The organism is Stenotrophomonas nitritireducens (assembly GCF_001700965.1).
Lineage (GTDB): Bacteria > Pseudomonadota > Gammaproteobacteria > Xanthomonadales > Xanthomonadaceae > Stenotrophomonas > Stenotrophomonas nitritireducens_A.
On record NZ_CP016756.1, the window covers coordinates 461,373 to 576,715 of the forward strand.

The 115,343-nt window shown below is 64.8% G+C and carries 100 protein-coding genes, 4 tRNA genes and 1 pseudogene (2 of these 105 cut by a window edge); 50 read left to right on the forward strand and 55 right to left on the reverse strand.

Going from position 1 to position 115,343, the window contains the following annotated elements; all coding sequences use genetic code 11:
* The 9 genes from BCV67_RS02025 to BCV67_RS02065 all read right to left on the reverse strand — a co-directional run.
* Positions 1-107 carry the 5' portion of a discoidin domain-containing protein gene (locus tag BCV67_RS02025; RefSeq protein WP_062171328.1) on the reverse strand. Its footprint begins 3,001 nt before the window's first position, so 107 of the gene's 3,108 nt are visible here — the first part of the coding sequence; its start codon is at positions 105-107; its stop codon lies beyond the left edge, outside the window.
* A 170-nt stretch (positions 108-277) separates the two neighbouring features.
* A complete protein-coding gene (locus tag BCV67_RS02030) occupies positions 278-1,129 on the reverse strand; it encodes a carbohydrate ABC transporter permease (protein ID WP_062166254.1) in 852 nt (283 codons plus the stop codon).
* Positions 1,126-2,007, reverse strand: a complete 882-nt coding sequence (locus tag BCV67_RS02035) for a carbohydrate ABC transporter permease (RefSeq protein WP_062166255.1) — start codon at positions 2,005-2,007, stop codon at positions 1,126-1,128. The genes BCV67_RS02030 and BCV67_RS02035 overlap by 4 nt, the downstream gene beginning before the upstream one ends.
* Positions 2,004-3,281 (reverse strand): sugar ABC transporter substrate-binding protein, encoded by a 1,278-nt coding sequence (locus BCV67_RS02040; protein WP_062166256.1) that lies wholly within the window; start codon positions 3,279-3,281, stop codon positions 2,004-2,006. Before BCV67_RS02040 ends, BCV67_RS02035 begins: the two co-directional genes overlap by 4 nt.
* Positions 3,282-3,291: 10 nt before the next feature.
* Positions 3,292-4,824, reverse strand: a complete 1,533-nt coding sequence (locus BCV67_RS02045; protein ID WP_231732478.1) for a glucoamylase family protein — start codon at positions 4,822-4,824, stop codon at positions 3,292-3,294.
* Positions 4,825-5,026: 202 nt separating this feature from the next.
* Positions 5,027-7,987 (reverse strand): TonB-dependent receptor, encoded by a 2,961-nt coding sequence (locus BCV67_RS02050; protein ID WP_062166257.1) that lies wholly within the window; start codon positions 7,985-7,987, stop codon positions 5,027-5,029.
* 54 nt (positions 7,988-8,041) lie between these two features.
* On the reverse strand, positions 8,042-9,082 hold the full coding sequence (locus BCV67_RS02055; RefSeq protein WP_062166258.1) for a LacI family DNA-binding transcriptional regulator: 1,041 nt from the start codon (positions 9,080-9,082) through the stop codon (positions 8,042-8,044).
* A gap of 131 nt (positions 9,083-9,213) precedes the next feature.
* Positions 9,214-9,504 (reverse strand): BolA family protein, encoded by a 291-nt coding sequence (locus BCV67_RS02060; RefSeq protein WP_062166259.1) that lies wholly within the window; start codon positions 9,502-9,504, stop codon positions 9,214-9,216.
* On the reverse strand, positions 9,501-9,800 hold the full coding sequence (locus BCV67_RS02065) for a YciI family protein (protein ID WP_062166260.1): 300 nt from the start codon (positions 9,798-9,800) through the stop codon (positions 9,501-9,503). Before BCV67_RS02065 ends, BCV67_RS02060 begins: the two co-directional genes overlap by 4 nt.
* A 352-nt stretch (positions 9,801-10,152) precedes the next feature.
* Here BCV67_RS02065 and BCV67_RS02070 point away from each other — a divergent pair, with 352 nt between their 5' ends.
* Genes BCV67_RS02070 through BCV67_RS02080 form a run of 3 tightly spaced genes read left to right on the forward strand, consistent with a single transcriptional unit; the run spans position 10,153 to position 13,559 of the window.
* On the forward strand, positions 10,153-11,049 hold the full coding sequence (locus BCV67_RS02070) for a segregation and condensation protein A (protein WP_062166261.1): 897 nt from the start codon (positions 10,153-10,155) through the stop codon (positions 11,047-11,049).
* Between the two features lie 16 nt (positions 11,050-11,065).
* Positions 11,066-11,917: an SMC-Scp complex subunit ScpB gene (scpB, locus tag BCV67_RS02075; RefSeq protein ID WP_062166262.1), complete on the forward strand. Its 852-nt coding sequence runs from the start codon at positions 11,066-11,068 to the stop codon at positions 11,915-11,917.
* Positions 11,910-13,559 carry a pseudouridine synthase gene (locus BCV67_RS02080; RefSeq protein WP_062166263.1) on the forward strand — a complete coding sequence of 550 codons (1,650 nt, stop codon included), beginning with the start codon at positions 11,910-11,912 and terminating at the stop codon, positions 13,557-13,559. Before scpB ends, BCV67_RS02080 begins: the two co-directional genes overlap by 8 nt.
* 121 nt (positions 13,560-13,680) lie before the next feature.
* Here BCV67_RS02080 and BCV67_RS02085 read toward each other — a convergent pair whose 3' ends face one another.
* Positions 13,681-15,561, reverse strand: a complete 1,881-nt coding sequence (locus BCV67_RS02085) for an Ig-like domain-containing protein (RefSeq protein ID WP_156455728.1) — start codon at positions 15,559-15,561, stop codon at positions 13,681-13,683.
* Positions 15,562-15,967: 406 nt separating this feature from the next.
* Between BCV67_RS02085 and BCV67_RS02090 the strand changes: the two genes are divergently transcribed.
* A complete protein-coding gene (locus BCV67_RS02090; protein WP_062171332.1) occupies positions 15,968-16,312 on the forward strand; it encodes a type II toxin-antitoxin system prevent-host-death family antitoxin in 345 nt (114 codons plus the stop codon).
* 3 nt (positions 16,313-16,315) lie between these two features.
* Positions 16,316-16,951 (forward strand): AAA family ATPase, encoded by a 636-nt coding sequence (locus tag BCV67_RS02095; protein WP_156455729.1) that lies wholly within the window; start codon positions 16,316-16,318, stop codon positions 16,949-16,951.
* Positions 16,952-17,048: 97 nt separating this feature from the next.
* Here BCV67_RS02095 and BCV67_RS02100 read toward each other — a convergent pair whose 3' ends face one another.
* From BCV67_RS02100 to BCV67_RS02115, 4 genes are all read right to left on the reverse strand, one after another.
* Entirely contained in the window at positions 17,049-17,480 is a 432-nt protein-coding gene (locus BCV67_RS02100; RefSeq protein ID WP_062166265.1) for a carboxypeptidase regulatory-like domain-containing protein, read from the reverse strand.
* Between the two features lie 92 nt (positions 17,481-17,572).
* A complete protein-coding gene (locus BCV67_RS02105) occupies positions 17,573-18,388 on the reverse strand; it encodes an amidohydrolase (RefSeq protein WP_062166266.1) in 816 nt (271 codons plus the stop codon).
* Positions 18,389-18,393: 5 nt separating this feature from the next.
* Positions 18,394-18,705, reverse strand: a complete 312-nt coding sequence (locus tag BCV67_RS02110; RefSeq protein WP_062166267.1) for a hypothetical protein — start codon at positions 18,703-18,705, stop codon at positions 18,394-18,396.
* A 14-nt stretch (positions 18,706-18,719) separates the two neighbouring features.
* Entirely contained in the window at positions 18,720-19,868 is a 1,149-nt protein-coding gene (locus tag BCV67_RS02115; protein ID WP_062166268.1) for a pyridoxal phosphate-dependent aminotransferase, read from the reverse strand.
* A gap of 170 nt (positions 19,869-20,038) precedes the next feature.
* On the opposite strand from BCV67_RS02115, the gene ccmA reads away from it, so the two are divergent.
* From ccmA to BCV67_RS02215, 20 genes are all read left to right on the forward strand, one after another.
* Positions 20,039-20,698 (forward strand): heme ABC exporter ATP-binding protein CcmA, encoded by a 660-nt coding sequence (ccmA, locus tag BCV67_RS02120; RefSeq protein WP_062166269.1) that lies wholly within the window; start codon positions 20,039-20,041, stop codon positions 20,696-20,698.
* The gene (gene ccmB / locus BCV67_RS02125) at positions 20,695-21,390 is read left to right on the forward strand and encodes a heme exporter protein CcmB (protein WP_062166270.1); all 696 of its coding nucleotides are present in this window, start codon (positions 20,695-20,697) and stop codon (positions 21,388-21,390) included. The genes ccmA and ccmB overlap by 4 nt, the downstream gene beginning before the upstream one ends.
* 52 nt (positions 21,391-21,442) lie before the next feature.
* The gene (locus BCV67_RS02130) at positions 21,443-22,123 is read left to right on the forward strand and encodes a TetR/AcrR family transcriptional regulator (RefSeq protein ID WP_062166271.1); all 681 of its coding nucleotides are present in this window, start codon (positions 21,443-21,445) and stop codon (positions 22,121-22,123) included.
* A gap of 130 nt (positions 22,124-22,253) precedes the next feature.
* Entirely contained in the window at positions 22,254-23,297 is a 1,044-nt protein-coding gene (locus BCV67_RS02135; RefSeq protein ID WP_237334381.1) for a DmsE family decaheme c-type cytochrome, read from the forward strand.
* Between the two features lie 54 nt (positions 23,298-23,351).
* A complete protein-coding gene (locus tag BCV67_RS02140; protein ID WP_172837713.1) occupies positions 23,352-25,841 on the forward strand; it encodes an MtrB/PioB family outer membrane beta-barrel protein in 2,490 nt (829 codons plus the stop codon).
* Positions 25,838-26,596 (forward strand): c-type cytochrome, encoded by a 759-nt coding sequence (locus tag BCV67_RS02145; RefSeq protein WP_062166276.1) that lies wholly within the window; start codon positions 25,838-25,840, stop codon positions 26,594-26,596. Before BCV67_RS02140 ends, BCV67_RS02145 begins: the two co-directional genes overlap by 4 nt.
* A 73-nt stretch (positions 26,597-26,669) precedes the next feature.
* Positions 26,670-27,122 (forward strand): azurin, encoded by a 453-nt coding sequence (gene azu, locus BCV67_RS02150; RefSeq protein WP_062166277.1) that lies wholly within the window; start codon positions 26,670-26,672, stop codon positions 27,120-27,122.
* Between the two features lie 139 nt (positions 27,123-27,261).
* Complete coding sequence (gene ccmC / locus BCV67_RS02155) at positions 27,262-28,014, forward strand: heme ABC transporter permease CcmC (protein WP_062166278.1); 753 nt, start codon at positions 27,262-27,264, stop codon at positions 28,012-28,014.
* Complete coding sequence (ccmD, locus tag BCV67_RS02160) at positions 28,011-28,184, forward strand: heme exporter protein CcmD (RefSeq protein ID WP_065868010.1); 174 nt, start codon at positions 28,011-28,013, stop codon at positions 28,182-28,184. Before ccmC ends, ccmD begins: the two co-directional genes overlap by 4 nt.
* Entirely contained in the window at positions 28,181-28,648 is a 468-nt protein-coding gene (ccmE, locus tag BCV67_RS02165) for a cytochrome c maturation protein CcmE (RefSeq protein ID WP_062166279.1), read from the forward strand. Before ccmD ends, ccmE begins: the two co-directional genes overlap by 4 nt.
* On the forward strand, positions 28,649-30,583 hold the full coding sequence (locus BCV67_RS02170) for a heme lyase CcmF/NrfE family subunit (RefSeq protein WP_062166280.1): 1,935 nt from the start codon (positions 28,649-28,651) through the stop codon (positions 30,581-30,583).
* Complete coding sequence (locus BCV67_RS02175) at positions 30,580-31,200, forward strand: DsbE family thiol:disulfide interchange protein (RefSeq protein ID WP_062166281.1); 621 nt, start codon at positions 30,580-30,582, stop codon at positions 31,198-31,200. The genes BCV67_RS02170 and BCV67_RS02175 overlap by 4 nt, the downstream gene beginning before the upstream one ends.
* On the forward strand, positions 31,197-31,649 hold the full coding sequence (locus BCV67_RS02180; protein ID WP_062166282.1) for a cytochrome c-type biogenesis protein: 453 nt from the start codon (positions 31,197-31,199) through the stop codon (positions 31,647-31,649). Before BCV67_RS02175 ends, BCV67_RS02180 begins: the two co-directional genes overlap by 4 nt.
* Positions 31,643-32,665 carry a tetratricopeptide repeat protein gene (locus tag BCV67_RS02185; protein WP_062166283.1) on the forward strand — a complete coding sequence of 341 codons (1,023 nt, stop codon included), beginning with the start codon at positions 31,643-31,645 and terminating at the stop codon, positions 32,663-32,665. Before BCV67_RS02180 ends, BCV67_RS02185 begins: the two co-directional genes overlap by 7 nt.
* Positions 32,666-33,069: 404 nt before the next feature.
* Positions 33,070-34,194: a homoserine O-acetyltransferase MetX gene (metX, locus tag BCV67_RS02190; protein WP_062166284.1), complete on the forward strand. Its 1,125-nt coding sequence runs from the start codon at positions 33,070-33,072 to the stop codon at positions 34,192-34,194.
* A 92-nt stretch (positions 34,195-34,286) separates the two neighbouring features.
* Complete coding sequence (locus BCV67_RS02195; RefSeq protein WP_062166285.1) at positions 34,287-35,120, forward strand: DNA ligase; 834 nt, start codon at positions 34,287-34,289, stop codon at positions 35,118-35,120.
* A 322-nt stretch (positions 35,121-35,442) separates the two neighbouring features.
* Positions 35,443-36,048 carry a DUF1294 domain-containing protein gene (locus tag BCV67_RS02200; RefSeq protein ID WP_062166286.1) on the forward strand — a complete coding sequence of 202 codons (606 nt, stop codon included), beginning with the start codon at positions 35,443-35,445 and terminating at the stop codon, positions 36,046-36,048.
* A gap of 125 nt (positions 36,049-36,173) precedes the next feature.
* Positions 36,174-36,455, forward strand: coding sequence for a hypothetical protein (locus BCV67_RS02205; protein ID WP_065868011.1), 282 nt, complete (start codon positions 36,174-36,176; stop codon positions 36,453-36,455).
* A 351-nt stretch (positions 36,456-36,806) separates the two neighbouring features.
* Positions 36,807-38,780 carry a PEP/pyruvate-binding domain-containing protein gene (locus tag BCV67_RS02210; protein ID WP_062166287.1) on the forward strand — a complete coding sequence of 658 codons (1,974 nt, stop codon included), beginning with the start codon at positions 36,807-36,809 and terminating at the stop codon, positions 38,778-38,780.
* A 111-nt stretch (positions 38,781-38,891) separates the two neighbouring features.
* Positions 38,892-39,164, forward strand: coding sequence for a hypothetical protein (locus tag BCV67_RS02215; RefSeq protein ID WP_062166288.1), 273 nt, complete (start codon positions 38,892-38,894; stop codon positions 39,162-39,164).
* A 66-nt stretch (positions 39,165-39,230) separates the two neighbouring features.
* Here BCV67_RS02215 and cydC read toward each other — a convergent pair whose 3' ends face one another.
* Together cydC and cydD are read right to left on the reverse strand one after the other, a co-directional pair.
* A complete protein-coding gene (gene cydC / locus BCV67_RS02220; protein WP_062166289.1) occupies positions 39,231-40,901 on the reverse strand; it encodes a thiol reductant ABC exporter subunit CydC in 1,671 nt (556 codons plus the stop codon).
* Positions 40,898-42,616: a thiol reductant ABC exporter subunit CydD gene (cydD, locus tag BCV67_RS02225; RefSeq protein WP_062166290.1), complete on the reverse strand. Its 1,719-nt coding sequence runs from the start codon at positions 42,614-42,616 to the stop codon at positions 40,898-40,900. Before cydD ends, cydC begins: the two co-directional genes overlap by 4 nt.
* 200 nt (positions 42,617-42,816) lie before the next feature.
* On the opposite strand from cydD, the gene BCV67_RS02230 reads away from it, so the two are divergent.
* From BCV67_RS02230 to BCV67_RS02255, 6 genes are all read left to right on the forward strand, one after another.
* Positions 42,817-44,403 carry a cytochrome ubiquinol oxidase subunit I gene (locus BCV67_RS02230; RefSeq protein WP_062166291.1) on the forward strand — a complete coding sequence of 529 codons (1,587 nt, stop codon included), beginning with the start codon at positions 42,817-42,819 and terminating at the stop codon, positions 44,401-44,403.
* Between the two features lie 15 nt (positions 44,404-44,418).
* On the forward strand, positions 44,419-45,570 hold the full coding sequence (gene cydB, locus BCV67_RS02235; protein WP_062166292.1) for a cytochrome d ubiquinol oxidase subunit II: 1,152 nt from the start codon (positions 44,419-44,421) through the stop codon (positions 45,568-45,570).
* A gap of 29 nt (positions 45,571-45,599) precedes the next feature.
* A complete protein-coding gene (gene cydX / locus BCV67_RS02240; protein WP_057626132.1) occupies positions 45,600-45,710 on the forward strand; it encodes a cytochrome bd-I oxidase subunit CydX in 111 nt (36 codons plus the stop codon).
* A 60-nt stretch (positions 45,711-45,770) separates the two neighbouring features.
* Positions 45,771-45,847: transfer RNA gene (locus tag BCV67_RS02245), tRNA-Pro, on the forward strand.
* 159 nt (positions 45,848-46,006) lie between these two features.
* A tRNA-Pro gene (locus tag BCV67_RS02250) sits at positions 46,007-46,083 on the forward strand.
* Between the two features lie 80 nt (positions 46,084-46,163).
* The gene (locus tag BCV67_RS02255; protein ID WP_062166293.1) at positions 46,164-47,381 is read left to right on the forward strand and encodes a CynX/NimT family MFS transporter; all 1,218 of its coding nucleotides are present in this window, start codon (positions 46,164-46,166) and stop codon (positions 47,379-47,381) included.
* A 177-nt stretch (positions 47,382-47,558) separates the two neighbouring features.
* Here BCV67_RS02255 and BCV67_RS02260 read toward each other — a convergent pair whose 3' ends face one another.
* The 11 genes from BCV67_RS02260 to BCV67_RS02310 form a co-directional block, all read right to left on the reverse strand.
* Entirely contained in the window at positions 47,559-48,824 is a 1,266-nt protein-coding gene (locus BCV67_RS02260) for a glutamate-5-semialdehyde dehydrogenase (protein WP_062166294.1), read from the reverse strand.
* Between the two features lie 30 nt (positions 48,825-48,854).
* On the reverse strand, positions 48,855-50,003 hold the full coding sequence (proB, locus tag BCV67_RS02265) for a glutamate 5-kinase (protein ID WP_062166295.1): 1,149 nt from the start codon (positions 50,001-50,003) through the stop codon (positions 48,855-48,857).
* Between the two features lie 4 nt (positions 50,004-50,007).
* Positions 50,008-50,265, reverse strand: coding sequence for a YciI family protein (locus BCV67_RS02270; RefSeq protein WP_062166296.1), 258 nt, complete (start codon positions 50,263-50,265; stop codon positions 50,008-50,010).
* Between the two features lie 610 nt (positions 50,266-50,875).
* Entirely contained in the window at positions 50,876-52,174 is a 1,299-nt protein-coding gene (locus BCV67_RS02275) for an argininosuccinate lyase (protein WP_062166297.1), read from the reverse strand.
* A 59-nt stretch (positions 52,175-52,233) separates the two neighbouring features.
* Entirely contained in the window at positions 52,234-53,187 is a 954-nt protein-coding gene (argC, locus tag BCV67_RS02280) for an N-acetyl-gamma-glutamyl-phosphate reductase (protein ID WP_062166298.1), read from the reverse strand.
* Positions 53,184-53,798: a GNAT family N-acetyltransferase gene (locus BCV67_RS02285; protein WP_231732437.1), complete on the reverse strand. Its 615-nt coding sequence runs from the start codon at positions 53,796-53,798 to the stop codon at positions 53,184-53,186. Before BCV67_RS02285 ends, argC begins: the two co-directional genes overlap by 4 nt.
* Positions 53,795-55,123 carry an acetylglutamate kinase gene (locus tag BCV67_RS02290; protein WP_062166299.1) on the reverse strand — a complete coding sequence of 443 codons (1,329 nt, stop codon included), beginning with the start codon at positions 55,121-55,123 and terminating at the stop codon, positions 53,795-53,797. Before BCV67_RS02290 ends, BCV67_RS02285 begins: the two co-directional genes overlap by 4 nt.
* A 73-nt stretch (positions 55,124-55,196) precedes the next feature.
* Complete coding sequence (locus tag BCV67_RS02295; protein ID WP_062166300.1) at positions 55,197-56,294, reverse strand: acetylornithine deacetylase; 1,098 nt, start codon at positions 56,292-56,294, stop codon at positions 55,197-55,199.
* Between the two features lie 193 nt (positions 56,295-56,487).
* Positions 56,488-57,678 (reverse strand): argininosuccinate synthase, encoded by a 1,191-nt coding sequence (locus BCV67_RS02300; protein WP_062166301.1) that lies wholly within the window; start codon positions 57,676-57,678, stop codon positions 56,488-56,490.
* A 148-nt stretch (positions 57,679-57,826) separates the two neighbouring features.
* A complete protein-coding gene (locus tag BCV67_RS02305; protein ID WP_062166302.1) occupies positions 57,827-58,837 on the reverse strand; it encodes an N-acetylornithine carbamoyltransferase in 1,011 nt (336 codons plus the stop codon).
* Between the two features lie 302 nt (positions 58,838-59,139).
* Positions 59,140-59,691, reverse strand: a complete 552-nt coding sequence (locus tag BCV67_RS02310; protein ID WP_062166303.1) for a hypothetical protein — start codon at positions 59,689-59,691, stop codon at positions 59,140-59,142.
* Positions 59,692-59,856: 165 nt separating this feature from the next.
* On the opposite strand from BCV67_RS02310, the gene cysS reads away from it, so the two are divergent.
* From cysS to BCV67_RS02325, 3 genes are all read left to right on the forward strand, one after another.
* Positions 59,857-61,224, forward strand: coding sequence for a cysteine--tRNA ligase (gene cysS, locus BCV67_RS02315; protein ID WP_062166304.1), 1,368 nt, complete (start codon positions 59,857-59,859; stop codon positions 61,222-61,224).
* Between the two features lie 217 nt (positions 61,225-61,441).
* The gene (locus BCV67_RS02320) at positions 61,442-61,879 is read left to right on the forward strand and encodes a SufE family protein (protein ID WP_062166305.1); all 438 of its coding nucleotides are present in this window, start codon (positions 61,442-61,444) and stop codon (positions 61,877-61,879) included.
* Positions 61,876-63,111: an MFS transporter gene (locus BCV67_RS02325; RefSeq protein ID WP_062166306.1), complete on the forward strand. Its 1,236-nt coding sequence runs from the start codon at positions 61,876-61,878 to the stop codon at positions 63,109-63,111. Before BCV67_RS02320 ends, BCV67_RS02325 begins: the two co-directional genes overlap by 4 nt.
* A gap of 57 nt (positions 63,112-63,168) precedes the next feature.
* Here the strand turns inward: BCV67_RS02325 and BCV67_RS02330 are convergent, their stop codons facing one another.
* Positions 63,169-65,490 carry a beta-glucosidase family protein gene (locus BCV67_RS02330; RefSeq protein ID WP_156455732.1) on the reverse strand — a complete coding sequence of 774 codons (2,322 nt, stop codon included), beginning with the start codon at positions 65,488-65,490 and terminating at the stop codon, positions 63,169-63,171.
* Between the two features lie 185 nt (positions 65,491-65,675).
* A complete protein-coding gene (locus tag BCV67_RS02335) occupies positions 65,676-67,160 on the reverse strand; it encodes a carbohydrate porin (protein WP_062166307.1) in 1,485 nt (494 codons plus the stop codon).
* A 410-nt stretch (positions 67,161-67,570) separates the two neighbouring features.
* Between BCV67_RS02335 and BCV67_RS02340 the strand changes: the two genes are divergently transcribed.
* Complete coding sequence (locus tag BCV67_RS02340) at positions 67,571-68,239, forward strand: TetR/AcrR family transcriptional regulator (RefSeq protein ID WP_062166308.1); 669 nt, start codon at positions 67,571-67,573, stop codon at positions 68,237-68,239.
* 15 nt (positions 68,240-68,254) lie between these two features.
* On the opposite strand, the gene BCV67_RS02345 is transcribed toward BCV67_RS02340, so the two are convergent.
* Entirely contained in the window at positions 68,255-68,707 is a 453-nt protein-coding gene (locus BCV67_RS02345; protein ID WP_062166309.1) for a nucleoside deaminase, read from the reverse strand.
* 61 nt (positions 68,708-68,768) lie between these two features.
* Positions 68,769-69,914, reverse strand: a complete 1,146-nt coding sequence (dksA, locus tag BCV67_RS02350) for an RNA polymerase-binding protein DksA (protein ID WP_062166310.1) — start codon at positions 69,912-69,914, stop codon at positions 68,769-68,771.
* A gap of 258 nt (positions 69,915-70,172) precedes the next feature.
* Here dksA and yidD point away from each other — a divergent pair, with 258 nt between their 5' ends.
* Genes yidD through BCV67_RS02360 form a run of 3 tightly spaced genes read left to right on the forward strand, consistent with a single transcriptional unit; the run spans position 70,173 to position 72,644 of the window.
* The gene (gene yidD, locus BCV67_RS19915; protein ID WP_156455733.1) at positions 70,173-70,445 is read left to right on the forward strand and encodes a membrane protein insertion efficiency factor YidD; all 273 of its coding nucleotides are present in this window, start codon (positions 70,173-70,175) and stop codon (positions 70,443-70,445) included.
* Position 70,446: 1 nt separating this feature from the next.
* Positions 70,447-71,793, forward strand: a complete 1,347-nt coding sequence (locus BCV67_RS02355; protein ID WP_062166311.1) for a dihydroorotase — start codon at positions 70,447-70,449, stop codon at positions 71,791-71,793.
* Positions 71,793-72,644 (forward strand): M23 family metallopeptidase, encoded by an 852-nt coding sequence (locus tag BCV67_RS02360; protein WP_062166312.1) that lies wholly within the window; start codon positions 71,793-71,795, stop codon positions 72,642-72,644. The genes BCV67_RS02355 and BCV67_RS02360 overlap by 1 nt, the downstream gene beginning before the upstream one ends.
* Before the next feature lie 437 nt (positions 72,645-73,081).
* Here the strand turns inward: BCV67_RS02360 and BCV67_RS02365 are convergent, their stop codons facing one another.
* The 5 genes from BCV67_RS02365 to efp form a co-directional block, all read right to left on the reverse strand.
* Positions 73,082-73,813, reverse strand: coding sequence for a hypothetical protein (locus BCV67_RS02365; protein WP_062166313.1), 732 nt, complete (start codon positions 73,811-73,813; stop codon positions 73,082-73,084).
* The gene (locus BCV67_RS02370) at positions 73,783-74,472 is read right to left on the reverse strand and encodes a phosphoglycolate phosphatase (protein ID WP_062166314.1); all 690 of its coding nucleotides are present in this window, start codon (positions 74,470-74,472) and stop codon (positions 73,783-73,785) included. The genes BCV67_RS02365 and BCV67_RS02370 overlap by 31 nt, the downstream gene beginning before the upstream one ends.
* Positions 74,469-75,191, reverse strand: a complete 723-nt coding sequence (gene ubiG / locus BCV67_RS02375; RefSeq protein WP_062171341.1) for a bifunctional 2-polyprenyl-6-hydroxyphenol methylase/3-demethylubiquinol 3-O-methyltransferase UbiG — start codon at positions 75,189-75,191, stop codon at positions 74,469-74,471. The genes BCV67_RS02370 and ubiG overlap by 4 nt, the downstream gene beginning before the upstream one ends.
* Positions 75,192-75,235: 44 nt before the next feature.
* A complete protein-coding gene (locus BCV67_RS02380) occupies positions 75,236-76,573 on the reverse strand; it encodes a TRZ/ATZ family hydrolase (RefSeq protein ID WP_428999496.1) in 1,338 nt (445 codons plus the stop codon).
* Positions 76,574-76,690: 117 nt separating this feature from the next.
* Positions 76,691-77,257: an elongation factor P gene (gene efp, locus BCV67_RS02385; RefSeq protein ID WP_062166315.1), complete on the reverse strand. Its 567-nt coding sequence runs from the start codon at positions 77,255-77,257 to the stop codon at positions 76,691-76,693.
* A 100-nt stretch (positions 77,258-77,357) separates the two neighbouring features.
* Here efp and epmB point away from each other — a divergent pair, with 100 nt between their 5' ends.
* Positions 77,358-78,386 (forward strand): EF-P beta-lysylation protein EpmB, encoded by a 1,029-nt coding sequence (epmB, locus tag BCV67_RS02390; RefSeq protein ID WP_062166316.1) that lies wholly within the window; start codon positions 77,358-77,360, stop codon positions 78,384-78,386.
* Between the two features lie 16 nt (positions 78,387-78,402).
* On the opposite strand, the gene BCV67_RS02395 is transcribed toward epmB, so the two are convergent.
* The 3 genes from BCV67_RS02395 to BCV67_RS02405 form a co-directional block, all read right to left on the reverse strand.
* Positions 78,403-80,550, reverse strand: coding sequence for a putative bifunctional diguanylate cyclase/phosphodiesterase (locus BCV67_RS02395; RefSeq protein WP_062166317.1), 2,148 nt, complete (start codon positions 80,548-80,550; stop codon positions 78,403-78,405).
* Positions 80,547-81,464, reverse strand: coding sequence for a phosphate/phosphite/phosphonate ABC transporter substrate-binding protein (locus BCV67_RS02400; RefSeq protein ID WP_082746466.1), 918 nt, complete (start codon positions 81,462-81,464; stop codon positions 80,547-80,549). Before BCV67_RS02400 ends, BCV67_RS02395 begins: the two co-directional genes overlap by 4 nt.
* A gap of 61 nt (positions 81,465-81,525) precedes the next feature.
* Entirely contained in the window at positions 81,526-82,296 is a 771-nt protein-coding gene (locus tag BCV67_RS02405; protein WP_062166318.1) for an RNA methyltransferase, read from the reverse strand.
* Positions 82,297-82,415: 119 nt separating this feature from the next.
* Between BCV67_RS02405 and BCV67_RS02410 the strand changes: the two genes are divergently transcribed.
* Complete coding sequence (locus BCV67_RS02410) at positions 82,416-83,243, forward strand: inositol monophosphatase family protein (protein WP_062166319.1); 828 nt, start codon at positions 82,416-82,418, stop codon at positions 83,241-83,243.
* Between the two features lie 199 nt (positions 83,244-83,442).
* On the opposite strand, the gene BCV67_RS02415 is transcribed toward BCV67_RS02410, so the two are convergent.
* Both BCV67_RS02415 and htpX read right to left on the reverse strand, forming a co-directional pair.
* Positions 83,443-84,255, reverse strand: coding sequence for a hypothetical protein (locus BCV67_RS02415; RefSeq protein WP_062166320.1), 813 nt, complete (start codon positions 84,253-84,255; stop codon positions 83,443-83,445).
* 228 nt (positions 84,256-84,483) lie between these two features.
* The gene (gene htpX / locus BCV67_RS02420) at positions 84,484-85,350 is read right to left on the reverse strand and encodes a protease HtpX (protein WP_062171346.1); all 867 of its coding nucleotides are present in this window, start codon (positions 85,348-85,350) and stop codon (positions 84,484-84,486) included.
* 92 nt (positions 85,351-85,442) lie between these two features.
* Between htpX and gluQRS the strand changes: the two genes are divergently transcribed.
* From gluQRS to phaR, 3 genes are all read left to right on the forward strand, one after another.
* Positions 85,443-86,330: a tRNA glutamyl-Q(34) synthetase GluQRS gene (gluQRS, locus tag BCV67_RS02425; protein WP_062166321.1), complete on the forward strand. Its 888-nt coding sequence runs from the start codon at positions 85,443-85,445 to the stop codon at positions 86,328-86,330.
* A 55-nt stretch (positions 86,331-86,385) separates the two neighbouring features.
* Positions 86,386-87,126, forward strand: coding sequence for a beta-ketoacyl-ACP reductase (locus BCV67_RS02430; RefSeq protein WP_062166322.1), 741 nt, complete (start codon positions 86,386-86,388; stop codon positions 87,124-87,126).
* A 146-nt stretch (positions 87,127-87,272) separates the two neighbouring features.
* A complete protein-coding gene (phaR, locus tag BCV67_RS02435; RefSeq protein ID WP_082746467.1) occupies positions 87,273-87,797 on the forward strand; it encodes a polyhydroxyalkanoate synthesis repressor PhaR in 525 nt (174 codons plus the stop codon).
* A gap of 150 nt (positions 87,798-87,947) precedes the next feature.
* On the opposite strand, the gene BCV67_RS02440 is transcribed toward phaR, so the two are convergent.
* From BCV67_RS02440 to BCV67_RS02465, 6 genes are all read right to left on the reverse strand, one after another.
* Positions 87,948-88,880 (reverse strand): TraB/GumN family protein, encoded by a 933-nt coding sequence (locus tag BCV67_RS02440; protein ID WP_062166323.1) that lies wholly within the window; start codon positions 88,878-88,880, stop codon positions 87,948-87,950.
* Positions 88,877-89,818, reverse strand: coding sequence for a DUF1684 domain-containing protein (locus tag BCV67_RS02445; protein WP_082746468.1), 942 nt, complete (start codon positions 89,816-89,818; stop codon positions 88,877-88,879). The genes BCV67_RS02440 and BCV67_RS02445 overlap by 4 nt, the downstream gene beginning before the upstream one ends.
* A complete protein-coding gene (mutL, locus tag BCV67_RS02450) occupies positions 89,818-91,683 on the reverse strand; it encodes a DNA mismatch repair endonuclease MutL (protein WP_062166324.1) in 1,866 nt (621 codons plus the stop codon). The genes BCV67_RS02445 and mutL overlap by 1 nt, the downstream gene beginning before the upstream one ends.
* A 348-nt stretch (positions 91,684-92,031) precedes the next feature.
* Positions 92,032-93,660, reverse strand: a complete 1,629-nt coding sequence (locus BCV67_RS02455) for an N-acetylmuramoyl-L-alanine amidase (RefSeq protein WP_062166325.1) — start codon at positions 93,658-93,660, stop codon at positions 92,032-92,034.
* A gap of 80 nt (positions 93,661-93,740) precedes the next feature.
* Positions 93,741-94,220: a tRNA (adenosine(37)-N6)-threonylcarbamoyltransferase complex ATPase subunit type 1 TsaE gene (gene tsaE / locus BCV67_RS02460; protein WP_062166326.1), complete on the reverse strand. Its 480-nt coding sequence runs from the start codon at positions 94,218-94,220 to the stop codon at positions 93,741-93,743.
* 7 nt (positions 94,221-94,227) lie between these two features.
* A complete protein-coding gene (locus tag BCV67_RS02465) occupies positions 94,228-95,700 on the reverse strand; it encodes a bifunctional ADP-dependent NAD(P)H-hydrate dehydratase/NAD(P)H-hydrate epimerase (protein ID WP_062166327.1) in 1,473 nt (490 codons plus the stop codon).
* Between the two features lie 23 nt (positions 95,701-95,723).
* Here BCV67_RS02465 and queG point away from each other — a divergent pair, with 23 nt between their 5' ends.
* The gene (gene queG / locus BCV67_RS02470) at positions 95,724-96,806 is read left to right on the forward strand and encodes a tRNA epoxyqueuosine(34) reductase QueG (RefSeq protein WP_062166328.1); all 1,083 of its coding nucleotides are present in this window, start codon (positions 95,724-95,726) and stop codon (positions 96,804-96,806) included.
* A 168-nt stretch (positions 96,807-96,974) separates the two neighbouring features.
* On the forward strand, positions 96,975-98,345 hold the full coding sequence (gene xseA, locus BCV67_RS02475) for an exodeoxyribonuclease VII large subunit (protein ID WP_062166329.1): 1,371 nt from the start codon (positions 96,975-96,977) through the stop codon (positions 98,343-98,345).
* On the opposite strand, the gene BCV67_RS02480 is transcribed toward xseA, so the two are convergent.
* From BCV67_RS02480 to BCV67_RS02495, 4 genes are all read right to left on the reverse strand, one after another.
* Positions 98,336-99,547 (reverse strand): virulence factor family protein, encoded by a 1,212-nt coding sequence (locus BCV67_RS02480; protein ID WP_065868012.1) that lies wholly within the window; start codon positions 99,545-99,547, stop codon positions 98,336-98,338. The genes xseA and BCV67_RS02480 overlap by 10 nt on opposite strands.
* Positions 99,548-99,631: 84 nt before the next feature.
* Positions 99,632-100,546, reverse strand: coding sequence for a M48 family metallopeptidase (locus BCV67_RS02485; RefSeq protein ID WP_062166332.1), 915 nt, complete (start codon positions 100,544-100,546; stop codon positions 99,632-99,634).
* Between the two features lie 290 nt (positions 100,547-100,836).
* Positions 100,837-102,201, reverse strand: coding sequence for a serine hydrolase domain-containing protein (locus tag BCV67_RS02490; RefSeq protein ID WP_172837714.1), 1,365 nt, complete (start codon positions 102,199-102,201; stop codon positions 100,837-100,839).
* A gap of 259 nt (positions 102,202-102,460) precedes the next feature.
* The gene (locus tag BCV67_RS02495; protein ID WP_062171350.1) at positions 102,461-104,410 is read right to left on the reverse strand and encodes a formylglycine-generating enzyme family protein; all 1,950 of its coding nucleotides are present in this window, start codon (positions 104,408-104,410) and stop codon (positions 102,461-102,463) included.
* 84 nt (positions 104,411-104,494) lie between these two features.
* Between BCV67_RS02495 and rnd the strand changes: the two genes are divergently transcribed.
* The gene (gene rnd, locus BCV67_RS02500) at positions 104,495-105,577 is read left to right on the forward strand and encodes a ribonuclease D (protein WP_062166334.1); all 1,083 of its coding nucleotides are present in this window, start codon (positions 104,495-104,497) and stop codon (positions 105,575-105,577) included.
* A 278-nt stretch (positions 105,578-105,855) separates the two neighbouring features.
* Here rnd and BCV67_RS02505 read toward each other — a convergent pair.
* The 4 genes and pseudogenes from BCV67_RS02505 to BCV67_RS02525 all read right to left on the reverse strand — a co-directional run bounded on the left by BCV67_RS02505 (position 105,856) and on the right by BCV67_RS02525 (position 109,719).
* A tRNA-Phe gene (locus tag BCV67_RS02505) sits at positions 105,856-105,931 on the reverse strand.
* A 249-nt stretch (positions 105,932-106,180) separates the two neighbouring features.
* Positions 106,181-106,256 (reverse strand) — tRNA-Ala (locus BCV67_RS02510).
* A gap of 185 nt (positions 106,257-106,441) precedes the next feature.
* Positions 106,442-107,629, reverse strand: a pseudogene (locus tag BCV67_RS20470) (serine hydrolase domain-containing protein).
* Positions 107,630-107,904: 275 nt separating this feature from the next.
* Complete coding sequence (locus tag BCV67_RS02525; RefSeq protein WP_062166337.1) at positions 107,905-109,719, reverse strand: glycoside hydrolase family 9 protein; 1,815 nt, start codon at positions 109,717-109,719, stop codon at positions 107,905-107,907.
* Between the two features lie 192 nt (positions 109,720-109,911).
* Here BCV67_RS02525 and BCV67_RS02530 point away from each other — a divergent pair, with 192 nt between their 5' ends.
* From BCV67_RS02530 to BCV67_RS02545, 4 genes are all read left to right on the forward strand, one after another.
* Entirely contained in the window at positions 109,912-111,162 is a 1,251-nt protein-coding gene (locus tag BCV67_RS02530) for an ROK family transcriptional regulator (protein ID WP_065868015.1), read from the forward strand.
* Positions 111,163-111,222: 60 nt separating this feature from the next.
* Complete coding sequence (locus tag BCV67_RS02535) at positions 111,223-112,170, forward strand: carbohydrate kinase family protein (RefSeq protein WP_062166339.1); 948 nt, start codon at positions 111,223-111,225, stop codon at positions 112,168-112,170.
* Positions 112,171-112,186: 16 nt separating this feature from the next.
* Positions 112,187-113,404 (forward strand): MFS transporter, encoded by a 1,218-nt coding sequence (locus BCV67_RS02540; protein ID WP_062166340.1) that lies wholly within the window; start codon positions 112,187-112,189, stop codon positions 113,402-113,404.
* 67 nt (positions 113,405-113,471) lie between these two features.
* Positions 113,472-115,343, forward strand: partial view of a TonB-dependent receptor gene (locus tag BCV67_RS02545; protein ID WP_082746470.1) — the 5' portion only. The gene runs 798 nt beyond the window's last position; the window shows 1,872 of its 2,670 coding nt (coding positions 1-1,872); the start codon lies at positions 113,472-113,474; its stop codon lies off the right edge, out of view.

Below are 115,343 nucleotides of genomic sequence, written 5' to 3' on the forward strand. Positions count from 1 at the left end.
TTGCCGGCAACCGGACGCAGGGAACCACTGACCTGCGGCGAGGTGATCAGCTGCCAGGCGGCGATATCGTCAAACTTGGCCAGCACGGCTGCGCTGGCCGGCTGCATCCACGCCAGAAGCAAGAACAACAGGCCGATCACAGTACGCATTTTCATCACCAGAATCCTGATTCATCACCGGCAGCAGCTGCCGGATTTTCGCAAAGATCACCGCCATGCGCGGCGGTATGTTACGCATGGAAAGCCAGCATCATCGCCACCTTTCGTTTGCTCTGGCCTCAGCCCTTGACGCTGCCCAGCAGCAGCCCCTGGATGTAGTAGCGCTGCAGCACCAGAAACAACAGCAGTACCGGCAACACCGTGACCACCGCGCCAGCCATCATCATTTCCACGTCCATGATGTGCTCTCGCGACAGGCTGGCCAGCGCCACCGGCAAGGTGTAGTGCTCCTGGTCGGTCAGCACGATCAAGGGCCACATGAAATCGTTCCATGCGCCCATGAAGGTGAAGATCGCCAAGGTCACCAGCACCGGCTTGAGCATCGGCAGCACGATCTGGAAGAAGATGCGCGCCTCGCTGGCGCCGTCGATACGCGCCGCTTCCAGCAGTTCATCCGGAATCGAGCGCGCGTACTGGCGCACCAGGAAGATGCCGAACACGCTGGCCAAGGCGGGGATCACCACGCCGCCGAAGGTGTTCACCAGCCCCATCTGTTTCATCAACAGGAACAACGGCAGCATCGCCACCTGCGCCGGGATCACCAGCGCCGCCAGCAGCATCTGGAACAGGCGCTCACGGCCGGCAAAACGCAGCTTGGCAAAGGCATAGCCGGCCAGCGTATTGAACAGCAACGAGCCCAAGGTGATCGCAACCGATACCAGCAGGCTGTTGACGAAGTTGTTGCCCATGCCGGTACGCGCGAACAAGGCCTGGTAGTTGGCCAGCGTGGTATGCGCCGGCAACAGCGGCGGCGGAAACTGCGACGCCTGCCCACTGGGCATGAACGACACCGACAGCATCCATGCCAACGGTGCTAGGCTGATCAGCGCCAGCAGCAACAGCCCGCCGTTCACCCACCACGCATGCCAACGCGATTGGCCGATTTCCCGGCTGCCCGCAACGCCACTCATACCAGCTCCCTGCGTTTGCCGAAGCGCAACATCAACGTGGTCACCGCCAGGATGATCAGGAACAGCAGGAAGGCCACGGCCGAGGCACGCCCCAGGTTCCACCACTTGAAGCCTTCCTCGAACATGAAATACAGCACGCTCACCGTGCTCTGCAGCGGATCGCCACGGGTCATCACATAGGGCTCGGCGAACAGCTGGAAATAACCGGACACGGTAATCACGCCGACCACCAGCAGCACCGGCCCCAGCATCGGCAAGGTGATATGCAGGAACTGCTGCCAACGCGAGGCGCCGTCAATACGTGCCGCCTCGTAAAGGTCTTTGGGAATGGCCTGCAGCCCGGCCAGGAAGATCACCATGTTGTAGCCGAAGTTCTTCCACACCGCGAAACCAATGATGGTTGGCATCGCCCAGTTCGTATCACCCAGCCAATCAATGGGATTGATGCCGATCTGGCCCAGCCCCCAGTTCACCATGCCGTAGCGGGTATGGAACAGATAGCGCCAGATCACCGCCACCGCCACCAGCGTGGTCACCACCGGCGCAAACAGCGCGGTGCGGAACAGCGCCTTGAAGCGCGCCGCCGGGGCGTTGAGCAACAATGCAGCACCCAGCGAAACCGCGATCGACAAGGGCACACCAGCCACCACGAAGTAGGCGGTATTGCCGAGCGATTTCCAGAACATCGGCGTCTGCAGCAGGTCGATGTAATTGCCCAGGCCGTTGAAACGCAGGTTGTGCGGGTCGGCCAGCGCGTAGAGATCGAAGTCGGTCAGGCTCAAGGCCAGCGCCGACAAAACCGGCAGGCCAAAGAACACGCCAATCACGATCAGCGCCGGCGCGGCGAAGACCCAGCCAGCCAGTGAGCCGCGCTTCATGGCGCCGCCTTCGCAGCTGCGTCAGCCTGCTGTTCGACGATCCAACGGCGCTTGGCGAGGATGTCATCCACCTGCTGGTCCAACTGCTCGACCGCCTTGTCCTGCGGCAAGCCGCCGCGTACCACCTGCTCGGTCACCACCCGCATCTGCTGGGCAATACGTTCCCATTCCAGCACCTTGGGCGTGGGTTTGACGCGCTCAAGCTGGTCGGCGAAGGCGGCGGTCAGGGGATCATTCTGCAATTCCGGCGAGCGCCACGCGCTGCGACGCGGCGGCAGGTCACCAATGATGGTGTAGAAGCGCTGCTGGATCTCGGGCCGCGACAGGAACTCGATCAGCTTCCAGGCCGCTTCCTTCTTCTGCGAGGAACGGAACACCACCAGGCTGGTGCCGCCGGCAATGCCTGCGCCGGGACCATCGGGACCGGGCAGCGGGGTCGTGCCCCACTCGCCTTCCAGACCGGGCGGTTGGCGCTGGCGGAACTCACGGATATTCCACGGCCCGGACAAATAGAAGGCGGTGAAGCCGCGGAAGAACTCGTCCCAGACGTTGGAGATCTGGGTCTCGGACATCTTCGGCGCCCAGCCCTGCTCGAACATGTTGTCGTAGAAGGCCAGCGTGCGCTGGAAACCGGGGCTGCGGAAGTTGCCACGGGTATTGGCATCGCGCAGCAAAGTATCTTCCTGCTGCAGGGCGAACGAGAGCTGTGGCTCGAACTCGTTCAAGGGCATCAGCACCGGATAGCCTCGCGCGCCCATGATCTTCTTCAGCGCCGCGTTCATCTGCTCCCATTCGGCCCAGGTGCGCGGCGGCTGCGTGTAGCCGGCCTTGCGCAGCAGATCCTTGCGGTAGAACAGCAGCCGCGTATCCACGTACCAGGGAATGCCGACCAGCTCGCCGTCGACGACATTGGTATCCCAGATGCCGGCAAAGTAATCCTGTTGATCGATGCCGGTGGACGCATCCACCAGCGGCTGCAGCGGGGTCAGCGCCTGCAGGGTGGCGAATTCGGCAATCCAGGTATTGCCGAGCTGGCAGACATCCGGCAAGCCATCGGCAGCATAGGCGGTCAGCAGTTTTTCATGCGCGGCCGTCCATGGAATGTTCTGCACATCCACATGGATGCCGGGGTTTTCGGCCTCGAACTCGCGCACCAGCTCGCCGACCACTTCGGCCTCGCGGCCCATCGCCCAGAACCGCAGGGTGGTGCCCTGCTCCGGCTTGCTGCAGCCGGCAAGCAGCAACACCATCAGCACCGCCAGCGCGCGGATCATTGGCCGCGCTTCACTGTTTCTTCGCCGCTGGCGGGGCGGGCTGCTGGCTGGCCGCTTTCTGCTCGGCCGCCGCTGCAGCGCGCGATTCGGCAATGCCCGAGGCACGTGCCGATGCGGCCTGCTCGTCCTTCTGCAGCGGTTGGAAGCTGTCTTCCGGCGCCAACCAGCCACCAGTGAACCCTGCCCGCTCCAGGCCCTTGCGGATGTAGGGGTTCTTTTTCATCACCTCCCACACGAATTCGTCGCGGTAGTTGGCGATGCCGGCCAGGATCGGGCCCTGGTCGATGGCGATGTAATCGCTGGCAACCCAGCCGCGCTCGGGGATCAACCGCCCGGTCTTGAGCGGGATGTCGTAGCTGAAACTGGGGTTGAACGAATCCAGGAAGCCGTAGCTGGAATACAGGTAATCGCCGTAGCGCTTGTGCATCTCCACCGTGGCCGGGATCACCACCTCGGGTGCGTATGGCAGTGAGGAAATCGCCGCCGAGGGCACGATGGTGCCGTCGTCGAAGTTCTCGCGCAGGCCGGCACCGCGTGCCGAATAGTGACGGAACTGGCGTTGCTCACCCTTGTATTCCTGGGTGGTGTTCTGCGGCCCGTCACCGGCGGTGAGCCCCCACACATTGGCGCTGTAATCCTTCCACTGCATCGGGTTTTCAATCGCGTATTCGCGTTGCGCAAGCGTGGCGCGGCGGCTGTTGAGGAAATAGTCGATGCCGCGCTCGCGCATGTACGCGTCCTGGATATCGCGGAAGTCGATCCAGACATGGCTGTACTGGTGGCCAAACAACGGCCCGAACGACAGATATTCCTGGCCCTGGTAAACACCCCAGTCGTTGTCGTAGGTACGCGACCATACCGTCCACGTGTCAGGCTCGACCGGATGCGTCGGCGAGCCCAGCGCCAGCACGTACAACATCATTGCTTCGTTGTAGCCCATCCAGTCGTGCTGGATGAAGCCGCTTTCCGGGAACCATCCCATCGAGACCAACGGCTTGTTGCGTTGCAGCCACTGCCAGTCCACACGCTTGTACAGCGTGTCGGCAATCTGCCGGATCTCCTTCTCGCGCGGATCGTCCTGGTCGTAGTAGCTCTGCGCGAACAGCACGCCCATCAACAACAGCGCTGTATCCACGCTGGACAGTTCCACCCAGCTGTCATAGCGGCGGCCCTGCTGCATGTCCAGGAAGTGGTAGTAGAAACCCTTGTAACCGGCCTTGCCGGTACGCTGCGGCCCGCTGGGCAGGTCGCGGAAGAACCGCAACGTCAGCAGCGTGCGTTCCACCGCCTGGTTGCGGCTGACCCAGCCGTTCTCGATACCGATTGGATAGGAAGTCAGCGCGAAGCCCACCGAAGCGATGCTGGCGAACGGACGCGACGGGTAGCGGTCGGGAGTGAGCCCGTTCTGCTCGTTGGTGGTGTCCCAGAAGAACTGGAAGGTTCGCCGCTCGATGTCGTCGAACAACGGCGGCAGGTCCGGCTTCATCGGCCGTGGCGGCAGGTCCGCCTCGATCAGGATCACCTGCGGCAATACCTTCGGCATTGGCGGTTCCGGCGCCTTGCCACAGCCCCCCAACAACGCCAACCCGATACCGGCGAGAACACAGGCCAACAACTGCGGGGTACGTGACTTGCTCAAGGCGACATCCATCTTGAAAACATAGCACCACATTCAGGTGGCGAACGCGCAACGCCTATAGGAAACGTCCCGGCCGCCTAGCATACGGCGGCCGGGAGCTTGGTACTTACCAATCCAGACCAAATGACAGCTTGAAAGTACGGGTAGCGTACTGATCCCAGCTGCTGACCACGCCGGTGTTCCAATTGATGCCGTAACCGCCCCAGTTGGTCCAGTTGAAGGCATTGAGCAGGTCGGCGCGGACCTTGAGCTTGAGATCGGTGCCGGTGTCCCAGGTCTTGGTCAACGACATGTCGAACTGCTTGAAGCCAAGGCTGCCACTCGGCTCCCAGCTGTGCGGACGCTCATAGCCACCGTAGGCGTCGGTGCCGTCGATATCCCAGCGCTTGATCTTGCTGGCCAGGGTCAGCTTGCCGGACGCGCTCATGCCCCACGGCAGGTCCGTGAAGCCACTGACAACCAGGCGATGCTTCGGCGCCCAGGCGCCATCGAACCAGCCGCCCTGCTGGAAATACCAGCCGAATACCGGGTCCTTTTCATGGATGTTCTGCTTGGCGTCGGTCAGCGTATAAGCCACGTTGAGGTTCCACGGGCTTTCGGCGGAATACGGCTTGTCCAGGCTCAGCAGCAAGGCGGTGTTCCTGGATTCGAAGCCATTGGTGGCAACGATCAGCGCGCCCAGATCTGGCAGGCCTGGCGCACTCCACGGGCTGCCGTCGGGGCCAAAAACGCCGCCATCGGCATAGCGGTTGCCACGTGAGATCAGCAGACCGTCCTTGTAACGGGTGTGCTGCACGGTGGCCGAACTGTTCCAGTCCTGCCCGCCCATGTTGAAGCTGCTGCGGATGCCAAGGCTGAACTGGTCGGAATACGGTGTCTTCAGCTTGTTGTCGAACATCCACACTTCGCGGCCGGCCTCGCTGGAATCGACCAGCGACATCAGGAAGTCGCGGTCAAGCAGCTGCGGGGTCCAGTCCAGGCAGTCGCCGCCCACCGCACAGGCATGGCCCGGCGAGTTGATCTTGAAACGGCGGGTCGGGAAGGACGCCTTGCTGCGCTCAAGCTGCAGGTAGTCGAACAGGTTGCGGTCGTAGGAACGGCCGACACCGCCGAACACCACCAGCCGCTCATCGCCACTCAGGTCATAGGAGAAGCCCAGCCGCGGCTGGATCGCGTCCTTGAACGGCTTGCGGTTGTTGCCGGTGCTGATATAGCGGTTGATGTCGATGCCGCCCAGCGCCAGCGTCTGCGCATAGGTCTGGCCAGCGCCGGCTTTCGGATCCTGGCTGGCCAGCGAGGCCAGTACGTCCGGTGCGGTAGCGTAATCCAGATAGGACGGCGTCTTTTCGTAATCCCAGCGCAGGCCCAGGTTCAAGGTCAGGCGGTCGGTGACTTCCCAGTCGTCCTGGATGTAGATGCCGAACTGCTTGTTCTTGGACGTCACCGCGCCGCCACCGGTGCCCACTGCCGGGCTGCCGAAGCGCACGAAGTACGGCGCGTCGCCGCCCTGGTTGATGTCGTAATAGAACTGCGGGTTGTAGGGCTGCTGTTCGATCGTGTCCAGGTCCACCTGCTTGTACTTGATGCCGAACTTGAGCGTGTGCCCTTCCCAGCCGAAGAACGTGGTGTCGTTCTGGAACGACCAGCCCTTCTGGCCCTTGTCCTGCAGGCCACCGTCGCCGGCACCGATGCGGTAGATCTGCTTGCCGTCGTCGCCACTGCCATCGGTCAGCACACTGCCGTTGCCGTAGTTGACCGGCGCCTTGGTCCAGAACGCCTTCTCGTAGGTGAGGTGCGAATCGCTTAGCCAGTTGGTGTTGGAGTACTGCCAGCGCAGGTCGTAACGGTCCTCGGTCACGCCGGTATCAGTGCCGTAGCTGCGCGCGCTCTGCCCGCCGACGTTGCCGATCTCACTCTCTTCGCGGCGCTTGTAGGTGAACTCAAGCAGGTTGGCATCGTTCACCGACCAATCCAGCTTGCCGAAATACAGGTCTTCCTTGAACGGCGTTGCAGTGGCGCCGAGCTGGTCGCGCCAGGCCTGCGGCAGGTCGTCGGGGAAGCGCCCTTCGCCCGGTTTCAGGTCCTGCGGCGCGTTGTATTCCTTGCCCTCGTAGGTGACGAAGAAGTGCGCGCGGTCCTGCACGATCGGGCCGCCAAAACTGCCACCGTATTGCTTCTCACCGGAACGGGTCTTGCCCACGCCGTTCTTCTCGCTCTCGCGCAGCTCGCGCCAATCCTGGTTGGTGTAATCCCAGAAGAACGAGCCCTTGAACTCATTGGTGCCGGACTTGGTCACCGCGGTCACCGCGGCCGAGCTGATCTGGTCGTACTCGGCCTTGTAGTTGGAGGTGATGACCTTGTATTCGCCGATGGCCAACTGCGGGAACGGGTTGCCGCGACTGGCATCCTGGCCGGTGATGCCACCCTGGGTGACGTAGTTTTTCTGGCCCACGCCATCGATGTAGACGTTGACGTTGTTGGCGCTCTGCACGCCACCACGCAGTTTGGTGGAACCGTTGGACGGGTTCTGCTCGAACACCATGCCGGGCACGGTGTCGGCGAATGCCAGGAAGTTCCGCGTGCCCTGCGGCAGGGCCTGGATCTGCTGTGGGGTGATGTAGGTGGCAATTTCCGAGGTTTTGGTCTCGATCGGCGCCTGTGCCGTTACCTGCACCGCATCCAGCGTGGTCGCCGAGCCGCCGCCGGTTTCAGCCACGCCGCCGACGCCCAGGTTGACCGTGGCGGTCTGCCCGACCTGCACGGTGATGTTCTGGCTGCTGCTCTTGCCACCGGCGGTGACGTCCACCTTGTAGGTGCCCGGCGGCAGACCCGCGAGTGAATAGTTGCCGTTGCCGGTGCTCTGCACGCTGCGGGCCAGGCCGGTGGCGATGTTGGTGGCGGTGATCTGGGCCTGCGCGGCGGGGGCCGAGTCAGCCATCACCTGGCCACGGATGGTGGCACCGGTGCTCTGTGCGAAAGCGGGCGCGGCGCCCAGCAACAGGCACGCGGCAAGTGCACCGCTGAGCAGCTTGCGTGGGGGCATCGCGTTGTTCGATTTTTTATTCATGTTTTACCTCTCCCAAGGCAGCGACAGGGAAGCCGCAAGGGTTGTGTGTGTGAGCTACCCCGGTCTAACGCCGGGTGCAGGAACGACGCCCGCGAGGGTGGAATCGCGGACGACCAAGGTTGGAACCAGCGTTACGGCGGGCGTCGCCTGTGCCTGATCGCTATCGATCATCTGCACAAGCTGCTGCATCGCCCGCTCGCCCAACTCGGCGATGCTGACCTGCATTGTTGTCAACGCGGGGTGAACAAAGCGTGCCAAGGGGATGTCGTCGTAGCCGGCAAGTGCCACCTGCGCAGGCACGTTCACCCCGGCCTGCGAGAACGCATACAGGCACCCCAGGGCCATCATGTCGTTGGCGGCGAACACCGCATCGGGCAATGACGGGTGCGCCAGCAAGGCCAACCCGGCCTGGTGACCAGAGGCTTCGTCGAAGTTGCCGGGCAGTTCAATGGCTTCCACGCTGCCGTCGAACGCCGCCATCGCCGCACGGAAGCCCTGCAGGCGCAGCTGCGCATCGTGGTTGTGCGCAGGCCCGGCAATGAAAGCGATGCGTCGGTATCCGGTATCGAGCAGATATTGGGTCATGGCGAGTGCGCCGGCACGGTCATCGATACTGAAAACCGGATAGTGCTCTTCAGCCACCGGCGTGTTTATCAGCACCGTAGGTAATGCAGGCGGCAGGTTATCGATCAGAAAATCCGGGTCGCCAGCGTAGGGCGACAGCACGAGCAAGCCATCCACGCGACCACGCATGGCCTGAAGCACCGCCCCTTGCTGCGCCTGGTCACCGTGGTAGCTGGACACCAGCAGGTGCCGGCGGTGGGCACTGGCCACCCCATCGATGCCGCGCATCAGCTCGGAAAAGAATTCGCCGTACAGATCGGGAAGCACTACGCCGACTGTCTGGGTCGTCCGGCTGCTGAGGCTGCGCGCCGCCGCGTGCGGGCTGTAGCGCAGCCGCTTGGCGACCTCCAGCACCAGCTTGCGCACCGGCGCGGCGACATTGTCGTGGCCGTTGAGGGCGCGGGACACCGTGGCGACGGAGACGTTCGCCTCGCGGGCGACATCCTTGATCGTGATTGCCGATTTCGCCACCGCCCTACCCTCCGCAATACAGGGTGAGGCGGACTGTAAGCGTTTCCAATCGCAATTGTAAACAGTTCGTTAGGTATCCATGTCCCATCAGGACAACGCCTGTCCTGCCAGCGCTGACGGGAGCGCCGCAGTTAGCCTGCCCGTTCAGCCGGTGCCGCCTTCTCCTGCGGGGTCAACGCTTTGATCGACAGCGCATGGATGTCCGTTTCCATCATCTGGCCCAGCGCGGCATAGACCGCACGGTGCCGGGCCAGCGGCAACTTGCCGGCAAACACCTCGCTGACCACCACCACCTTGAAATGGCCGCGCCCGTCGCTGGCGCCCACGTGGCCCGCATGGCGGTGGCTGTCGTCACGCACCTCCAGCACCTGCGGCGCGAATGCCGCCTGCAGTGCGGTCCGGATCCGCTCGACCCGGTTCATGGCAGCACCTTGCGGAACGGGCGCACTTCCACGCGCGTGTACACACCCGCCGCCACATACGGGTCGGCCTCGGCCCAGGCCCGTGCGGCCGCCAGGTCGTCAAAGCTGGCGATCACCACGCTGCCGCTGAAGCCGGCCGGGCCGGGGTCCTGCGCGTCAATAGCAGGACAAGGACCGGCCAAAAGCAGCCTCCCCTGGCCAAGCAATGTCTGCAGCCGCTCCAGATGAGCCGCCCGGGCCTCCAGCCGCGCCGCCAGCACATCCTCACCGTCATAGCCCTCGATTACGTACCACACTGGCCTTTCTCCGCTTGTCTGCTGAATGGAAGGGTGCCAAGTCTAGCGTCACAATGCTGGACACCAGCCTGCTCTGGCGATTACTCTTTAGTCCATTGCACGCAGCCGGCCAGTAGCCGCTCGGTGCGGTGACAGGCCAGACCTGCCACCCAACCACCGAAGCACATCACTTCCCGGACCGCGTAGACGACCTCCTCGTAATGACGTTGCCGCTGATCCTGCGGCGCGCCTTGTTGTTTATGTGTGGAAACGCGCCGAACAAGCGCGAGTAGCTCGTAATACAGGGGCTGACACCCTCCCGGGCGGGAACCTGGGGTGTGTACGGCCCGCAATACCCCCGAATGTCGACCTGATGACTTCCGAACTCGCGCACGACGCGAACCCGCCAGCGCAGCAATCCTTACCTCAGCAGCAGGAAATGCCGCTGGCGATGGTGCATGGCCAGCCGGTTCTGCAGATCCCACAGGATCTGTACATCCCGCCGGACGCATTGGAAGTTATCCTCGACGCCTTCGAGGGCCCGCTGGATCTGCTGCTTTACCTGATCCGCCGGCAGAACCTGGACATCCTGGATATCCCGGTCGCCGAGATCACCAAGCAGTACGTGGAATACATCAACGTCATGCAGGAGCTGCGCTTTGAACTGGCAGCCGAATACCTGGTGATGGCGGCCATTCTTGCTGAAGTGAAGTCGCGCATGCTGTTGCCGCGCCCGCCCAGCATCGAAGGCGAAGAAGCAGATCCGCGTGCCGAACTGGTACGCCGGCTGCAGGAATACGAACGTTTCAAGCAGGCCGCCGAGGACATCGACAGCCTGCCCCGGCAGGACCGCGACACCAGCATGGCGCACGCCTTCGTGCCCGAGCGGGTGCTGGTCAAGACGCCACCGCCGGTGGAACTGAAGGAAATGCTGCTGGCGCTGCACGATGTACTCAAGCGCGCCGAGCTTTTCAGCGGCCACGCGATCAAACGCGAGGCACTGAGCGTGCGGCAGCGCATGGGCGATGTGCTCAGCCTGCTGGAAGGCGACAAGTTCTACCGTTTTGAAAGTCTGTTCACCGCCGAAGAAGGCAAGCTCGGCGTCCTGGTCACCTTCCTTGCGGTACTGGAACTGGCCAAGGAGCAATTGCTCGATATCGTGCAGGAAGCTCCGCTCGCCCCGATTTATGTGAAGTCCCTGGCCACCGGCAACACCAACGCACCGCTGCAGTTTTCCAGCGAGTTCGATGATGCCGACACCCCTGCCTGAGCAACCGACCCAACGCATGGATCAACCGCTGATCAACCGTATCGTCGAAGGTGCCCTGCTCGCTTCCAGCCAGCCGGTTACCTTGGCGCAGCTGCAAGGCCTGTTTCCGGAAGATGCACCGGCTCCGCCGGGCAGCATCGAACGGGCACTGGAACTGCTGCGCGAAGGCTGTGCTGGACGCGGCGTCGAACTGGTCGAAGTAGCCTCCGGTTACCGCTACCAGATCACCAGCGAAGTGCATGGCTGGGTCTCCCGGCTGTGGACCGAACGCAAGACCCGCTACACCCGCGCCACCCTGGAAACGCTGGCGCTGATTGCCTACCGGCAGCCCATCACCCGTGGCGAGATCGAACAGGTACGCGGCGTGGCGGTGAGCAGCAACATCATCCAGGCACTGGAAGAACGCGAATGGATCCGGGTCATCGGGCACCGCGACGTCCCCGGCAAGCCGGCTCTGTTCGGCACCACCAAGGGCTTCCTGGACTACTTCGGGCTCAAGCGCCTGGACGAACTGCCGCCGCTGTCGGAACTGCGTGACATCGGCGACCTGGAACCGCAACTACCGCTGGATGGCGACGGCCAGCCAGCTGCCCCGCTCGCCGCCGGCGCCGCCTCGCCGCAGGGCCTGGACGCCGCCAACGACAGCGATTCGACACCCGCAGCCACGCCAGAATCCCCCGATTCGAACGCGGCCGCATCCGACACCGCCCTCACCGGCGAACCCGACGCCGCGCCGGGAGAGCGCGCGGCGGAAGTGGAACAAACTGAAAACAACGCCGTCGCGACGACGACCGTGGCTGTTGACGTAGCCGATTCCGAACCAGAGGCCGACGCGGAAAACGCCGGCCGGAGCCAAACAGATGAGTGACACCCCCCGTAAACCTTCGTTGAACAAGCTCTCGCTCAAGCGCGAAGCCGACACCGAACAGCAGCCCAAGCTCGAAGAGCGCCTGCACAAGGTCCTGGCACAAGCCGGCCTGGGCTCGCGCCGCGCGCTGGAGCAGCGCATCGCCGACGGCCTGGTCAAGGTCAATGGCGAAGTCGCGCAGACCGGCATGTCGGTCAAGAGCGGCGACAAGATCGACCTTGATGGTCGCAGCTTTGTCGCCAGCGCCCTGACCGACCCGTCGCGCGTCCTGATCTACAACAAGCCCGAAGGCGAAGTCACCACGCGTGACGATCCCGAAGGCCGGCCGACCGTATTCGAAGCGCTGCCGCCGTTGAAAGGCGCACGCTGGATCGCCATCGGCCGCCTGGACATCAACACCACCGGCCTGCTGCTGGCTACTACCGACGGTGAGCTCGCCAACGCGATGATGCACCCGTCGTTCGAAGTCGAGCGCGAGTACGTGGTACGTGTCCGCGCACCGGAAGGCGAAGAGAAGGTCTCCGACGAAATCATCGAGCGCCTCGGCCGCGGTGTGCTGCTGGAAGACGGCGGCGCCAAGTTCGACGAAGTCGAGCGCATCGGCGGCACCGACTCGCACGACTGGTTCCGCGTGGTCGTCAAGGAAGGCCGCAACCGCGAAGTGCGCCGCCTATGGGAATCGCAGGGCTGCCAGGTCAGCCGCCTGAAGCGCACCCGCTACGGCAAGATCGAGTTGCCGCGTGAACTGATGCGCGGCAAGTCGGTGGAACTGACCACCCAGCAGGTCGACGCGCTGCGCGCCCAGCTCAAGCTGGAAGAAGGCACCCCGTCGGCACTGACCCTGCAGCCGGTGATCGGCCAGCGCAAGGCGGTCAAGACCACCCTGCGCGTGTCGCGCGAAGGCGGCCGTGGCAATGCTTACGTCAACGGCCACAACAGCGCCGACGAAGGCCGCGAACTGCGCCGCTTCGACAACCTGCGCGAAGACCGCGGCGGCCGTGGCCGTGGCGGCAAGAGCGGCGGCGGTTTCAAGGGCGGCCTGACGGTCAGCGGCGAAGCCGCGGCCAAGCAGTCGCAGAAGCCGTTCAAGCAGCGCAAGCCCGCCGGCGACCGCAGCTTGCCGGATGGCAACCCGGCCGCATTCCGCACCTGGTACGTGCCGGACGGTGTCAGCACCGGCCCGAGCGGCCACCGCAATGCAGGTCCGGGCGCAGCACGCGGCCCGGGCGGCAATCGTGGTCCGGGCCGTGGCCCGGCCGCTGATGGCCAGGCCCGTCCCTACGGCAAGCCGCGTCCGGGCGGCGCCCCGGGTGCTGGCCGTGGCGGTCCCGGCCAGGGGCGTCCGGGTGCTGGTGGCCAGGGTGCAAGCCAGGGTCAAGGCCAGGGCCAGCGCAAGCACCCCTACGGTCACCCGGGCAATGCCCCGAGCTTCCCGTCCGACCACGCCAACCCGGGCTTCAGCCCGTACGGCGCACGTCCGGCCGGCAATCGCCCGAGCGGCGGCAACCGTGGCCCGGGTGGCCCCGGCGGTCGTCCCTCCGGTGGCCCGCGCCCGGGTGGCAACCGCCCCGGCGGCGCAGGCCGTCCGGGTGGCGGTGGTCGTCCCGGCGGTGGTGGCAACCGCGGTCCGCGCGGCGCCTGATTCGCCAACGACCAGGCCTCGCGCCTGGTCGTTTTAGCGAAATGAAACAAAAAAGCCCGGCGCCATGCGCCGGGCTTTTTCATTGTCGCGGCAAATGGCGCACCGCGACTTTCAATCAGGATCAGTAAGCCTCAAGAACGACTTCGTACTGGCCCAACAGATCCGAACCGGAATACGGCACATGGTTCTGAGGCGCAGTAGCAGAGGCCTGCGGAGCAGAGGGAAACAACTCCTCACCCGTCTCCACCAACACCTGCGACAACTCGAAACCAACATCAGCGGATGCTTTCTCGATACCGCGCATACCCGATTCCACCGTCAACTTGAACACTGCGCTGAGCGCACTTTCGCCGGTGAACTCCCGGGTAACCGTCGCCTGGAACTGGTGTACACCCAGACTCAGTGCGACATCAGGTGTGAACTCCCAATCACCGAATTCGTCGGCAACCACCTGACCCAGCAGCTTGCCGCCCTCGTAGATCCGGACGATGCCATCCGCATTGGCTGTCCCAGACAATGTCGGCGTTCTGTCGTCGGTGATATCTCCCGACAGCAAGGTACCGACGTCAGCACCGACATTGTCGTCAGCACTGTAGATGCGGATGCGATCTGCGCTTGCATCAACCTCGAACTCAAATGGCGGAGATAGGAACTCACTCTGGTTGCCTGCGCGATCCATTACCCAGCAAGTGAAGATATGCGTACCATTCTTCAATGCTGCAGCCGGCGTGAAACTCCAGTTCCCCTGGTCATCGACTGCCGTACGGCCGATCTCCTTGCCCTTGTCGTGAACGATGACGGTGGCATTAGCTTCGGCGGTACCAACAACGGTCGGCCGGTTATCATCGGTAGTACCCTCGCTTCCGATCAAGCCGGTGATGCGACCTGCGTCATCAACGATGCCATCAACCACGGGCGCAGCAGGAAGGACCCTGTCAACGATGATCACGTAAGGCTCAGAAAGCTGACTGATATCGCCATCAGGATACTCATGGATGATGGTCAATTCGTGCGTGCCATTCGCCAACGGCAGTTTTGGAACGAAGCTCCAATCCCCGTTGCTGTCGACCTGGGCATTACCAATCAACTGGCGGTGATTGTAGACATGAACCACTACGTCCGGGTGCGCTCTGCCCGTAAGCGTTGGTCGGCCATCGTCGGTGAAACCTCCATTTGCAACGGCACCCTGGATCGACCCTTGATCATCCAGTACCGCACCTATGACCGGCGCCCCGGAAGTCGACGTGTCGACAATGATCACATAGGGCTGGGACAGATCACTGACGTCGCCATTGGCATATTCATGTGCAATGGCCAGTTGATGCGTTCCATCAGCCAACGGCAAGCGGGGAACGAATGACCAGTTGCCATTCCCATCCGCCTCGGTGTTGCCGATCAATTCACCGCGATTGTAGATGTGCACCACAACACCAGGCAGCGTCTTGCCCGTTATGGTTGGCTTGCCGTCATCGGTGACTCCGCCATTTGCAATGGCACCCTGGATCGGGCCCTTGTCATCCAGAACCGCGCCAATGGCGGGCAGCTCCGGCGTAATCGTGTCGACGATGATCACGTACGGCGGTGAAGCCTCACTGATGTCGCCGCCCGGATATTCCACGATGATGGACAACGGGTGCCGGCCGTCGGCCAGCGGAAGGCGCGGAGTAAAGGACCAGTCACCGCTGGCCGCTGCTACGGTGCTGCCAATCAGCTGATTGTTGTTGTAGAAGTGCACGATGGAGCCAGCTTCGGTAGTACCGGTAAGCGTCGGCCGGCCGTCATCGGTCCTGCCGCCATTTTCGACCAGACCTTGGTTGAATCCCTTGTCATCCGTCACCGCTGCGATTACCGGCGTGCCGCTTGAATAGGCCATGGCGGAGACATCAATACTTGCAGCATCGATTCCAGCCGCAGCGTGAGCTGCCTGAGATGCGCTTTCTGCGAGCCAGCCCGTTTTCATGACGCTGGCTCGACCACCATCTGCTGAGATATTCGTATCCATACTCGTTGACCTCTTTGATCAATTTCAACTTCAAGGCCGAATACTTCGACCTCATGGCAGCAGAGGTCCGCCACATACGTGCCGCCCATGCTGTCGAACGAGTATGTTTTTCTCCACCTCACCGGTGATACAAGAAAAGCCCCAAAAGCCGAGAGTTTTCTGAAGACAGATAATATTTTTAACGATTGCAACAATTAAGGGTCCGCGCAGATGCTCGACCACCTGCAGTTGACCCAACCCACGTCATTCATCTGGGCAGCAAATGCCGTTAAACGCTCAGCGCTGCATCGCCTTGGTCAAGGCGCGCGCCCATCAGCAGACCATCACGGCCAAGCGTTCGGCCCCATTAATTTCCCAAATTGGGAAATTTGGTATATTTTCCCAACATCCAGACACGGACAGCGCCATGGACCTCTCTCTGAACCTGCTGGACCTTGAAAAGACGCCCGCCAGCGACGTCAAGGCCAAGGGCTGGCCTGAGCTGATGCGCAAGGTCGCCAGGCTCGGCGCAGTGGTGGTCACCAACCACAACCACCCGCAGGCAGTAGTGGTGTCTGCAGAGGAATACCAGCGCCTGGTCGCGCAGGCCTCAGGCGCCTCGGTCGCAGCGCAGCGCGCGCAGTCGCTCAAGCAACTGCAGGCCGAATTCGACACCCACCTCGCGGGGCTCGATGACGGCAAGGCCCTGGCCAAGGCATTGGATCGCCCTGCCCGGCGGGGGTTGAAGATCGTCCCGGGCAAATCGCTCTGACCGGTGGCACGGATCCTGGTATTGGCCGGCGTCAATGGCGCCGGCAAGAGTTCTTTGCTGGGCATGATGCTGCAGCACGACGGCGCGACCTGGTTCAATCCTGACGCCTTTACCCGGCAACTGGTGGAACAGGGCTGGCCGCTGGCCGAGGCCAATGCCACCGCCTGGCAGGAAGGTACCCGCCGCCTGCGTGAAGCAATGCAATCCAACCGCGACTACGCGTTCGAAACCACGCTCGGTGCCAACACCATTCCCAAGCTGTTGCATGAGGCCTGCGCGCAGCACGAAGTCACAATATGGTTCTGCGGCCTGGACAGCATCGAGCTGCACCTGCAGCGCGTTGCCGAGCGGGTGGCGGCCGGCGGCCACGATATTCCGGAAGACAAGATCCGCCAGCGCTACGACAGCTCACGCCTGAATCTGATCGAGCTGCTGCCGCATCTGACCAGGCTGCACGTTTACGACAACAGCCGGCCGCCGGACGCCGACGGCGCGGTTGAGCCCCTGCTGGTACTGGAAGTGGACCGTGGCCGGATCCTGTGCCCGGTGAGCCAGGAAGAGTTCGGACAGGTGCCCGAATGGGCTAAACCACTGGTGTGGGCTGCGCTCAAGGCGTTCCCGGTGGCGGCTGACGAGTAAAGGCGAAAGCTCCCCTCACCCGCCATTTGGGCCACCTTCTCCCGCACGCGGGAGAAGGCAGCGGCGCGCCTTTGCGCCCGACCTTGTCGCCCGAAAATCAGCGGCGCTCGATCACGAATTTGCCGAAGCCAATCCCCAGGCTCCAGCCCTGCCCGGTTCCCGCCAGCGCCAGGGAAACATCACCCTTGGTCATCGCCTGCGCATCGGTGGCGCGCGAGGCACTGGCATGGACTTCTGCCGCGGCATACGTGCCCAGCAGGTCGTTGAGCGTGTAGGCACCGGTAAAGCGGCCACGGCCGTCGGTGATGGTGGTGCGGCCCACGGTCAGGCCGCCGCCTTTGGCGGTGATCTTGACCGGAATACTGGCGCCGTTGTCACAGGTGATCGTGCCAGTGCCACTGGCGGTTTTGTAGAACGCCGACCAGCCCGACAGGTTGTAGTGCAATTCGCAATCGATATTGCCGGCTGCCTGCGCCGCCGGAGCGATACCCAGTACCAGCACGGCAGCTGCTGCCATCATCTTTTTCATCGCGCATCCTCTGCTTGATTGGAGCCGGCACCGAGACTGACAGCCCTCCTGCACATTGCAAAGAGCTGTCAGGCATGGCGCGCGGCCAGCGTTCAGCGAAGCACTACCGGGCCGCCCAGGGTGAACGCATCGGCATCGAGCATTGCCGGGAAACGTTCGCGATGCGCAGCCAGCGCTTGTGCCGAGACCGTCGTGGTGACTACCTGTTCACGCTCGCGGATTTCCAGCTGGGGTTGGCCAAGGAAATCGATCACCGCGCTGTCGCCGGAGTAATGCAGACCGTTGCCGTCCACGCCAATCCGGTTCACCACCGCCACGTAGCACAGGTTTTCAATCGCCCGTGCCCGCGCCAGCGTCTGCCAGGCATAGGCGCGGGCCGACGGCCAGTTGGCGACGAAGATCTGCAGGTCGAAATCCAGCTGCCCTGCCCGTTCGAAATCGAAGCGGTTGCGGCAGAACACCGGGAAACGCAGGTCGTAGCAGACCTGCGGATTGATCCGCCAGCCCTTCCACTCCACGCACAGACGCGCGTTGCCGGCCGCATAGCGCTTGTGCTCGCCGCCATAACGGAACAGATGGCGCTTGTCGTAATAGTGCAGCTCGCCCTCGGGTGTTGCCCACAGCAGGCGGTTGTAGACCTTGCCGTCCACCCGCAGCTGCACGCTACCGGTCACCACTGCATCCAGCGCGCGCGCCTGTTCAAGGATCCACGCAACGGTGGGGCCTTCCATGTCTTCGGCCTGGTCGATGGCCTCGTTGGAGAACCCGCTGGTAAACGTCTCCGGCAGGATCACCAGATCGGTGCTGCCGGCGAGCGGCGCCAACAAGGCGCCGTAATAGGCGCGGTTGCCGGCCGGGTCGTGCCAGCGGGTGTCGCCCTGCACCAGGGAAATTCGCAGGTCCTGCATTGTCGTCATCGTCCTGTAAGCCATGAAGAGAAAAACGCGGCGGCCGCCATGGCCGCGCCCAGCACCGGCAGCCCCCATTGCAGCCGCGCAATCCATCGATTGAGCGGTTGGCGCTGCTCGACCTCATCAAGCAGCGCCAGATAGTCGCGGGTGTAGCGGCCGACGCTGCCGCGAAACGCCAACCGACCCTCGTCCACCGGCACCCCGCGCGTCTGCAGGCCCGGCTGGACCACGGCAAGGAACAAGTAGCCTTTGACCACAGCCGCAAGCACAAACGCGGCAAACGCCAAACCGAAAACGAGCAGACCAGTGTCCATCGGCGCGCCTGCTGTCAAAGCGCCCGCAGGCGCTCGATAGCCGCATCCAGCGTCGCATCGTTCTTGGCAAAGCACAGCCGCACCAGGCGCTGCCCGGCCGGCGGAGTTTCATAGAACGGCGACAACGGAATGGCGGTGACGCCCTTCTCGATGGTCAGCCAACGCACGAATTCATGGTCCGGAAGATCGCTGATGGCCGAATAGTCAACCAGTTGGAAGTAGCCGCCCGGCACCGGCAGCGGCTTCAAGCGTGTGGTCAGCAACTGTTCGCGGAAGCGGTCACGCTTGCTCTGGTAGAACGCACCCAGTTCCAGGTGGTGCTCGGGCTCATCGCGGATCATCGCGGCAAAGCCGTACTGTGCCGGGCTGTAGGTGGTGAAGGTGTTGTACTGGTGCACCTTGCGGAACTCGGCCGTCATTGCCGGCGGCGCGATCGCGTAGCCGATCTTCCAGCCGGTGCAGTGATAGGTCTTGCCAAAGCTCGAGATCACGAACGCCCGCTCGCGCAGCTCTGGGTAACGCAGGGCCGACTCATGCCGCGCGCCGTCATAGATGATGTGTTCGTACACTTCATCGGAGATCAGGTAGATGTCGGTGCCACGCAGCACATCGGCCAGGGCCTGCATGTCATCGGCATTCAACATTGCCCCCGACGGGTTGTGCGGCGTATTGACCATCAGCATGCGGGTCTTCGGCGTGATCGCCGCTCGCACGCGGTCCCAATCCACCGCGAAAGTCTGCGGGTCCAGCGGCACATGCACAGCGCGCGCGCCGGCCAGATCAATTGCCGGCTCATAGCAGTCATAGGCCGGGTCCAGCACGATGACTTCCTCGCCGGCACGCACCACCGCGTGGATCGCATTGAAGATCGCCTCGGTGCCGCCGGAAGTGACGGTGATCTCGGTGTCCGCATCAACCTGCGCGCCATAGCAATCCAGCGCCTTCTGCGCGATGGCCTGGCGCAGCGGCGCCACCCCGGTCATCGGGGCGTACTGGTTCAAACCATCGCGCATCGCCTTGGCGGTTTCATCGATCAAGCGCTGCGGCGCTGAAAAATCAGGGAAGCCCTGGCCAAGATTGACCGCGCCGTGCTCGGCGGCCAGCTGCGACATCACGGTGAAAATGGTGGTGCCCACCTTGGGCAACTTGGTCTGCGGATGCATGGGTACGTACACACCGGGGGAGAAAACCCCGAGTGTACGCAAAGCCGGCATCGCCGGCCCGCCCTGGCGTGCCCCGGCAGCGCGGGACAGCGTCGGCCCGGCGCTATACTGCGCGCCCCGATGCGCTGCCCAGCCTGCGCCACCTGCCAAGGACGGAAGCGCCCGATCCGATGATTGAAACTGCAAACATCCCGCCGCTGCTCAGTGCACGTGGCCTGCGCTTCAGCCGCAATGACGATCCGGTATTCGGGCCACTGGACCTGCACGTGGACGCAGGCGAGGCCTTGCTGGTGCAAGGGAGCAACGGCGCCGGCAAGACCACCTTGCTGCGCGTGCTGGCCGGCCTGCTGCGCGCGGACGAAGGCCAGATCGAGATCGACTCGCGCCCGGCAGGCAACACCGACCGCTCGCGCTATATCGCTTACCTGAGCCATCTCACCGCGCTCAAGCAGGACCTGGGCACACTGGAGAACCTGCACTTTCTGTGCGGGCTGCAGGGCCGGCGGGCGCGGCAGATGCCGGGCAACGCCCTGGCCATCGTCGGCCTGGCCGGTTACGAGGACACGCTGGTGCGGCAGCTCTCGGCCGGCCAGAAGAAGCGTCTTTCGCTGGCCCGCATCTGGCTGTCGCCGGCGCCGATCTGGCTGCTGGACGAACCCTACGCCAACCTCGACCTGGAGGGGATCAACCTGGTCAACCGGATGATTTCAGCGCACCTGCGCAGCGGCGGCGCCGCGGTGGTGACCACGCATGGCGCCTATGCCGCACCGCCGGTGCGCAACCGCACGCTCACCTTGCACGCTGCCGGCAGCGAGGAGGACGCCGCATGAGCCTGTCCGGTCCGCAGCCCACCCTGCTCTCGGCCGCACGTGCCTTGCTGGCGCGCGACCTGAAACTGCTGTGGCGCCGCCGTGGCGACGCCGCGCAGCCAATCCTGTTCGCGGTGCTGGTGGTGGCGCTGTTCGCACTGGCGCTGGGCGGTGAGCCCAGGTTGCTGCAGAGCGTGGCCTCGGCCGTGCTTTGGCTGGCGATCCTGCTGGCCGGCCTGCTGTCGCTGGACACCCTGTTCCGCAGCGATGCCGAGGATGGTTCGCTGGAACAATGGCTGCTGTCACCGGTGCCGCTGGCCTGGCTGGTGGCGGTGCGGGTGTTCTCGCACTGGCTGACCACCGCCTTCCCGCTGGTGCTGGTCAGCCCGTTGCTGGCCGAACTGATGCATCTGCCGCGTGCACAGCTGCCGGTCCTGGTCACCGCATTGGCATTGGGCACGCCCCTGCTGAGCCTGCTCGGCGCGGTGGTTGCCGCCTTGACCGTGGGCATGCGCCGGGCCGGCATCCTGCTGGCATTGCTGGTGCTGCCGCTGTACGTGCCGGTGCTGGTATTCGGCGCCGGCGCGGTGGCGGCGGCGGCGCAGGGCTTCGATGCCAGCGGCGCCCTGTTGATGCTGGCAGCCGGGCTGCTGGTCAGCGCGGTGCTTGCGCCTTTGACGGCGGCGGCGGCAATCCGCATCGCCAACTCCTGAGGGCCAAAACAGCGCTATTCTTAAGATTGACTTCACAAAGCAAACCTAGCCCATGGCTGAGCGGCCCCACACCGAAGTCCCGAGCGTAGCCAAGCCCACCTTGCCGCCCCGCCCCGTGGTCGAACTGCAGCGGCGCGGCGAACTGCGGGTTGAGAAATTCCTCGCCGCTGCCACTGACGTCTTCAACGAAAAGGGCTACCAGGCTGCGCGCCTGGCCGACATCGTCAAGCGTGCCGGCGGCTCGATGGCCACGCTGTACCGTGCCTTCGGCGACAAGGAAGGGCTGATCCACGCCTTGATGGAGCAGAGCATCAATGACTTCGGGCGCAGCTTGGATACCCTGCTGCAATCGCCGTTGCCGCCCGCCCAAGCACTGGAAGAAGCCGCCGTGCAGATGGCAGAGGAAATCCTCTCGCCGACTCGACTTGCGTGTCACCGGGTGGTCATTGCCGAGGGCATGAACCAGCCCGGCCTGCGCGACTGGTTCCAGGCGCACGGTGTAGCGCCAATGGAAATCCTGCTCAGCCACTACTTCACCCGCGAAACCGCTGCCGGCCGCATGCACATCGAAGACCCCGACCAAGCCGCGCATTTTTTCTACATGGTGGTGATCGGCGGCTTGATCCTGCGCTCGGTCAACGGCCGCATCGACAGCAGCGATCTGCCGCGCGCGCAGCAACAGGCACGCGCAGCCGTGCGCCTGTTCATGGCCGGCGCCCTGCCGCGAAGCTGAACGGCAGCTTGCTGCAGCGCAGCTTGAACTGTACCCGGGCTCCTCACAGAATCGTGACGTAATCGACATTACGTTCTGATTGCCCAGTTGTCTCCCACCCATCGGCAGGGACAACACAAAGGAGGGGATCGTGCGGTTCTATCTCGCAGTGCTGGCACTGGTCGCAACCGCTGTTCTGGTCTCCGTCGCCTGGCTGGCCCCGGTAAAAGCCGATGCCAGCGGGCAGGCGGTCAAACTTCCCGAAACCCACTTCGCTTCCACCCAGTCCGGGCACGGATTCGACGCCCCGCCTGGCTTCGCCGATGCCGTCCCCGCGCGCAACAAGGCCCACCCGCAGGCCAAGGCCGTCGGCCAGCAGGTCTGCACGGCCTGCCACAGCAAGGAAAACGACAACTTCGCACATACCGCACACGCCGCCGGCATGCAGGTTGCGTTGGCGGCCAATCCCAATACCGCCACCTGCGAGGCCTGCCACGGGCCGGGTTCCGTACACGCCGCCAACCCGACCCAGAAGGGTTCGATCATTGCCTATACCCACGATGGCGGCACGCCGGTGGCAAACCAGACCGAGAGCTGCCTGGGCTGCCATTCCGGCGGCCCACGCGATGCCTGGCTGGGCTCGGTGCACCAGCGCAATGATCTGTCGTGCAGCGACTGCCACAACCCGATGGTCAAGTTTTCCGCCGAAGGCCTGACCGCCAAACAGTCGGTCAGCGAAACCTGCGCCACCTGCCACAAGGACATCCGCCAGCAGTTCAACCGGCGTTCGCACATGCCGCTGCCAGAGGGCGCCATCAGCTGTGTGGATTGCCACAACCCGCATGGCACGCTCAACCCCACCCTGCTCAAGACCGATACGGTCAACGAGACCTGCTACCAGTGCCACGCCGAAAAACGCGGCCCATTCCTGTTCGAGCATGCGCCGGTGCGCGAGAGCTGCCTGAACTGCCATCAGGTACACGGCTCCAACCAGCATGCCCTGCTGGTGGCGCCGATCCCGATGCTGTGCCAGCAATGCCACTCTCATACCCGCCACCCCAACGACCTGCAGACCGAGTCCTCGCTCGGCAACGGACTGACCGCTGATGAACGCCTGATGGGACGCGGCTGCATCACCTGCCACGCCCAGGTACACGGCTCCAACCATCCTTCCGGCCCACGTCTGCACAAGTAAAGGGAGAACGGCATGTGCACACGGAATCGTTCTAGTAACTGCCGCTGCTCATTGTTGTCCCTGACTTTGATTGCCGGCCTTGCACAGGCCCAGGACAGCGGTGGCGGCGTCGACCTGCAGTTCGGCAACTGGCTGGACCCCAGCGGCCGCATCGGTTGGGATGGCTGTGATCCGGAGGGCAACAGCTGGCTGAGTGCCGAACCCAAGCGCACGCCCACCGGCTTTCTGTATGGATGTGCGCCACAGCTGGCCGCTGCCAAACCCGTTGGCGACAACGGCTGGACCTGGTCGGGCAATGTCGCGCTTGGCTACCTGCACCTCAGTGGCGATGAGCGCAATACCAACTGGCGCCGCTTCCGCGATGCCGACGACGGCGTCGTCCTGCAGGCGAACTTCAGCCTGGCACGCGCCGAGGATGGGCGCTACGTGGACGTGCGCATGAGCCACCTGGACCGCGACAACCAGTACCTGCGCGCGGTGTTCGGGCAGGCGGGCCGCTACAAGGTGCAGGCGTTCGCACGCAGCACGCCGAATGTGCTCAGCGGCAACGCACGTTCAATCTGGGATGGCGTGGGCAGCGCGCACCTGACCCTCAAACCCGGGCTCAGCGCAGCCGGAAGCAGCGCCGCGCAGGTGGCGGCAATTTCCGCAGTGCAGCCGCTCAGCACTTTGAGCGTGGTGCGCGACAAGGTGGGTGTGAGCATCAACTACCTGCTCAACCCGCGCTGGACCGGCTATGCCAGCCTCAGCCACGAAGAACGCAGCGGCGCGCGTCCCTTCGGCGGGCCGTTCTTCTTCAACTATCCGTTCCCGGCCAACGGCGGCGTCTATGAGATCCCCCGCCCCATCGATGACAGCACGCTCAACTTCATGGGCGGCATGCGCTTCGTCGGCAATGTCTGGCGTAGCGATTTCAACTACACCGGCTCGTTCTTCCGCAACGCGCACAGTTCCTATGACTACCAGGTGCCGTACGGTCTGTATTCGGTGGCCGGCGCCTATACGCCGCCGCTGACCCAGGGCTCGTTCGCCTATGAACCGGAGAACGACTACCACCGCCTCGGTGCCACCTTTGGCCGCAGGCTTCCGGCCTGGAATGGCGATTTCTCGGTGAACCTGGCACTGACCACCATGCGCCAGAACGACAAGCTGCTGGCACCAATGGACTGCCAAGGCCAGTTCGGGCAGGCGCTGGCACCGCCCTTCATGTACGACTGTGCCAACTGGAACACCACCGATGCACTGTCGCGCAAGCGCGCCGGCCTGGCCATCAACAACCAGAAGGTGGATGCACGGCTGGTGCTGATGCCCAATGACGATGTCACCTGGCGCAATACCGCACGCTATCTGCGCGAGGACTACAGCGGCAGCTACTGGGCCTACAACCCGCTCACCGACCAGTACGGCTACATCGCCGAGAACGGCGCGCAGGGCAGCGTGGTGCCTGGCGAAATGGGGGTCTGGGATCGCGGCCCGAACGCCTCGGTGCTCACCCGCATCCGCAACCTGCCGCTGGACAAGGAAACGCGCGAGGTCTCGACCGGCGCCGACTTCCGCAGCAGCAACAAGAACACCTTGTCGGCCAGCTATACCTATACTGCGATCGAACGCGCCCACCGCGAGGTCGCCACCACCCACGACAACCTGCTCAAGTTCGGCTGGAACAACCGCGCCCTGGAGTGGCTGACCTTCCGAGCCAATTATTCCTACCTCGACCGCAGCGGCAGCAGGTATTACTACGACCCCTACGAGTTCACCTTCTCCAGTTCCCTGCCCGGATTTGTCGAGCCCGCGGGTGGGCTGAGCCCGCATACGGTATCCAACCTGCGCAAATACGACATCGCCTCGCGCACGCAGCAGAAGCTGGACCTGATGGCCACCTTCATCCTGCCGCATGACATGACCGTCTACACCTCGGTGCGTGGCGACCGCAACCGCTATGACGCGCAGATTGGCCGGCAACGTTTTGACACCTATGCCGGCAGCGTGCAGTGGGAGTGGCAGCCCAACCCCAACACCACTGCCAGCGCCTGGTATGGGCTGGACCGCTCCACCCTGGTATTTGCCAACGTCAACGACGCCACCGGCTCGGACCCGGCACTGGGCGGCCCGACCTATCCGGACGCCAATCGCTGGTGGATGGACGATGCACAGCGCAACCACTACGCCGGTTTGAACTTCACCCGCCGGCTGGGCCGCGCCACCCTGGACCTTGCCTGGAACTGGACCTATTCGCGCGGCACGACCAGCTACCGGATGAACTCGCCCGGCGCCCTGACCACGCCGGCCAATGCAGCACTGGCCAGCGGCAGCTATCCGGTGATGGTGTACCGGGTCAACTCGGTGACTGCCGGCCTGTCGCTGCCGCTGAACAAGCGCATGCGCCTGCGGCTGTTTGATACCTATGAGCGCGGCAATCTGTCGGACTGGCATTACTTCGGCTTCGAGGACACCCTGGTCTATGACCATCGGGTGTATACCGATGGCGGCCCGTCCAGCTACAACGTCAATCTGGTCGGCATGCTGTTCGAGGTGGCCCTATGAAGGCGCTCTGGTTGATCGCCGCGCTCGCGGCCAGCCCACAAGCCGATCCGCCGGCAAGTACCGACGCGCCTGCGGCCACGCTTTCCGCCGAAAGCGCCACAACGCCACAGCCTCCGCCTCGCTACGACCTGCGCAGCGCATACGCCGCAAACGGTGACGCGGCGGCCGGCAAGGGCAAATCCGAGGTCTGCGCGGCCTGCCATGGCGGCGACGGCATCGCCATCACCCCGGCCTTTCCGAATCTTGCCGGGCAGAAAGCCGCCTATCTGTACTGGGCGCTGCATGCCTACAAGAGCGGGCGCATGCCCGAGTCACCGATGACCGCGATGGCCGCGCCGCTGGAAGAACAGGACATCCGCGACCTGTCGGCCTACTACGCCGGGCTGCCGGTGCCGGCACCTGCCGCCGATGCGCCACCCATCGACCTCGACCCGGCCCTGCTCAGCCAGGGCCAGGCCATCTACATGGGCGGTGACACCCCCAAGGGCATTCCGCCCTGCCAGGGCTGTCACGGCGTCGACGGCCGCGGCAACCCGCAGGCCGGTTTTGTCGACCGTAGCGGGCGCATGCCGTATGCCGCCTACCCGGCCCTGCGAGGGCAACAGAACGACTACCTGCAGACCCGCCTGCAGCAGTTCCATGATGATGCGGTCGACGCCTCCAGCAACAGCCGGGTCATGCACGGCATCGGCCAGCGGCTGGACGCGGACAGCATCAAGGCGGTATCCACCTGGCTTTCATCGCTCAAGCAATAGAACCAACCCCACCCGCCACCGCGCGGCGTGTTCCCGCTGCCCTGTTCAAGAAGTCACCGATAAGGAGTTACCCATGAAGTCCCGTATTTTCCTTGCCCTGCTGCTGATCGGCGGCGCATCTGCCGCGCACGCCTCCGATACCTGTTCGGTCAGCCTGGAAGGCAACGATGCGATGAAGTTCAATGCCACCAACATCGACGTGCCCAAGAGCTGCACGAACTTCACCATCAATCTGAAGCACGCCGGCAAGATGGCCAAGAACGTCATGGGCCACAACGTGGTGGTGGCCAAAACCACGGACATGGCAGGCATCGATAGCGACGGCATGAAGGCCGGGCTGGCGGCGGACTACATCAAGGCCGGCGACACCCGCGTCATCGCCCACAGCAAGGTGGTCGGTGGCGGCGAATCCACCTCCGTCTCGATCCCGGTCGCCCGCCTCACCGCTGCAGCCGCCCCGCTGTCGTTCTTCTGCAGCTTCCCCGGCCACGCGACGATGATGAAGGGCACGGTGACCCTCAAGTAAGCCAACCCGCCCCGCCGATATCCGGAATTGGGGTATCTTGCGCTAGTCTGAAAACAGCAACGGTGGTGCAGCCCGCACCGCCCAGCCGGTCGGGCCGCAGATCGCGGCCCGGCCATCGTCTTCCTCAGCGAGCGAGCGGATGTTCAAAGGTTTAGCAGGTTGGTTTCACAAGCTGGGCTCCCCGCCTTACTTCGATACCTTCGCCGCCCGTTGGTCCACCTGGTGTTACATCGCCTCCCTGCCCCTGTTCGGCTTCGGCCTGTGGCAGGCATTGGCGGTGGTGCCGGCCGACTACCAGCAGGGCGATAGCTTCCGCATTCTTTATATCCACGTGCCGTCGGCATGGATGAGCCTGTTCGTATTCGGGCTGATGGCCTTGTACAGCGCCATCGCGCTGATCTGGCGGATCAAGCTGTGCGAAATCCTGGCCATGGCCTGCGCGCCCATCGGCGCCGCATTCACCCTGATCACCCTGCTCACCGGCAGCATCTGGGGCAAGCCCATGTGGGGCACCTGGTGGGACTGGGACCCGCGCCTGACCACCGAACTGATCCTGCTGTTCATGTACCTGGGGGTGATGGGCCTGTACGCCGCCATCGATGACCGCCGCGCCGCCGCGCGCGCGGCCGGCCTGTTGGCCCTCGTCGGTGTGGTGATGCTGCCCATCATCCGTTACTCGGTGGTGTGGTGGAACTCGCTGCACCAGGGCCAGACCATCCGCGTGTTCGGCGAATCCAGCATGGACAGCAGCATGATCCTGCCGCTGTGGATCATGGTGCTGGCCACCAAGTTCTGGTTCGCCGGCTCGCTGCTGGCGCGTGCGCGCGCCGACAACCTGCGCCGCGAGGTTGGCAAGGCCTGGCTGCGCGAACGGCTGGAGAAATCGGCATGAGCTATTTCAAATATGTGGCGCTGGCCTACGCGGTGTTCTTCATTGTGCTGGCCTGGGATTTCATCGTGCCGCGCCTGCAGATCCGCCAGCAACTGCGCGAGGCCCGTGCGCGTCTCAGCCGCGCCAAGCGTGCCAGCGCTGCGGCCGTTGACGAGGAACTGAGCCGATGAGCCCGACCCAACGCCGCCGCCTGCTATGGGTATTGCTGGTGGTGCTGGTGGCCGGTGCCGCCGTCGCTCTTGTCAGCACTGCCCTGCAACGCAATATCGCCTATCTGTACACCCCGGCCGAGGTCAAAGCCGGCAAGGTTACGCCCGACGCCCGTTTCCGGCTCGGCGGCATGGTGGCCAAAGGCTCGTTCAAGCGCGAACCCGGCGCCCTGCTGGCACGTTTCGAAGTCACCGATGGCGATGCGTTGCTGCCGGTAACCTACGACCGCATCCTGCCGGACCTTTTCCGCGAAGGCCAGGCCGTGGTCGCCACCGGGCGCATGGCCAACGGCGTGTTCGTTGCCGAGGATGTGCTGGCCAAGCACGACGAGACCTATATGCCCAAGGAGCTGGCCGACAAGATGGGCGTGGCGCACGACAAGCATCAGGTCCCGACCGCCACCCCAACCACGGGAACGCCCTGAGTGCTTGGTGAAATCGGACAGGTATTACTGATACTCGCGCTGCTGGCGGCCCTGCTGCAAAGCGTCCTGCCTCTGATCGGCGCCCAACGCGGCATTCCCGCACTCACCGCGATAGCACGGCCGGCAGCGATGCTGCAACTGACCATGGTGCTGGCCGCCTTCGTGGTGTTGACCATCGCTTTCGTGCGCCAGGATTTCTCGCTGCGCTACGTGGCCGACAATTCCAACTCGCTGCTGCCGATGATTTACCGCTACTCGGCGGTATGGGGCGCGCACGAAGGCTCGCTGCTGATGTGGTCGCTGGTGCTGGCGCTGTGGACCGCCGCCGTTGCCGAGTTCTCACGGCAGCTGCCGTCGGAAGTGGTGGCGCGGGTACTGGCGGTAATGGGCATGATCAGTGTGGGCTTCCTCGCCTTCCTGCTGTTCACCTCCAACCCGTTTGCACGCCTGCTGCCGGCGCCGTCTGAAGGCCACGACCTCAACCCGCTGCTGCAGGACCCGGGGCTGATCATCCATCCACCGCTGCTGTATCTGGGCTACGTCGGCTTCGCGGTGCCGTTCGCCTTCGCCATTGCCGCGTTGATCGATGGCCGCATCGACGTGCGCTGGCTGCGCTGGACCCGGCCATGGACCAACGCGGCATGGGGCTTTTTGACCATCGGCATCGCCCTGGGCAGCTGGTGGGCCTATTACGAGCTGGGCTGGGGTGGCTGGTGGTTCTGGGACCCGGTGGAGAACGCCAGCTTCATGCCATGGCTGGTAGGCGCAGCCCTGCTTCATTCGCAGGCGGCCACTGAAAAACGCGGCGTGTTTGTCGGCTGGACCTTGTTGCTGGCCATCGCCGCGTTCGCGTTGTCGCTGCTGGGCACCTTTCTGGTGCGCTCGGGCGTGCTGACCAGCGTGCATTCGTTTGCCGCCGATCCGTCGCGCGGCCTGTTCATCCTGATTTTCCTGGGCGTCGTCGTCGGCGGCTCGCTGCTGCTGTATGCGCTGCGCGCGCCCGGCATTGGCGGCAACAGTGCCGATCCGCGCCGCGCCTTCGCCCTCAACTCGCGCGAAAGCCTGCTGCTGGTCAACAACCTGCTGCTCAGCTGCGCCTGTGCCATGGTGCTGCTGGGCACCTTGTATCCGCTGCTGGCCGACGCGCTCGACCTGGGCAAGGTATCGGTGGGGCCGCCGTATTTCGGCACGCTGTTCCTGGTGTTGATGGCGCCGATGATCGTCTTGCTGCCATTCGGCCCGCTGAGCCGTTGGCAGCGCGAACAAGGCCTGCGCACGCTGGCATTGCTCGCCCCCTGGGCCGGGCTGGCGGTGCTGCTGGGCATCATCGGCTGGTGGATGGCGCCGCAGGGCAAGTTCAAGACCGCCGTCGGCATCGCCGGTGCGGCATGGGTGGCCGGTGGTACCGGCTATTACCTGTGGACCCGGCTGCGCAAGGGCGGCCGCCTCAATGCCGAGACCTGGGGCATGCTGATCGCGCACTTCGGCGTTGCCGTGTTCCTGGTCGGCGCGTTGCTGGTGGAAGCGCTGCATGTGCAGCACGAAGTCGCCCTGGCGCCCGGCAAGACCGTCGATGCCGGCGGCTATACGCTGCTGTTCGAGGGCGTGGACGCGACCGACGGGCCCAATTACCACTCCGACCGTGGCCACCTGCAGGTGCTGCGCGGCGATACCTTGATCACCCGCCTGCACCCGGAAAAACGCATGTACGCCAGTGGCGGCCAGCCGATGACCGAAGCCGGCATCCACCCCGCCCTGGGTGGCGATATCTACGTAGCACTGGGAGAATCACTGGGCGACGGCTCGTGGGCCGTGCGCGTACAGATCAAACCTTTTGTCCGCTGGATCTGGCTGGGCGCGGCGCTGATGGCGCTGGGCGGTTTCATCACCGCCGTCGACCGCCGTTTCCGTCGGCTGCCTGAGAAATCGAAATGAATAGTCCCTCACCCAACTCCTCCCATCGGTTGCCGCCGGTCGCCATCGTCCTTGGCGTGCTGTTCTTCCTCGGCCTGATGGGCTTGATGCTGTACGGCGTCAGCCGCTCCGGCCAACCGGACCGCGACAGCCTGCCCTCGGCCCTGCTCAACAAGCCGGCACCGGCGTTTTCATTGCCGGTGCTGCACGACCCCAGCGTGCACGTCACCGACAAACAACTGCGCGGCGCGCCCTATCTGCTCAATGTCTGGGGCAGCTGGTGCCCGACCTGCCGCGATGAACACCCCATCCTGACCCGCTTTGCCGAAACCAAGCGCGTGCGCGTGATCGGCTACAACTGGAAGGACGAGCCCAGCGAAGCGCTGCGCTGGCTTGAGCAGCTGGGCAACCCGTACATGGTGGTACTGGCCGACCAGGATGGCCGCACCGCACTGGACTGGGGCATCGCCGCCGCGCCGGAAACCTTCCTGGTCGACGGCAGCGGCATCGTGCGCTGGAAGTACAGCGGCGCCATCACCCAGGAAGTCATGGACCAGCAGCTGATTCCGGCATTGGAAAAAGTCGAAGCGGCAGCGGGCGGGTCGCGCGGCGCACCCGACTTTGGAGCCACCCGATGAAAGCCTGGGCTGGCATGTTGCTGTGGCTGTGCTTGGCGTTCACCGCCAGCGCACAACCGGCCGGCGACCCCAGCCCGCTGCATTACCGCGACCGCGCCGAGGAAGTGCGTTTCCACGCACTGACCGCGGAGCTGCGTTGCGTGCAATGCCAGAACCAGTCGTTGGCCGATTCCAACGCGCAGATCGCCCACGACCTGCGCCGCGAAGTACTCAAACTGATGCAGGAAGGCCGCACAGACGCACAGATCAAACAGTTCCTCGTCGAGCGTTACGGCGAGTTCGTGTTGTACCGCCCGCAGCTGGAAGCCAGCACAGCGCTGCTCTGGTTCGGGCCTGGCCTGCTGTTGCTGGCCGGCGCGGTGTTGCTGGTCCTGCATGTACGCCGCCGGGGCCGCGCGGTGCCTGTTGCCACCAATGACGACACCAGCCAGGAAGAACGCGAATGGTGAATGCTGGATTCCTGGCAGGTGCAGGACTGCTGGCCGTGCTTGCAACCGGCATCACCCTGTGGCCGCTGTGGCGCGCCGGCAAGCGGCGCGTCTGGGGAAGTCTGGTCGCCATGGCGCTGGTCGCCACGCTGGGCCTGTACCAGTGGCTGGGCACACCGGCGGCGCTGCAGGCACATGCCGAGGCCGCTGCTGCACCGCAGACCATCGAAGAAGGCATCGCCCAACTGCAGGCCGCATTGGAACAGAACCCCGAGCGTGTGGATGGCTGGGTGTTGCTGGCCCGCTCGCAGCTGGAGATCGGCAAGGTTGCCGATGCCGCCGCGTCCTACCAACGCGCCGCGCAGCTGGCCCCGGATGAACCGATGCTGCTGATCGAGGCCGCACAGACCCGCGCGCAGGCCAATCCCGCCTTCCTGTTCGACGTCACCGCACAGCAGTGGCTGGTCCACGCGCGACAGATAGCGCCGGATAACGAGCGCGCCATCTGGCTGACCGGCATCGTGCAACGCCAGCAAGGCCAGAACGAACTGGCCGCGCAGACCTGGGAAAGCCTGCTGTCACGGCTGGAACCCGCTGCCGCCAGCGCACTGCAGGAACAGATCGACATCGCCCGAGGCAAGACCCCGAGCACCGCCCATGCCACCGCCGCGGCAAGCACGCCTGCCAGTGGCGGCGGCAATAGCATCACCGTAACCGTAAGCCTGGCGCCGGCATTGGCCGCGCGCGCGGCCTCCGGTAAGGAAACCCTGTTCGTCATCGCCCGCATCCCCGGCGGTCCGCCGATGCCGGTGGCGGTCGAACGCCACCCGGCGCAAAGCGCGCCGCTGACGGTTACCTTGGATGATGCCGACAGCCCGATGCCGACGCAGAAGCTGTCGGCCCTGCAGGAGGTGGAAGTATTCGCCCGCCTGTCCGCCAGCGGCACCGCGATGCGCGGCGAAGGCGACGTCGAGTCGGCACCGGTCAAGGTCAAGCTGCCTGCCGATAAGCCCATGACGATCACGCTGGGTCAATAACGCCCAGCGGGCAGCTTTGCGGGAACAGCGTTTGTAGGAGCGGCGTAAGCCGCGAAGCTGGCCGTGCCGAAGCACACGGCACCAGTGCCACCTGACTGGCGCGCTAGCTTCGCGGCTTACGCCGCTCCTACAAAAGCGGGGCCTCGCCCTGCCCGATATCGCCACAGCCCCGTAGCCCGGGTAAGCACAGCGCACCCGGGGAACTCGGCACAACAGGCAACGCCCTGCAAGCAGCGTTGTGGGAGCGGCATAAGCCGCGAAGCTTCGCGGCTTACGCCGCTCCCACAAAAGCTGGGCCCCGCCCTAGGCGATATGGCCACAGCATCGCCGCGAGGAAATACCCAGATAACCAGCGGTTATCATCCGTGCGACGATGCGTCCGGCATCCCCGCTAAAATTGGCAGATGACTGAATTCATTCCCGAGGGCAGCCGCTTCCACGCGCTGTCGTCCCCGTTCCCGATGAAGCGCGGTGGCAGCCTGGTCGGCGCCCGCGTCGCTTACGAAACCTGGGGCAGCCTGGCCGCCGATGCCAGCAATGCAATCCTGATCGTCACCGGCCTGTCGCCCGATGCGCACGCCGCCAGCAACGCCGCCAATCCCGCCTCTGGCTGGTGGGAACCCATGCTCGGCCCGGGCAAACCCATCGATACCGATCGCTGGTTCGTCATCTGTGTCAACTCGCTGGGCAGCTGCAAGGGCTCCACTGGCCCGGCCTCGATCAATCCCGCCACCGGCCAGACCTACCGCCTGGGTTTCCCCGAGTTGTCCATCGAGGACGTGGCCAATGCCGCCGCCGAAGTCGTGCACGCACTGGGCATCAAACAGCTGGCCTGCCTGATCGGCAACTCGATGGGCGGCATGACCGCCCTGGCGGTGCTGCTGCAGCACCCGGGCATTGCCCGCACCCACATCAATATTTCCGGCAGCGCCCGTGCCCTGCCGTTCTCCATCGCCATCCGATCGCTGCAGCGCGAAGCCATCCGCCTTGATCCGGCATGGAACAACGGCGACTACGATGAGTTGCATTACCCGGAATCGGGCATGCGCATGGCACGCAAGCTCGGCGTCATCACCTATCGCTCGGCGCTGGAATGGGATGGCCGCTTCGGCCGCGTACGGCTGGATTCGGACCAGACCGATGAAGATCCGTTCGGCCTGGAATTCCAGGTGGAAAGTTATCTGGAAGGCCATGCACGCCGGTTCGTGCGCCACTTCGATCCCAACAGCTATCTCTACCTCGGCCGCTCCATGGATTGGTTCGACCTGGCCGAATACGCAAACGGCGATGTACTCGCCGGGTTGGCGAAAATCCGTATTGAACGCGCACTCGCCATCGGCGCCAATACCGACATCCTGTTCCCGGTGGAACAACAACAGCAGATCGCCGACGGCCTGCGTGCCGGCGGTGCCGATGCACAGTTCCTTGGCATGGATTCACCGCAGGGCCATGACGCGTTCCTGGTCGATTACACGCGCTTCGGCCCGGCTGTGTCGCAGTTCCTGCAGACACTACCGACAGCCGGGTAGCACCCGCGCCGACCTCCACGGCAGGCGCCCGCCAATAGATGCCTGCCGTGGCGGTGCTGCACGCTGCAACCTCCCACAACAGGAGGCCGGCCATGCCACGCTTGCTGCTTCTGCTGCTTTGCCTGAGCGGGTTGTTCCATACCGCGGCTGCTGAGCCACCACCGCTGATGCTGGCCGGGGTGTGGCAGGACGGGCCGGATGTATCGCTTTATCTTGTCAGCGAAAAACTCGATGGCGTCCGCGCCCGCTGGGATGGGCAAGTGCTGTGGACGCGTGCGGGCCACCGGGTTACGGCCCCACCGTGGTTCACCCAGGGCTGGCCCAGCCAGGTCCTGGATGGCGAACTCTGGATGGCGCGCGGCCAGTTCGAAGCGACCAGCGCGCTCATCCGCAGTAGTCCGGGCGACGCCGCGCAATGGCGCAGGCTGCGCTTCATGGCCTTCGACCTGCCCAACGCCACGGGTGGTTTCGCCGAGCGCCAAGCACAGCTGCTGCGGATGATCGCCGCACACTCCAATCCCTACCTGTCCGCCATCGCACAGCGACGCGTGCCGGATACTGAAAGTCTGTACCGCCAGCTGCGCGCGGTGGTAAGCGCCGATGGCGAAGGACTGATGCTTCACCATCAGGACAATCCCTACAGCAATGGTCGCAGCACTGGCCTGCTCAAACTCAAACTGTACGAAGACGCCGAAGCGCACGTGATCGGCTATGCCCCCGGCAAGGGCAAGTACACCGGCCTGGTCGGCGCGTTGTTGATGCGCAGCGACAGCGGCAAACAGTTCCGCATCGGCAGTGGCCTGAGCGATGCCCAGCGCGCGCACCCACCGCCCATCGGCAGCCGCGTGACCTATCGATACAACGGCCTGACCGTGCACGGCCTACCCCGCTTTCCACGCTTTCTGCGGGTGCGCGACGAACCTTGAACCGCCTCCTCCTATCCATCGAACCAATCCCCAAAAACCCGGTGGCGCCGCAAACCCGCTTTTGTAGGGGCGGCGTAAGCCGCGAAGCAAATACTCCGTCAGATCCACACATGCCAGAACCCGCAACACCATAAGCTTCGCGGCTGACGCCACGCCTACAAGTGCCTCTCGCCCAGCCTGGAAGTCTTTACAGCCTCGCGAAATTGATGCCTCTCCCGCTACACAGGCTGCGCAATACCGGCGCGAGCAACGATGCGCGCTGGGCACTTCACAGTCACACGCATTTGCGTTGCAATGGCGGCAACGAACAGGGTGGAACCCGATGCGCTACCAAGGCCGGCTGCAGGAATGGAACGACGACAAGGGCTACGGATTCGTCCTGCCCAATGGCGGTGGCGAGCGGGCCTTTGTCCATATCAAAGCCTTCGAGCAACGCTCGCAGCGGCCCAGCAATGGCATGCTGATCAATTACCAATTGCGCACCGATGAGCGCGGCCGCCTCAACGCCATCGCAGTACGTTCGGCCGCCGGCAGCAAGGCCGCCGTTGCACCGAAACGCGCTACAGCCACTGCCCGCCTGCCGCATGTCAGTCTGGGCGTGGGTGCCCTTCTTGGCCTGTCAGGGCTATGGATCGCAAAGCTTCTTCCGGACTGGATGCTGTTTGCCGTGCTCGGCATGAGTGTCATTGCGCTGGGCTTCTACCTGCATGACAAAGGCGCTGCAGCGCGCGGCGAGCGGCGGGTGCCGGAAAACACCTTGCACCTGCTTTCCCTGCTCGGCGGCTGGCCCGGTGCGCTGATCGGCCAAGGGCTGTTCCGGCACAAGACCAGCAAGCAGAGCTTCCAGTTCATGTTCTGGCTGACGGTAGCAATCAACATCGGCGCCATTGTGTTGATCGCAAGTGGAAAGATAGCGCTGCCGCAATAGTGCGAACCTCATTGCTCGCACCCGAACAAGGCCAAGCGAAACGCGGAACAGTCAGCGCCTGCCTTACCCGCCGGCAAACTGCAGGCATCGCACCACACCGCTGGAACAAGCGGAGATATTGCAACGTGTCGAATTCCATACATGCGGTAACACTCTGCACCAAACCGTATCTTCCCATCGGCCTGGCCGTACTGGCCTGCGTCTCGCCCGGCAGGTTCGCAGGCCTCTCCGGTTGGCTTGGCTTCGCCGGCTTCATGCTGTTGGCCGCAACGCTATGGGCGTCACCAACGCTGTACGCCTCCAAGCCCCGTTTCCCGCCCGGCAGACAGATGCTTCCCGCCATCTCGTTCACCGCTGCGCTGCTATTGATCATTGCCAGCGTAGTCGTCTGGGCCAGTGCCTCCTGAAGATGTGCTCTGTCGGCGACCGGAAAACGGAAGCCGGCCAGCTACCGACACCCCGCTTGGCGTGTTGCAAAATGCGAAGCGGGGCTGCAGCAACTGTACGCTCTGATTAGCTTGGTCTTGCAGCGACAGGTCAGTCGCAATCATGTCATCCGTAGCAGCGGTCTACCGCTATAGCCGGGCGTGTCCTCACCGGCATCCATCGTTCCGCCGTTCCCTGCCAGCCGACCCGCTCCGGACAACAGGAATCGCCCTGCTTTCATACAGCAGGCAGGCCGCACACATTCGTTCCGATGCTACTGGATTATCATTCGGCCTCCGATATTCCAGCACGGCATCATGGATCGAGCCCGCATGCAGTCAATCTTCCGCCTTGTTTCCCTGCAGCTTGTTGTTGTGGCTGCCTTGCTGATGGGCACGATCCCGACGGCCCCGGCGCAAACCGCCCGCAAGCCCTCGCCCTACGAATACCGGCCGGCCACCGCCGCACCCACTACTGACAACGCGCAGACCCCGGCACATCTGCCACGCATTGGCAGCCGTGATGACTTCATGCGTCTGGCACGGGTGTACAACCCCGGCACGGCGCTGGAAATGCCGCACCTGATCTTCACCATCGACCGCCGCGATCCCGCGCGCATCTACTACATCAACACGCCGCGCTATTCCCTGCATGAAACCTTCGTGCGCCGCGAACGGCTGCTCGCGCAGCTGGACAAAGCCACGCTCAATGCACAGTACAAGGACCCGCAGCGGCGCTTCCTGTTTGGCACGCTGAGCTGGCAGCGCGATCTGCCCGGCTATACCTATGAATTCTGGGAAGGTGATCAGCTCACGCCGGCCTTGTTGCGGCAGACTGACCAGCTGGTGCGTGCATCGTTCTACGAGGGCATCCGCTTCAAGACCAATTCAACGCTGCACGAACTGACCGCACGCACTGCCGGTCTGCCCTTTGTTACCCAGGAGGCGCTGCTGCGCGAACAGCGTTTCCTGCCCTTGAACACCGGTACCGCCCAAGGCCGCCTGCGCATCATCCGCTCGGTCGAACAGACGACGGATCTTTCGCCGCAGGACATCGTGGTACTGGACGAGGTTCCCATCGCGCTGCCGCCGGTAGCCGGCCTGGTCACCCAACGCCCATCAACGCTGCTGTCGCACGTCAATCTGCTGGCCAAGGGCTGGCGCATTCCCAACGTCTACGTCCGCGATGCGCAGGCTGCCCTTCGCAAATACGATCGGCAGTGGGTGGAACTGGACGTCAGCAACAACAATTACACCGTGCGGCCGATTGCCCGCCCTACGCGTACACCATCGCGTTCGGTGCAGCCGAGCGCGCGCAACTTGCCCCGCCCCGACATCTCGGTCACCGCGCTCAAGCCCCTGTCGGCCCTGCGCACCAGGGACAGCAGCCACTGCGGCGTAAAGGCAGCGAACCTGGGCACGTTGAAGTCCGCACTGCCGCCAGCAGCGCGGGTGCCTGACGGCTTCTGCGTTCCTTTCTCGCACTACCAGAAGGCGATGCAGCAGCTGCGGATCAGCGAACGCTTGGCCACCTTGCAGCAGCGCCCCGGCTTTGCCACCGATACCAAGGTGCGTCGTGACGCGCTGGCTGAGCTGCGTGCACAGATCGGCAATGCCACACCTGATCCAGCGCTGGTACGCAGCCTGCAAGCGCAGTGGCAGACCCAACTGCAGGCGCGCGGTGTATTCGTGCGCAGCTCCTCCAATTCCGAGGACCTGCCGAATTTCAGCGGTGCCGGCCTGTATACCACCGTGCCCAATGTGGTCGGCGCCGACGCGCTGGTGCGTGCGGTACAGACCGTGTGGGCCTCGGTCTACAACTTCGAGGCCTATGAAGCACGCAGTGCCGCCGGCCTGGGCCAGGACGCAGTAGCCATGGCGGTGCTGGTGCAGGTGGCAGCACCGTCGGACAGCTCGGGGGTGATGATCACCCGCGATCCTTTCGATGCAGCGCATCGCCATACCACCTACATCTCGGCCAAGCGCGGCCTCGGCATACGCGTGGTGGAAGGCAAGCGGCAGGCCGAGCAGGTGATGTACTCAAGCTGGTCCAAGGCAGTGCAGGTCCTGAGCCGCTCCGCCGAGGACACCCAATTGGTTGCCAATGCCAGCGGCGGCGTGCGCGAGGTGGCGATTGCCGGCTCACGCCAGGTCTTGACCGATGGCCTGATCGCCCGCCTGGCCGCAGTGGGCAGCCGCACCAGGCAGGCGCTGGGCGGCGCCGACCAGGATATCGAGTGGGCGGTAGTGGGGAACGACATCCTCATCCTGCAGTCGCGTCCCTATGTGGATGGCAGCAGCCGTTGACCGGCCCCAACTGGACCACCTTTGCCCAGCAGCCAATGCAATGATGCGCGCAGGTGCCAGCGACGGCCTCCTTCCTTGATCCATCATCTACCTCACGGGAACCCAACCCCCATGACCTTCTGGCTTGTGACAACTGGCGTCAGCATCGGGTTCGGCTGGATCGCCAGCAGGGTGTGCCAGCGGGCCTGGCTTGCCGTTGTGATTGCAGCCCTGCTGGGCGGACTGCTCGCGCCCTGGCTCGGCCTGCGCTTTGTCTGGGACGTCACCGGCCACCGCGATGCGCAGGATGGCCTTGCCTTTCTGATCGGCCCGCTGGTGAGCGTGCCGGTCGCCTGCATCGCGGCCTACGGTTTCCTGCGTTGGCGTCGCAGCAGAGCGCGCTGATGAGCCGCGCCACCGGTTGACCGCGCTGATCGCGCGGCCAAACCGGGCAGCCCCGTCCTGCCCCGGTTACTGCTGACTCAAACGTCCGTGCTGCAGCCGATACTCGCGCTGCACCACGCCCTCGGGCAAGGGGTCGTGGGTGATCATCAACAGGCTGCGCTGGCCAACGGCCGCAGCAAAATCAATCAACAAGGCATGCGCGGTATCCACATCCAGGCCTTCGGTCGGCTCATCCAGCACCATGATCGGCGCATTGCGCAGCAAGGCGCGCGCCAGGGCCAAACGCCGCGCCTGGCCTGCCGACATGGTAGCGCCATTCTCGCCAACCCAGGCCTCAAGCCCACCTTGCTGCTGCGCCCAGTCATGCAGACGCACCTGCGCCAGCACGTCCCATAGCGCAGTGTCACTAGCCTGTAGATCACCAAGCCGCAGGTTCTCGGCAATGCTGCCGGCAAACACCGGTGCGCCCTGTGGCAACCAGGCAATCTGCCGATACCACTGATCCTGTGCGAACTCGCGCAGGTCGATGCCACCAAAGCGCACGCTGCCCTGCTGCGGATCCCACAGCCGCAGCAGCAGGGCGGACAATGTGGTCTTGCCACAACCGCTGTCACCACGGATCGCGATGCGATCACCCGGTGCCAGCTGCAGGTCCACACCATCGAGCAAGCGCCGTGTTTCACCCGGCCAGGCAAACACCACCTGCTCGAATGTCACCGCAACCGCACCTTCCGGCACCACACGCGGCTGCGCAGGCTCCTGCACCGCAGGCGGCTGGTCGACGATCTGCCGCAGCCGCTTGCCGGCGACCCGCGCCGACTGCAAGGCCTGCCAGGCAATGCCGCTGCCTGCAGCCACTTCCAGCAGTGCAACGGTCAGGAATACCAGCGTAGCCGCGAACGGCGCTTCCACCTGGCCAGCCTGGAATGCCGACAAGGCCAGCCACAGCATCGCCAGCAAACCGAGGCCGGCGATGGACGAATGCAGCACGTTGCCGCCGATCAGCCGACGCCGACGGCGTTGGTCGCTGCGCGCCAGCTGCTGCGCCGCGGCGTCCACGCGCAGGACCCAGTCGTCGCGCGCATCCAGCGCGGTCAGGTCGGCCACGCCTTCCAGCCCTTCAAACGCCAGCGTGCGCAGGCTGGCGCGCTGACGCGCGCGCGTGGCCTCGACCGCATCACCACGGCGTACCGCAAACACCGGCACGCCGATGCCGACCAGCAATGCAAGCACCAGCAACAGCAGCGCGGCCGGCCAATAAATTAGACCCGCAGCCAGCACCGTTGCCAGTGCAATGCCGGCCAAGGCGAGCAAGGGACTGATGGCACGCACCATCAAACCATCGACTTCACCGATGTCGGTGATCAGCCGTGCCAGCAGTTCGCCGGTACGGCTGCTGCCCAGGCGCGCGGGCGCCAACGGCAGTGCGCGTTGGAAGAACCACACACGCAGGTCGCGGGCGATGCGCAGTGTCGCGTCGTGGCCAACCAGCTTTTCGAAGTAGCGCGACACGATCCGCGCCATCGTCAATGCGCGGATGCCGGCCGACGGCGAGAAGAAGTTGAAACTGCTGCCCATGCCAAGGGCGCCAGCCAGCGCCGCGGCGGTAAGGAAGCCGCCGGACAGACCGAGCAGGCCAACCCCGGCCAACATGGTGGTGAACAGCAGCAGGGTTGCCAACGCCAGGCGCCAGCGGTGGCGCTTGAAGACCTCGCGCATCGTCCGGGGCTTGTTCATGCGCGCTCTCCCTGCGACTGCTGCAGCAAGGCCTGCAGGTCGATGACGGTGTCCGCCCAACGCATCGCAGCCACACTGTGGGTCGCCATCAGCACCGTGCGGCCCCGCGTATGCGCGGCCAGGGCCTGCAGCAGATCGGCTTCGGTCTGCGGATCAAGGAAGGCGGTGGGCTCATCGAGCAAGAACAGGTCCGGCTCCAGCAGCAACAGCCGCGCCAAGCCTATCCGCCGAGCTTCACCGCCGGACAGGCCGAAGCCGCGCTCGCCGATCACCGTATCCAGACCCAGCGGCAGGTGCTGGGCGAAACGCATCACCTGGGCCACTTCGGCCACCGCCTGCAGCCGCGCCGCGCTCACTGCCGGGTCGGCCAGGCGCAGGTTGTCGGCAATGCTGCCGTGAAACAGGTAAGGCCGCTGCCCGGCGTAGCCGATGCGCACGCCATCGCGGACCACGATACGGCCATCGCGTGGTGGCAGCCAGCCGGCCAATGCTTCCAGCAAGGTGCTCTTGCCGCTGCCGCTGGGGCCAACCAGCGCGAGCCGCTGCCCATCGGCGATCTCCAGCGAGAACCCGCGTAGCACGTCATGCGCCGCGCCTTGCGGCCGCAACGTAACCGCCTGCACCGCAACCAGCGGTGCGTGCAGCTGTGCCGGTTCGGGCGCCACAAGCGGGGCGACGGCCACATTGGCAACGGCCGCCTCCTGCTCATCGGCAAGCAGGCGCTCGACCTCGGCCGCTGCTGCCAGCGCATTGGCACGGTCGTGGTAATGCGCGGCCAGACGCCGCAGCGGCGCATAGAACTCCGGTGCCAGCAGCAGGCAGAACATGCCGGTGCCCAAGGTGGGCACCACCGAATGCAGCGACATCAGGCCCAGATAACTCAGTCCCAGGTACAACGCCACCATCGCCACGCTGACCGAGGCGAAGAATTCCAGCACGGTCGAGGACAGGAAAGCGATGCGCAGCACCTTCATGGTGCGCACCCGCACGCCATCGGCAGCGGCGGCAACGCCTTCCAGTTCGGCCTCGCCGCGCCCGTACAGGCGCAGCAGCCCCAAGCCCTTGATGCGGTCGGCAAAGTGGCCACTCATGCGCGCCAGCTCGCCCAGTTGGGCCCGGCCGGCGGCCTCCGCGCCCCAGCCGACCAGCATCATGAAGAACGGTACCAGCGGGGCCGTGAAGATGAAGATCAGCGCCACCACCCAGTCCACATAGGCCACGGCAACCGCAATCAGCACCGGCACCACCACCACTTCCACCCGCACCGGCTGGAAACCGGCGTAATAGCCCTCGATGGCGTCGCCATGTGACAACAGCAGCTCGCCCAGCTCACCACTGCGCTGACGCCGCAGCCACAGCGGTCCGCGCGCCATCAGCCGCCGGTAGACCTGCTCGCGCAGGGCCAGCTTGGCGGTGTCGGCCACCCTGCCGGCGGCGCCCTGTGCCACCCCGCCCAACAGGCTGCGCAACAGTAGAACTACTGCCAATACCCAGAAACCGTGAACTACCTGTACCCAATCGCGTTGTTCCACGACTATGCTCTGGATCAACCAGGCAATCGCGCCCGCCTGGACGATCAGCAGCGCACCGGACGTACAGACGGCCAGGGCCGCCAAACGCTGCTGCGAGCGGGCGCCGGATGCCAGGCTCGCCAGCCATTGCTGTTGCTGGCGGCGTTGCTGCTGCTCTGCATTGGGATGTGGAACTTCGCTCAAGACTGATAACTCAGGGGAAGGAGAACTACATGATTGTAAGCAAGCCGTACCCCGCCTGCCGGTCCCGCACCATCGGTGTTCGACAGCCAGCCCACATTGATCCAGATCAAGGCATTGGCAGGGATGAACAGGGAGTATCGCTGCCATAGAACCCCTCCCCGCCACACCATGACGCCCAATTCCGACGAGGTAACCAGGCCATGATCGACTCAACAGTCGTAGAACTGTCACGTCTACAGTTCGCGCTGACCGCGATGTACCACTTCATATTCGTCCCGCTCACGCTGGGGCTCTCTTTCATGATCGCGATCATGGAGAGCGTCTATGTGATGACCGGCAAGGATGTCTGGCGCCGGATGACCCTGTTCTGGGGCGTGCTGTTCGGCATCAACTTCGCCATGGGCGTGGGTACCGGCATCGTGATGGAATTCCAGTTCGGCATGAACTGGTCCTATTACAGCCACTATGTGGGTGACATCTTCGGTGCGCCGCTGGCCATCGAGGGCCTGATGGCGTTCTTCCTGGAAGCCACCTTCATTGGCCTGTTCTTCTTCGGCTGGGGCCGCCTGTCCAAGGTGCAGCATCTGACCGTGACCTGGCTGATGGCGCTGGGCACCAACCTGTCGGCGCTGTGGATCCTGATCGCCAACGGCTGGATGCAGTACCCGGTGGGTGCGGTGTTCAACCCGGAAACGATGCGCATGGAAGTGGTGGATTTCGCCGCCGTGCTGCTGAACCCGGTGGCCCAGGCCAAGTTCGTGCACACCGTTTCGGCCGGTTATGTGGCTGGCGCGATGTTCGTGATGTCCATCTCGGCCTTCTTCATGCTGCGCGGCAAGCACCGTGAAATTGCCCGCCGCTCGTTCGCGGTGGCGTCGGCCTTCGGCCTGCTGGCATCGATCTCGGTGGCCGTGCTGGGCGATGAATCCGGCTATGCCACGGCGGAAAACCAGAAGATGAAGCTGGCCGCCATCGAGGGCATGTGGCACACGCACCCGGCACCGGCACCGTTCACTGCCTTCGGCATCCCGAACCAGCAGGAACAGCGCAACGACTTCGAGGTGCAGATTCCGTACGTGATGGGCCTGATCGCCACGCGTTCGCTGGATGAAGAGATCCCCGGCATCCTGGACCTGGTCAAGCAAGCCGAAGGCCGCGTCAAGGGTGGCCAGATCGCCTACGCCGCACTGGAGCGCATCCGCGCCGACAAGAGCGACGTGGAAGCCCGCGAGATATTTGACCGTCATTGGCAGGATCTGGGCCACGGCCTGTTGCTGAAGCGTTACCGCGACGACATCGAGAACGCCACGCCTGAGCAGGTTGCCCAGGCCGCGCTGGACACGGTGCCCACGGTTGGCCCGCTGTTCTGGACCTTCCGCATCATGGTCGGCCTCGGCATCTACATGATCGGCTTCTTCGCGCTGGCCTTCTATTATTCGTGCCGCAACAACTTCGAGCACAAGCGCACCTTCCTGCGGGTGGCCCTGTGGTCACTGCCGGCACCGTGGATCGCCATTGAATGCGGTTGGTTCATCGCCGAGTACGGCCGCCAGCCGTGGGCCGTTGATGGTGTGCTGCCGACCTTCTATGCCGCTTCCGGGCTGGCCGTCTACGAAATCCTGGCAACGCTGGTCGGCTTCACCGCGCTGTACACGGTGCTGCTGGTGATCGAAATCAAGCTGATGCTCAAGGCCATCCGCAAGGGCCCGGACGAAATCCTGCCCTCGCTGCAGCACCCGGCCGTCGCAACCCACCACGCCAATGCCCCCGGCAACGGCCAGGCATAAGGCAGGAGAACACTCATGGAATTCATTCTTCTGGACTACACAACGCTACGCGTGATCTGGTGGCTGCTGCTGGGCATCCTGCTGATCGGCTTCGCGGTAATGGACGGCTTCGACCTTGGCGTTGGCACCCTGCTGCCGTTCGTGGCCAAAACCGATGAAGAACGCCGGCTGGTGATCAACACCATCGGCCCGGTCTGGGAAGGCAACCAGGTGTGGCTGGTGCTCGGTGGCGGTGCGATCTTCGCCGCCTGGCCGCCGCTGTATGCGGTGAGTTTCTCCGGGTTCTATCTGGCGATGTTCCTGATCCTGTTCGCACTGATCCTGCGCCCGGTCGGCTTCAAGTACCGCAGCAAGTTGCCTTCCCAGCGCTGGCGCAACAACTGGGACAAGGCGCTGTTTGTCGGCGGCTTCATACCGGCGCTGATCATGGGCGTTGCAGTCGGCAACGTGTTGCTGGGCGTGCCGTATCACTTCGACGACACCCAGCGCGTGTTCTATACCGGCAACCTGTTGGGCCTGCTGACCCCGTTTGCCCTGCTCGCCGGCCTGGTCAGCGTGGCAATGCTGGTCTCGCACGGTGCGGCAATGCTGGTACTCAAGACCAATGGCCCGGTCGCCGAGCGTTCGGCAAAAATCGGCAGCATCGCCGCCATTGCCTCGTTCGTGCTGTTCGCCCTGGCCGGTGCCTGGGTTGCCTTCGGCCTGCCGGGTTACCAGATCACCTCGCAGATCGTGACTGACGGTGCCAGCAATCCGCTGCTGAAGACCGCCGAGTTCTCGGAAGCGGGCGGCTGGTTGCACAACTACAGCACGATGCCGGCCACGATCCTGGCGCCGGTGGTGGGCCTGCTCGGTGCGCTGGCCAGTGCGGTACTGCTGCGCAAGCGCCGTGGCGGCCTGGCTTTCCTTGCCTCGGGCGCTTCCATTGCCGGCATCATCCTCACCGTCGGCTTTGCGATCTTCCCGTTCCTGCTGCCCTCCTCCACCAGCCCGGGCTCCAGCCTGACGGTATGGGATGGCTCGTCCAGCCACCTGACGCTGTGGGTGATGCTGCTGGCCACCGTGATCTTCCTGCCGATCATCATCGCTTACACCACCTGGGTGTACCGCGTCATGAAGGGCAAGACCACGCTGGAAGAGATGGGTGAAAACCCGAACGCCTACTGATCCGCAACGACAATCAAAGGAGACAACTCATGTGGTATTTCGCCTGGATTCTGGGTGCGGGCCTCGCTGCAACGGTCGCCATCCTCAACGGCATGTGGTTTGAAGCGCGCGAAGCAAACAAGATCGATGCAAACCGCTGAAAAACACTGTGAAGGTATTGCCAAAACGCCGGACTGAGCGTATCTTTCCGGCTCCCTTCGCGGGGTGTAGCTCAGTCTGGTAGAGCGCTACGTTCGGGACGTAGAGGTCGCAGGTTCGAATCCTGTCTCCCCGACCAAGGGTCGAAACTAGCCTGGAACAACGGCAACGTTGTCCAGGCTTTTTATTCGCCGACACGCAGGTGTCGGAAGTCAACGCATCACGCCCTGCAGGCAGCGTTGGCTGAACAAAATAACTTGCAGGGCACGAGGTTCACCGCTATCATAGGCGGCTCCTTCGGGGTGTAGCTCAGTCTGGTAGAGCGCTACGTTCGGGACGTAGAGGTCGCAGGTTCGAATCCTGTCTCCCCGACCAATTTGACAAAAGCCGGCCTCTGGTCGGCTTTTGTTTTTGGTGGGTTTCAAGCGACGCCACCCACCGCGTCGGAGTAAGCCATGTCCACGCCCGCCCCCTCCCTCATCCGGCACCCCCTGTTCAAGGGCCGCCTGCTGGCATTTGTCGCCATCGTGCTGGTCTCGGCCAACCTGCGCAGCGCGGTTACCTCGCTGACGCCCCTGCTGGACCGGCTCGGCCACGTCTTTGATTTCGGCAGCACCATGACCGGCGTGCTCGGCATGATGCCGACTGCCGCCTTCGCCGTGTTCGGCCTGGCCACGCCCCGCATAACCCGAGCCATCGGCCTGGAACGTACCGCCGTGCTGACCATGGTGCTGGCCACCATCGGCCTGCTGCTGCGCGCGTTCTCCGGCAATGTCGGCATGTTGCTGCTGGGTTCTGCCATCGCGCTGGCCGGCATGGGCATGGGCAACGTGGTCGTGCCGCCGCTGGTGAAGCGCTACTTCGCCGACCATGTTGGCACGCTGAGCACGGTCTATATCTCGGTACTGCAGGCCGGCACGATGGTGCCCGCACTGCTTGCTGTGCCCGTCGCCGATCAGTTCGACTGGCGGGTCTCGCTGGGCATGTGGTCGCTGCTGTCGGTGGCGGCCCTGCTGCCGTGGATACTGCTGGCACGCAGCGCTCCGCGCGTTGACACAAGTACTGCCACTGCCTCCGCAGAGCATGCCGCCGGCCGTGTGTGGAAGACGCAGCTGGGTTGGGGCATGGCGCTGATGTTCGGCATGACCTCGCTCGGCACCTATTCGCTGTTCACCTGGCTGCCCAAGGTGATGGTGGAAGCCGGCGCCAGCGAATCCTTCGGCGGCGTGATGGTGGCGGTGTACTCGGCCATCGGCCTGTTGCCCTCACTGCTGGTACCTGCGCTGGCGGTGCGCATGCGCAATCCATTCCCGATTGCGGTGATGGTGTTCGTACTGAACCTGATCGCCTTCGCCGGCCTGCTGTGGGCGCCGATGAGTGCGCCACTGCTATGGGCGGTGATCGCCGGCCTGGGCCCATCCACCTTCCCGCTTGGCCTGACCCTGATCAATCTGCGTACCCGCAGCCAGGCCGGTTCGGCGGCCCTGTCCGGCTTCATGCAGGGCGTTGGCTACAGCCTGGCCAGCCTCGGCCCGCTGCTGTTTGGCTGGCTGCACGGCGTGAGCAATGGCTGGACCTGGTCGTTTGCCTTCCTCGCCTGCTGCTCGGGTGTACTGCTGACAGGCGCCTGGTTCGCCTGCAAGCCGCAGCAGCTTGAAGATCACTGGAAATGACTGATGATGAAAAGCCGCCGATTCGCATCGGCGGCTTTTTTTATCTGCGGAATCTAGCTGTGCGTCCAACGCAGCCACATAGCCCGGGCAGGCGCAACGCGTCCGGGACCACCGGCATGACCTCTTTGATCATTGGAACCCCGGGTGCGCTGCGCTTAACCGGGCTACAACAGCTGGCTACTGCGGGGTTTTTGCTGGGTGCCGCACCTGGCCCTCGCCGCGCACCACGAAACGTTCGACCGTCAATGCCTCCAGGCCCATCGGCCCATAGGAATGCAGGCGCGTGGTGGAGATGCCAATCTCCGCACCCAGCCCCAGCTCGCCGCCATCGGAGAAGCGCGACGAGGCGTTGACCATCACCACCGCCGAACGCAGTGCGCGCACGAACGCCTCGCCATGCGCCGGAGTGCCGGTGGCGATGACTTCGGTGTGATCGGAGGTATAGGTCTGGATATGGGCGATGGCCGCAGCCATGTCCGGCACGATGCGGATCGCCAGGATCAGATCCAGGTACTCCGCAGCGTAATCATCTTCAGTCGCGGCGTTGATGCCCGACAGCAAGGCCTGGCTGGCCGCATCGCCGCGCAGTTCGACACCACGCTCGCGCAGTGCCGCCGCAGCCAATGGCAGGAACTGCGGTGCGATATCCGCATGCACCAGCAGCGTTTCCAGGGAGTTGCAGGCAGCCGGTCGCGTCGTCTTGCCGTCAATGAGCAGGTCCACCGCCAATTGCAGATCGGCGCTGTCATCGACGTAGAGATGGCAGACGCCCTTGTAATGCTTGATCACCGGCACGCGTGCGTGCTCGGCGACAAAGCGGATCAGCCCCTCACCGCCGCGTGGAATCGCCAGATCGATGATGTCGTTGAGCTGCAGCAATTCCAGCATGGTCTCGCGGCGCAGATCTTCCACCAGGGTCAGCGCAGCGTCTGGCAGGCCGGCCTCGCGCAGGGCGCGCTTGAGGCTGGCGGCGATTGCCGTATTGGAATGGATGGCTTCCGAGCCACCGCGCAGGATCACGCCGTTGCCGGCCTTGATGCACAGCGCAGCGGCATCTGCGGTCACATTGGGCCGCGCTTCGTAGATCATCGCGATCACGCCCAGCGGCACCCGCACCTTCTGCACGCGGATGCCATTGGGACGCGCGTAGTCGCGGGTGACCTCGCCTACCGGATCAGGCAGGGCCGCAACCTCGCGCAACGCCTCGGCGACGCCGTGCAGTCGCTCCGGGTTCAAGGCCAGGCGATCAAGCATCGCGCTGCCCACGCCCTTGTCACGCGCCGCCTGCAGGTCCTGTGCATTGGCCGCAAGGATGCCGTCGGCATCCGTCTCCAGCGCATCGGCCATCGCCCGCAGCAGCGCACTGCGCGCCTCGGTGGACAGCTGAGCCAGCTGTTGCGCGGCGTCGCGGCATTGCAATGCCAGTTGGCGGATATCACTCATGTCCTGCCCTGTTATTGATCAAGAAGTGGCTTACAACAACACCAGGTCATCGCGATGGACCACATTGTCGCCGTAGTTGTAGCCGAGGATGGATTCGATTTCGCGGGTGTGGTGCTGACTGATGCGGCGGATGTCGACGGCGGAGTACTGGCTGACGCCGCGGGCGATCTGCTGATGGCCCTGTGCATCGAACAGCCGCACTTCCACCATGTCGCCGCGCCGGAACTCGCCTTCCGCCCCTACCACGCCACCGGGCAGCAGCGAGGCGCCCTTGTCGCGCAGCGCCCGCGCCGCGCCGGCGTCGATCAGGATCGCGCCGGGTTCCAGCGGCGCGTGCTTCAACCAGTATTTGCGCGCAGCAATGCGCGACTGCCCGGCATGCAAGCGCGTGCCGTGCAGGCGCCCCTGCGCCAGGCTACGCACCACGTCGCTGTTGCGACCATTGAACAGGAAGGTATCAATGCCGGCGACACCGGCCTTGGCTGCCGCCTGCAGTTTGGTATGCATGCCACCGGTGCCGACCGCACTGCCAGTGCCGCCGGCCATGGCCATGATTTCCGGCGTCAGCGCGGTGACTTCGTTGATCGGCTGTGCATCCGGATGGCTGCGCGGGTCGGCGGTGTAGAGACCGTCGATATCGGTGGCGATGAACAATGCATCGGCATCCACCAAGGCGGCGACGATGGCGGCAAGATTGTCGTTGTCGCCGAGCTTGAGTTCGTCCACCGACACGGTGTCGTTTTCATTGATGACCGGCAACGCGCCCAGGGCCAGCAGCTCGTTGAGCGTGGCGCGCGCATTGAGATAGCGGCGGCGGTTGCGCAGGTCGTCATGGGTCAACAGCACCTGCGCGACCGGACGCTCGAAGAAGCGCTGCCACAACGCGATCAGCTGCGCTTGGCCGAGCGCGGCCAAGGCCTGTCGCGCGGCCATCGCCGCACCGGCTTCAGCGGCCTTCGGCACGATGGCGCGCCCGGCGGCGACCGCGCCGGATGAAACGATCACCACTTCCCGCCCTGCCAGCACATTGGCCGAGACGAACTGCGCCAGCCCCAATGCGAAGCGTGGGGTCAGGCCACCGCCATCAGCCGCCAGCAAGCTGCTGCCGACCTTGAGTACGGCACGGCGCCACTGCGGCAGCGCTTGTTCGGTGAACGGCGAAAGCGAGGACTGGTTCATGGGATCAGCGGGTATTCCACTCATGGACGGTCAGCTCGGAACTGCCGTGGATGGCCAGCGGATCGGTAGCGACGATGGCCTTGGCCTGTTCCAGCGTATCGATGTTCTTCAACACGTAGGCGCCGCCACTGCCGCCACTGAAGCCGCCGGTGAGGTGCAGGCGGTCATCGGCGCTGAGCGCGTCGAGAAACGCTATGTGTGGGCCAATCACCGCGTCATCGAAGGATGGCTTGCGCATGGCCATTACCAGGTAGAGCTTCATTGCATTCTCCTTTGCCGCATATGACACCACGTGGGAGCGAAGATGGCGCATTTGCTTTCGCTTGGAACTTGCTTGGTGGGGCTTTGGCTTTGGCTTTGGCTTTGGCTTTTGGCTTTGGCTTTTGGCTTTTGGCTTTGGGCTTTGGGCTTTTGGCTTTGAGCTTTTGGCTTTGGGCTTTGGGCTTTGGGCTTTGGGCTTGGCTTTGAGCTTGGCTTTGGCCTTCGGCTTCGGCTTTGACTTTGACTATCCCTTCTCCCGCTTGCGGGAGAAGGTGCCCGAAGGGCGGATGAGGGGAGCTTTTAACGTTGCTTGCTGGAAGCCCCCCAACCCAACCCGTCCAGGCCGTTCAGCTAGGGCAGCCTTAAGCCATAGCGAGAGCCCCACCCTCATCCGCCCCTATGGGGCACCTTCTCCCGGTGGGAGAAGGAAGTGCGGAAAATAGCGAGAGCCTTACCCTCATCCGCCCCTGCGGGGCACCTTCTCCCGGTGGGAGAAGGAAATGCGGAAAATAGCGAGAGCCTCACCCTCATCCGCCCCTGCGGGGCACCTTCTCCCGGTGGGAGAAGGAAGTGCAAAAAACGGGCGCCTTGCAGCGCCCATGTTCAATCCATCAGCCCTGCAGCGCGCTCCAGCGTGCTGCCAGCTCTTCCAGGCGAAGATCCGCTGCCGCACCTGGCGACACGCGTGCCGCCAGGCTGCCCTCAGGCGTACGCCCCTGCCCTGCCGTATCCGACGCAGCCGCTGCGGCCTTGTATGCATCACGGAAAGGCACACCGGCGACTGCGGCTTCCACCGCCACGTCGGTTGCATACATACCCGAATCAATCGCAGCGCGGATGTTGTCGTCGCGCCAATCCAGGTTCGACAACAGCGCCGGCAGCAGCTCCAACGCGGCCAGCCCACGGCCAAAACCGTGCACGATTGCCCCCTTGGAATTCTGCAGATCGCGCTGGTAGCCCGAAGGCAGCGACAGCAGCTGCTCGATCTCGGTACGCGCCGCAGCGATGCTGGCATGGGTGGCGCGCATCAACTCGATCACGTCCGGGTTGCGCTTGTTTGGCATGATCGAACTGCCGGTGGTGTACTGCGCCGGCAGCGCCACGAAGGCAAACTCGCCGGTCGTGAACAAGGACAGATCCCAGGCGATACGGCGCAGGTCCAGGGTGGCGCCGCCCAGCGCCTCCAAGGCGGCCAGCTCGAACTTGCCGCGCGACAGCTGCGCGTAGATCGGGCTGATCTGCATGCGAGCGAAACCCAACGCTGCGGTGGTGTGCTCGCGATCCAACGGCAGATTGACGCCGTAACCGGCCGCGGTGCCCAGCGGATTGGTATCGATCAGCGCACGCGTATCGCGCGCACGGATGGCGTTGTCGATGAAGGCCTCGGCCCAGCCGGCCCACCACATGCCCGCCGACGACACCACGGCGCGCTGGATATGCGTATAGCCCGGCAACGGCTGCAGCTTTTCAGCGGCCGCACGGTCCAGTGCCACCTTGGCCACTTCGGTGCTGATCTGCGCAACGCGCTCCAGCTTGTCCTTCAGCCACAGGCGGGTGGCCACCAGGATCTGGTCGTTGCGGCTGCGGCCGGTGTGGATCTTGCGGCCGGCATCGCCCAGGCGTTCGGTCAGGCGTGCTTCGATCGCCGAATGGCAATCCTCGTACTGCTCGTCCAGCACGAAAGCACCGCTGCGGAAATCATCGGCAAGTACGGCCAGCTCGCGCTTCAGCGCGGCCAGTTCATCGGTGCTGAGAATGCCGATGTGCTGCAGGCCTTCGGCATGCGCGGCGCTGGCCTGGATATCGTGCAGGAAGAACTCGCGGTCCAGGATAACGTCGTCACCAGCCAGGAAGGTCTGGATCTTCGCGTCGACCGCGACGCCGGGTTTCTGCCAAAGCAGGTTGGTCATGAGGCTCTCTCGACTGTAACGGTGGGCGCGGCGTCATCCGCCTGCGCCCGGGCGATGAATCAATGCGGGATGGCGGTCAGCTCGTCCAGCCCCAAGGCGCGGTTGAGGTTCTGCAGGGCCTGCGTGGCGGCTCCCTTGAGCAGATTGTCCAGCGTCGCCACCACCACCACGCGCTTGTTGCCCGGAGCCATGGTGAAGCCGCCGATCTGTACGCCATGGGTGCCGGCAATGCGGCTGACCCACGGTGCCTCGTCAACCACTTCGATCAGGGGCTCATTGGCATAGCGCTGCTGGTAGGTGGCCATGATCTCTTCGCGGCTGCGCGGCTGCTGCAGCCACAGGTTGACGGTCATGGTGATACCGCGGAAATGCGGCGCCACATGTGGCATGAATTCCACCGGCACGCCGAGCTGGGTGGACACCTCGCGCTCGTGCACATGATTGGTCAGCGCGTACGGCATCAGGTTGTCGCGCAGCAGCTCCTGGTTGTTCTTGTCCGATGGCGTGGTGCCGGCGCCGGACCAACCGGAGACGCCGAAGCACACCGGCGGGCCGGCCAACTGGCTCAGCAGCGGCGCGATCGCCAGCTGCATCGCGGTGGCATAGCAGCCCGGGTTGCTGATTCGCTTCTGCCCTGCATAACGTGCGCGGGTCAGCTCCGGCAGGCCGTAATACCAGCTGTTGTCGAAACGGTAATCGGCCGACAGATCGACGATCACGGTGTCCGGCTTGCCTGCATCCAGGGCCGCAACAAAGGGTTCGCCCTTGCCGTTGGGCAGGGCCAGCACCACCGCGTCCACACCCTTGGCGGCAACCGCCTCCGGACCCAGGCTTTCGTAACGCAGCTCGCCGCTATAGGCGTCGTTATGGTCGGCCACGCGCTGCCCGTCCAACTCGCGTGAGGACACGAACGCAAGCTCGATACCCGGGTGCGCGGCCAACAACCGGATCAGCTCGGCGCCGGTGTAACCGCGCGCGCCAACAATGCCTACCGAGAATTTTTTGTCAGTCATTTATGCGAATCCAGAAGGAATTGCAGGTGGGCTTTCACCGCCGGCCATTCCGTGTCGATGATGGAGAACACCACGGTGTCGCGGCGCGACCCGTCGGCGTGACGCTTGTGGCTGCGCAGTACGCCGTCCTGCTTCGCGCCAAGGCGGGCAATGGCAGTGCGCGAAGCGTGATTGAACCAGCTGGTCTCGAAACCGACGCTGATGCAGCCAAGGGTTTCAAAGGCATGGTGCAGCAACAGGCGCTTGGCCTCGGTGTTCAGGCCGCTGCGCTGCACGCGCGGGCTGTACCAGGTGTAGCCGATGTTCAGGCGAGGCACGTCGGCTTCAAGCGCGTAATAACGGGTACTTCCAACCACCTCGCCATTGGCGTCCCTGACCACGAAAGCCAACACGCGGCCCTGCGCCTGCGCCTCCAGCGCGGCCACCGCGTAGTGGCCGGCGTGCTCGGGCGTAGGCACGTTGGTGTACCAGCAACGCGACAGCTCACCGTCGCCCAAGGCGCGCTGCAGTGCCGGCACATGGGCAAGTTGCAAGGGCTCCAGGGTGACGTGGCGGCCCTTCAGGATCGGCACCTGCCCCCAGTGTCCGGCGCTGGCCAGGTCGGTGCTCACCCCTGCAGACTCGGCTTGCGCTCGCCGCAATGTGCGACGTAGCCCTTGATGCTGTCGAAGTCGTTGGCACCGAACCAGAACACCTTCCAGTGGTCGAGCTTGTAGCAGCCGTCCGACTCGGAATAATAGAAATGGTTGACCGGGTTGCCGTTGCGCGAACGCCAGAACAGCTGCGGGGTTTCCTCCAGCATCACGTTCCACACCGCGCGGCCCAGGCCTTCGCCCTGCGCGTCATCGAGCACGGCGAACTTGTCCAGGTACACGCCTTCCGCCTCATCGGTGAGCACCACGGCAGTGCGATAGTTCTCACTGACATAGGCACGCAGCAACTTGGTCTTCTCGAAGTAATCCGGCACCAGGGTGCGACCGAAGCTCGACTCGATCAGTGTTTTCAGGCGTGCGGTATCGAGCTGGTCCCAGGACGTGGCCTTCAACACCTTCTCGCCACGGCGCACCAGCGTGCCCGATCCCTTGTGTGTGAACAGCTCCTTGGCCAGGTCGGCCGGGCGCGTGATCGACACCGAGGATTCTTCCGGCAGACGATCCAGCAGGTCCTTGATCTGCTCGATCTTGACCCGCATGCCGCCATGGATCCACGGCTGCTGCATCAACTGGTCGTATTCGGTGGACAGGTTGATCGAGTCGATCAGCTTGCCCTCTTCGTCCAGCAGGCCGCCGGTGCCGGTCAGGAAGATGATCTTGTACGGCTGCAGTTCCTGCACCAGTTCATTGGCGGCGAAATCGGCATTGACGTTGAGAATCTGCCCGCTCGGGGTTTCGCCCAGGCTGGTGATCACCGGGATCGAGCCGGCACGCAGGCTGGCTTCGATCGGTGCCAGATTGACCTTCTTCACCTCACCGACCAGACCATAGGTATCCAGATCCAGGTACTCGGCTTCGAACACGCCGCCGGTGATGGAGGTCGCACGTGCACCATTCTGCTGCAGGGCTTCAACCAGTTTCAGGTTGGACTGCTGGAACACCTTGCGCACGATCGCCAAGGCTTCGGGCGAGGTCACGCGCAGGCCGTCGATGGTCTGCTTCTCGATGCCGGCAGCGGACAGCTCGGCATCGAGCTGCGGACCGGCGCCGTGCAGCACGATCGGGGTCAGGCCAACTTCCTGCAGGAACGACAGCGACGAGGTCAGCGCTTCCAGATCGTCGCGCAACACCGCGCCACCGACCTTGACCACGGCAAAGCGCTTGGCATCAAGCTGCGAGAAGCGCTTGAGGTACTGGCTGATTTCCTTCGCACTGGCCATGCTCGAAAGCAGGCGGACGATGGTCTGGCGGGTCTGGCGGTGCGGCTGCATGGCTGGGGACATTGCTTGTATCTACGTAGCGACCCTTGGGGTCACGGAAAAGAAGCCGGCGACGAACCGCCGGGCCACGCGCGGCTCAGGCGCCGCGTTGCAGGATCTGCAGCACCGATTCGGCGTAACGCTGCAACTGCTCCAGCGTCACGAACTCATCGGCGGTGTGGGCCTGGGCGATATCGCCGGGGCCGTACACCATGGTTGTGTAACCACCGGCCGAGAACAACGACGCCTCGGTCCAGAAATCCACTGCGTTGCCAATCGGCAGGCCCAGTTCGTCGGCGATGTCGCGCGCGGCCAGACGGCGTTCTTCGGCACGGGCGATATCACCGGACGGCAGGCTGGGGCCGCGGAAGGTTTCTTCAAAATGCGCCGCCTGCGGCTCGGCGAAGCTGGCGAAGGTGCCAAGCAGCGCATCGATATCCATCGACGGCAGCGGCCGGAAACCAAACCGCAGCTCGGCTTCGGGCGCGATCATATTGGCTTTGATGCCACCTTCGACGCGGCCGATGTTGAAACGCAGACCGGTCAGGCCGCCAAAGCGCGCATGCGCCAGCGACTCGACGTGGTCCAGCGCCTTGCCGCCCCAACGCATGGCCTGGTGCAGCGCACTGGCCGAAGGATCCTGCTTGCCGGAAGCATGGCCGGCGCGGCCCTGGAACTTCATCAGCACCGAGCTGATGCCACGGTGCGCGAGCACCGCTTCGCTCATGGTCGGCTCGGCGACGATCACCGCTTCATACGCGATGCCGCGCGCCAGGAAGGCGGCGATGCAGCGCGGGTCGTTGGCTTCTTCGTCACTGGAGAACAGGAATGCAGCATCGCCATCGGTCAGATTGGCGGCGGCCACCAGCGCGGCGGCAGCGCCCTTGATGTCGCAGACGCCGAGGCCGACAACGCGGTCGTCCAGGCGCCGCATCACGTGCGGATCGGCCGACCAGTGCGGGGAATCCGGTACGGTGTCCAGATGCACGTTGAACAGATATCTGGGGTTGCCGCGCACCGCGTAAAAGCTGACCGCACCGGCGCCGTGGTCGATCACTTCGACATTGAAGCCCGGCAAGTTGTCGCGCAGGTAATCAAAGATGCCGCCGGTGGTGATGGCACGCGGCGGATTGCGGGTGTCGTAGGACACCAGCTTTTCCAGGTGATCGAGGGTGGATTGGAGCAGCTTGGTCATGGTGGGCAGCAGGTAATCACAGCAATGATCGAAAGGCTTCCTTCTCCCGCATGCGGGGGAAAGTGCCCGAAGGGCGGATGGGGGAGCTTTTGCTTTGCCGGTTTTGCTTTCAGAGTAAAAAAGACAGAAGCAAGAGCTCCCCTCACCCCAACCCCTCTCGGGAGAGGGGCTTCAAGCGGCGGGCTTTGCGCGCTTAGCGGTTCACCTGCGCGTACAGCGTGGAGCTCATGCCGAACAGCTTGATGAAGCCTTCGGCTTCTTCCACGCCCCAGTCGGCCGACTGCGCATAGGTTGCACCCTTGGCGTTGAGGATGTGCTCCGAACGCACGGCCACCGCGTCAACGCGGCCACCACGGGTTTCCAGCACCACTTCACCGGTGACCTTGGCCTGCGAGGACTGCAGGAAGGCTTCGATGTCGGCCTTGAGCGGGTCGTGGTAGAAGCCTTCGTACACCAGCTCCACCCACTTGCGCGCCACTTCCGGCTTGAAACGGTTCTGCTGCTTGGTCAGCACGGCATCTTCCAGCGCACGGTGCGCGGCCAGCAGCGAGACCAGGCCAGGGGCTTCGAATACGATGCGGCCCTTCAGGCCGATCACGGTGTCGCCGGTGTAAACGCCACGGCCAACGCCATACTGGGCGAACAACTTGTTGAGCTTGGCCAGGATCTGCTCACCCGGCAGTGCCTTGCCGTCCAGCGCGACGGCTTCGCCCTCGACGAACTTCAAGGTGACGGTCAGCGGTTCCAGCGGCCACGCATTGCGCGGTGCGCACCAGCCGCGGGCACCTTCGCCCGGGGCTTCCCACTTGTCGATCTCACCACCGGACATGGTCAGGCCCAGCAGGTTCTCGTTGATGGTGTAGGCCTGCTGCTTGGCACGCACGCCGAAGCCGCGCGCTTCCAGGTACTTCTGCTCGTAGGCGCGGGTCTGGGTGTGTTCTTTCTGGATTTCGCGGATCGGCGCGACGATCTGGTAGTCGCCCTGGGCCTTCACTGCCAGGTCGAAACGCACCTGGTCGTTGCCCATGCCGGTGCAGCCGTGGGCGATGATGTTGGTGCCCAGCTCGGCGGCGCGCTTGAGCGCAGCGTCGACGATCAGGTAACGGTCGGACACCAGCAGCGGGTACTGGCCCTGGTAGCCCTCACCGGCCCACACGAACGGCTTGACGAAGCCGGACCAAATGGCCGGGCCACCATCGACGGTGACGTGGCTGGTGACACCCAGCTCGGCGGCACGCTTCTCGATGAAATCACGCTCTTCGGCATCCACGCCACCGGTGTCGGCGAACACGGTGTGCACGTTGTAGCCGCGCTCCTGCAGGTAAGGCACGCAGAAGCTGGTGTCGAGGCCGCCGGAGAAGGCGAGGACGATGTCTTTGCTCATGGGGAAGGAATCTCTGCTTTGGTTCTTGAGCCCCTCCCCCACCGGTGGAGGGGTTGGGGAGGGGGTTGGCGAATAGGAGGATGCATCGGGAGTGAGGAGCCCTGCCCTCACCCCAACCCCTTTCCCGTCGGGAGAGGGGCTTCAAGCATTACTTGCCGATCACTGCGGCCATGATCGCCTTCTGCACATGCAGGCGATTCTCGGCCTCGTTGATTGCAATGCATTGCGGCGAATCCATCACGCCGTCGGTGGCCTTCACATTGCGGCGCAGCGGCAGGCAGTGGCTGAAAACGCCATTGTTGGTCAGCGCCATCTTGGCCTCATCGACGATGAAGTGCTTGTACTGGTCACGGATCGGCTTTTCCGGCTCCCAGTTGCCGAAGAACGGCAGCGCGCCCCAGCTCTTGGCGTAGACCACATCGGCGCCGGCATAGGCGGTCTGGATGTCATGGCTGACCTGCAGCGAACCACCGCTCTCGGCCACGTTCTGCTCGGCCCAGCCCATGTAGCGCTCGTCCAGGATGTAATCCGGGGTCGGGCACAGCAGGGTCACGTCCATGCCCATGCGGGTGGCGATGGTCAGCGCCGAGTTGGCCACCGCGGTGTTCAGCGGCTTGGGGTGGTAGGTCCAGGTCAGCACGTACTTCTTGCCGCGCAGGTCGTTGGTGCCGAAGTGTTCCTGCAGCGCCAGGATATGCGCCAGCTCCTGGCACGGATGGGTGATGGTCTCCATGTTGATCACCGGCACCGGCGAATACTTGGCAAAGCTCTTGAGGACCTGGTCCTCGCGGTCCTTGCTCCAGTCCACGAACTTCGGGAACGCACGCACGCCGATCAGGTCGACATAACGGCCCAGCACCTTGGCCACTTCGGCAATGTGCTCTTCGGTATCACCGTCCATCACGGTGCCGAGGTTGAACTCGATCGGCCACGCATCCTTGCCCGGCTGCAGCACCACGGCATGCCCGCCCAGCTGAAACGCGCCCAGCTCGAAGCTGGTGCGGGTACGCATGGACGGGTTGAAGAACACCAGGGCGATCGACTTGCCCTTCAGGTCATCACCCAGCTTGTTCTGCTTGAACAACGCCGCCTGGGTGAGCAGCGCGTCGAGTTCGGCGCGGCTCCAGTCCTGGGTGTTCAAAAAGTGCTTCAGAGACATCGATCCTTCCTTTATTGCGGAAAACCACCGTCGCCGGTGGGCGGATGCGCTAATGCGCGGCTCATTGCGTTTGAAACTTTTACCGAACCAGAAACGAAAAAACCCAGCCTGGGCTGGGTTTTCCGAACAGACAGCACGAAGCTCCGGTCACCCAGCGAATATGTGGGATTCCGGTCGGCGGGCACGCGACGTCATGCCGGAGGCCATCCGGGCGGTGCTGCTTTCGTGCTGGAAGCTGGTGGCTTTCATCGTCGGCCATACTCGCACGCAGGTAAGGCCTGCGCAAGTGTCGCGGTGCAACATCACGGACCGCTGGTCGAGGCGGGGGCTGTCTGGCCAATATCCGGGGTGATCGACACCCGCAGCTTGAGCCGGTTACCGGGGTCTTCGGGCAGTCGCGAGCGGAACTTGATGCCCTTGTAGACGTAGTCCACGTCGTAGGCTATGGGCCGGCGGAACTCACGCCCTACCTCCACGATCTTGCATTCCGGGGTCAGCATCGCCGCTGCGCCGTTGCCGCCCTGCGGCGCAAGCGTGGTTTCTTCTTCCTGGCCTTCCTGATGGCTGAACATGCCGCGCACCGAGTCCCAGAAGCGGCGGAACCCGCCCTTGTCTTCCTCACCCTTGACCTGCACCGGCGCCAGCGTACGGGTGGACACCGGCTCGCAGTGCTCCTCGGTACGGCTGGCGCGCAGGGTCTGGAACACCGGCTCGACATTGAGCACCTGCGCATAGTCGTAGCGCACGTTTTCCATGATCACCACGCGATTGCGCTGCTCGGGTTCCTGCGCAAGCGCGGGCACGGCGGCGCCAGCCAACAGGCAGATCATCGACAGCAATGGAGCAGGTTTCATCAAAAGATTGGGCTAGGGCTGGTCGCGGGCAGTGGGTACTAGTGTAGGCAGCACAGCTGCCTAGGGCCTGAACATTACCCATCCGCACGCGTATTGCCCAGCCCGGGGATGCTCCGCCCGGCCCGGGCCGCTAGAATTGACAGGTTCGCTTACCCCCGGATTGCCATGACCCTGCGCCTGCACAACAACCTGACGCGGCAGCTGGAGCCGTTTGCTCCGCTCGACCCCGCCGCCCCCACCCTGTATGTGTGCGGCCCCACGGTCTACAACTATGTACATATCGGCAATGCGCGCGGCCCGGTGGTGTTCGGGGTGCTGGCGGCGCTGCTGCGCCGGCGCTATGGCAATCTGCGCTACGCCCGCAACATCACCGACGTTGACGACAAGATCAATGCCGCGGCCAAGGACCAGGGCGTGCCGATTTCGGCCATCACCGACCGTTTTGCCGCCGCCTACCGCGAAGACATGGCTGCGCTGGGCGTGATGCCGCCGGACATCGAGCCGGAGGCCACCGCGCATATCCCGCAGATCATCGCCATGGTCGAGCAGCTGATCGCCAGCGGCCATGCCTATGCCGCGCAGGGCCATGTGCTGTTCTCGGTCAGCAGCTTTGCCGATTACGGCAAGCTTTCGCGCCGCGATCCGGAGGAAATGCTGGCCGGTGCGCGCGTCGAGGTTGCCCCGTACAAGCGCGAAGCCGGCGACTTCGTGCTGTGGAAGCCGTCCAGCGACGACCTGCCCGGCTGGGATTCGCCCTGGGGCCGTGGCCGCCCGGGCTGGCACATCGAGTGCTCGGCAATGGCCGCCGCGCACCTGGGCCCGACCATCGACATCCACGCAGGCGGCGTCGACCTGCAGTTCCCGCACCACGAGAACGAGATCGCGCAGAGTGTCTGCGCCCATGGCGGGCAGACCTTCGCCCGCTTCTGGCTGCACAACGGCATGCTCAATTTCGACGGCGGCAAGATGAGCAAGTCGATCGGCAACATCCAGCGCGTGCATGACCTGGTGCGCCAGCATCCGCCGGAAGCGCTGCGCTATGCGCTGCTGTCGGCCCACTACCGGCAGCCGCTGGAGTGGTCCGATGCGCTGATCGAACAGTCGGTGCGCACCCTGGATCGGCTGTACGGCACGTTGCGCGACCTGGTCGATGTCGACGCGACCGCTGAAATCCCCGCCAGCGTCGAGGCTGCGCTGGAAGACGACCTCAACACGCCGCTGGCGCTGGCTGAAGTGGCGCGCATCGCCAGCGAGGCGCGCAAGGCTGAATCCATCGAAGACAAAACACGCCTGAAGCGTGAGCTGCTGGGTGCCGGCTTGGCCCTGGGCCTGCTGCAGCAGGCACCGGCCGACTGGTTCGGTCGCGGTGCCGAAGCCGGCGACGACGCCCGCATCCAAACGCTGATCGACGAACGCATCGCTGCCAAACAGGCGCGTGACTTCGCCCGTGCCGATGCCATCCGTGACCAGCTGGCCGCGGAGAACATCGTGCTGGAAGACACGCCACAGGGTGTGCGCTGGAAGCGGGGCTGAGGCCTCCTTCCGGGGCTTCGCCCCACCCTCTCCCCAACCCCTCTCCCGCAAGGGGAGAGGGGCTAAAGCGGAAGCTGCAGCTACACAATACTGCGTCAGTTTGCGGCGCACTGAGCCCCTCTCCCCTTGCGGGAGAGGGGTTGGGGAGAGGGGCAAGCAAACCTCGCCCCACCCAAGCCTGTCGCCACCAGGACGACAGGCCAGAACAGGAATCCCAATGATCAACTCCCCCTTCCCGCTCGAACCCACTCCCGCCGACGCCCAGGCCGCCATTGCCGAGGAATTCTCGTTCTTCGGTGACTGGTCCGAGCGCTACCAGTACCTGATTGACCTGGGCCGCAAGCTGCCTGCCTTCCCGGAAGAATGGAAGACCGAAGAACACCGCCTGCTCGGCTGCCAGTCCATGGTCTGGATCGTGCCCGAAGGCGACGCCGACAAGCTGGTGTTCCACGCCATCAGTGATTCGGCCATTGTCTCGGGCCTGATCTATCTGGCGTTGCGCGTGTACTCGGGCCGCTCGGCCGCGGAGATCCTGGCCACCGATCCGGATTACGTGTCCGCCATCGGCCTTGCCAAGCACCTGTCGCCGACGCGCAGCAACGGCCTGGCCGCGATGCTGGCCTTCATCCGCGATACGGCCCAAGCCAGGCAGTGAGCAACACCGGCTCCATCGCCGAACTGCTGCGCCGGCCCGGCTTCACCTGGCTGCTGCTGTACCGTATCGCTGCCATGCTGTCCTACCAGATCGTGGCGGTCACGGTCGGCTGGCACATCTATGAAGTCACCCGCAATCCGTTCTCGCTGGGCCTGATCGGCCTGGCCGAAGTGCTGCCCTATTTCTGCGTGGCACCTTTTGCAGGCTACCTGGTCGACCACCTGCCGCGCCGCAAGCTGGGCATGGCCGCCTGCCTGGGGCTGATTGCCACCGCCTTGATGCTGGTGGCCGTCGCCACCGGCTGGCTGCCCATCAAAGGCGTATGGCCGATCTATCTGGCGGTAGCGCTGACCGGCATGGTGCGGGCCTTCCTGTCTCCGGTGTACAACGCGCTGTTCGCCCGCGTGCTGGCACGTGAGCAGTTCGCACGCGGCGCCGGCTTTGGCACCGTCGTCTTCCAGGCTGGAATGGTGCTGGGGCCTGCGGTGGGCGGCGTGCTGGTCGCGGTGGGCGGCAAAGGCCTGTCCTATGGCGTGGCCGCAGTGATGGCGGTGCTGGCCTTGGTGGCCATGGCCTCGTTGAAGGTCAGCGAACCGGCACCGTCGCTGCAGCGTGCACCGATCTTCGCCAGCATTGCCGAAGGCGCCCGCTTCGTGCTGTCCAACCAGATCATGCTCGCCGCGATGGCGCTGGACATGTTTTCGGTACTGCTCGGCGGCGTGGTGGCGATGCTGCCCGCCTTCATCCAGGACATCCTGCATTACGGGCCCGAGGGACTGGGCATCCTGCGCGCGGCACCGGCGCTGGGCTCGATCTGCGTGGGCCTGTGGCTGGCGCGGCATCCGCTGCGCCGCAATGCCGGCAGGGTATTGTTGTTTGCGGTGGCCGGTTTCGGCCTGTGCGTGATCGCCTTCGGGCTGTCGCACAGTTTCTGGCTGTCGGCCGCGATCCTGCTGTTCTATGGCGCCTGCGATGGGGTGTCGGTAGTGGTGCGTTCGACCATCATGCAGTTGGTGACGCCGGATGAAATGCGTGGCCGGGTCTCGTCGATCAACGGCATCTTCATCAGCTCATCCAACGAGCTGGGGGCGTTCTATGGCGGCAGCATGGCGCGCCTGCTCGGCCTGGTGCCGGCGGTGGTGATTGGCGGCTGTGCGGTGTTGGGCGTTGCCGCCCTCACTGCCTGGAAGGCGCCGCAGCTGCGCAAGCTGGACAACCTGCAGGATCTGTAGGCAACCGGGGCCGGTAGTGAACCGGCCCCGGTAATCACACTCAGCCCCGGTGACGCCTCACGGCGTGTAGCTGCTGGCTTCGGCCTTGTCGAAGCCCTGCTGCGCGCGGATGTCCCGCGACGAGGCGCCCACCCGCAGGCTGTAGCGTCCCTTGTCGGCCACCCAGCGGCCCAGCTCAGGGTTGAACGAGGCCAGATCCCTGCCCTCGATCTGGAACTGCAGCACCTGCGACTGGCCGGGCTGCAACAGGGTGGTTTTCGCAAAGGCCCGCAGTTCCTGCGCCGGCTTGGGCAGCGGCGATGACGGTGCCGACACATAGACCTGCGCAACCTCGCGCCCGGCCACCTTGCCGGTGTTGGTGATTTTCACGCTGGCGTGAACCGGCCCCTGCGTGCCACCGTCCACCTTCAGGTCGCTATAGCTGAAATCGGTGTAGGACAGGCCAAACCCGAACGGATAGGCCACATCCACCTTGCGCGTATCGAAATGGCGGTAACCCACCCAGATGCTGTCGCGGTATTCCACTTCGGCCGCACGCGCGATCTCGCCGAAGATGGATTTATCGTTGGGATCCGGCCCCTGCAGCACCTTGCCGGGGAAGCCATCGGCGGCAGGGTAATCGGCGAGGTTGATGGCAAAGGTATCGGCCAGCTTGCCGGAGGGATTCACCGCGCCGGACAACACGTCGGCCACCGCGTTGCCAGCTTCCTGGCCGGGCTGCCAGGCCAGCAGGATCGCATCGGCCAGGTCCCTCCAGCTTGCCGTCTCCATCACTCCGCCGATATTGAGCACCACCACGACCTTCTTGCCCTGGGCATGAAACGCGGTGGAGGTGGCCTGCAGCAACGCGCGCTCGGTGGCGCTGAGCTGGAAGTCGTTCTCCGGCTTGCGATCGACAAATTCGCCCGAGCCGCGGCTGATGGTCACCACGGCCAGATCCTGCTGCTGCGCCAGCTGTGCCAGCTCGGCAGCTTCCACGGGCCGCTCCGGCACACGTGGCTTGGGCAGATACCACAAGGTAGTCGGCAGTTTCGGCGTCTGCTCGGCAATGTAGAGGGCGTAACGCTCGCCCAGCCCCGCCGCATTGCTGAAGCCGGCATTCTGCAAGCCCTGCAGCAGCGAGATGGCATAGGCCTTGTTGACGTCGCCACTGCCGGTACCGCCGGTGATCACCTCGTAACTGCCATGGCCAAGTATCGCCAGCCGCGAAGCCGCCGCCAGTGGCAGGGTCGCAGCATCGTTCTTGAGCAGCACCATGCCCTGGGTTGCAGCGCGCCGCGAGATCGTCGCATTGCCACGCAGGTCCGGTGCGTCCGAATGCGGCGCCTGCTTGTAGGCGCGGCTGCGCAGCACCAGCTCCAGCACCCGCGTCACATTGCGGTCGAGCACGCGCTGATCCAGCGTGCCATTGGCCAGTGCCGCACTCAGCACCTTGCGTTGGCTGCCAGTGCCGGGCATCAACAGCTCGTTGCCGGCACGCATCTGTGCAACCGCATCCTTGCCGCCGAACCAGTCGGTCATGACCAGGCCCTGGTAGTTCCATTGCGTGCGCAGCACGTCACTCAGCAGCCACGTACTTTCCGAGGTGTAGCTGCCGTTGAGCTTGTTGTAGCTGGACATCACCGTCCACGGCTGCCCTTTGTGCATTGCGATCTCAAAGCCCTTGAGGTAGATCTCACGCAATGCCCGCTCATCCACCCGCGCATTGATGGTGTTACGGTTCCACTCGTGGTTGTTCACCGCAAAGTGTTTCACCGAGGCGCCGACACCGCGGTCCTGCAGACCCTGCACCAGCGCGGCGGCGGTCTCGCCGGTCACCACCGGGTCTTCCGAGTAATACTCGAAATTGCGCCCGCCCAGCGGATAGCGATGAATGTTCATCGCCGGGGTGAGCATCACATCGATGGCGTAGGCAGCGGCCTCGTCGGCGATGGCCGACCCCACTTCGCGTACCAGCGCCGTGTCCCAGCTGCTGGCCAACGCACTGCCGATCGGGAAGGCCGTGGCATGGAAGGTCTTGCCCGGCGCGTTCTTGCGGGTCGGGTTGATACGCACGCCGGCCGGGCCGTCGGACAGCACCAGCGAGGGAATGCCAAGCCGCGGAACCGCTACCGTGGCGCCGGCGGCACCGGGCACGTGGTCATCAATGGCGCCCACCACCGGCGCCTGCATGTCATCCGGCAGACCAGGGAAAACCATGCCCTGGCCGGTCACCAAGGCAATCTTTTCCTCCACGGTCAGTGCCGCTACCACCTGCTGCAGCGGCGCCTGGCCCAGCTTGGGCAGCTCCTTGGCCTGCGCCGTGGCTGCCAGGGCCAGCGCCAGCATGATCCCGGCCACCATCGGCGCCAGTTGGTGCGTTCTCTGCATTGTTGCCATGCGGGTATCTCCTCGGGCGCCGGCGCTGTCGCGGGGCGCCCCATGCGTGAAAGTTGCGCCGTGTGTAAACGGGCGCGCGATTGCCTGCACACCGCAACCCTGGCCAGGACATGACCGGTGCCTATCGGTGGCGACTGTCTGTTGCATTGCAAATGCCACGGCCAACGCGATGGCCGCGGCCGGGGTCAGAACGAGAACGTCAACTGGCTCTGCAGGTTCATCGCGTCCGGGTGCTGCTGGGTGATCACCGGGTTGCGCGTATAGCTCAGCGTATTGACCCAGTAGATGCCTCGCGACGCACGCAACGCGTACGACAGCGAAGTACTGGAACTGAAACGCACCGGGTCCATGCCCTGGCTGCGCAGGTAGTTCACCGCGTCCTTGCTGACCTCGTTGCGGGTATAGCCGATGGACACCATGTCACCCGGTCGCTTGGCGAACGGCGCCAGGCTGTACAGCGTCAGCGCGTAGTCGGAACTGAAGATGTTGTGTTCCGGCGCCGCGTAATTGCCTTTCACGTTGAAGTACCAGCCGCGGTAGGGCATGTCCTTGTCGGGCTGGGTGAACTGGTAGTCGGCGATCAGGTAGTAGGCGTGGTTCTGGCCCTTCTGCCCGGGCTTGCTGAAATCGTTGTAGCGCGTGCGGTTGTACAGGCTGCCCTGACGGATCCAAGTCATGCGGGTATCGGCACTGGACGCCACGCGGTAGCCGATTTCATTGACGTAAATCGGCTTTGCGCCGTCCACGCTCCACTTCAACCCTGACGGGTTCTGCTTGCTGTCAACCAGAAACCCGTCAGGGCTCTGCGAGCGCGCCACGCCGAAGTGGTCGTAGAAGCGGCCATCCTTGGAATACAGACGGATATCGAAGCCGGGCACCGGCTTGAAGGCGGCCATGCCGGCCAAGTTGGGAATGATGCTGGTCGGACCCAGCGCCGAAGACGCGGTGCTGGCACCCAGGAACAGGCCAACGAACTGACCGAGCATGCCGTAGTAGCCGTATTGAATGCGCACCCGGCCTTTGGCGAACTCCTGCTGCACCGACAACTGCGCGACCGCCAGATCATCGTTCAACCCGGAATCGCGATAGACGGTGCGCCAGCTGTTGGCTTCGAATGTCAGCTGTGAGCGATCCCCCCACCAACCCAGCCGCGACAGATCGTAGGTGGTGATGGTCACCAGCATGCCGCTGAAACTGGGCCGTTGCCCGTTGTACATCTGTGGGCGGCTCTCCTGACCGCGCAGATCATAGGTTTCCGACGCACTGTAGAAACCCATGAACATCCAGCCCTTGTCGTAGAGCTTGGGGCGCAGGCCCAGCAGCGTCGGCGACAGGGTTTCGCAGGTGGTGATGATCGGCGACTCGGAACCGCGGCTGACAAACTCGTCGTAGTTGTGGCACGTGGGTTGCGCACGCGCGCCCTGACCATCGCCTGCGGGCAGTACCTGCTGCGCCGGATCGACGATGGCCGCATCACCCGCCGTTGCGCCCTCCACCTCGCCTTGTGGCGCTGCGTCGCTGGCTGCTGCGTTGTTTGATTCGGCGGCCTCCACCGCGGAGCCGCCCGCTGCGGTTTCCGCATGGGCCCAGGGTGCAAAAAATCCCAGGCAGCCTGCCAGCGCCGCCGCATTGAAGGCGATGCCCCGCCTGTTTCTACAGCACTTCTTCATTGCCTTGCCCTCCCAAAGTGATGGAGGACGGCCGATACCTCCGCGCCAGCCGCCCGCTCGCCTACCGTTGCGTGCAACCACTGATGTGACCGCGCGCTACCGCACCTCGGCGCCAGCCTTCTGCCTGCATGAGCGTGATCCGCGGGCCGGCCAGCTACGCTGGACGGCAATACCGTTGGCGCAATGGCCGGAAGGCCGAACGCCCTTGCCGCGATGTCGTTCACGATCATTTCCAGGCAAGCGATCCGCTGGTTGGCGTTCCGCCACCAAGCGATTCGCCGATGCGGCCGCAGTAAACCTACCTGCCAGTAGGTTTGTCAAAAACTGTGACGTGGGTACAGCAATGCGGCTTGCGGCGCAGGGCCTGAACGCGCATAAAGTGCGAAGCGCAGCCCAACCGAGCCCTGCTTTTGCCCACTCCGGCACCGACCTCCGCCGCCATTTCGCACGCACGCCGCCGCTCCCCAAAGGGCGAAAAGCGCCGCCAGCAGATCCTCGATGCGGCCATGCAGGTCTTCGCGCGCGACGGCTACAGCAACGCCTCCATCGGCGAAGTCGCGGTCCAGGTCGGGCTGACCCTGCCCGGCCTGCTGCACTACTTCCCCAGCAAGATCGACATGCTGCTGGCGGTGCTGGAGGTGCGCGACCAACGCAGCCCACGGCTGCCCGAATTCCCGCAGGGCCTGACCCTGGAGGAAGCGGTTGCGGGGCCGCCGGTGGCGTGGCCGGTGCTGCTTGAACAGCTGCGCGTGGTGAACCGCGCCAACACCGAGATCCCAGGCGTCATCAAGGCGTTCTCGCTGCTCAACGCTGAAAGCCTGAGCGAAGGCCATCCCGCCCAGGCATGGTTCGATCAACGCGCCGCGCTGATGCTGGAGCTGATCGCGCGCAGCGTGCGGCACGGCCAGCAGACCGGCGAGATAATCCCGTCGGTGGAACCTGCGCAGATCGCCGCCGAACTGGTGTCGATGATGGACGGCCTGCAACTGCTATGGCTGCGGCATCCGAACAAGGCGGATCTGGGCGGGCATTTCGAGCGTTACCTGGAACGCCTGCAGCGCGCCATCGCGGCGCACTGAACGACCGGCCTGGCGCTACTGCGCTGCAGCCCATTCGGCATACAGCCCCTGCTCGTCCTGCGGACGCAGCTGCTGCAGGCCGGATCCGGGCGCCTGCGGGCCCTGCGCAAGTCGCTGGTAGACCGCGCTGGTGGAAAGCCCGAAGGCCCGCCCGTCTTCGTTGTCGTAGGCAAACCAGGCCTGCTCGATGCCGCTGAGATACATCGCGGCCAGGCACATAGGACAGGGATGGCCGCTGGCGTAGATCACGCAGCCCTGCAGGCGCGGGCTGGCCAACGTGGCGCTGGCCAGCCGTATGGCGCGCATCTCGGCGTGATCGGTGGGGTCATGGCTGTTGTGAATGCCGTTGGCCGCCTCGGCAAGCACCTGGCCATCCTTGACCAGCACAGCCCCGAAGGGCCGGCCACCGGCGGCGATGTTGCCGCGGGCCAAGGCCAGCGCGCGGCGCATATGGGTTTCTGCGGGCATGGTTTTCTCCAAAAGAAAACCCCGCCGCAGCGGGGTTTTCGGGTGACAGCAGACGGATCGATCAGTCGCCCTGCTGCTTCTGCAGGTGCTCCCAACGCTCCTGCGCATCAATCGTGCGCTCGGCGGTGAGACGGGCTTCCAGGCGATCCAGACCGATGTCTTCGCCGGTATCGACGCAGAAGCCGTAATCACCGGCTTCCAGGCGCTTGAGCGTGCTGTCGATCTTGCCGATCAGCTTGCGGTAGCGGTCGCGGGTACGCAGTTCCAGCGAATTTTCAGTCTCGCGGGTGGCACGTTCGGCTTCATCGCCGATGTCACGCACTTCGTCGCGCAGGTTTTCGATGGTCTGCTTCGATTCCTCGACCAGGTCCGCACGCCAGTTCAACAGGCGCTGGCGGAAGTACTCCTGCTGCAGCGTGCTCATGTACTCCTCATCTGCACTGGGCTTGTAGCCGGCGGGCAGGATCGGACGGCCAGTGGCCTCATCGGTGTCGTATTCGACAACCTTGTACTTGCTGCGCGGTGCCGGAGCGGTCGAACGCGCGGTTACAGCAACTGCAACCTTGCCCACGGGACGGACGGCAACAGGAGCAGTGGATTTGACGGGAGTTTTGACGTTGGATTTCGAAACAGGCACGGGATTCTTGGATTGCGGGGCCTTGGCCGTTGGGGCCGGCTTGGCAGCAACCGGCGCAGGTGCCGGAGCTGGGGCCGTCTTGGCGACTTCGACCGGGACAGACTTGGCCGCCGCCGGCTTTGCAGCTGGCTTCGGTACGGACTTGACCACGGGTTTGACAGGAGTCTTGGGCGTTTTGGTGGCTGCAGGTTCGGCCACCTTCTTGACGACAGGCTTGGCAACGGGCTTGGTGGCCTTGGTAACCGGCGCAGCTGCCTTCTTGGCAACTGGCGCGGCAACCGGCTTGGTCACCTTTTTTACCGCCGCCTTCTTGGCAGCAGGGGCCGCCTTTTTAGCCACTACCGTCTTAACCGCAGCCTTCTTGGCTACGGGCTTGCTGGCAGCAGCTGCCTTCTTGACCGGCGTTTTCTTGGCAACCGCCTTGCTGGCGGGCGCCTTCTTCGCTGCCGGCTTGGCAGTCTTGGCCACCGGCTTGCTTGCAACCGGCTTGGACACCGCCTTCTTGACTACAGGTTTGGCGGTTTTCTTGGCGACCTTGACGGCCTTTTTTGCAGGTTTTTTAGCAGCCACGAAACGCTCTTCCTTGTTTCCCCCGGGGCCCGGGAAAGCGGGCCTTTATAGCCTACCCGACCAGCAGCAGCAACCGCGCCGGGCACCGTATGTGAACGGATGCCCGACCCGTGCAGACCGGTCCGGTGGCGTCACCGGACCGTTTCGCGCAGTTCGGAACGTAACCAGGCGCGCCATCGCCCCTGGCTGGCAGCGGAAAGCACGGAGTCTTTACCGGCGCCATCCCGCATCCTGCGACAAATCCTGCTCGCTTGCCAAGTGGCTTATCATTTGGCGGTGATCGGCCGCCTCCTCATTGCCGTACTGCGCTTCTACAAGCGCTTCATCAGCCCCCTGCTCGGGCCGCGCTGTCGTTTCTATCCCAGTTGCTCGGAATACTCCATGGACGCGATCCGCATACACGGGCCGCTACGGGGGTGTTGGCTTACCCTGCGCCGACTGGGGCGCTGCCACCCGTTCCATCCGGGTGGCTTGGATCCGGTTCCGGGGCGCGCCGATTCCCCTTCTTGCCGCTGTACAGGAAAACACTGACATGTCCTCCACGCTTATCCGCAATGCCCGCATGGTCAACGAAGGCCGTACCTTCGACGGCGACCTGCGCATCGAGAACGACCGTATCGCGCAGATCGGCAGCGGCCTGACTCCGCGCGATGGTGAACAGGTGGTGGATGCGGCCGGGCGCTGGCTGCTGCCGGGGATGATCGATGACCAGGTCCACTTCCGCGAGCCGGGCCTGACCCACAAGGGCGATATCGCCAGCGAGTCGGCGGCAGCGGTTGCCGGTGGCCTGACGAGTTTCATGGACATGCCCAACACCAACCCGCCGACCCTGGATTCGACCATCCTGGAAGCCAAGTACGCGCTGGCCAAGGGCCGCGCCTGGGCCAACTACGGCTTCTACCACGGCGCCAGCAACGACAACCTGGAAGCCATCCGCGTGCTCGACCCGAAGAAGGCGCCGGGCGTGAAGGTGTTCATGGGTGCCTCCACCGGCAACATGCTGGTCGACAATCCGGAAACCCTGGACGCAATCTTCCGCGAATGCCCGACGCCGATCATCACGCACTGTGAAGACACGCCGATGATCGATGCCAACCTGAAGGCCTTCCAGGAAAAGTACGGCGACGCGCTGACTCCAGACATGCATCCGGACATCCGCTCGCGCGAGGCCTGCATCAAGTCCACCCGTCTGGCGATGTCGCTGGCCCGCAAGCACGGCACCCGCCTGCACGTGCTGCATATTTCCACCGCCGATGAACTGGCGCTGTTCGAGAAAGGCCCGCTGATCCGCGCCGATGGCAGCCGCAAGCAGATCACCGCCGAGACCTGCGTGCACTTCCTGCATTTCGCGCGCCCGGACTACGCGACCAAGGGCAACCTGATCAAGTGCAACCCGGCGATCAAGGAAGTGTCCGACCGCGAGGCGATCACTGCCGCGCTGGCCGACGACGTGCTCGACGTGCTGGCCACCGACCACGCCCCGCATACCTGGGAAGAGAAGCAGAAGACCTACGCACAGGCCCCGTCCGGCCTGCCGCTGGTGCAGTACGCGCTGGTGGCGGCGCTGGAGCGCGTGCACGAAGGCAAGCTCACCCGTGAGCAGGTGGTGCAGAAATTCGCCCATGCCCCGGCGCAGCTGTTCGACGTGGAAGAACGCGGCTTCCTGCGCGAGGGTTATTTCGCCGACCTGGTACTGGTCGAGGACGTGCCGTTCACCGTAAAGCGCGAAGACGTGCTGTCCAAGTGCGGCTGGTCGCCGTTTGAAGGCACCACCTTCCAGTCGCGCATCGCCTCCACCTGGGTCAATGGCCAGCAGGTATGGGACGGCAGCAAGCTGGTCGGCACGCCGGCCGGCCAGCGCATGACCTACGACCGCTGATGCGTGCGGTCTTGATGATGGGCGCGCTGCTGCTGGCAGCGCCCCTGCTCACCGCCCTGCCCGCGCAGGCCCAGGACGGCATCGGCAACCTGCTCGACAACCGCGTCGTATTCCCGGCCAGCGCCTCGCAGGGCGCGATGGTGATCGGCAAGGTGCCGGCTGGAAGCACAGTCCGTTATGGCGGCCGCGACCTGCGGGTCAGCAGCTATGGCAGCGTGGTGTTCGGCATCGGTCGCGACGAGAAAGGACCGTTGCAGGTGCAGGTACAGCGCCCGGATGGCGGCAGCGAAACCGTGTCGATCACGGTGAGCCCGCGCGACTGGCCGGTGGAGCGCGTCAACGGCGTGCCGCCCAAGACCGTGAATCCGCCACCGGCAATTGCCGAGCGCATTGCCCGCGAGCAGGCATTGGTGACCGAATCGCGCAAGCGCGACGACAACCGCACCGACTTCACCCAGACCTTCATCTGGCCGGTACAGGGCCGCATCAGCGGCCGCTTCGGCAATGCTCGCGTCTACAACGGGCAGCCGGGCAGCGGCCACTCCGGCATGGATATCGCCGTACCCACCGGCACCCCGGTGAAGGCCCCGGCGGCAGGCATCGTGACGTTTGCTGGTCCGGATTTGTACCTGACCGGCGGCACCTTGGTGCTGGACCACGGCTTCGGCATCAGCTCCAACTTCCTGCATCTGTCGCGGATCGACGTGAAGGTTGGTGACAGGATCGAGCAAGGGCAGAACATCGCCGCGGTTGGCGCCACCGGCCGTGCCACCGGCCCGCACCTGCACTGGGGCATGAACTGGTTCGACACCCGCATCGACCCGCTGCTGGTGCTCGAACGCGGCAAATAAAGCCGAAGCGCCGTAGTGCCGAGCCATGCTCGGCAGAAGCCTTACCGGCAGGGCCCCAGCCGAGCATGGCTCGGCACTACTTGTAGGAGCGGCGTAAGCCGCGAAGCTCGTAGATCAACTGCACAGAGCGCCCTCATCCGCCCTTCGGGCACCTTCTCCCGTAAACGGGAGAAGGTAATGGGCCTGCGAGGCTTCTGCTGAGCCATGCTCGGCAAGGGCGTCACGTGTAGTGCCGAGCCATGCTCGGCAGGCGCTTCACCGGTAGAGCCTCAGCCGAGCATGGCTCGGCTCTACAGGAGCATTTTCATAATGGCTGTGGGAGCGGCGTAAGCCGCGAAGCTGATAGATCAACAGCGCAAAGCGCCCTCATCCGCCCTTCGGGCACCTTCTCCCGCCAGCGGGAGAAGGAAGTGCCTAGAGCAATCCCTGCCCCCAGCTCACCCCCGCGCAGCCCACCAACTACGCCACAGCAGACCTGCCGGGCTTGGTTGGTACTCGCCGCCGCGAATACGGGCCTGCTGCCGGCCACGGGCCAACATCGCGTATACCCGGCGCGGACGCGGGCCGGCAACGCGTGACGGCCAGCCCGCTTGCAGCGCCTTGTCCCATTCCATTTCATTGCTGAAAGACTGCGGCAACGCTGCTGCCTGCTCCTGCACGCGCAGGGCCAGCGTCTGCGTAAGCACCGCGTCTGCAGCTGCAGGCGACGCCTTGCTGCTGAACATCGCCGCTTCCACCGCCGCAACTGCTGCGGCGTACTGCGCCAATGCATGGCGCGCCTGCGCCGCATCCGCGGGGCGGTCACGTGCCTGGATCAGGCTTGGCAGCGCCTCGGCCAGTTGGCCCCAGGGCGCGCGTACCGGCTCCAGTACTCGCCCCAGCGGGTGCCGCGAGCGCTGCGCGTCCCAGCTGCGCAGTTCCTCGCCCCACCACGCCAGCTTGGCGTCCTGCGGCGTGGTGTCGCCGCTGGCGTTGAGCATGTCGTCGAATTCCTGCAGCAACGCAAACCACGCCACACTGCGTTCACGATCGGCCTCGTCGACAAAACGCTCCACGAAAGCCCATTCCGGCCACCGCTCACGCCACTTGTCCAGGAAGCTGTCCAGCGCACTGCTCACATCAAACCTCGTTGTTTCGATCAGGCCGAAGCCGGTTGGGTAGCTGGCCATGCGGCTGGCTGCCAGAGTTCACTCGGTTGCCCGCACAGGCTGTCCGCCTGCCAGGCCAGCGGGTCGTCGGCGTCCAGACGATAGCCCCACAGTGCTGCCACCGACGGCATGCCCGCCGCACGGGCGGCCAGGATGTCGCGCTCGTCGTCGCCGACGTAGACGCAGGCGGCGACGCCGATGTTGATCTGTTGTGCCGCCACCTGCAGCGGCAGTGGGTGCGGCTTGCGCTCGGCCAGGGTGTCGCCGCCGATCAGCACCGCGCAGCGCTGCTGCCAGCCCTGTTGCGGCAGGATCAGCCGTGCCAGGTATTCGGGCTTGTTGGTGACGATGCCCCAGGTGCTACCGGCCTGCTCCAGTGCCTGCAGCATCGTCTCCACGCCGTCGAACAGCTGCGCGTACTGGCCGATCAGCGCTTCGTAGATCTCAAGGAATTCCGGCACCAGCGCATGGCGCTCGGCCTCGCCCATTTGCGGGAACGCCACCGCCAGCATCGCGCGTGAGCCTTTGGACACCGCCGGCCGCAGTTGCTCCAGGCTCACCTCGCCCATACCGCGTGCCTGCAGCATGCGGTTGGCGGTGGCGACGAAGTCGGGTGCGCTGTCCAGCAAGGTACCGTCCAGATCGAACAGCACCGCTGCCGGGAATCCGTGCGTGGTCATGCCTGTTCCGGCTTGACCGCGTAGGCCAGGTAGTTGATGTCGGTGCGGCTACTCAGGCGGGCGCGGTTGCGCCACGGCTCGTAGGCCATGCCGCTGACGTCCTGCAGGGACAGATCGGCAGCGCGCAGCCATGCACCCAGCTCGGCCGGCTTGATGAATTCCTGGTAGTGGTGCGTGCCCTTGGGCAGCAGCCGGGCGATGTACTCGGCACCTACGATGGCTACCGCAAACGCCGCCGGGGTGCGGTTGATGGTGGACAGGAACAACTTGCCACCCGGCCGCAGCAGACGATGGCAGGCGGCAATGATCGCGCCCGGGTCCGGTACGTGTTCCAGCATTTCCATGCAGGTCACCACATCGAAACTGCCGGCCTGTTCCTCGGCCAGGTCTTCTGCCGCCTGTACCCGGTAATCGACCGTGACGCCCGATTCCAGGCCGTGCAGACGGGCAACCTTGACCAGCTCCGGCGCCAGGTCGATGGCCGTCATCTGCGCCCCTTCCTTGGCCAGCGCTTCGCTGAGCAGGCCACCACCGCAGCCGATGTCCACGACCTTGGCGCCACGCAGCGTCGCGCGGTCGGCCACGTACTTCAGGCGCACCGGGTTCAGCGCATGCAGCGGCTTCTGCGGGCCGTCCGCGTCCCACCAGCGGTTGGCCAGCGCGGCGAACTTGTCCAGTTCTGCCTGATCGAAATTGGTGGAGGTGGAAGCTGCGCTCATATCGGTTTCCTCTTGCGGCCACCGGGCGGCGGCCGGGTGCGCGGTCAGGCGCGGATGGTACGGATGCGGTCGCGCCACTGGCGCGCATTGGCGGTGATCGCGGCAATGTCCATGTCGACCAGCTGACGCTGGACCAGCTTGGGCTTGCCGGCAATCCACACATCACTGACCTGGTGGCGGCCGGCGGCATATACCAGCTGCGACAGCACATGATGCAGCGGCTGCGTTTCAAGTGCCGACAGGTCCACGCAGGCCAGATCGGCCTGCTTGCCAACCTCGATCGAGCCGATGCGGTCGCCGAAGCCCAGTGCGCGTGCACCGCCCAGGGTGGCCGCACGCAGCGTGGTCGCCGCGTCCAGCGCGGTGGCGTCATTGGCCACGGCCTTGGCCAGGATGGCGGCGGTGCGGTTCTCGCTGAACATGTCCAGGTCGTTGTTGCTGGCGCAGCCGTCGGTGCCGATGGCCAGGTTGACGCCGGCCTTGACCAGCGCGCAGGCCGGGCAGAAGCCCGAGGCCAGCTTCAGGTTGGATTCGGGGCAATGCACCACGCTGACGCCGCGTTCTGCGCACAGGTGGATCTCGGCCTCGGTGAGCTGGGTCATGTGCACCGCGATCAGGCGGTCGTTTACCAGCCCAAGACGGTCCAGCCGCGCCAGCGGGCGCTGCCCGTGCAGGGCAATGGAATCGCTGATTTCCTGCGCGGTTTCATGGGTATGCAGATGCACCGGGATGTCCAGCTGGTCGGACAGCATCCGTACCCGCTCGAAGTTGGCATCGCTCACCGTATACGGTGCGTGCGGCGCGAACGCGGTGCCGATCAGCGGATCGCCGCGCCAGGCATCGTGCAGTTCGGTAGCGCGGGCGAAGTACTCGTCATCGCTCTTGGCCCAGGCACTGGGGAAATCGATGACCACCGAGCCGACCAGCGCGCGGAAGCCATGCTGCTTGTAGACAGCGGCCTGCACGTCGGCGAAGAAATAGTTTTCATTGGCGCAGGTTGTGCCGCCGCGCAGCATCTCGGCGATGGCCAGGGTGGTGCCATCGGCAACGAACTCCGGCCCGATCACCGCTGCTTCCACCGGCCAGATGTGTTCACGCAGCCAGGTCATCAGCGGCAGATCGTCGGCAACGCCGCGCAGCAGCGTCATCGGGTTGTGGGTGTGGGCATTGACCAGGCCGGGGATCAACGCCGCGTCCGGGCGCGATACCACCTGTTTGGCGGAAAAACGCGCACGCGCCTCAGCGCGCGGCAGCACCGCCACGATCACACCGTTGCTGATCGCCACCGCGTGGTCTTCAAGCACCACCGCATGCGGCTCAATCGGCACTACATAGCCGGCTTCGATAAGCAGATCGCACTGCTGGGGTTGCACGTCACTCACGGTCATCACCTTCTGTTGCTTGCTCCGGCAAACACCGGATGCGAACAGGCGCCGCATCCGCAGCACCGGCAGCGCGGGGCTGCAAGGTGATGGGTGGCGGCGCCTGCATCGTGTTGCTTACTTGACGCGAGCCGAGTATTCGCCCGAACGCGTGTCAACGCGGATGATTTCATCCTGGTTGACGAACAGCGGCACGCGCACCACCGCACCGGATTCCAGCGTGGCCGGCTTGCCGCCACCGCCGGAGGTGTCACCGCGCACGCCCGGGTCGGTCTCGACGATCTTCAGCTCGACGAAATTCGGCGGGGTGACGTCGATCGGGGTGCCGTTCCACAGGGTCACCACGCAGGATTCCTCACCCTTGAGCCACTTCTCGGCACCGTTCATGCCGGACTTGTCGGCCTGCACCTGCTCGAAGGTTTCCGGGTCCATGAAGTGCCAGTACTCGCCGTCGCTGTACATGAAGTTCATGTCGGTATCGACCACGTCGGCAGCATCCAGCGAGTCGGTCGACTTCATGGTCACTTCCTGGGTACGGCCGTCCTTGATCAGGCGGTACTTCACGCGGGTGAACGCCTGGCCCTTGCCCGGCTTGACGTACTCGGTGTCGATGATGACCGCCGGGGTGTTGTTGACCAGGATCTTCATCCCGTTCTTTACGTCGTTCATGCCGTAACTGGCCATGCTGAAACTCCTGAATTGGCAAAACCGCCGCGTGGTGCGGGCGGCCGGATTAGAATGGAACGCCCGCCGTCTGGCAGGCCATCTGTTTTTCTGACCGCCAATGATAACCGCAGCCCCCGCCCTCACTCCAGAAAAAGCCATCCTGGCCCTGCCCGACGACCGCTGGCAGGCGCACTGGCGCCACGCCATCCGCGACCCGGCCGAGCTGCTGGCATTGCTGGGCCTCGATGCCGAGGCCATGGGCGTTTCGGCTGCTGCGCTGGCGCAGTTCGCGTTGCGGGTGCCGCGAGGGTTTGTCGCCCGCATGCGCCACGGCGACCCGGCCGATCCGCTGCTGCGGCAGGTGCTGCCGATCAGTGACGAGATGCAGGTGGTGCCCGGGTTCAGCTTCGACGCGGTTGGCGATGGCCAGGCCAAGAAAGCCACCGGGGTGATCCAGAAGTACCGTGGCCGCGCCCTGCTGGTGACCACCGGCAGCTGCGCGATCAACTGCCGCTACTGCTTCCGCCGGCACTTCGACTATGCCGGCGAGAATGCGGCCAAGGGCGGCTGGCAGGAGGCGGTGGCGGCCATCGCCGCCGATCCGGACATCGACGAGGTCATCCTGTCCGGGGGTGACCCGCTGTCGCTGAGTACCTCCAAGCTGGCCGAGCTGACCGACGCCCTCGCCGCCATCCCCCACATCAAGCGCCTGCGCATCCACAGCCGCCTGCCGGTGGTGCTGCCGGAGCGCGTGGACGAAAGCCTGCTGCACTGGCTGCGCAGCCTGCCCTGGCCGGTGGCCTTCGTGCTGCATGCCAACCACGCCAATGAATTCGACAGCCAGGTGGATGCCGCCCTCGCCCGCATCCGCGGCACCGGCGCCCAGCTGCTCAACCAGGCAGTACTGCTGCGCGGCGTGAATGACGACCTGGACGCACTGGCCGCGCTGAGCGAGCGCAGCTTCGCCGCCGGGGTGATGCCCTACTACCTGTACCAGCTCGACAAGGTGCAGGGCGCGGCCCATTTCGAGGTCAGCGATGCACAGGCGCTGGCCCTGCACGCCGGCCTGATGGCGCGGCTGTCCGGCTACCTGGTGCCCAAGCTGGTGCGCGAGATCGCTGGCGACACCAGCAAACGGCCGCTCTGAACCCGGGCGGCCCCGCTCAGCGCAGGGCTGCCATCGTGCTCTGCTCCAGCAGACCCACCAGGCCCGGCGCATCCAGCGGACGGCCAAGCCAGTAGCCCTGCACAAGATCGCAGCCGCGCTGGCTGAGCAGCTCGAACTGCGCTTCCTGCTCCACGCCCTCGGCCACCACGGTGATCCCCAGCGCATGGGCCATGGCGATGATCGCCGTGGTCAGGGCCAGGTCGTCGGCATCGCGCTCCATGTCGGCGACAAAACTGCGGTCGATCTTGACCCCATCCACCGGCACCTGGCGCAGATGGCTGAGCCCGGAGAACCCGGTGCCGAAGTCGTCCAGCCACACCCGCACGCCGGCGCGGTGCAGCTTCTCCAGCAATGACACGGCCAGCATTTCATCACCGATCACCGCCGTCTCGGTCAGCTCCAGGTGCAGCCGCGACGCGGCAAGGCCGGAGCCCAGCAGGCTGGTCTCCACCTCCTGCAGCAGGTTGCCGTTGCGCAGCTGCTTGGGCGAAACGTTGACCGAGATGAACAACTCTTCGCCGATAGCATTGCGCGGCCAGCGCTTGGCCTGCTCGCAAGCCGCACGCAGCACCTTGGGGCCCAGCACCTGGATCAGGCCACTCTGCTCGGCCACATCGATAAACAGGCTTGGCGGAATGGCACCCAGCACCGGGTGATCCCAGCGCAGCAGCACCTCGGCGCCGCACAGCATGCGGTCACGGGTACGGAAGATGGGCTGGTAGACGAGCCGCAGCTCGTTGCGTTCCCAGGCCCCGCGCAGCTCCTGTTCCAGGTGCAGGCGCCGCTCCACCGCATGGTCCATCGCCCGGCTGTAGTAGCGGAAACAATTCTTGCCGGCCAGCTTGGCCTGGTACATGGCGATATCGCCGTTCTTCAGCAAGGCGGTGGCGTCAGTCGCGTCCTCCGGGAACAGGGTGATGCCGATCGAGCTGCCGAGGAAGATCTCGCGCTGCTGCACCTGCAGCGGCTTGGCCAGATCGATCACCAGCCGATCCGCCAGCTGCTTGGCGATCTCGGCCGCGCTGCGTGCGCCCTGGCCAATCAGGATGACGAACTCGTCGCCACCAAAGCGGGCCAGCAAGGCGTCATCGCCGCCGATTTCCTCGACCGCAGCAGCAATGTGCTGGGCGAACTGCAGCAGCGCATCGTCGCCGGCCTCATGCCCCAAGGTGTCATTGACCCGTTTGAACTCGTCGATGTCGATGAACAGCAGCGCCAAACCGCGCCCGGCGGCATGCGCGCCCAGCAGGCGGTGGTCCAGCGCCTCACGGAAGGCGAGCCGGTTGGTCAGACCGGTCAGGGCGTCGGTATAGGCCATCTGGCGTACATCGCGGTCATGCCGGGCGATGCTCTGGCTCATCCGGTCGAAGGTACGCAGCAGCTCGCCGACCTCATCGCCGCGCCGGGTGGATTGCGCTTCAATCAGGTAGTCGCCGCGCTCGATGCGCCGTGCCGCCGCACCCAGCCAGCGGATCGGCCGCACCAGCGTGTACTGCACGTACAGCCCCGTCACGCAGGCGAACGCAACCAGCAGCAGCATCAACCCGATCGCCCAGCCCAGCTCGCGCCGCTGCGCCTGCTGCATGCGCTGCTCCAGCGCCGCCATCGATTCGGCGGCCTGTGCCCGCACCGGCGCCAGGCTCATGCCCACGCGCAGACCGCCCAGGCGCTGCTCGCCGATGGACAGTGGCATGTCCACTTCCAGTATCGAGGGCGACTCCTGCACCAGCGGCCGGGTGGCCGCCACCGCAGCACTGGCCAGCGGGTCATACATCGGCTGCCCGTAACCAGCCACATCAAACGAGCCGTCGTGGATCAGGCGCCCATCCGGGTCGTACACCAGCACATAGCTCACCGATTTCTGCCGGGTGGTATTGCGCACCAGGCTGCCAATCGCTGACAGGTCCGAATAGTACAAAGGGTTGACCAGGGTATCGGCCAAGGCATTGGCCAGCGCCGTGCCACGCTCGCGCACCCCCTGGTCAAACACCTGGCTGAGCACTTCGCCGCTGTTGCGCAATGCCTCGCGCTGGGCCGCGGCCTGGCGCACCAGCATCAGGCTGACGATCAGCAGCACCACCAGTAACGCCGCGCCGCTGGCCAGCAGAAAGCGCGCCTGCAATCCAAACCGGGGCCTGCTCATTCAACCTCCATGCGGATGCGCAGCAGGCCACGGCGTAGCCGCTCGAGCGCACGCAGGTTGCCCGGGTCCACCGCGTGGAAACCGGTCGTGCCGAAAAACCTGGCCAGCGCCGGCCCGGCCAGCGGGTCGCTGCTGGCCTGCAACAGCACCTGCTGCAGGCGGTCGCGCACTGCCGGGTCCAGATCGGCGCGCACCATTTCCACCGCACGCGGAATGGGCTCACTGCGGTACAGCACGCGCATGTCCTGGCGGAACGCCGGCGGCAGGGCGTGGTCATCGCTCCAGTCGATGCTGCTGATCACCCCGCCATCGACCACGCGCTTGTGCACATAGGTGGAGATGTTCAATTCCGAGCGCGCGAACACGTAGCCCACCGAATCCTGGGCAGGCGTGTCACGCGGGTCCAGCAGGATTTCCGGCTGCAGGCCGTGGTCCAGCAACTCCATTGCCGGCACCAGGTACGCGCTGGTGGACAGCGCGCTCTGCATGGCCAGGCTGCGCCCGCGCAGCCCTTCCAGCGTGGTAACCGGGCTGTCGCGGCGGACGAAGAACACGCTGTGATAGCTGCCCACGCCGTTGCGCTCGGTCAACAGCAGCGGCTTGGCGCCCGCCCGTTGGCCCAGCGCCATCGCCGTCCCGGCAGTCTCGGTGACCCAGTCAACCCGGCCGCGCCGCAGATAGCTGCCCATCTGCTGCGCGTCCTTGGCCATCAGGATGCGCCCTTGGACGATCCCGACCCCGCGCATGCGCGGCACTACATAGTCCAGTAGTGGCTTGAGCTGCTCGTAGTGCGCTTTCGGATCATCACTGATCCGCCCCAATACCAAAACCGAGCGATCCACCGCCCCGACTGCCACAGGCTGCAGCGCAACCAGTGTCAGTACGGCTCCCCAAAGCCATCGCAAGACACCCAAAACGACACCCCCTAATCCATCCCCACAGATTACCGGAACCAATCGAAGCGTGATGAATCTCTCAGTTTTTTTGCTCCGTGGCCAGTCTTGCCATCCGCTGGGCGTCGGACAGGATGCCACGCATCAGTCGCACCTCCTGTTCGGACAGGTCCGCCTTCATGAACAGGCGGCGCAATTTGCGCATCGCCGACTCCGGTGCGCGGCCCTTGTGGAAGTCGATCTGCTCCAGGGTGTCGCCGAACTGGCCGAACAGCCCTTCCAGCTGCGCGTGGCTGGCCGGGGCCTCGCCATGCCCCAGCTCGGCCGGGGCTGCCACCACGGCAGCACCGGCCTGCGCTTCCAGCGCCGCCATCCGCACTTCATAGGCGAGCACCTGCACCGCGGCGGCAAGATTCAGCGAGCTGAACCCGGGATCGGACGGAATATGCACGGCGGCGTGGCACAACTGCAGTTCCTCGTTGCTCAAGCCGGTGCGTTCGCGACCGAACACGAAGGCAACCTCGGCCGGCTCGGCCGCCTTGGCCACCGCGCGTTGGCCGGCAAGCTCGGGCAGCAGCTCTTCCAACTGCACGCGGCGCGAGCGCGCGGTGCAGCCCAGCACCAGCCGGCAATCGGCCACCGCTTCGGCAAGGCTGGCCACCACCGGTGCATCGCCAAGCACATCTTCGGCGCCGGCCGAGCGCCGGAAGGCATCCTCATCCAGGGGCTTTTCCGGCGCCACCAGCACCAGCCGCGCCAGCCCCATGGTCTTCATCGCACGGGCCGCCGCGCCGATGTTGCCGGGGTGCTGAGTGCCAACAAGAACGAATCGAATATGAGCAGAAACAGACATGGCGTTAAAAAATCAGGAGCGAGACAGCTGTAGATGGTAAACTGCGCGGCCGGCCAATGCGCCGGACCCGCTCTTTTCCCCCGCCAATCCGATCTCTGCCTTCACGGGAGCCTTTCGCCATGCAGAAACCCGCCGTAACCGTCATGGTCAAGGCCGCCCGCCTCGCCGGCAACGTACTCCTCCGCAACATCAACAAGCTTGAAGCCCTCAACGTGGTACAGAAGGGTCGGATGGATTACGCCAGCGAAGTTGATGCTGATGCGGAAAAGGTGATTGTCAAGGAACTCAAGCGCGCCTACCCGGAATACGGCATCTATGCCGAAGAAGGCGGCCTCCAGGGCGTCAACCGGATGATGTGGGTGATCGACCCGCTCGACGGCACCAGCAACTACCTGCGCGGTTTTCCGCATTACTGCGTCTCCATCGCCCTGGTTGAAAACGGCGAGCCGACCGACGCGGTGATCTTCGATCCGCTGCGCAACGAGCTGTTCACTGCCTCCAAGGGCAATGGCGCCGTGCTCAACGACCGCCGCCTGCGCGTGGCCGACCGCAAGGATCTGGAAGGCACGATGATCCACACCGGCTTCGCTCCGCGCGAACGCAGCCGTGCCAGCACCCAGCTCAAGACCGTTGACACCCTGCTGGTGCAGGCTGAAGACGTGCGCCGTACCGGCTCCGCCGCGCTGGACCTGGCCTACGTGGCCTGTGGCCGCGCCGACGCCTACTTCGAAGCCGGCGTGAAGGCATGGGACATCGCTGCCGGCGTGCTGCTGGTACGCGAAGCCGGCGGCAAGGTCTGCAACTACCGCGGCGCGCCGCTGGACCGCATGGATTCGCGCGGCCCGGAAACCCAGCAGGTCGTGGCTGGCAACATCAAGGTGTGCGAAGCCCTGCAGAAGGTCATCGTCAACACCGGCTACGCCGCCGAGTTCGACCCGAAGTTCTGATCCAGCCGCCATAAGCTGCGAGTCACACAAAAATCCGATGCCAAGACTGGCATCGGATTTTTTGTGGGCACAACTTTTTGTGGGTTTTGTGGGAGCGGCGTCAGCCGCGAAGCTGGTGCCGCTGAAACTCCGGCTGCCCGGGTCGTCTGATGGATTCCTTGCTTCGCGGCTGACGCCGCCCCCACAAAACGCAGGCCAATCAGCCCAGCGCCGGCACGACCACCGCACCAGGCCGCGGCTGCCGGCCCCAGCCATAGCGGGCGGCCAACCAGATTTCCAGCAACACCAGCGCCATCACGATCAGCAGCGGCAATAGCAAGCCAAGATAGATGCCCGGCATCATCGACCCTATCTGTGCCTTCAGCAGCCGGATCACGCCCCGGGTATGCAGCAATTCGCTCATGCGCATGCCCAGCGCCTCGCGGAATACGGTTTCATCCAGGCCGCTGCGGCTGCCAACCTGTTCGACCAGACTGTCTTCCACCCATTGCAGCATCACCTTGCTGCGCAGGTGCTCGATCGCTTTGCGTGCCCAGCGCTGGGCCAGGCCCTCGCCGCTGAGCACACCCGCATCAGCCAGGCGGTGGCCGCTCAGATAGGTTCCCACCGCCGCGCGCGCGGCCTCGTGTGCGGACACATCGTCACGCAGCATCGCCTGCAGTTCGGGGGTATCCAGCGTCTGCTGGAAGTCGACCAGCCAATGCTCCATCGCGCCCTGCAGATGCGGCTGGAAGTGATCGATCTGCTTGTGCAGCGCACGCTGGCCACCGGCCACCAGACCCACCTGCAGGCCAATGAAGGCAAACAGCAGCGGCACCACCAACACGTAGCTGGCAATCAGCCAGTGATGCCAGCGCCGACGCCGGGCCAGCCCGCCGCGCCGCGCCAGTACGATCCAGACCGCAATACCCAGCGCCAAGCCGAGGATCGTCCCCAAGAGTGCACCGCCCACCAGATCCAGCAGGCTCAGTCCGTTCCAGAATTCGACTGCCCAATAACGCGCGTCCTGCACCCTGCACTCCCGTTCGTTGGCAATGGCCAGAGGGTAGCCACGAACCGGCACCGGAAGAAGGCCGGCGTCTTGTTCCTACAGACAGCAATGCATCAATCTGCGGCCTGCATACCAGCTTGCACACCGCACAGACGCGCCAGCACAAAAAGACAACGCCCCTTGCGGGGCGTTGTCTTTTCAATCAACCGCCGAGCGCTGCACTCGCGCCCAGTCTTTGCCAAGCTGGCTTCAGGCAACCGTCGACGAACGCAGCGCGGCAATGCGCTCGTCCAGCGGCGGATGGCTCAGGAACAGCTTCTTCGCGGTAGAACCGGCAATACCGAACGCGGCGATCTGGGTCGGCAAGGTGCTCTGCCCGTGGTTGAGCTTCAGGCGCTCCAGCGCGGCAATCATCTTCTGCCGGCCGGCCAGCGAGGCACCGCCGTGGTCGGCGCGGAACTCACGATGGCGCGAGAACCACATCGCGATCATGGTGGCGAACAGGCCAAACACCATCTCCAGCACGAACACGATGATGTAATAGGCAAAGCCACGGCCGCCGCCTTCGCGGTTGCCCGACAGGGCGCTGTCGATGACGCCACCGACCACGCGTGCCAGCACGATCACGAAGGTGTTCAGCACGCCCTGCAACAGCGCCATGGTGATCATGTCGCCATTGGCGACGTGGGCGATTTCGTGGCCCAGCACGGCTTCGGCCTCGTCCTCGCTCATGTTGTGCAGCAGGCCGGTGGAGACCGCCACCAGCGCATTGTTGCGGTTGGCGCCGGTGGCGAAGGCGTTGATTTCCGGCGCGTCATATACCGCGACTTCCGGCATGCCGATGCCGGCAGCCTTGGCCTGGCGGGCCACGGTGTCCAGCAGCCAGCGCTCGGTCTGGTTGCGCGGCTCGGTGATGACGACCGCGCCGGTGCCGCGCTTGGCCATGAACTTGGACAGCAACAGCGAGATGATCGAGCCACCGAAGCCGAAAATGGCCGCCATGACCAGCAAGCCGCTCATCTGCGAGGAGTTCACGCCCAGAAAGGACATGACGACGCTGGCCAGCATAAGCACGGCAACGTTGGTCAGAAGAAACAGCCCGATACGGGTAAACATGGGGAACAGATCCATAAGGATTGGAGATACAGGCAATTTGCGGCGCAGACAGCTTGAATTCAAGCGTCAATCTGACCGACGATTCAGTTTCAATGCCAGCCATTCATTACCGCGGCCGTTTTGCGCCCTCCCCGACCGGCCCCCTGCATCTGGGCTCCATGCTGGCCGCCTTCGGCAGCTGGCTGTTGGCCCGCCATGCCGGCGGCGAGTGGCTGGTGCGGGTGGAAGATGTCGATCCGCCCCGCGAGGTAGCCGGCGCGGTCGAGTCGCAGCTGGCCACGCTATCGGCGTTCGGCCTGGTTTCCGATGCCCCGGTGCAGTACCAGAGCCGGCGCAGCGCGTTGTACCAGGCCGCAATCGACCAGCTGTTGGCGCAGGACAAGGCCTTTGCCTGCCACTGCAGCCGTGCCGATCTGGCCAGCCAGCACGGCATCCACCGCTACTGCATCGCCAGCCAACAACGCCCGCAGCCGGCGATCCGCCTGCGCGTGGCCGACGGCAGCCATGTCAGCTTCGACGACGCCCTGCAGGGCAGGCAGCAGCAGGACGTGGACCGCGAGGTCGGCGACGTGGTGCTGCTGCGCGCCGACGGTTACTGGGCCTATCAGCTGGCCGTGGTGGTGGACGATGCCGAACAAGGCATCACCCACGTGGTGCGCGGCGCCGACCTGATCGACTCGACCGCGCGACAGATCCTGCTGCAAAGGGCCCTGGGCCTTGCCACCCCGCAGTACCTGCACCTGCCGCTGCTGCTGGACAGCAGCGGCCAGAAACTTTCCAAGTCACAGGCCGCCTTACCCGTTGATGCCGCACAGCCGGTGCCGGTACTGCGCTGGCTATGGGCCGCGCTGGGCCAGGATCCCGCGCCACTGCAGGCCGCTAGCAGCATTGCCGAGACGCTGCAGCATGCGGCTGCCAGCTTCGTGCCGGCCCGGCTGCAGAAAAGCGCGTTGCAGGCGCCATTGCAGCCCCCGGGCTGAGCGCAGTTTCATTAGAATCATCGGCTCCCCTGCCATCTGCCCTGGAGTTGAGCCCATGACATCGCGCGTCGCACTGGTCACCGGTGGTACCGGCGGCATTGGTACCGCCATCTGCCAACGCCTCGCCGACCAAGGGCACCGGGTCGCCACCAACTACCGCAACGCCGAAAAGGCCAAGCAGTGGCAGCAGGCCATGCACGACAAGGGCTATGACATCGCGTTGTTCGAGGGCGACGTCTCCAACCCGGACAGCGGTCGCGCCCTGATCCAGGCCACCGAAGCCGAACTGGGGCCGGTGGAGATCCTGGTCAACAATGCCGGCATCACCCGCGACACCACCTTCCACCGGATGAGCCCGGAGCAGTGGCATGAGGTGATCAACACCAACCTCAACTCGGTGTTCAACGTGACCCGTCCGGTGATCGAAGGCATGCGCAAGCGCGGCTGGGGCCGGGTCATCCAGATCAGCTCGATCAACGGCCTCAAGGGCCAGTACGGCCAGGCCAATTACGCCGCCGCCAAGGCCGGCATGCACGGCTTCACCATTTCGCTGGCACGCGAAAACGCCGGTTTCGGCATCACCGTCAACACCATCTCGCCTGGCTATGTGGCCACCGACATGGTGATGGCCGTACCCGAGGAAGTGCGGGCAAAGATCATTGCCGACATTCCGACCGGGCGGCTCGGCAAGCCGGAGGAAATCGCCTACGCGGTGGCCTTCCTGGTGGCCGAGGAAGCCAGCTGGATCACCGGCTCCAACCTGGACATCAACGGCGGCCACCACATGGGCTGGTGACAGGCCACATCATGTTGCACGCCATGGCGGCCCATGCTGCGCAACAAATCGAGTGTTCCCCGATACTTGCAACCTGTACTAATGGCGGTTGCAAGCCCTGCTGCACTGCGCCATGCTGCGCACCTACCGTGACGAGTGACTGCTTAATGGCTGCGACCCGCATCATCAAGAAGTATCCGAATCGCCGGCTCTACGACACCGAGATTTCCAGCTACATCACCATCGAAGACGTCCGCCAGTTGATACTCGACGGCGAGGATTTCGAGGTCCGTGACGCCAAGAGCGGCGACGACCTGACCCGTTCGGTGCTGCTGCAGATCATCGCGGACAAGGAGCAGGACGGCGAACCGATGTTGTCGACCCAGCTGTTGAGCCAGCTGATCCGTTTCTACGGTGATTCGTTGCAGGGCTTCATGGGCAATTACCTGGAGCGCAGCATGCAGGTGTTCCTGGACCAGCAGCAGCAGTTCCGCCAGCAGATGGGCAACCTGCTTGGGCAGACCCCGTGGGCAATGATGAACCAGCTCACCGAGCGCAACCTGGAGTTGTGGCAGGAATTCCAGCGCAACATGGGCGCTGGTTTCGGCGGCACCCGCCCGCCGGCAGCGTCGGGCAAGCCCGCAGATCCGCCGCCGGCCAGCCCGGCTGGCAAGACCCGCAGCGGCCGCTGAGGGTTGCCTACAGAAAGGCCGACGCAAGCGTCGGCCTTTTGCTTTGTGGGTGATGCGTCTTTTGTAGGAGCGGCGTAAGCCGCGAAGCCACTGAGACCTGATGCCGCAGGAGCTTCGCGGCTTACGCCGCTCCCACAAAACTGTGCCGGCTCAACGCTTGCAGGCGCTGCAGATCCGCTCGACCTTGTAACCCTGCGCGCGCAGCTTTTCCACCACCCCGTCGCTGCCCAGCAGATGCAGCGCGCCCACCACCACCAGGGTGTTGCCCCGACCCGGCTGCAGCCACTGTTTCAGGCTGGGCAACCAGGCATCATTGCGCTCCACGTTGATGCGCTGATACAGCCCGGGATACTCGCGCTTCATCTGCGCGGCCATGTCCCGCCACAACATCACATCGTCGCCACGGCGCCAGGCATCGTGCAGCTGGCGGCTCTGCTCATCGCCCTTCTCTACCTGCTCCAGCGCCTCGCGCAGCAGTTGGCGCTGCTCCTCGTTGCTCATGCCGTCGAGCATGCTGATCTGCGAGGCGGCACTTTCAAGGCCGGCGGCGGGCTTGTTGGCCTGCGCCGCGCGTTCCATCAGGTGCCGGTCCAGGCCTGAGTTCGGATCCAGGCCCTGCCGGGTCATCTGCGCGATGCTGACGGTCAGTCCGACGAACCACGGCTTGAGCCCGGCCAGCCGATCAACCGGCGTGTTGTTGGCCGCGCCCCAGGCTTCAAGCTGCCGCCAGGTTGCCGGATCAAGATCGTCCTTGAGCTGGCGGCCGTCGCGGCGCAACGCGGCCTGCATCATCTGCGTGGCCAGCTGCGGCGAATTCATCTCTTCCGGCGACAGTTCGAACAGCAGCCGCTGCGCACCGGAAAACGCGCGGTCCACGTCGCTGGACAGCGGGTAATCGTCGGCCTTGAGCAGGTGGAACGAACCCAGCAGGTACAGCTCGCTGCCCTGCGCACCGCTGACTTTCCACAACAACGGCACCGGCGGCTGCTTGCCCGCCTTTGGCGCGGCAGCGGCCGCCAGCAGCGGCGTTGCGATCAACAGGCCGGTGGCCAACAACAGTCCCAGACGTCTGATCCAGCTCATGCGGCCGGCTCCTGCTTGGGCTTGGCATAGGCTTTTTCGCCGGCCTCCACCGCCATGTCCAGGCGGTTCTCCGGTGGCGGCAACGGACAGGTGGCAAATGGGGTGAATGCACAAGGCGGGTTGTAGGCGCGATTGAAATCGATCACCACTTCGCTCCTGCCATTGGGCACGTCCACATCGATATAGCGGCCGGCGGCGTAGCTGCCACGGCCACTGGTACGGTCGGCGAAGATCACCTGCAGCGGACGCCCGGCCTCTCCCAGCGCTTCCAGCCGCCAGCTGCGGCCATCGCGCTCGAACTCGATGGCACCGGCATTGGCCAGCGCGTTGGTCGTTCCAGTGATGTCGACGATCGGGATGGTTTTATTGACGTCATGCGGCACGAAGCGCGCGGTGATGCGCCAGCTCGGATCCGCCGGCCAGTACTCCAGGTGGGTGAAGCCGGCCCGCGCCGGTGCATCGGCATGTTTCACCCGCAGCCCGAAACGCTGCCCACGTTCGATCAGGCTCACGCTGCCCTTGTCATCGTCGAAATGAATGACCGTCGGCGTCTCGGCGTGGTCGCTGTAAAAGGGAATGCGCCCACTCACCGGCTGGCCATCGACCTTCACCGACACCCCGGGTTCCGGCGCAAAGAACCAGTTCTTGCCCTCGCGCGTGACCAGCCCCATGCGCGCCGGCCCTGCCGCCAGGCGGATGCCGCTGGTGCTGCCACTGCCGATGTAATGCGCCTTCAAGTCCAGCCAATGCAGCCCGACCAGGCTGGTCCAGCCATCGGGCGCCAGCAGCTCGGTGAGGCGTTGCTCGCGCCACAACTCATTGTCGTGCGCGAAGCCCGGATCGGTCTGCACCGCAGGCGGCGCCTTGCTGACGTCGTCGCCACAGCCGGCCAGCAGCATCGCGGCGATCAATGCCGCGCCCGCCAATAGGTATTTCATCAACGCCCCCGCAGGAACCAGCGATCAATTTCAGCCAAGGAAAAGCGCGCCCAGGTGGGGCGGCCATGGTTGCATTGCCCGGAGCGCTCGGTGATTTCCATGTCGCGCAGCAGGCCGTTCATCTCAGGAATGGTCAACCGCCGATTGGCACGCACCGCGCCGTGGCAGGCCATGGTCGACAGCAGCTCGTCGCGCGCAGTGGCGATGCGTCGGCTCTGCCCGTGTTCACGCAGGTCGCCGAGCACATCCCGCAGCAGGCCTTCCGGCTCGGCATTGGCAAGCAGGGCCGGAATGCTGCGCACATGCAGCGAACCGGGGCCAGAACGGGTTACCTCGAACCCCAGCGCTGCCAGGGTTGCGGCCTCGCGCTCCGCGGTATCAGCATCGCGCTCGCCCACCGCCAGGGTCATCGGCACCAGCAGCGGCTGCGCGTGCAGGCCGATGCCGTCATGCGCGTTCTTCAGGCGTTCGTAGCCGATGCGCTCGTGGGCGGCATGCATGTCCACCACGATCAGGCCTTCGGCATTCTCGGCCAGGATGTAGATGCCATGCAGCTGTGCAATGGCATAGCCCAGTGGCGGTACGCCGGCGTCATTGGAGGTCGGCGGCAGCGACGGGCCGTTGTCGGCCTGACGCATCGCTGCATCGTCACCGCCCGCAACCGACGAGTACAACGCCGCATAGGCCGAGGGCGCGTCGGCAACCTGCAGACCGAGCGGCGATTGCCGCGCCTGCCAGTTGCCGTTGCCACCGCCGCCGCCAACACTGCCGCCCGGGCGCGACAAGCCATAACCGGCAGCGGCATAGCCTGCTGCCGGCAGCGCCTGCGGATCGGCCGGATGCGCCTGACCCGCAGACGGTTCCATGCCGGCGCGGGTTTCGGCCAGGGCGTCCTTGAGCGTGCGGTAGACAAAATCGTGGATCAGCCGCGAATCACGGAAACGCACCTCGTGCTTGGCCGGATGCACGTTGACGTCGACCCGGGTCGGATCCAGCTCCAGGAACAGCACATACGCCGGCTGGCGGCCGTGGTACAGCACATCGCCGTAAGCCATCTTGACCGCATGGCTGACACTGCGATCACGCACCGAGCGGCCGTTGACGTAGAGATACTGCTGGTCGGCACTGGCGCGCGAATACTGAGGCTGTGCGATCCAGCCGTGCAGGCGGAGGCCGGCCGCGCTGTGGTCCACGCGCAAGGCCTGGCGCGCGAAGTCCTCGCCCAGGGTTTCGCCAAGGCGCGCATCCGAATACAGATCGCCAGGCTTGTAGCGCCGCGATGGCTTGCCGTTGTGCGAAACCCGCAGCTCGACATCCGGTCGTGCCAGCGCCAGCGAGCGCAGCCATTCCTCGATATGGCCCAGCTCGGTGCGCTCGGCGCGCAGGAACTTGCGCCGTGCCGGCACGTTGTAGAACAACTCGCGCACTTCCACCGTGGTGCCGGGCGCATGCGCACGCGGTGCCACTTCGCCGAGTTTGCCGCCTTCGATCTGCAGCGCTGAGCCGTGCTCGTCATCGGCACGGCGCGAGGCCAGGGTGAAGCGGCTGACCGAGGCAATCGATGGCAGCGCCTCACCACGGAACCCGAGCGTAGCCACCGACTCCAGGTCATCCAGGCTGGCGATCTTGCTGGTGGCATGCCGCGATACCGCCAGCGGCAACTGCTCGGCGGCGATACCGCCGCCGTTGTCGCGGATGCGGATCAGGCGGACACCGCCTTCTTCCAGATCGATATCCACGCGCGTGGCGCCGGCGTCGAGGGCGTTCTCGACCAGTTCCTTGACCACCGAAGCGGGCCGTTCAACCACTTCGCCGGCGGCGATCTGGTTGATCAGGATTTCCGGCAGGGGGCGGATCGCATTCATACCGCACCGCCAGGCAACTGCAGGGCCTTGCCGAGGTAGATGAACGAGGTTTTGAGGGGGATCAGGCTGACATCATGCATGCGCACGATGATAGCCGAGCGCGGCGTCAACACCGATATCGGTGCCGATCAATCGTGCCGCACCCCAACGATTCCTTGTGGGAGCGGCGTCAGCCGCGAAGCTGACATTGCTGCAGGCCTTGGTGCCCTAGCGATCTGTTGGTGCGTCAGCTTCGCGGCTGACGCCGCTCCCACAAAATAAAAAACCGATGCCAGTACGCTGGCATCGGTTTTCATATGTCTCATAGCTTGAAGCCGCGTCAGGAGCGGGCTTCAAGCTGGCCCTGCCTTACTTGCTACCACCTGCAACGGTGCCTGCAGCAGCATCCATCTCGGCCTGGGCGCGGGCGGCAAACAAGGTGCCCGGCGGCGGCTGACGGCTGAAGAAGGTATGCACGCCATCGAGCACGGCACCGGCGATACGGCGCTGATAGGCCGGATCAATCAGGCGACGCTCTTCATCCGGGTTGGAGATGAACGCGGTTTCGACCAGCATCGCCGGCATGTCCGAGGTACGCAGCACCGCGAAGTTGGCGCGCTCCAGGTTCGGCTTGTGATTGTTGCCGATGCGCTTGAGCCCGCCCAGCACATGCCCGGCCGCGTCTTCGGAGGCCTTCATGTAGCCGCTCTGGGCCAAGTCCAGCAGCACATTGGCCAAGGTGCCCTCGGTGCGGGTCAGGCTGACACCGCCGATCAGATCGGCCGAGTTTTCCTTGTCCGCCAGCCAGCGCGCACGCTGCGAAGAGGCGCCCTTGGTCGACAGTACATAGACCGAGGAGCCCGTGGCCGAACGATTTTCGGCGGCATCGGCATGGATCGAGATGAAGATGTCAGCCTTGGCGGCACGCGCACGCTGAGCGCGCATCGGCAGCGGGATGAATACGTCGGTGTCGCGGGTCAGGTAGGCGCGCAGGCCAGGCGTGGCATTGACCTGACGGGCCAATTCACGCGCAACGGCCAGGGTTACGTCCTTCTCGCGCTTGCCGGTAGGCCCGACGGCACCCGGATCCTGGCCACCGTGGCCCGGATCGATGGCAACCACCAGATTGCGCATGCCCGGTGCCATGCGAATTCGTGACGCGTCACTTGGCATCACCGGACGCGGCGCCGGCGTCGGCGCTGCGGCAACCGGAGCGGCGGTAGCAGGATTCGGCGTGATCGGGGTCGGCACGCCGGTGGCAATGGTGGTGCGGATCGGCGCGCCCTGCCCATTGAGGATGGCAGCCGGCGAGGCCGTTGACGGGCTGGCCACGGCAGGAGCACTGGCAACCACGCTCGTGGCAACGGCCGGCACGGGGCTGGGCGCCGCCTGGACGGGTGCCGGCGGCGGCGTGGTGGCCTGCTGGCGCACTGCTGCGGTCAGCGCTGCGGTAGCGCGGGCTGCCTCGGCGCGGGCCTGCTCAGGATTCACTACCGGGGTGGCCGGCACAGGGTTCGACGCTGGCGTAGCCACGGCAGTGGCGCTTGCTACCGGAGCAGCAGCAACAGCTGCCGGCGCTGGGGTGCCGGCACGCGGCGCGGTTTCACCCGGCCACTCGATCAGAAGCTTGGACTCGGCGCCCTGCCCCTGCATCTGCGGCTTGAACGCAGCCACGGACTCGGCAAGGTCGAATACCACCCGGAATGTGCCAGCGACCGGATTACCGGTGCGCACTGCGGTCACCACGCCAACCGGCGAAGGCAATTTCAGGCCGCGCACGGAGGTGGAATCGGGGAAATCGATCACCAGGCGATTGGGACCGGCCAGGCTGATGGTCTTGTAGCTGCCACCACCGGCCAACTGGATCTCGGCGCGGGTGCCGGTGGCACCGGCGCTCAGGCCGACCCCGCGGATCTCACCGGCCCACGCGGAAGCGCTGGCCAGGCACAGGCCGGCGACGGCGACAGACAATGCGAACAGGCGGTTTCCCGTAGTCATGGGCGGATTCAATCACCGGAATTCGGTAATTGCAACATGTTTTCCCTTAATAATCCGCAACCTGCCGTAACTTCCTGTAGTCACAGGGCAGGAAGCCCCTGCAAGTGGGGCGTTTTGCGCAGCCGCTGCAGCCAGACTTCGCCAACCGGAGTCTGCGCCTGCAGCTGCGCGCGGCGGCCATGACCGTCGATTTCCAGCGCCACCACCAGGTCCGTGGGCGGGAGGCCGCCGGCGCCACGTTCCGGCCATTCGATCAGCCACAGGTCGGCGCTTGCGTCGTCCAGACCGAGGAAATCCAGCTCTCCGGCATTGCCGATCCGGTACAGATCAAGGTGCCAGGCTTCACCGCTGTCCAACGGATAGCGTTCGATCAAGGTGTAGGTAGGGCTGCGGATGGGTCCCTGCACGCCCAGCGCGCGCAACAGGGCGCGGGCCAGGGTGGATTTCCCGGCACCAAGATCCCCTTGCAGGTGAACCACCGCCTGCGCGGGCCGGGTCTGGGCCAAGGCCTGACCCAGCAGGTCGGTGCTCTCGGCTTGGGGCAATGACAATTCGATCATGGGCACATTATGGATTGGCAAGGCCGCGCAGGTGCGGCAATAGATCGCGCGGCAACAGCCCGCGCTCACCTTCGGCCGCTGCGGCATCACCGGCCAGACCGTGCAGCAGCGCACCGGTACTGGCGGCATCGAAGGGCGACAGGCCCTGCGCGCGCAGCGCCGCGATGACGCCTGTCAGCAGGTCGCCCATGCCGCCGACCGCCATACCCGGGTTGCCGGCGGCAAGCACACGCGGCAGCTGTCCTGGCGCGGCGATCACGCTGCCCGCGCCCTTGAGCACGACAACCGCCGCATAGCGCGCCGCCAAGGCATGGGCGGCCGCAAAACGATCGCGCTGGATACTGGCGGTATCGGTATCGAGCAGGCGCGCGGCCTCGCCCGGATGCGGGGTGAGAATGGCCTGCGGCAGCGGCCTTGGAGCAGCCGCGAGCAGATTCAGGCCATCGGCATCAAGCAGCAGTGGCTTGCCACTGGCCAGCGCCGCCGACCACAGCGCCTGCGCCCAGTCGTCCTGGCCCAGCCCCGGCCCCAGCGCGATGACGCCGGCACGCGCCAGCAGCGGAGCGAAATCGTCGGAACTATCCACCGCGTGCACCATCGCCTCGGGGCAACGCGCCAACAGCGGTGCCACGTGCAGCGCGCGGGTCGCCACGCTGCACAGGCCAGCGCCACTGCGCAGCGCGGCCTCGGCACTGAGCATTACCGCGCCGCCGCTGCCATGGTTGCCACCCACACACAGCACGTGGCCGGATTCGCCCTTGTGGGTATTGAGCCGACGCGGCGGCAGCAGCGCCGTCAATTGCGGCCTGGCCCAGCGCAGCGCGCTGGCCTTCGCCCCGTCGAATGCAGCCGGTGGCAGCTGCAGATCGGCCAACAGCCGCTGTGCGGCATGCTCCAACGCAGGCCCGGTATGCAGACCCTGGTGGGCGACGATGAACTGCAATACGCGCTGCGCACGCACCGCCACGCCGGGCACGTTGCCGCTGAGGGCATCGACGCCGCTGGGCACATCCAGCGCAAATACCGGCGCTGCGGCCGCGTTGATCGCCTCGATCAGCGCCGCGTCGTCGGCCTGTGGCGCATGACTGAAGCCGATGCCATACAGCGCATCGACGATCAGATCGGCCTGCTGCAGGCAATCGGGCGTGAGCTCGACGTGGCCGCCCACGGCCAGGTAATCGGTGCAGGCGCGCTGCGCCAAGGGCGTGCGCGGCGAAGCATCGGCCAGGTGCAGCACGCTGACCTCGCGCCCGGACTGGCGGGCATGACGGGCCAGCACGTAGCCGTCGCCGCCGTTGTTGCCCGGCCCACAGACCACCACGATGCGTCGCGCCTGTGGCCAATACTGCAGCGCGGTCTGCCACGCGGCGTGGCCGGCGCGCTGCATCAGCACATACGCATCGCCACCCAGGGCGGCGGTCGCCTGCCCATCAATCTGGCGGGCAGCGGCGATATCGAACAGTTCGACGGGCTCTGACATGCCGGCAATTCTATACTTGCACCATGTCTGAAGCCGTTACCGCCGCAAATCCTGCCCAGTTGTCGCTGCGCATCCGCCAGCTCGCCCGCGAGGCAGGCTTCCAGCGCTGTGGTGTCAGCGGCATCGAGCTGGGCGAGGATGAAGCGCACCTGGCCGACTGGCTGGGCAAGGGCCTGTACGGGACGATGGAATGGATGGCCCGCCATGGCAGCCTGCGCGCGCGCCCGCAGGAATTGCTGCCAGGCACGCTGCGGGTGATTTCGGTGGGCCTGGATTACGGCCACAAGGACGATGCCGAAGCCTGGGCCACCTTGAATGACAGCGAGCGCGCCTATGTGGCGCGTTATGCGCTGGGCCGCGACTACCACAAGCTGATGCGCAACCGGTTGCAGAAGCTGGCCGAGCGTATCGGCAGCGAGATCGGCCCCTTTGGTTACCGCGTGTTCGTCGATTCGGCACCGGTGCTGGAGCGTGCATTGGCGCGCAATGCCGGGCTGGGCTGGATCGGCAAACACACCTGCCTGATCGATCGCAACGGCGGCTCGTGGTTCTTTCTTGGCGAGATCTATGTCGACCTGCCATTGCCGGTGGATGTACCCGCCACCGCACACTGCGGTAGCTGCACGCGCTGCATCGATGTCTGCCCCACTGCAGCCATCATCGCCCCGCACCGGCTGGATGCACGCCGCTGCATTTCCTACCTGACCATCGAACACGAAGGCGCCATCCCGCTGGAAATGCGCCCGCTGATGGGCAACCGCATCTACGGCTGCGACGACTGTCAGCTGGTCTGCCCCTGGAACAAGTTCGCCCAGCGCACCGACGAGCCGGATTTCCGCGCCCGCAACAACCTGGATACCGCGACCCTGCCCGAACTGTTTGCCTGGGAAGAGGACGAGTTCCTGCGCCGCACCGAAGGCAGCCCGATCCGCCGCAGCGGCCACGAGCGCTGGTTGCGCAATATCGCCGTGGCGCTGGGCAATGCCGCGCCCTCGCCTGCCGTGCAGCAGGCACTGCAGACACGCCAGTCGCATCCTTCCGACGTGGTCCGTGAGCATGTGCAATGGGCGCTGCAGCGGCATGCCGGTGACGCGCCGGAGCAATAGATGCAGCTACCGCACCGACAACACCCTCGCCTGCGGTGATCTGCTGCAGCCAAGCACCTGCTGCCTCGAGCTGCTCGACTGCTCCGGTCGCTCCCGTAAGATAGTGACCAATAGTTCGCCTGCACCAATGGCTGCGGCGGGCGCCCCACCGGCAAAAGCAGTTCAATAATGGCCTCCAGCAACGACATCCTCACCCCCAACCAGCTCAACACCCTGGCGCGCGATCTGCTGGAAAGCGCGTTTCCGCTGGTGTGGGTGGAAGGTGAGCTCGGCAGCGTCAGCCGCCCCGCTTCCGGGCATCTGTATTTCACCCTGAAGGATGCGCGGGCGCAGGTCCGCGCGGCCATGTTCAAGCCCAAGAGCCAGTGGCTGAAATTCATTCCGCGCGAAGGCATGCGCGTGCTGGTGCGTGGCCGGCTGACCCTGTACGAGGCACGCGGCGATTACCAGCTGATCCTCGATCACATGGAGGAAGCCGGCGAAGGCGCGTTGCGCCGCGCCTATGACGAACTCAAGGCAAGGCTGGAAGCCGAGGGTCTGTTCGACCCCGCACGCAAGCGGCCAATGCCCGCGCATGTGCGCCGGTTGGCGGTGATCACCTCGCCCAGCGGTGCGGCCGTGCGTGACGTGCTGAGCGTGCTGGAGCGGCGCTTCCCGATGCTGGAAGTGGAGCTGCTGCCGTCGCTGGTACAGGGCGCCACCGCCGCACCGCAGATCACCTCGCTGCTGCGCCAGGCCGATGCCAGTGGCCGCTACGATGTGATCCTGTTGACCCGTGGTGGCGGCTCGCTGGAAGACCTGTGGGCCTTCAACGACGAACAGCTGGCGCGCGCGGTCGCCGCCAGCACGACGCCGGTGGTGTCGGCGGTGGGCCACGAGACCGATTTCAGCCTGACCGACTTCGCCGCCGACCTGCGTGCACCAACTCCATCGGTGGCGGCCGAACTGCTGGTGCCCGACCAGCGTGACCTGGCGCTGCGCGTCCGCCGGCTGGCACAACGCCTGAACCAGTTGCAGGTGCATGCCCTGGGCCAGGCCATGCAACGCGCCGACCGTGCCGCGCTGCGCCTGCAGACCCACAGCCCGCAGGCGCGCCTGAGCCTGCTCGAACATCGCCAGCAGGCGGCCTTCGCGCGCCTGCAATCGCAATGGCGGCAGCAGCTGGAGCGCCGCACTGCGCGCTTGGCCCACGCCGCCACCGGGCTGCGTGGCAACCAGCCGCAGCGCCGCTTGAATGCCCTGGCTGAAAAGCTGGCGACGCTGGCGCCGCGTGCGCAGGCGGCCATGACCCGCCAGCTGCAGGGCGATGCCCTGCGGCTGCGTGGTATTGCACGTTCGCTGGAAGCGGTAAGCCCTTTGGCCACGGTGGCGCGCGGCTATTCCATCCTGACCCGGGTGGAAGACGGGGCGCTGGTGCGCTCCGCCGCACAGGTCAAACCCGGCGAGCAGCTACGTGCACGCCTGTCTGAAGGTGAGCTGCAGTTGCGCGTCGAGCAGGCGCACAGCACACCCGCCAACAGCGACCCCACTCAGGGCTGAGCCGGCAGCGCATCCCAGCGTTCGACGATGATCTGTGCCAGTTTGGCCGGGTCGCGGTCGAAATGATGCCCGCCCGGGCGTTCAACCGCCTGCATGTGCGGATCGCTCTGCAGGTCCCGGCACAGGCTGTCCTTTTCATCGGCGCCATAAATGCATTGCTGCGCAACCGGCTGCAGGCCCGCCAAGGCCGGCTGCACCGGCACCTCCTGGGCGCGGAACCATCCCAGCCAGCCGCCGACCCGCACTTCAAACGCCGCACCGTGGGCGAGCCCCAGCAGCGACACCAGCCGTACCGAACGGCGTTGCGGCGTGCTCAGCAGCGGATAGGCGAATGGCATCACGTCCGCGCCGAAGGAATAGCCCACCAGCGCCACGTCATCGGCCTGCCATCGCTGGCGGTAGGTGCGCAGCACGCTGTCCAGGTCGGTGCCCAGCTGCGCTGCCGTGCGCTTTTTCCAGAAGTAGCGCAGGCTGTTCCAACCGACCACCGAAATACCACTCTGGTTGAGCGCATGCGCCAAGCCCTTGTCGAGGTCGCGCCAGCCCCCATCGCCTGACATCAGCACCACCAGCCGCTTGCTGCCGGCAACCGGCATTTCGATCAGCGGCAGGGTGGCAATCCCCTGCACCGGAACAGCACCGAGCACTGTTGGCAGGGTCGCCACCAATCCCGCCTCTGTCACCTGCCTGACAGGCACGACTGCCGTGCCGCCGTGGCAGGCGGTAGCAGCTGACGCATCGGCCGTAGTCACCAGCGCCGCTGCCATTTCACCCGGCGCAGCCCCGGCGGCACTGTCACGCACCAGCCCTGCGCTCCCGCCCTGGCCCAGCAGGACCGGCAGGAAGAACTGCTCAGCACGCGCGCGCTTGAGCAGCTTCTGGGTGAGCAGGGCCGCATCGTCCGCCATTGCCCGACAACTGCCGTTGCCCTTGTGCAACTGTTCCCGGTAGCGCGCCGCATCCACTATGGCCACCCACGCACCGGCCTGCGCCAACTGTGCGGCAAGCTGCAGGCGCTGCGCCTTGGGCAGCACCGGGTCGGCGAAATAAATGACCAGCCCGCGCGGGACGGAGGGTGGCTCAACCACCTGTACGCGGCCATAGCGGCCGGCATTCATGCGCTTGGCATGTATCGCCCAGCCGCAGCTGACCACCACCATGATCAGCAACACCCCGAGCCCCAACGCCGCACCACGTCGCATCGTCTACCTCTGGCTTGCAACCCGCAAAGGCGACCAGCAGCCGCCGGCAGTCATCATGGTCTGTTCGATAGCTGGCGGCGCTGGTCAGCGCGCCGCTGCGCCTGCGCTGCAATAGCGCTGCCGGTACTCCAGCGCCTTGGGCATCAGCGCCTGCAGGTTCTGGATGCGAGTGCCGGGATTGGGATGGGTGGAGGAGAACTCCGGCGGTGCCTGGCCACCACTGGCCTGGCTCATGCGCTGCCACAGCGGCACCGCCTCTTCCGGGTTGAAACAGGCCGCCGCAGCGAGCATCAGCCCCACTTCATCAGCCTGGGTTTCGTGCGAACGCGCATACGGCAGCAGATAGCCGTAGCCCATGGCCGACATCATCATCTGTTGCTGCTGCACGTCCATGCCGCTGGCAGCGCCGGCCATCTGCCCGATCTGGGTCAGCTTCTGCTGGGCCATGCGCTGGGCGCCGTGGCGCAGCAGCGCGTGGGCGATTTCGTGGCCCATCACCACTGCCAGTGCATCGGCGTTCTGCGCAACCGGAATCAAGCCGGTATAGACCGCCATCTTGCCGCCGGGCAGGCAGAAGGCATTGGCTTCATCGGACTGCAGGACGTTCACGTCCCACTCGAAATCTTTGGCGAAATGCTGTGGCTGCAGGCCATGTTCCTGCGCCAATGAAGTCTCCACAACGTCCACCTTGGCAATCAGGCGGCTGGCGATCTCACGCACCTGGCGGGCGATCTGCGAATTCGGGTCGACCGGGCGTTCCTGCGCAAGGATCTCCTGGTAGGCCTGCAGGCCCAACGCCTTCTCCTCACTGGCATCGAGCGAGCTGTCGATCAGCACCTTCTCGCCGGTATACGGGTCCACCGAACGATTGCCGAAGTAATAGCAGCCGCCATATACCGCGAAGCCCAGCAGGATCACCCAGCGGATATTGCCGAACAGGCCGCCACCACGCCGACGTTGGCCGCCATTGCCTTGGTTACCGAAAGGATCTTGTCGCATGGTTGGATTCCGTCTGGGCCGGGCTGGCCGTGGCCGATGGTAACGCCAGCGGTTACAGAAAGTTGTCACGATGGAAAAGATGCGCCTGCAGCGCTGCCAAGCAGCCGGCCCTGGCCGCTGGCCTGCACCTGGCGCCCTGGCTGCGGAGCACGGCCTGCGCAGATCCGTCGCCCACCGGTCGGCTCAGCGACGCCATCATGGCTGTCGCTGGTGCATTGGTTCAGGGCAGATCGCCGCCAAACGGCGGCGGGTCGCCAAGCGGCCAAGGCGACTGCACGCAGACAACGCCGCTATTTGCTGCTCGCAGCCATTTCGGCCAGCGCAGCCGGCGCGCTCTTGCTGGTCGGATCAAGCGTAAGTGCCATCTGGTAGCTGCTGCGCGCGGCATCCAGGCGACCGACCACACGGTAGGCTTCACCAAGGCTGTCGTGGGCATTGGCGGCATCCGGATGCTCGGCCACGCCCCACTCGAACACGCGCACCGCCGCATCCTGCTTGCCTGCCCGCAGCAGTTTGTAACCGAGCACGTTGAACCCACGCTCGCTGCGGTCATACTCGGCCCCGCGCGCTCCCAGCCCTTCATAGGCCTTGGTCATTGCCTGCAATCCTTCGTTGTAGACAATGGGCGTCAGCAGGTCATCAAGGCTGCGTTTAGCCAGTTGCATCGGCTTGCCGTTGAGCACCTCCATCAGGTCATTGCCCATCGCCGCCACCAACGCGCCCTGCCAGAAATTGTCCAGAATGATCACAGCATCCTGATGCGGCTCCGAGCGCAGGTAATAGCTCTGATAGCCGGGGACGCTGCCTGTGTGCGACGCAACAGGCAAGGTACTGCCATCGGCAAGCTTCCACTGCTCCACTCCCCAGCCGAAGCCATAGGAAGATGCGTGTACCTGCAGCATCGTCCGCCGCATGTCCTCGTGCAGCAGACCGCTGCCATACAGCGCGCGGTCGAAGCGATACAGGTCTTCGGCAGTGGTATAGATTCCCGCCGCTGCATAGGACACGCTCGGGTCGATCCATTGGGGATACACCAGCTTGCCGTCCGGGGTCCTGGTATAGCCCTGGGCGAAATCCTTCAGCACCGCGGCATCGGCGAACAGTCCGCTGGACGCCATGCCCGCCGGCGCGAAGATCCGGTCCTGCAGATTGCGCGCGAGTGTTTGCCCGGTTGCTTTCTCGATCAACAGGCCGAGCAGGAAGAAACCATTGTTGTTGTAACGCCACTGCTGCCCTGGAGCCTCAAGCTGGGTCGGCTTGATCCATAGCCGCGCGAACTCCATCGGCACATAGCTGCGACGGGCGGAGGTCAGCCACCAGTCGTCGGTATAACGCGCAGGAAGGTCGGCAATGCCGGAGGTATGGCTGAGCAACTGTGCAACGGTTACCGAGGCCGACGGCGTCGCGGCGTAGAGTTCCGGAAGATACTCGCCAAGTGTTCCATCCAGCCGCAGCCTGCCTTGCTCCACCAGCTGCAGTGTGAGCGTGGCAACCAGCGGTTTGGTCAGTGAACCGATGCGATACCGTCCCTCCATCCGGTTCGGTACCGACCACTCGACATTGGCTTGGCCATAGGATGCGCGCAACAACACGTTGCCTTCGCGGGCGACCAGTACCGTGCCGTTGAAGCCACGCCGGTCCGCGTAACTGTCCACCAATTGCTTCAGTTGCTCCGCTGTCGTCGGAACGTCGACATTGGCGTTGGCGTCGGTGTTGACGAAAAAACCACACAAAAGCAGGACAGCACCGCATACGTTGCGAAGTTGGCGCATAGATCACGTTGGTGGCTGGATTGAACGCTGGACACTATCCATGACTACAAATGTAGTCAAGTGCAACATGGCCACTTGGATCAGTTACTGCTCGTTAGTGCCGCGATCCGCCGGCGGAGCACCAGCGTAAGCCGCGGCCATGTCAAATGCCGCGCACCAGGCGGAAGCCGATGCGTGCCGAGGTGACGTCCGAGTCCTGTGACTGCCGCCACGCCGCGCGGGTCTGCTCCGGCGCGTTGGCCCAGTTGCCACCGCGGATCACCCGCTGCCGGCAACCCGGGTTGTACCAGGCCGCGCCATCGGCCGGTGCACGCCGGTAGCTGGCATGCCAGCAGTCGGCCACCCACTCGCTGACATTGCCGCTGACATCGTGCAGGCCCCAGGCATTGGCGCGGAACATCGCAACCGGCGCCGTGCCCCAGAACCCGTCGCCATAACCGATGAAAGCATTGTTCCAATGGCGGCCGCTGGGTGACACATCCAGGCTGCCGGTGAAGTTGCCAGCGTTCTCCGGCGGCGTCATCGAACGCCCCCACGGGTAGCGCCCCTGGTTGCCGGCGCGCAGCGCGTATTCGAATTCCGATTCACTGGGCAACCGGTAATAGCGCCCGGTCTGCTCGGACAACCAGGCCGCATAGGCCTCGGCATCACGCACGCTCACGTGCATGACCGGGCTGTTGGGCGCGGCCTTGGCGCCGTTGTAGTCGGACTGCCAATCCACCCCGCTGCGACGGATGAAATTGCCGCTGCGCTCGTCATACACAATGGAATGGCCGCGACGGGTAGCGCGCGGCCGCGCCTTGGCCGCTTCCACGAAGCGGCGGAAGTCGGCCACCGTGACCTCGGTGATCGACATCGCAAACCCGCGCTCGAAGCGCACCTGATGCTGCGGCCGCTCCGCATCGCTGCTGCCGATCTCGCCTTCGGCCGCGCCCATCTGGAAACTGCCGTACGGCACCACCACCATCTGCGGCCCGCGGCTGCCATCGGCCAGCGCATCGCTGAATACCTGGCCCGGACGGAAGCTGCCGTAATGGGTGACCAGCTCGATGCGCGCACGCAGCAGCGCCACGGTGCGGTCATCGGGCAGCGCGATCCGTTCGGCCTGGGCCAGCTTCAGCTGCGCGTCCTTCAGCCCTTTGGACGACACCAGATCGCGCAGGCCGCCTTCGCGCAGCGCATCAAGCTGGGCGGTGCGGATGTTCTCGATGCGCACCCGCGCATCCTTCAGGGTCACCGCTTCGCCACGGATGGTGGTGGCCTTGTCCAGCCAGCGCGCCGCCGCGTCGAAATCGGACTCCACCGCGGCGGCGTACTCAGCGCGGCGGATCAATCCACTTTCCACCGCGGCCAAGCCCTGCCTGGCCCGGCTGTTGAGCGGGTCGGTAGCCAGCACTTCGCGGAAGGCTGCCTGCGCACCACCGCCATCCTCACCAAACTGATGCTGGCGCAGAGCCTGCTCGCCAGCCCGATTCAACGCCAGCAGCCGCCGCGCCACCGCGATGCGCTGCTGCAAGGCCTGCTCGGCCTTGCCTTCCGGCGCCAGGGCCACGGCAACGCCGGCGATTTCGGCCGCCTGCGCCAACGCCTGGCGCTGGTTCTCGGGCTGGGCCATCAAGGCCGTAGCCTGCGCGCGCAGACGTTGCCGGGCCTTGTCCAGGCCGCGCTGCGCGGCCCGATCCTGCGGTTGCAGGGCCAGGATGGCCAGGTACAGCGGAATCGCATCCTCGGCGTCGCGGTACAACCTGTCCTCGGCCAAGGCCTTGTCCGCGGCCTTCCGTGCCTCGGCCAGCTCGCCGGGCTGCAGGCTCACTTCCGGCGCGTTCCAGACCGGCAGCGCGATGCTTTCAACCTGCGGTGCAGGGTCTGGCGTCGTCGCCCTCGCCTGCACGGCAGCCGCTGCTTCCGCCTCGGCTTTGGCTTTGGCTTCAGCGCGCGCCTGGACCCGTGCCTCCAGCCGCTCGGTCAGCGTCGGACTTTTTGCGGGCGCCGCATCGGGCGCGGCCGGTGGCGCACTGCCACCGCACCCCGCCAACACCAGCAGCGTCGCCAGACCCAACAATTGGCCGGTTTTACCCAAAAACGCCTCCATGACCTTGCACACTTCTCCGGGAGCGGCCCGACGTTAGGCTATTCTCGCCTGCCTGAGCAAACCCTGCAGTTGACGGAACCCCACGTGGCTTACTGGATCAAACACCCGGCGGAGTTGGAAGAACGCTACCGCCAGCGCCCGAGCCGGATCGGGCTGGACACCGAATTCATCCGCGAACGCACCTATTGGCCGCAGCTGGCCTTGGTGCAGATGGCAGTCGGCGACGAAATCCTGCTGATCGACCCGCTGATACCCGGCATGTGCGAGGCGCTGAAACCCTGGCTGACCGACACCTCGATCACCAAGATCATGCACAGCGCCAGCGAAGACCTGGTGGCCTTCAAGTGCGCCTGCGACGCGCTACCGCGGCCGCTGTTCGACACCCAGATCGGTGCCGCCCTGGCCGGCATCGGCGGCGGCATGGGCTACCAGAAGCTGGTGGCCGAGATCACCGGCGTCACCCTGCCCAAGGGCGAGACCCGCTCGGACTGGCTCAAGCGCCCGCTCAGCGATGCCCAGCTGGAATACGCCGCCGACGACGTGGAATACCTGTTCGCCCTGCACGACACCATCAGCGCCAAGCTGCAGGCGGCAGACCGCCTGCAATGGCTGCAGGACGATGGCGAGCGCCTGCTGGCCAGCGTCGAAGGCGACGAAGGCGAGCATTGGCCGCATCTGTCGATGCGTTCCTCGCAGGTCCTGGAACGCGACGCCCAGCTGCGCCTGCTGCGCCTGCTGCGTTGGCGTGACCAGCAGGCTCGCAGCAGCGACAAACCGCGCAGCTGGATCCTCGACAACGAGCTGGCCAGCCTGCTGGCACGCACCCCGCCGGCTGACTACGACAGCATGCTCAAGCTGTTCGGTCGCTTCCCCAAGGCCCCGCGGAAACTGGCGCAGCCGCTGTGGGAAGCCCTCAACACCCCGCTTGCCGACGAAGCTGAAGCACCGATGGCCCTGCCCGCCACCGACGGCAACAAGAACACCATCAAGCGCCTGCAGGACGCAGTGAGCAAGCGCAGCGCCGAGCTGGAACTGCCCGACGGCCTGCTGGCCTCGCGCAAGCACCTGGAAGCACTGTTGGAAAGCGGCAACTGGCCCACCGCACTGGCCGGCTGGCGCCAGCAACAATTGGAACCGGTGCTGCGGCCACTGCTGCCCAACACCTGAGCGACAGCGCGCCCCGACCACGTCGGGGCGCGCAAGAACGCCACTGTAGTGCCGAACCATGCTCGGCAAAAACGATCGAGGAACGCTTGCACACGCTCTTGTGGGAGCGGCGTAAGCCGCGAAGCTTGGCTTGCCGAAACTGCAGTGCAAGTCTGCGATCTTAAGGGCTGTTGGTTTCGCGGCTTACGCCGCTCCCGCAAACACAATTGCAAGCGGCGCAAAACCGGTGCAAACGAACAACAAAAAAGGGCTCGCATTTCTGCGAACCCTTGAAATTTTGGTGGCCGAGGACGGAATCGAACCGCCGACACGGGGATTTTCAATCCCCTGCTCTACCAACTGAGCTACTCGGCCACTTTGTTTTGTTTTCGTCGGCGTTGCTGCCGTCGAGGAGGCGTATATTACGGAGCTATTTCGATTTCGGCAAGCCAATTTCACAAAAATTTTCACATCCGCTGAAAATTCCTTGAAATGCCTTGTGCGGCCGAGCTTGCGCGCCACAGAGCAACAGCAAGGCCTGGCGAAAATTTGATCAAACCACCCACAACCAGCGCACAAACGCAAAGAGCCGCATCATCCGACGCGGCTCTTTGTTTGAATACTTGGTGGAGCGGAGGAGGATCGAACTCCCGACCTTCGCATTGCGAACGCGACGCTCTCCCAGCTGAGCTACCGCCCCACGGTGAACCGAGCATAGCGCGACATCGGCACCTTCGCCACTGGATTGCCAGCACCCTTCCCGGCCGCCCTCCTTTACCCAGCAGAGACCGCGCCGGTGGCGAATTGCCACGCACCGTCGCACCCTCATCAACAGTGACCCCTATGTCACCGGGCTGCGTGCGACCCACCTAGACCACGCGCCACCTACTTCGCGGGTGTAGCGACCGCCGCGGCTGGCGCCAACTCCGGGAACACCGCACCCATCGCGCCCATGGTTGCCTTGTCCGCGCCCATGTCTTCGGCAGCATTGGCAATGGCGATCAAGCCATTGCCGCTTTCCGGAAACAGTGCGACCCAAGCGAGCCAGTTGCCATCAGAGCCGCCATGGGTCAGCACCGGCCCCTTGCGCCCGGCGATCGATGGCTGCACACCCCAGTCCATCGCCGATGGACTTCCACTCTGCGGGGTCTGCATCAAGCGATAGGACGCATCGCTCAGCAACTTGCCTTTGCCGCGACTGCCCTCCATCTGGTCGATGGAGAACTTGGCCATGTCCTGCAAACGCATATGCATGTTGCCGGCCGGCGTATACATGGCCGGCACGCCATCGTCCGACTTACGCGGTGCCGTGGTGACCGGCTTGCCGGCACGATGTCCTTGCGGCTGACCGGAGGGCGTAGGGCCGAAGCCTGCACCGTCCATTCCCAAGGGTTTGAATACCTCACGCTGCATCAGGTTTTCAAACGAGATACCGGTAGCACGCTCGGCAATCACCGCCGCGATCAGGAAACCACTGTTGCTTTACGCAAACTCAGTGCCCGGAACATTGACCGGAGCCTCCTGCAGCGCCGCACGGATGTAGGCCTCGCGCTGTACGGGCAATGCCCGCGAATCGGTGAAGTACGCGTCCAGAGCGGCAATATCACCCAGGTTCTCCGGCAGCCCAGCGCGATGCGACAACAGCTGCACCAAGGTCACGTTGCGATAAGCGGGATCGAACTTCACCAGATCAGGAAGCATGCGCGACAGCGGCGCGTTCCAATCCAGCACGCCCTGCTCCACCAAGCGCGCAATCAGCGCACTGGTCATGGGCTTGCCGGTGGAGCCCATCAGCCATACGTCGTCCAACTGCACCGCTGTGGCACCGTCGTTGCGGCGCACACCGCGCGCAGACTGCTGATCTATCTTGCCGTCGCGGATGACCAGCATCGCCATTGCGGGCGTCTGCGTCCCTTCCATCGCCGCAGCGAGGATGGGATCCAACTTGCTTTCAGCCTGCGCACTGGCGCTCAACGGAAGCCCAAGCGCAAACAGCGTTGCAAACAGGAAGCGCCGCGGATGAGTCGAACGCCGAGGGGAGCCAATCGCGCTGCGCTGCATGAAGGAAGTCATAGGTGATCCTGGGCATGGGGAGGTGATCAAAACAAGGTCCTCGTCCAGCCATTCGCAACACGGAAGATCGCGAGGAAAATGCTTCAGGACAACGGACGCCTCATACTGAACAGGCCACCATTTCAGCTGACAGTGCCATTCGGCATAGCGGCTCCTGGGCACCGGGTAACACGCATCTCTGCAGCGTTTTCCCTGCGCGATCTCGCATCAGCCACACCGTTTCACCCAGCGCGGGAATGTCCTTGAATGACACCCCCGCATTGACAGCAACACCCTCAACCCTCACTCATCGCCATAGCCGCAAACAACATCCAGGTGGTGTGCGGAATCCACTGCTCCACCCAACGCCACTGCTCCGAGTCGGGTCCGGGGGCGAAGCTGATGCCAGCGCCTATGTCGCTACCCGGTGCGCCGGTGATGCCATTGGAAATACCGCCGACGAACATTTCGCCAGCGCTCTCCAGCACAGTCGGCGGGTTCTTCTGGCCAAAGCCGTACAGCATGGAAATGCCGTAGGGGTTGCGCCCCAGCGTCCAGTCGATCTGGTTCTGTGCATAGCCTGCTCGCGCCGCTGACACGCCGTAGCCCGCCTTGCCTTCTGCAGCCAGCTTGCGGCTGCCTATCACCATCGCCGCGCCGAGCGATGCGAGGCGGGCGCTCTCGCCCTGCCACCAATAGCCGGTTTCATTGCGGTGCGGTATGAAGAAGCCTTCCAGCACCTCACCTGCCGCCTTGCCATCCTCGGCCAACTGGAAGCGCTGCCGGGCGTAGCCATATGGATTGGCTACCGAACCGGTGATCGCCAGTTCGTGCGCAAGTGCCGAACCGATTGCCGCCAGCGCCCGCTCGCGATCCGTGGCCTGCGTCTCGATATCCACATAGGCGGACAGGCTGATCACCGGCAGGCCGGCTTCGGCTGCATGGTAGTAGGGGCGGCTGCCACCGTCGCTGATGAAGCCACCATCGGCCTGCTGGCGCGCCATCAAGCTGGCCGCGCGTTTGCGCGCATCCTGCAGGTAACGCGAATGACCCGTGGCATTGTGCAGTTCCACCAGCGCCATCAACGCGGTGTAGTCGTCGATGATGTTTTCCTTGCCGTCGGCGCAGTACTGCGGATTGAACTGCTGCAGATGTGCATAGGCGCGCTCGGCATCGGCCAGGTATTGCGCGCCACTGAACTCCCCCTGCCGTCCGGATGCCTTGGCCAGCATCGATGCCCGCGCCAAGGCGGCGATGGCCATGCCGCCACCGGCGCGGAACGCGGAGCGATAGAGCGTGGTGTAGGTTCCGGCTGCGCCTTCATAGCCGGTGACCATGCGCTCGACGCCTGGCGTGCCCCACTGGTCGAACACCGTCGTATAGAAATAGCCGTCCGCATCGAGGATGCGGTGTAGGTAGTCCGCGCCCCAGAACGTCTCGTCCTCTACCTGCTTCTGCAGCCCGTGTGCGGCAAACAGGCCTGCACGCGCATGTGCCCCGTAGGCCAGCACCCACGCCGCCATTGATGCCTGCTGCGGATTGAAGTGATTGGCATAACCCAGATGGGACAGGTATTTGCCCTTGTCGCCACCGGCGTCCTGCCAGCCACCCCAGACATCCACCTTGCGCGAGGTCTGGAAGATGCGCAGGTCACGGTCGGCGGCATCGGTATGGCGGCTGCGCTTGAAGTAGCCCAGCAGCTGTGCGCCTGTCGTGGCGAACACCGCGTTGTCGGCTACCGTCACCGGCGCCGAGCGCACGTGCTGCTGCCCCACCTGCACGTCCAGCTGGTACTGGCCGGCCTGCTCGGCATCGGTGAAATCAATGCGGAAGTACTGTTTGCCAGCGCCCCATTCGGAGAACCCCGGCAGCGGCTGCAGATCACCGCTACGCAGCGGCTGGCCATCGCGCAGCACCGTATAGGTGCCCGCGCTTGCCGCACCCACAGACTCGACGACCGCCAGCTTGGGCCCGCGCCGCTCCAATGCCACCTGGTTGATCTGCACCAGCAAGGGCTCGGTGGGCAGGCTCACCGATACAGTGGTCTTGGCCGGCTCCTCGGCTGGGGCCGCGGCTGCCACCGGCAGCAAACTGGATAGCGCCAGAGCCATTGCGGCGCAGAGCTGGACGCTGGTCTTGCGGGAATGCGACAAAGGAGGCATCTGCACGGTTCCGGATAGACTAGGAAACGAAACTTAGCCATCCGGTCATCCCGCGTCAATAAATACTTCACGTGGATGTATGAATAATACAGGCACCTGTTCCACCTCCCCTACCCCCACGTTCACTCGGTTTCAATGCCTATGAATATCGGCCGTGGCGCCACCCAGCAGTCCAGCGCCCCCTATAACCGTCGCCTTGTCCTGGATTTCATCCGCCAGCACGGCGCAGCGTCACGCAAGGACATCCAGGAAAAGGTCTCGCTCAGCCCGCAGACGGTGGCCAACATCACCAATGAGCTGGAGTCCATCGGCCTGATCGTCTCGCGCAGGCAGAAGGACCTGAAAACCCGCGGCCAGCCGCCCATCGCCTTCGAGATCAACCCGGACGCCGGTCAATCCATCGGCATCAGCCTGGAGCCTGGCCGCGCCTCCGGTGCGCTGGTCAACCTGGTGGGGCAGATCGATGCCCGTTGCGAAGTGCGCCTGCAGGGCTGCGATCGCGCGCAGTTGCTGGCCGGCCTGCTGGAACTGGTCGCCAGCCTGCGCCGCCAGGCCAGCGCCCGGCTCTGGGGCATAGGCGTGGCCCTGCCCGGCCCGCTCGGCGATACCGAGCTGAGCTTTGTTGGCCCCACCGCGCTGGAAGGCTGGAAGGACCTGTCCATCCTCGACCAATTGCAGGAAGCCACCGGCCTGCCGCTGTTCCACAGCGTGGACAGCGTCGCCGGCGCGCTCGGTGAAACCCTGTACGGGGTGGCCCGGCACTTGGACAACTTCTTCTACCTGCACCTGAGCGTGGGCCTGGGCGGCTCGCTGATTGTCGGCCGCAACACCTACCGCGGCGCCGACGGCAACGCCACCGAGATCGGTCATGTGCCGGTCGTTCCCGGCGGCACGCCCTGCTACTGCGGCAACCAGGGCTGCCTGGAACGTTACCTCTCGCTGCACTCGCTGGCCGAGGCGCTGGGCCTGGATGACGGGCAGATCCGCACATCGGACCTGCTCAGCCGCCTGGACGACCCCAACGACCACGCATTGCAGCAATGGTGCCAGCAGGCAGCCCAGCGCCTGCGCGATGCCATCTGCATGATCGAGAACCTGCTCGATCCACAGACCATCGTCATCGGCGGCTCGGCCCCGCAGAAGCTGGTGCAGCGCCTGGTCGAACTCGCCCAGCCGCTGCATCGCTCGGTCCGTGGCCGCCCACAGCCGGAACTGCCGCGCATCATGATCTCGCTACGCGAAGAGGATTGCTCGCTGTTAGGCGCAGCGGTCCTGCCCATCCACGAACTGTTGTCGCCGCGCCTGGAAGGGGTCCAGCGCGACGATCAGGGCGAGGCCCAGGCCGCCGAGCTGCTCGGCCACCGCACGGCAGCAGGTGGACGCCGGATTTAATTAAACTTCCACTGGATATTTTTATTGACAGGCGCAAATTGGGGTGACTATAGTCGCCCCATGAGCAACGATCAGCCCCAGTTCAGCATTATCGGCGACGTCAGCGTGGACCTGGTCCTGGGCACGCTGAGCCGTTGGCCCGAGATCGGTACCGAGCAACTGCTGCCCCGCAGCGAGCTGCGCGCCGGCGGTTCAGCGGCGAACTCGGCACTGGCCGCCCGCCATCTCGGGCTGAGCCCACGCCTGATTGGTGCGATCGGCGACGACGACCTCGCCCAGTGGCTGCTGCTGCAGCTGGCCGGCATCAATGTCGAACTGCAGAGCTGTTCCAGCGACACGACCATGTCGGTCGGGCTGTTGCACGCCGATGGCGAGCGCACCTTCTTCACCAGTTGCGGGCATCTGCAGCACCTGACCCCGGCCTTTGTGCTTGCACACCTGCCGCAGGCAGCGGCGGGCAGCATCGCCCTGTTCACCGCGCCCTTCCTGCTGCCCAATCTGCGCGCGCAGTTCTGCGAACTGTTGGTGGAGGCCTCTGCCCGCGGCTATCAGGTTGCGCTGGATACCGGCTGGCCGCCCGAGGGCTGGACCCCGCAGGTGCTTGAGGAAGTCGAGGGCTGGCTGGCGCATTGCGACCATCTGCTGCTCAACGAACTTGAAACCATGAGCATCGCCGGCAACCAGCAACTGCAGCCGGCCGTGCAACAGGTAGCCCGCCTGCTCAAGCCCGGCGCCCACCTGATCGTCAAGCTGGGCGCTGCCGGCGCGCTGGGCCAGGTCAGCGGCCAAAGCACCCGCTACACCGGCGTAGCGGCCGCCGACATCTTCGACACCGTCGGTGCCGGCGACAGCTTCAACACCGGTTACCTGGCGGCATCCTTGAACCACGCCAACCTGCGCGACGCACTGGCTGCGGGTTGCCGCACCGCTGCAGCAATCCTGCCGCGCTTCCCCCGCAAGAGCATCGCGGCGGGCGAGCTCTCCCATTGCCTGCAGTCGTATCCCTGACCCCGGAGCCACGACCATGACGCACCGGCCGTTGATCATCAGCTACATCCTCCTGATCTGGTTCGCCATCTCCTTCATCACCAACCTGATCGGGCCGCTGATGCCGATCGCCATCCAGGATTTCAAGCTGAGCCTGACCATGGCCGGCTTCATGCCGTTCTCGTTCTTCCTCGCCTACGGTTTGATCTCGATCCCCGGCGGCATGCTGATCGAGGTCCGCGGCACCCGCTTCACTCTCTTTACCGCCTTCGCATTGAATTTCATCGGTGCCATGGCCATCGCCGTGATGCCAGGCTATGTCTCCGTCGTCGCTGGCCTGTTCGTCATCGGCCTGGGCATGGCACTGCTGCAGGTGGTGATCAATCCCTTGATGCGCACCGCTGCCGGCGAACAGCATTTCGCGTTCTATTCGGTGATGGCGCAGCTGGTGTTCGGCCTGGCCTCCTTCCTCAGCCCCCTGGCATTCCGGCTGTACATGCAGCGCCCGGACGTGCAGGGGCAGCCGCTGGCCTGGCTGGCCTTCTATTGGTATTTCGCTGCAGCCTTCGTGCTGTTGGCCCTGCTCAACTACAAATTGCCATTGCCTACCGTGCAGCTGAAAGACGATGAGCGCGCCGGCAGCCGGGCGGTATACGGCAGCCTGCTGCGGCGCCGCGATGTGCGCCTGTTTTTCCTGGCCATCGTCGCCTATGTCGGCACCGAGCAATCCATCGCCAACTGGATGTCGCAGTTCCTGCACAGCTATCACGGCCTATCGGCCACCGAACAGGGCGCCATCGCCGTCAGCCGCTTCTGGGGCCTGATGTCGCTGGGCTGCCTGGCAGGGTTGGGGCTGCTGAAACTGCTGGATTCCAAACTGGTATTGGCCATTTTCTCCACGCTGGCCATTGCCTGCCTTGCACTCGCCCTTTTCGGCCCGGCAGCCATCTCTCTGTTGGCCTTTCCTGCTGCGGGCTTTTTCTTGTCGGTGATGTTCTCGGTGATCTTTTCGCTGGGCCTGAATTCTGTCACCCAACACCACGGGGCGTTCTCGGGAATCCTGTGCAGCGGCATTCTCGGCGGCGCCGTCGTGCCGCTGTTGATCGGCGTGGTCGGTGACCACCTTGGCCTGCGCGCAGGCATGTCGCTGGTATTCATCCCCTTGCTCTACATCCTCAGCGTCAGCGCCTGGGCCAGGCCGCTGGTGCGTAACCAGACTGTGTATTCCGGGAAGAACACCCCCGCCTCGCCCTGATCGGGCAACCGCAGCAACCACCGCGCGGGCCTGCCGGCCCAAGTCGCCGCACAACCAGGAGCCAACAATGAGAAAGCATCCCAGCGCTGTTCGACCGACCGGCATCGCCGCCGCGGTGGCAGCGGTATTGATCAGCTGTGCGGCCGCTCCGGCGCTGGCGCAGTCCACCGGCACGGACGAGGAGCAGAAGCCCGGCACCGGCAACGCCCAAACCACGCTGGAAACGGTGCGTGTATCCGCCACCCGCGTTGAATCCGACCTGCTGAAAACGCCGGTCACCGTTACCGCCGTCACCCAGGAAGCGCTGACCCGCGAAGGCATCCGCGACGTACGTGGCCTGTCCGGCAGCATGCCCAACCTGCAGATTGCCAATGGCCCGGATTCCGGCGTGCAGGTCAGCATCCGCGGCATCGGCGCCAACAACTTCACCGAGATCGGTGACCCTGCCGTTGGCCTGCATGTGGCCGGCCTGTACTCGCCGCGCCCGCAGGGTGCGCTGGCGCTGATGTTCGACGTGGACCAGGTGGAAGTGCTGCGCGGCCCTCAGGGCACCTTGTTCGGGCGCAACTCCACCGGCGGCAGCATCAACATCATTCCGGCCAAGCCGCGCTTCGATTCCACCTTCGGCAGCACCGAGCTGGAGCTCGGCAGCTACAACCTCCGCCAGCTCAATCTGATCCAGAACTTTGCGGTCAGCGAGCGCTTCGCTCTGCGCGTGGCGGCGACCAAGGTCGAGCGCGATGGCTGGATCGACCAGCAGCAGGATTTCACCGATGTGAACATCCCAGAGCGCGGTTTCATCGCCGATGGCATCCCCGACGTGGACCAGCGCCGCAACCGCAAGGTCTCGCGCAAGGACTACTACTACAACCGCGACGAGTGGGCAGCGCGTATCGCCGCACGCTTCGCCATCACCGACGATGTCGAGTGGCTGCTGTCCTACGAGAAGTTCCAGAACTCCGGTGCCGGCCAGGTTGGGGTGAAGGACTGCGACCAGGCCGCCGGCACCCGCTTCGCCTGCGAAGGCGGCAAGTGGGACGTGAAGATCAACGTGCCGGGCCGCACCGACATGTCGATCGACACTGTGCGCTCCAACCTCAACTGGTTCCTCAGCGACAGCAACAGCATCGAGTACAGCGTGGCCTTCGCCAACCAGAAGCGCTTCCAGATGTCCGACGATGATGGCGGCTACCACGAGATCCCCTCGCAGGTAACCGCCACTCTGCCGGTACCTGCAGAGGGCGACTGGGGCGTCTGGCCGGTGCGCGACAACACCTCGATAACTCTGGACTCGCAATACAAATCATTCGTCCACGAGCTGCAGTTCAAGCATCAGGGCGAGCGTTTGAATCTGGTCTCCGGTTTGTTCTGGATGCGCGAGAAGAACGCGATCAACTACGCGCAGGAAATGCTGGTCAACGCGCCATACGGTTTCCCGATCAGCCAGTTCTATCACCAGCCTGATCGCCAGATCGACGCCAAGGCGATCTTCTCGCAGGCCGATTGGCACTTCGCACCAACCTGGACCGCCACGCTGGGCGCGCGCTACAGCCGCGACTCCAAGACCGACCGCGGCGGCCAGGTGTATGGCGGCTGGGATGCCACCTCGGCGGCGTATTACAACGACTTGTACAACCCGGGCACGCCGGGCGAGCCTGGCTTCCGCCCGCACAATGGCCGCGACCTGACCGAGCAGATGGGCCCGTTCGGTGGCATTGATGCCTACAAGCTGTGGGGGCCGCCGGCGGAAAACGCCCACTCCGAATCATGGAGCAAGGTCACCTGGCGCCTGGGCCTGACCAAGGACCTGTCCGAGGACGAAATCCTGTTCACCTCCTTGTCCACCGGCTACAAGGCCGGCGGCTTCGGCGACAAGGACGATATCTGTGGCGGCAAGGAGTGTCTCGATGGCCCGGCAGGCCCGCAGTATTCCTTCTTC

Coding starts and splice junctions, on each gene's coding strand:
- BCV67_RS02030 (WP_062166254.1), bottom strand. CDS start 1,129: ATGAGTGGCGTTGCGGGCAGCCGGGAAATCGGCCAATCGCGTTGGCAT.
- BCV67_RS02035 (WP_062166255.1), bottom strand. CDS start 2,007: ATGAAGCGCGGCTCACTGGCTGGCTGGGTCTTCGCCGCGCCGGCGCTG.
- BCV67_RS02040 (WP_062166256.1), bottom strand. CDS start 3,281: ATGATCCGCGCGCTGGCGGTGCTGATGGTGTTGCTGCTTGCCGGCTGC.
- BCV67_RS02045 (WP_231732478.1), bottom strand. CDS start 4,824: ATGCCGAAGGTATTGCCGCAGGTGATCCTGATCGAGGCGGACCTGCCG.
- BCV67_RS02050 (WP_062166257.1), bottom strand. CDS start 7,987: ATGAATAAAAAATCGAACAACGCGATGCCCCCACGCAAGCTGCTCAGC.
- BCV67_RS02060 (WP_062166259.1), bottom strand. CDS start 9,504: ATGAACCGGGTCGAGCGGATCCGGACCGCACTGCAGGCGGCATTCGCG.
- BCV67_RS02070 (WP_062166261.1), top strand. CDS start 10,153: ATGACTTCCGAACTCGCGCACGACGCGAACCCGCCAGCGCAGCAATCC.
- scpB (WP_062166262.1), top strand. CDS start 11,066: ATGGATCAACCGCTGATCAACCGTATCGTCGAAGGTGCCCTGCTCGCT.
- BCV67_RS02080 (WP_062166263.1), top strand. CDS start 11,910: ATGAGTGACACCCCCCGTAAACCTTCGTTGAACAAGCTCTCGCTCAAG.
- BCV67_RS02085 (WP_156455728.1), bottom strand. CDS start 15,561: ATGGATACGAATATCTCAGCAGATGGTGGTCGAGCCAGCGTCATGAAA.
- BCV67_RS02090 (WP_062171332.1), top strand. CDS start 15,968: ATGGACCTCTCTCTGAACCTGCTGGACCTTGAAAAGACGCCCGCCAGC.
- BCV67_RS02100 (WP_062166265.1), bottom strand. CDS start 17,480: ATGAAAAAGATGATGGCAGCAGCTGCCGTGCTGGTACTGGGTATCGCT.
- BCV67_RS02105 (WP_062166266.1), bottom strand. CDS start 18,388: ATGCAGGACCTGCGAATTTCCCTGGTGCAGGGCGACACCCGCTGGCAC.
- BCV67_RS02110 (WP_062166267.1), bottom strand. CDS start 18,705: ATGGACACTGGTCTGCTCGTTTTCGGTTTGGCGTTTGCCGCGTTTGTG.
- BCV67_RS02115 (WP_062166268.1), bottom strand. CDS start 19,868: ATGCATCCGCAGACCAAGTTGCCCAAGGTGGGCACCACCATTTTCACC.
- ccmA (WP_062166269.1), top strand. CDS start 20,039: ATGATTGAAACTGCAAACATCCCGCCGCTGCTCAGTGCACGTGGCCTG.
- ccmB (WP_062166270.1), top strand. CDS start 20,695: ATGAGCCTGTCCGGTCCGCAGCCCACCCTGCTCTCGGCCGCACGTGCC.
- BCV67_RS02130 (WP_062166271.1), top strand. CDS start 21,443: ATGGCTGAGCGGCCCCACACCGAAGTCCCGAGCGTAGCCAAGCCCACC.
- BCV67_RS02145 (WP_062166276.1), top strand. CDS start 25,838: ATGAAGGCGCTCTGGTTGATCGCCGCGCTCGCGGCCAGCCCACAAGCC.
- azu (WP_062166277.1), top strand. CDS start 26,670: ATGAAGTCCCGTATTTTCCTTGCCCTGCTGCTGATCGGCGGCGCATCT.
- ccmC (WP_062166278.1), top strand. CDS start 27,262: ATGTTCAAAGGTTTAGCAGGTTGGTTTCACAAGCTGGGCTCCCCGCCT.
- ccmD (WP_065868010.1), top strand. CDS start 28,011: ATGAGCTATTTCAAATATGTGGCGCTGGCCTACGCGGTGTTCTTCATT.
- ccmE (WP_062166279.1), top strand. CDS start 28,181: ATGAGCCCGACCCAACGCCGCCGCCTGCTATGGGTATTGCTGGTGGTG.
- BCV67_RS02175 (WP_062166281.1), top strand. CDS start 30,580: ATGAATAGTCCCTCACCCAACTCCTCCCATCGGTTGCCGCCGGTCGCC.
- BCV67_RS02180 (WP_062166282.1), top strand. CDS start 31,197: ATGAAAGCCTGGGCTGGCATGTTGCTGTGGCTGTGCTTGGCGTTCACC.
- BCV67_RS02185 (WP_062166283.1), top strand. CDS start 31,643: ATGGTGAATGCTGGATTCCTGGCAGGTGCAGGACTGCTGGCCGTGCTT.
- metX (WP_062166284.1), top strand. CDS start 33,070: ATGACTGAATTCATTCCCGAGGGCAGCCGCTTCCACGCGCTGTCGTCC.
- BCV67_RS02195 (WP_062166285.1), top strand. CDS start 34,287: ATGCCACGCTTGCTGCTTCTGCTGCTTTGCCTGAGCGGGTTGTTCCAT.
- BCV67_RS02200 (WP_062166286.1), top strand. CDS start 35,443: ATGCGCTACCAAGGCCGGCTGCAGGAATGGAACGACGACAAGGGCTAC.
- BCV67_RS02210 (WP_062166287.1), top strand. CDS start 36,807: ATGCAGTCAATCTTCCGCCTTGTTTCCCTGCAGCTTGTTGTTGTGGCT.
- BCV67_RS02215 (WP_062166288.1), top strand. CDS start 38,892: ATGACCTTCTGGCTTGTGACAACTGGCGTCAGCATCGGGTTCGGCTGG.
- cydC (WP_062166289.1), bottom strand. CDS start 40,901: ATGAACAAGCCCCGGACGATGCGCGAGGTCTTCAAGCGCCACCGCTGG.
- BCV67_RS02230 (WP_062166291.1), top strand. CDS start 42,817: ATGATCGACTCAACAGTCGTAGAACTGTCACGTCTACAGTTCGCGCTG.
- cydB (WP_062166292.1), top strand. CDS start 44,419: ATGGAATTCATTCTTCTGGACTACACAACGCTACGCGTGATCTGGTGG.
- cydX (WP_057626132.1), top strand. CDS start 45,600: ATGTGGTATTTCGCCTGGATTCTGGGTGCGGGCCTCGCTGCAACGGTC.
- BCV67_RS02255 (WP_062166293.1), top strand. CDS start 46,164: ATGTCCACGCCCGCCCCCTCCCTCATCCGGCACCCCCTGTTCAAGGGC.
- BCV67_RS02260 (WP_062166294.1), bottom strand. CDS start 48,824: ATGAGTGATATCCGCCAACTGGCATTGCAATGCCGCGACGCCGCGCAA.
- proB (WP_062166295.1), bottom strand. CDS start 50,003: ATGAACCAGTCCTCGCTTTCGCCGTTCACCGAACAAGCGCTGCCGCAG.
- BCV67_RS02270 (WP_062166296.1), bottom strand. CDS start 50,265: ATGAAGCTCTACCTGGTAATGGCCATGCGCAAGCCATCCTTCGATGAC.
- BCV67_RS02275 (WP_062166297.1), bottom strand. CDS start 52,174: ATGACCAACCTGCTTTGGCAGAAACCCGGCGTCGCGGTCGACGCGAAG.
- argC (WP_062166298.1), bottom strand. CDS start 53,187: ATGACTGACAAAAAATTCTCGGTAGGCATTGTTGGCGCGCGCGGTTAC.
- BCV67_RS02290 (WP_062166299.1), bottom strand. CDS start 55,123: ATGTCCCCAGCCATGCAGCCGCACCGCCAGACCCGCCAGACCATCGTC.
- BCV67_RS02295 (WP_062166300.1), bottom strand. CDS start 56,294: ATGACCAAGCTGCTCCAATCCACCCTCGATCACCTGGAAAAGCTGGTG.
- BCV67_RS02300 (WP_062166301.1), bottom strand. CDS start 57,678: ATGAGCAAAGACATCGTCCTCGCCTTCTCCGGCGGCCTCGACACCAGC.
- BCV67_RS02305 (WP_062166302.1), bottom strand. CDS start 58,837: ATGTCTCTGAAGCACTTTTTGAACACCCAGGACTGGAGCCGCGCCGAA.
- BCV67_RS02310 (WP_062166303.1), bottom strand. CDS start 59,691: ATGAAACCTGCTCCATTGCTGTCGATGATCTGCCTGTTGGCTGGCGCC.
- cysS (WP_062166304.1), top strand. CDS start 59,857: ATGACCCTGCGCCTGCACAACAACCTGACGCGGCAGCTGGAGCCGTTT.
- BCV67_RS02320 (WP_062166305.1), top strand. CDS start 61,442: ATGATCAACTCCCCCTTCCCGCTCGAACCCACTCCCGCCGACGCCCAG.
- BCV67_RS02330 (WP_156455732.1), bottom strand. CDS start 65,490: ATGGCAACAATGCAGAGAACGCACCAACTGGCGCCGATGGTGGCCGGG.
- BCV67_RS02335 (WP_062166307.1), bottom strand. CDS start 67,160: ATGAAGAAGTGCTGTAGAAACAGGCGGGGCATCGCCTTCAATGCGGCG.
- BCV67_RS02345 (WP_062166309.1), bottom strand. CDS start 68,707: ATGCCCGCAGAAACCCATATGCGCCGCGCGCTGGCCTTGGCCCGCGGC.
- BCV67_RS02355 (WP_062166311.1), top strand. CDS start 70,447: ATGTCCTCCACGCTTATCCGCAATGCCCGCATGGTCAACGAAGGCCGT.
- BCV67_RS02360 (WP_062166312.1), top strand. CDS start 71,793: ATGCGTGCGGTCTTGATGATGGGCGCGCTGCTGCTGGCAGCGCCCCTG.
- BCV67_RS02365 (WP_062166313.1), bottom strand. CDS start 73,813: ATGGCCAGCTACCCAACCGGCTTCGGCCTGATCGAAACAACGAGGTTT.
- BCV67_RS02370 (WP_062166314.1), bottom strand. CDS start 74,472: ATGACCACGCACGGATTCCCGGCAGCGGTGCTGTTCGATCTGGACGGT.
- ubiG (WP_062171341.1), bottom strand. CDS start 75,191: ATGAGCGCAGCTTCCACCTCCACCAATTTCGATCAGGCAGAACTGGAC.
- efp (WP_062166315.1), bottom strand. CDS start 77,257: ATGGCCAGTTACGGCATGAACGACGTAAAGAACGGGATGAAGATCCTG.
- epmB (WP_062166316.1), top strand. CDS start 77,358: ATGATAACCGCAGCCCCCGCCCTCACTCCAGAAAAAGCCATCCTGGCC.
- BCV67_RS02395 (WP_062166317.1), bottom strand. CDS start 80,550: ATGAGCAGGCCCCGGTTTGGATTGCAGGCGCGCTTTCTGCTGGCCAGC.
- BCV67_RS02405 (WP_062166318.1), bottom strand. CDS start 82,296: ATGTCTGTTTCTGCTCATATTCGATTCGTTCTTGTTGGCACTCAGCAC.
- BCV67_RS02410 (WP_062166319.1), top strand. CDS start 82,416: ATGCAGAAACCCGCCGTAACCGTCATGGTCAAGGCCGCCCGCCTCGCC.
- htpX (WP_062171346.1), bottom strand. CDS start 85,350: ATGTTTACCCGTATCGGGCTGTTTCTTCTGACCAACGTTGCCGTGCTT.
- gluQRS (WP_062166321.1), top strand. CDS start 85,443: ATGCCAGCCATTCATTACCGCGGCCGTTTTGCGCCCTCCCCGACCGGC.
- BCV67_RS02430 (WP_062166322.1), top strand. CDS start 86,386: ATGACATCGCGCGTCGCACTGGTCACCGGTGGTACCGGCGGCATTGGT.
- phaR (WP_082746467.1), top strand. CDS start 87,273: ATGGCTGCGACCCGCATCATCAAGAAGTATCCGAATCGCCGGCTCTAC.
- BCV67_RS02440 (WP_062166323.1), bottom strand. CDS start 88,880: ATGAGCTGGATCAGACGTCTGGGACTGTTGTTGGCCACCGGCCTGTTG.
- BCV67_RS02445 (WP_082746468.1), bottom strand. CDS start 89,818: ATGAAATACCTATTGGCGGGCGCGGCATTGATCGCCGCGATGCTGCTG.
- mutL (WP_062166324.1), bottom strand. CDS start 91,683: ATGAATGCGATCCGCCCCCTGCCGGAAATCCTGATCAACCAGATCGCC.
- BCV67_RS02455 (WP_062166325.1), bottom strand. CDS start 93,660: ATGACTACGGGAAACCGCCTGTTCGCATTGTCTGTCGCCGTCGCCGGC.
- tsaE (WP_062166326.1), bottom strand. CDS start 94,220: ATGATCGAATTGTCATTGCCCCAAGCCGAGAGCACCGACCTGCTGGGT.
- BCV67_RS02465 (WP_062166327.1), bottom strand. CDS start 95,700: ATGTCAGAGCCCGTCGAACTGTTCGATATCGCCGCTGCCCGCCAGATT.
- queG (WP_062166328.1), top strand. CDS start 95,724: ATGTCTGAAGCCGTTACCGCCGCAAATCCTGCCCAGTTGTCGCTGCGC.
- xseA (WP_062166329.1), top strand. CDS start 96,975: ATGGCCTCCAGCAACGACATCCTCACCCCCAACCAGCTCAACACCCTG.
- BCV67_RS02480 (WP_065868012.1), bottom strand. CDS start 99,547: ATGCGACGTGGTGCGGCGTTGGGGCTCGGGGTGTTGCTGATCATGGTG.
- BCV67_RS02485 (WP_062166332.1), bottom strand. CDS start 100,546: ATGCGACAAGATCCTTTCGGTAACCAAGGCAATGGCGGCCAACGTCGG.
- BCV67_RS02495 (WP_062171350.1), bottom strand. CDS start 104,410: ATGGAGGCGTTTTTGGGTAAAACCGGCCAATTGTTGGGTCTGGCGACG.
- BCV67_RS02525 (WP_062166337.1), bottom strand. CDS start 109,719: ATGGCTCTGGCGCTATCCAGTTTGCTGCCGGTGGCAGCCGCGGCCCCA.
- BCV67_RS02530 (WP_065868015.1), top strand. CDS start 109,912: ATGAATATCGGCCGTGGCGCCACCCAGCAGTCCAGCGCCCCCTATAAC.
- BCV67_RS02535 (WP_062166339.1), top strand. CDS start 111,223: ATGAGCAACGATCAGCCCCAGTTCAGCATTATCGGCGACGTCAGCGTG.
- BCV67_RS02540 (WP_062166340.1), top strand. CDS start 112,187: ATGACGCACCGGCCGTTGATCATCAGCTACATCCTCCTGATCTGGTTC.